This window comes from Shimia sp. R9_3 (genome assembly GCF_017743755.1).
Classification (GTDB): Bacteria; Pseudomonadota; Alphaproteobacteria; order Rhodobacterales; family Rhodobacteraceae; genus Shimia.
Genome location: NZ_JAGHRP010000008.1, coordinates 57,672 through 172,018 on the forward strand (window position 1 = coordinate 57,672; position 114,347 = coordinate 172,018).

110 protein-coding genes and 1 tRNA gene (2 of these 111 cut by a window edge) are annotated in these 114,347 nt (G+C 59.5%); 63 read left to right on the forward strand and 48 right to left on the reverse strand.

What is annotated here, in order from left to right; translation table 11 throughout:
- Positions 1-1,136: the 3' portion of a hypothetical protein gene (locus J7412_RS21900; RefSeq protein WP_247743999.1), read on the forward strand. 28 nt of this gene lie to the left of the window's left edge; 1,136 of the gene's 1,164 nt are visible here — the last part of the coding sequence; its start codon lies beyond the left edge, outside the window; it ends in the stop codon at positions 1,134-1,136.
- Between the two features lie 158 nt (positions 1,137-1,294).
- Here J7412_RS21900 and J7412_RS17920 read toward each other — a convergent pair whose 3' ends face one another.
- The 3 genes from J7412_RS17920 to J7412_RS17930 form a co-directional block, all read right to left on the reverse strand.
- On the reverse strand, positions 1,295-1,528 hold the full coding sequence (locus tag J7412_RS17920; RefSeq protein WP_209079998.1) for a hypothetical protein: 234 nt from the start codon (positions 1,526-1,528) through the stop codon (positions 1,295-1,297).
- 57 nt (positions 1,529-1,585) lie between these two features.
- Positions 1,586-1,786, reverse strand: coding sequence for a hypothetical protein (locus J7412_RS17925; protein ID WP_209080000.1), 201 nt, complete (start codon positions 1,784-1,786; stop codon positions 1,586-1,588).
- A 301-nt stretch (positions 1,787-2,087) separates the two neighbouring features.
- Positions 2,088-2,285 (reverse strand): hypothetical protein, encoded by a 198-nt coding sequence (locus J7412_RS17930; protein ID WP_209080002.1) that lies wholly within the window; start codon positions 2,283-2,285, stop codon positions 2,088-2,090.
- A 274-nt stretch (positions 2,286-2,559) separates the two neighbouring features.
- Here J7412_RS17930 and J7412_RS17935 point away from each other — a divergent pair.
- Positions 2,560-2,637 (forward strand) — tRNA-Arg (locus J7412_RS17935).
- Positions 2,638-2,758: 121 nt separating this feature from the next.
- On the opposite strand, the gene J7412_RS17940 is transcribed toward J7412_RS17935, so the two are convergent.
- Positions 2,759-3,670 carry a LysR family transcriptional regulator gene (locus J7412_RS17940; protein ID WP_209080004.1) on the reverse strand — a complete coding sequence of 304 codons (912 nt, stop codon included), beginning with the start codon at positions 3,668-3,670 and terminating at the stop codon, positions 2,759-2,761.
- A gap of 204 nt (positions 3,671-3,874) precedes the next feature.
- Between J7412_RS17940 and J7412_RS17945 the strand changes: the two genes are divergently transcribed.
- From J7412_RS17945 to J7412_RS17955, 3 genes are all read left to right on the forward strand, one after another.
- On the forward strand, positions 3,875-5,536 hold the full coding sequence (locus J7412_RS17945) for a GMC family oxidoreductase N-terminal domain-containing protein (RefSeq protein WP_209080006.1): 1,662 nt from the start codon (positions 3,875-3,877) through the stop codon (positions 5,534-5,536).
- A gap of 36 nt (positions 5,537-5,572) precedes the next feature.
- Positions 5,573-8,083, forward strand: coding sequence for a CoA transferase (locus J7412_RS17950; RefSeq protein WP_209080008.1), 2,511 nt, complete (start codon positions 5,573-5,575; stop codon positions 8,081-8,083).
- A gap of 120 nt (positions 8,084-8,203) precedes the next feature.
- The gene (locus tag J7412_RS17955) at positions 8,204-9,844 is read left to right on the forward strand and encodes a BCCT family transporter (protein ID WP_209080010.1); all 1,641 of its coding nucleotides are present in this window, start codon (positions 8,204-8,206) and stop codon (positions 9,842-9,844) included.
- Between the two features lie 132 nt (positions 9,845-9,976).
- On the opposite strand, the gene J7412_RS17960 is transcribed toward J7412_RS17955, so the two are convergent.
- Together J7412_RS17960 and glpD are read right to left on the reverse strand one after the other, a co-directional pair.
- On the reverse strand, positions 9,977-12,193 hold the full coding sequence (locus J7412_RS17960; protein WP_209080012.1) for an NADP-dependent isocitrate dehydrogenase: 2,217 nt from the start codon (positions 12,191-12,193) through the stop codon (positions 9,977-9,979).
- A 187-nt stretch (positions 12,194-12,380) separates the two neighbouring features.
- Positions 12,381-13,964: a glycerol-3-phosphate dehydrogenase gene (gene glpD, locus J7412_RS17965; RefSeq protein WP_209080014.1), complete on the reverse strand. Its 1,584-nt coding sequence runs from the start codon at positions 13,962-13,964 to the stop codon at positions 12,381-12,383.
- Positions 13,965-14,122: 158 nt separating this feature from the next.
- On the opposite strand from glpD, the gene J7412_RS17970 reads away from it, so the two are divergent.
- Positions 14,123-14,881, forward strand: coding sequence for a DeoR/GlpR family DNA-binding transcription regulator (locus J7412_RS17970; protein WP_209080016.1), 759 nt, complete (start codon positions 14,123-14,125; stop codon positions 14,879-14,881).
- Positions 14,882-14,995: 114 nt separating this feature from the next.
- On the forward strand, positions 14,996-15,271 hold the full coding sequence (locus J7412_RS17975; protein WP_209080019.1) for a helix-turn-helix transcriptional regulator: 276 nt from the start codon (positions 14,996-14,998) through the stop codon (positions 15,269-15,271).
- 30 nt (positions 15,272-15,301) lie between these two features.
- Here the strand turns inward: J7412_RS17975 and J7412_RS17980 are convergent, their stop codons facing one another.
- Positions 15,302-15,760 carry an Lrp/AsnC family transcriptional regulator gene (locus tag J7412_RS17980; protein WP_247742979.1) on the reverse strand — a complete coding sequence of 153 codons (459 nt, stop codon included), beginning with the start codon at positions 15,758-15,760 and terminating at the stop codon, positions 15,302-15,304.
- 192 nt (positions 15,761-15,952) lie between these two features.
- Between J7412_RS17980 and J7412_RS17985 the strand changes: the two genes are divergently transcribed.
- Genes J7412_RS17985 through J7412_RS18005 form a run of 5 tightly spaced genes read left to right on the forward strand, consistent with a single transcriptional unit; the run spans position 15,953 to position 20,369 of the window.
- Positions 15,953-16,369 carry an acyl-CoA thioesterase gene (locus J7412_RS17985; RefSeq protein ID WP_209080020.1) on the forward strand — a complete coding sequence of 139 codons (417 nt, stop codon included), beginning with the start codon at positions 15,953-15,955 and terminating at the stop codon, positions 16,367-16,369.
- Positions 16,366-17,418, forward strand: a complete 1,053-nt coding sequence (locus tag J7412_RS17990) for a pyridoxal-phosphate dependent enzyme (RefSeq protein ID WP_209080022.1) — start codon at positions 16,366-16,368, stop codon at positions 17,416-17,418. Before J7412_RS17985 ends, J7412_RS17990 begins: the two co-directional genes overlap by 4 nt.
- Positions 17,411-18,580 (forward strand): Xaa-Pro peptidase family protein, encoded by a 1,170-nt coding sequence (locus J7412_RS17995; RefSeq protein WP_209080024.1) that lies wholly within the window; start codon positions 17,411-17,413, stop codon positions 18,578-18,580. The genes J7412_RS17990 and J7412_RS17995 overlap by 8 nt, the downstream gene beginning before the upstream one ends.
- Positions 18,581-18,584: 4 nt before the next feature.
- On the forward strand, positions 18,585-19,361 hold the full coding sequence (locus J7412_RS18000) for an aspartate/glutamate racemase family protein (RefSeq protein ID WP_209080027.1): 777 nt from the start codon (positions 18,585-18,587) through the stop codon (positions 19,359-19,361).
- A 57-nt stretch (positions 19,362-19,418) separates the two neighbouring features.
- The gene (locus J7412_RS18005) at positions 19,419-20,369 is read left to right on the forward strand and encodes an NAD(P)-dependent oxidoreductase (protein ID WP_209080029.1); all 951 of its coding nucleotides are present in this window, start codon (positions 19,419-19,421) and stop codon (positions 20,367-20,369) included.
- A 17-nt stretch (positions 20,370-20,386) separates the two neighbouring features.
- Here the strand turns inward: J7412_RS18005 and J7412_RS18010 are convergent, their stop codons facing one another.
- From J7412_RS18010 to J7412_RS18025, 4 genes are all read right to left on the reverse strand, one after another.
- Complete coding sequence (locus J7412_RS18010) at positions 20,387-20,770, reverse strand: cupin domain-containing protein (RefSeq protein ID WP_209080031.1); 384 nt, start codon at positions 20,768-20,770, stop codon at positions 20,387-20,389.
- Positions 20,771-21,076: 306 nt separating this feature from the next.
- Positions 21,077-21,991, reverse strand: a complete 915-nt coding sequence (locus tag J7412_RS18015; RefSeq protein WP_348540510.1) for a tyrosine recombinase XerC — start codon at positions 21,989-21,991, stop codon at positions 21,077-21,079.
- Positions 21,988-22,698, reverse strand: a complete 711-nt coding sequence (locus tag J7412_RS18020; RefSeq protein WP_209065367.1) for a DUF484 family protein — start codon at positions 22,696-22,698, stop codon at positions 21,988-21,990. The genes J7412_RS18015 and J7412_RS18020 overlap by 4 nt, the downstream gene beginning before the upstream one ends.
- Before the next feature lie 138 nt (positions 22,699-22,836).
- Positions 22,837-24,465 (reverse strand): AMP-binding protein, encoded by a 1,629-nt coding sequence (locus tag J7412_RS18025; protein WP_209080033.1) that lies wholly within the window; start codon positions 24,463-24,465, stop codon positions 22,837-22,839.
- Positions 24,466-24,786: 321 nt separating this feature from the next.
- Here J7412_RS18025 and J7412_RS18030 point away from each other — a divergent pair, with 321 nt between their 5' ends.
- Positions 24,787-25,494 (forward strand): Hint domain-containing protein, encoded by a 708-nt coding sequence (locus J7412_RS18030; RefSeq protein WP_209080035.1) that lies wholly within the window; start codon positions 24,787-24,789, stop codon positions 25,492-25,494.
- Between the two features lie 91 nt (positions 25,495-25,585).
- Here the strand turns inward: J7412_RS18030 and J7412_RS18035 are convergent, their stop codons facing one another.
- The 7 genes from J7412_RS18035 to J7412_RS18065 form a co-directional block, all read right to left on the reverse strand.
- The gene (locus J7412_RS18035) at positions 25,586-27,784 is read right to left on the reverse strand and encodes a 3-hydroxyacyl-CoA dehydrogenase NAD-binding domain-containing protein (RefSeq protein ID WP_209080037.1); all 2,199 of its coding nucleotides are present in this window, start codon (positions 27,782-27,784) and stop codon (positions 25,586-25,588) included.
- Between the two features lie 24 nt (positions 27,785-27,808).
- On the reverse strand, positions 27,809-29,020 hold the full coding sequence (locus J7412_RS18040) for an acetyl-CoA C-acetyltransferase (protein WP_209080039.1): 1,212 nt from the start codon (positions 29,018-29,020) through the stop codon (positions 27,809-27,811).
- 24 nt (positions 29,021-29,044) lie between these two features.
- Complete coding sequence (locus tag J7412_RS18045) at positions 29,045-29,683, reverse strand: glutathione S-transferase family protein (protein WP_209080041.1); 639 nt, start codon at positions 29,681-29,683, stop codon at positions 29,045-29,047.
- Between the two features lie 205 nt (positions 29,684-29,888).
- Entirely contained in the window at positions 29,889-30,101 is a 213-nt protein-coding gene (locus tag J7412_RS18050; RefSeq protein WP_209080043.1) for a hypothetical protein, read from the reverse strand.
- Positions 30,102-30,166: 65 nt separating this feature from the next.
- On the reverse strand, positions 30,167-31,942 hold the full coding sequence (locus J7412_RS18055; protein ID WP_209080045.1) for an acyl-CoA dehydrogenase C-terminal domain-containing protein: 1,776 nt from the start codon (positions 31,940-31,942) through the stop codon (positions 30,167-30,169).
- Positions 31,943-31,990: 48 nt separating this feature from the next.
- The gene (locus J7412_RS18060; protein WP_209065359.1) at positions 31,991-32,392 is read right to left on the reverse strand and encodes a MerR family DNA-binding transcriptional regulator; all 402 of its coding nucleotides are present in this window, start codon (positions 32,390-32,392) and stop codon (positions 31,991-31,993) included.
- Between the two features lie 324 nt (positions 32,393-32,716).
- The gene (locus tag J7412_RS18065; protein WP_209080047.1) at positions 32,717-33,097 is read right to left on the reverse strand and encodes a MerR family DNA-binding transcriptional regulator; all 381 of its coding nucleotides are present in this window, start codon (positions 33,095-33,097) and stop codon (positions 32,717-32,719) included.
- A 118-nt stretch (positions 33,098-33,215) separates the two neighbouring features.
- Between J7412_RS18065 and J7412_RS18070 the strand changes: the two genes are divergently transcribed.
- The 4 genes from J7412_RS18070 (at position 33,216) to J7412_RS18085 (ending at position 36,792) form a co-directional block, all read left to right on the forward strand.
- The gene (locus J7412_RS18070; protein ID WP_209065357.1) at positions 33,216-33,638 is read left to right on the forward strand and encodes a PaaI family thioesterase; all 423 of its coding nucleotides are present in this window, start codon (positions 33,216-33,218) and stop codon (positions 33,636-33,638) included.
- Positions 33,638-34,147, forward strand: coding sequence for a PaaI family thioesterase (locus tag J7412_RS18075; RefSeq protein WP_209080215.1), 510 nt, complete (start codon positions 33,638-33,640; stop codon positions 34,145-34,147). Before J7412_RS18070 ends, J7412_RS18075 begins: the two co-directional genes overlap by 1 nt.
- Positions 34,140-35,474: an MATE family efflux transporter gene (locus tag J7412_RS18080; RefSeq protein ID WP_209080048.1), complete on the forward strand. Its 1,335-nt coding sequence runs from the start codon at positions 34,140-34,142 to the stop codon at positions 35,472-35,474. The genes J7412_RS18075 and J7412_RS18080 overlap by 8 nt, the downstream gene beginning before the upstream one ends.
- A 154-nt stretch (positions 35,475-35,628) precedes the next feature.
- Positions 35,629-36,792 carry an isovaleryl-CoA dehydrogenase gene (locus J7412_RS18085; RefSeq protein ID WP_209080050.1) on the forward strand — a complete coding sequence of 388 codons (1,164 nt, stop codon included), beginning with the start codon at positions 35,629-35,631 and terminating at the stop codon, positions 36,790-36,792.
- Between the two features lie 107 nt (positions 36,793-36,899).
- Here the strand turns inward: J7412_RS18085 and J7412_RS18090 are convergent, their stop codons facing one another.
- Positions 36,900-37,511 carry an OmpW family outer membrane protein gene (locus J7412_RS18090; RefSeq protein WP_209065353.1) on the reverse strand — a complete coding sequence of 204 codons (612 nt, stop codon included), beginning with the start codon at positions 37,509-37,511 and terminating at the stop codon, positions 36,900-36,902.
- 139 nt (positions 37,512-37,650) lie between these two features.
- On the opposite strand from J7412_RS18090, the gene J7412_RS18095 reads away from it, so the two are divergent.
- The 29 genes from J7412_RS18095 (at position 37,651) to J7412_RS18235 (ending at position 65,150) form a co-directional block, all read left to right on the forward strand.
- Entirely contained in the window at positions 37,651-39,255 is a 1,605-nt protein-coding gene (locus tag J7412_RS18095; RefSeq protein ID WP_209080052.1) for a carboxyl transferase domain-containing protein, read from the forward strand.
- Positions 39,255-39,596: a hypothetical protein gene (locus tag J7412_RS18100; protein WP_209080054.1), complete on the forward strand. Its 342-nt coding sequence runs from the start codon at positions 39,255-39,257 to the stop codon at positions 39,594-39,596. Before J7412_RS18095 ends, J7412_RS18100 begins: the two co-directional genes overlap by 1 nt.
- A 113-nt stretch (positions 39,597-39,709) precedes the next feature.
- Positions 39,710-41,665: an acetyl/propionyl/methylcrotonyl-CoA carboxylase subunit alpha gene (locus J7412_RS18105; protein ID WP_209080056.1), complete on the forward strand. Its 1,956-nt coding sequence runs from the start codon at positions 39,710-39,712 to the stop codon at positions 41,663-41,665.
- A complete protein-coding gene (locus tag J7412_RS18110) occupies positions 41,662-42,327 on the forward strand; it encodes a glutathione S-transferase family protein (protein ID WP_209080058.1) in 666 nt (221 codons plus the stop codon). Before J7412_RS18105 ends, J7412_RS18110 begins: the two co-directional genes overlap by 4 nt.
- 3 nt (positions 42,328-42,330) lie before the next feature.
- Positions 42,331-43,191 (forward strand): hydroxymethylglutaryl-CoA lyase, encoded by an 861-nt coding sequence (locus J7412_RS18115; protein ID WP_209080060.1) that lies wholly within the window; start codon positions 42,331-42,333, stop codon positions 43,189-43,191.
- A 12-nt stretch (positions 43,192-43,203) separates the two neighbouring features.
- The gene (locus tag J7412_RS18120) at positions 43,204-43,989 is read left to right on the forward strand and encodes a crotonase/enoyl-CoA hydratase family protein (RefSeq protein ID WP_209080062.1); all 786 of its coding nucleotides are present in this window, start codon (positions 43,204-43,206) and stop codon (positions 43,987-43,989) included.
- Positions 43,990-44,046: 57 nt separating this feature from the next.
- Positions 44,047-44,559: a hypothetical protein gene (locus J7412_RS18125; protein ID WP_209080064.1), complete on the forward strand. Its 513-nt coding sequence runs from the start codon at positions 44,047-44,049 to the stop codon at positions 44,557-44,559.
- A 346-nt stretch (positions 44,560-44,905) separates the two neighbouring features.
- Positions 44,906-45,271 carry an NADH-quinone oxidoreductase subunit A gene (locus tag J7412_RS18130; RefSeq protein WP_209065345.1) on the forward strand — a complete coding sequence of 122 codons (366 nt, stop codon included), beginning with the start codon at positions 44,906-44,908 and terminating at the stop codon, positions 45,269-45,271.
- Positions 45,262-45,795 carry an NADH-quinone oxidoreductase subunit B gene (locus J7412_RS18135; RefSeq protein WP_209065344.1) on the forward strand — a complete coding sequence of 178 codons (534 nt, stop codon included), beginning with the start codon at positions 45,262-45,264 and terminating at the stop codon, positions 45,793-45,795. Before J7412_RS18130 ends, J7412_RS18135 begins: the two co-directional genes overlap by 10 nt.
- Complete coding sequence (locus J7412_RS18140) at positions 45,792-46,397, forward strand: NADH-quinone oxidoreductase subunit C (RefSeq protein WP_209065343.1); 606 nt, start codon at positions 45,792-45,794, stop codon at positions 46,395-46,397. Before J7412_RS18135 ends, J7412_RS18140 begins: the two co-directional genes overlap by 4 nt.
- Positions 46,398-46,529: 132 nt before the next feature.
- A complete protein-coding gene (locus tag J7412_RS18145; protein ID WP_209065342.1) occupies positions 46,530-47,753 on the forward strand; it encodes an NADH-quinone oxidoreductase subunit D in 1,224 nt (407 codons plus the stop codon).
- The gene (gene nuoE / locus J7412_RS18150; protein WP_209080066.1) at positions 47,753-48,877 is read left to right on the forward strand and encodes an NADH-quinone oxidoreductase subunit NuoE; all 1,125 of its coding nucleotides are present in this window, start codon (positions 47,753-47,755) and stop codon (positions 48,875-48,877) included. Before J7412_RS18145 ends, nuoE begins: the two co-directional genes overlap by 1 nt.
- Positions 48,878-48,880: 3 nt before the next feature.
- Positions 48,881-49,105 carry a DUF5337 domain-containing protein gene (locus J7412_RS18155; RefSeq protein ID WP_209065339.1) on the forward strand — a complete coding sequence of 75 codons (225 nt, stop codon included), beginning with the start codon at positions 48,881-48,883 and terminating at the stop codon, positions 49,103-49,105.
- Positions 49,106-49,109: 4 nt separating this feature from the next.
- Positions 49,110-50,408: an NADH-quinone oxidoreductase subunit NuoF gene (gene nuoF, locus J7412_RS18160; RefSeq protein ID WP_209080068.1), complete on the forward strand. Its 1,299-nt coding sequence runs from the start codon at positions 49,110-49,112 to the stop codon at positions 50,406-50,408.
- A 19-nt stretch (positions 50,409-50,427) separates the two neighbouring features.
- The gene (locus J7412_RS18165) at positions 50,428-50,799 is read left to right on the forward strand and encodes a hypothetical protein (protein ID WP_209080070.1); all 372 of its coding nucleotides are present in this window, start codon (positions 50,428-50,430) and stop codon (positions 50,797-50,799) included.
- Between the two features lie 103 nt (positions 50,800-50,902).
- A complete protein-coding gene (locus tag J7412_RS18170; RefSeq protein WP_209080072.1) occupies positions 50,903-51,307 on the forward strand; it encodes a DUF5333 domain-containing protein in 405 nt (134 codons plus the stop codon).
- Positions 51,308-51,310: 3 nt separating this feature from the next.
- A complete protein-coding gene (nuoG, locus tag J7412_RS18175; RefSeq protein WP_209080074.1) occupies positions 51,311-53,329 on the forward strand; it encodes an NADH-quinone oxidoreductase subunit NuoG in 2,019 nt (672 codons plus the stop codon).
- A gap of 7 nt (positions 53,330-53,336) precedes the next feature.
- Positions 53,337-53,753 (forward strand): hypothetical protein, encoded by a 417-nt coding sequence (locus J7412_RS18180; protein WP_209080076.1) that lies wholly within the window; start codon positions 53,337-53,339, stop codon positions 53,751-53,753.
- A 6-nt stretch (positions 53,754-53,759) separates the two neighbouring features.
- Positions 53,760-54,800 (forward strand): NADH-quinone oxidoreductase subunit NuoH, encoded by a 1,041-nt coding sequence (nuoH, locus tag J7412_RS18185; protein WP_209065333.1) that lies wholly within the window; start codon positions 53,760-53,762, stop codon positions 54,798-54,800.
- Position 54,801: 1 nt separating this feature from the next.
- The gene (gene nuoI / locus J7412_RS18190) at positions 54,802-55,296 is read left to right on the forward strand and encodes an NADH-quinone oxidoreductase subunit NuoI (protein ID WP_209065332.1); all 495 of its coding nucleotides are present in this window, start codon (positions 54,802-54,804) and stop codon (positions 55,294-55,296) included.
- 17 nt (positions 55,297-55,313) lie between these two features.
- Entirely contained in the window at positions 55,314-55,721 is a 408-nt protein-coding gene (locus J7412_RS18195; RefSeq protein ID WP_209065331.1) for a carboxymuconolactone decarboxylase family protein, read from the forward strand.
- A gap of 2 nt (positions 55,722-55,723) precedes the next feature.
- Entirely contained in the window at positions 55,724-56,326 is a 603-nt protein-coding gene (locus J7412_RS18200; protein ID WP_209080216.1) for an NADH-quinone oxidoreductase subunit J, read from the forward strand.
- A 37-nt stretch (positions 56,327-56,363) separates the two neighbouring features.
- Positions 56,364-56,669, forward strand: coding sequence for an NADH-quinone oxidoreductase subunit NuoK (nuoK, locus tag J7412_RS18205; protein WP_209065330.1), 306 nt, complete (start codon positions 56,364-56,366; stop codon positions 56,667-56,669).
- 6 nt (positions 56,670-56,675) lie between these two features.
- Positions 56,676-58,820 carry an NADH-quinone oxidoreductase subunit L gene (gene nuoL / locus J7412_RS18210; protein ID WP_209080078.1) on the forward strand — a complete coding sequence of 715 codons (2,145 nt, stop codon included), beginning with the start codon at positions 56,676-56,678 and terminating at the stop codon, positions 58,818-58,820.
- Positions 58,820-60,364, forward strand: a complete 1,545-nt coding sequence (locus tag J7412_RS18215; RefSeq protein ID WP_247738887.1) for an NADH-quinone oxidoreductase subunit M — start codon at positions 58,820-58,822, stop codon at positions 60,362-60,364. The genes nuoL and J7412_RS18215 overlap by 1 nt, the downstream gene beginning before the upstream one ends.
- Positions 60,365-60,378: 14 nt before the next feature.
- Positions 60,379-61,818: an NADH-quinone oxidoreductase subunit NuoN gene (nuoN, locus tag J7412_RS18220; RefSeq protein ID WP_209080080.1), complete on the forward strand. Its 1,440-nt coding sequence runs from the start codon at positions 60,379-60,381 to the stop codon at positions 61,816-61,818.
- A gap of 116 nt (positions 61,819-61,934) precedes the next feature.
- Positions 61,935-62,687, forward strand: a complete 753-nt coding sequence (locus tag J7412_RS18225) for a biotin--[acetyl-CoA-carboxylase] ligase (protein ID WP_209080082.1) — start codon at positions 61,935-61,937, stop codon at positions 62,685-62,687.
- A gap of 25 nt (positions 62,688-62,712) precedes the next feature.
- Positions 62,713-63,489: a type III pantothenate kinase gene (locus J7412_RS18230; RefSeq protein WP_209080084.1), complete on the forward strand. Its 777-nt coding sequence runs from the start codon at positions 62,713-62,715 to the stop codon at positions 63,487-63,489.
- Complete coding sequence (locus J7412_RS18235; RefSeq protein ID WP_209080085.1) at positions 63,486-65,150, forward strand: ribonuclease J; 1,665 nt, start codon at positions 63,486-63,488, stop codon at positions 65,148-65,150. Before J7412_RS18230 ends, J7412_RS18235 begins: the two co-directional genes overlap by 4 nt.
- Before the next feature lie 90 nt (positions 65,151-65,240).
- Here the strand turns inward: J7412_RS18235 and J7412_RS18240 are convergent, their stop codons facing one another.
- The 5 genes from J7412_RS18240 to J7412_RS18260 form a co-directional block, all read right to left on the reverse strand.
- Positions 65,241-66,638 (reverse strand): DEAD/DEAH box helicase, encoded by a 1,398-nt coding sequence (locus tag J7412_RS18240; RefSeq protein WP_209080087.1) that lies wholly within the window; start codon positions 66,636-66,638, stop codon positions 65,241-65,243.
- Between the two features lie 175 nt (positions 66,639-66,813).
- Positions 66,814-67,764, reverse strand: coding sequence for a glycosyltransferase family 2 protein (locus tag J7412_RS18245; RefSeq protein ID WP_209080089.1), 951 nt, complete (start codon positions 67,762-67,764; stop codon positions 66,814-66,816).
- Positions 67,761-68,516: a hypothetical protein gene (locus J7412_RS18250; protein ID WP_209080091.1), complete on the reverse strand. Its 756-nt coding sequence runs from the start codon at positions 68,514-68,516 to the stop codon at positions 67,761-67,763. The genes J7412_RS18245 and J7412_RS18250 overlap by 4 nt, the downstream gene beginning before the upstream one ends.
- Positions 68,517-68,563: 47 nt before the next feature.
- The gene (locus tag J7412_RS18255; protein ID WP_209080093.1) at positions 68,564-70,171 is read right to left on the reverse strand and encodes a peptide chain release factor 3; all 1,608 of its coding nucleotides are present in this window, start codon (positions 70,169-70,171) and stop codon (positions 68,564-68,566) included.
- Positions 70,172-70,247: 76 nt separating this feature from the next.
- On the reverse strand, positions 70,248-71,276 hold the full coding sequence (locus tag J7412_RS18260) for a Hint domain-containing protein (RefSeq protein ID WP_247744000.1): 1,029 nt from the start codon (positions 71,274-71,276) through the stop codon (positions 70,248-70,250).
- A 150-nt stretch (positions 71,277-71,426) separates the two neighbouring features.
- On the opposite strand from J7412_RS18260, the gene J7412_RS18265 reads away from it, so the two are divergent.
- From J7412_RS18265 to J7412_RS18280, 4 genes are all read left to right on the forward strand, one after another.
- The gene (locus J7412_RS18265) at positions 71,427-72,206 is read left to right on the forward strand and encodes an SDR family oxidoreductase (protein ID WP_209080095.1); all 780 of its coding nucleotides are present in this window, start codon (positions 71,427-71,429) and stop codon (positions 72,204-72,206) included.
- Between the two features lie 15 nt (positions 72,207-72,221).
- Positions 72,222-73,376, forward strand: coding sequence for a DNA alkylation repair protein (locus tag J7412_RS18270; protein WP_348540511.1), 1,155 nt, complete (start codon positions 72,222-72,224; stop codon positions 73,374-73,376).
- Between the two features lie 91 nt (positions 73,377-73,467).
- The gene (locus J7412_RS18275; RefSeq protein WP_209080097.1) at positions 73,468-74,853 is read left to right on the forward strand and encodes a sodium:proline symporter; all 1,386 of its coding nucleotides are present in this window, start codon (positions 73,468-73,470) and stop codon (positions 74,851-74,853) included.
- A 19-nt stretch (positions 74,854-74,872) separates the two neighbouring features.
- On the forward strand, positions 74,873-76,003 hold the full coding sequence (locus tag J7412_RS18280) for an ABC transporter ATP-binding protein (protein WP_209080106.1): 1,131 nt from the start codon (positions 74,873-74,875) through the stop codon (positions 76,001-76,003).
- A 91-nt stretch (positions 76,004-76,094) separates the two neighbouring features.
- Here J7412_RS18280 and J7412_RS18285 read toward each other — a convergent pair whose 3' ends face one another.
- Positions 76,095-76,763, reverse strand: a complete 669-nt coding sequence (locus J7412_RS18285) for an HTH domain-containing protein (RefSeq protein ID WP_209080113.1) — start codon at positions 76,761-76,763, stop codon at positions 76,095-76,097.
- A gap of 187 nt (positions 76,764-76,950) precedes the next feature.
- On the opposite strand from J7412_RS18285, the gene J7412_RS18290 reads away from it, so the two are divergent.
- From J7412_RS18290 to J7412_RS18305, 4 genes are all read left to right on the forward strand, one after another.
- Entirely contained in the window at positions 76,951-77,169 is a 219-nt protein-coding gene (locus tag J7412_RS18290; RefSeq protein ID WP_209065315.1) for a twin-arginine translocase TatA/TatE family subunit, read from the forward strand.
- A gap of 17 nt (positions 77,170-77,186) precedes the next feature.
- Positions 77,187-77,681 (forward strand): Sec-independent protein translocase protein TatB, encoded by a 495-nt coding sequence (gene tatB, locus J7412_RS18295; protein WP_209080115.1) that lies wholly within the window; start codon positions 77,187-77,189, stop codon positions 77,679-77,681.
- The gene (locus J7412_RS18300) at positions 77,678-78,613 is read left to right on the forward strand and encodes a twin-arginine translocase subunit TatC (RefSeq protein WP_209080117.1); all 936 of its coding nucleotides are present in this window, start codon (positions 77,678-77,680) and stop codon (positions 78,611-78,613) included. The genes tatB and J7412_RS18300 overlap by 4 nt, the downstream gene beginning before the upstream one ends.
- Before the next feature lie 117 nt (positions 78,614-78,730).
- Positions 78,731-79,570: an ATP-binding protein gene (locus J7412_RS18305; RefSeq protein WP_209080119.1), complete on the forward strand. Its 840-nt coding sequence runs from the start codon at positions 78,731-78,733 to the stop codon at positions 79,568-79,570.
- Between the two features lie 161 nt (positions 79,571-79,731).
- Here J7412_RS18305 and J7412_RS18310 read toward each other — a convergent pair whose 3' ends face one another.
- The 21 genes from J7412_RS18310 to J7412_RS18410 all read right to left on the reverse strand — a co-directional run bounded on the left by J7412_RS18310 (position 79,732) and on the right by J7412_RS18410 (position 103,651).
- Positions 79,732-80,949 (reverse strand): LysM peptidoglycan-binding domain-containing protein, encoded by a 1,218-nt coding sequence (locus J7412_RS18310; protein WP_209080121.1) that lies wholly within the window; start codon positions 80,947-80,949, stop codon positions 79,732-79,734.
- 126 nt (positions 80,950-81,075) lie between these two features.
- Positions 81,076-81,729 (reverse strand): protein-L-isoaspartate(D-aspartate) O-methyltransferase, encoded by a 654-nt coding sequence (locus J7412_RS18315; RefSeq protein WP_209065310.1) that lies wholly within the window; start codon positions 81,727-81,729, stop codon positions 81,076-81,078.
- Positions 81,729-82,511: a 5'/3'-nucleotidase SurE gene (gene surE / locus J7412_RS18320; RefSeq protein ID WP_209065309.1), complete on the reverse strand. Its 783-nt coding sequence runs from the start codon at positions 82,509-82,511 to the stop codon at positions 81,729-81,731. The genes J7412_RS18315 and surE overlap by 1 nt, the downstream gene beginning before the upstream one ends.
- A gap of 187 nt (positions 82,512-82,698) precedes the next feature.
- Positions 82,699-83,373 (reverse strand): SDR family NAD(P)-dependent oxidoreductase, encoded by a 675-nt coding sequence (locus tag J7412_RS18325; protein WP_209080222.1) that lies wholly within the window; start codon positions 83,371-83,373, stop codon positions 82,699-82,701.
- 84 nt (positions 83,374-83,457) lie between these two features.
- Complete coding sequence (locus tag J7412_RS18330; RefSeq protein WP_209080123.1) at positions 83,458-83,715, reverse strand: hypothetical protein; 258 nt, start codon at positions 83,713-83,715, stop codon at positions 83,458-83,460.
- A 242-nt stretch (positions 83,716-83,957) separates the two neighbouring features.
- The gene (locus J7412_RS18335; RefSeq protein WP_209080125.1) at positions 83,958-84,518 is read right to left on the reverse strand and encodes a DUF2199 domain-containing protein; all 561 of its coding nucleotides are present in this window, start codon (positions 84,516-84,518) and stop codon (positions 83,958-83,960) included.
- 7 nt (positions 84,519-84,525) lie between these two features.
- Positions 84,526-86,055: an amidophosphoribosyltransferase gene (gene purF, locus J7412_RS18340; protein WP_209065306.1), complete on the reverse strand. Its 1,530-nt coding sequence runs from the start codon at positions 86,053-86,055 to the stop codon at positions 84,526-84,528.
- A 368-nt stretch (positions 86,056-86,423) separates the two neighbouring features.
- Positions 86,424-87,686, reverse strand: a complete 1,263-nt coding sequence (locus J7412_RS18345; RefSeq protein WP_209080127.1) for a TAXI family TRAP transporter solute-binding subunit — start codon at positions 87,684-87,686, stop codon at positions 86,424-86,426.
- 239 nt (positions 87,687-87,925) lie between these two features.
- Complete coding sequence (locus J7412_RS18350) at positions 87,926-88,480, reverse strand: CvpA family protein (protein WP_209065304.1); 555 nt, start codon at positions 88,478-88,480, stop codon at positions 87,926-87,928.
- An 81-nt stretch (positions 88,481-88,561) separates the two neighbouring features.
- Complete coding sequence (gene radA, locus J7412_RS18355) at positions 88,562-89,929, reverse strand: DNA repair protein RadA (RefSeq protein WP_209065303.1); 1,368 nt, start codon at positions 89,927-89,929, stop codon at positions 88,562-88,564.
- 14 nt (positions 89,930-89,943) lie between these two features.
- Entirely contained in the window at positions 89,944-90,381 is a 438-nt protein-coding gene (locus tag J7412_RS18360; protein WP_209080224.1) for a paraquat-inducible protein A, read from the reverse strand.
- 87 nt (positions 90,382-90,468) lie between these two features.
- The gene (locus tag J7412_RS18365; RefSeq protein WP_209080129.1) at positions 90,469-91,794 is read right to left on the reverse strand and encodes an HlyD family efflux transporter periplasmic adaptor subunit; all 1,326 of its coding nucleotides are present in this window, start codon (positions 91,792-91,794) and stop codon (positions 90,469-90,471) included.
- On the reverse strand, positions 91,791-93,866 hold the full coding sequence (locus J7412_RS18370) for an ATP-binding cassette domain-containing protein (RefSeq protein WP_209080131.1): 2,076 nt from the start codon (positions 93,864-93,866) through the stop codon (positions 91,791-91,793). Before J7412_RS18370 ends, J7412_RS18365 begins: the two co-directional genes overlap by 4 nt.
- A 7-nt stretch (positions 93,867-93,873) precedes the next feature.
- Entirely contained in the window at positions 93,874-96,288 is a 2,415-nt protein-coding gene (locus J7412_RS18375; protein WP_209080133.1) for a calcium-binding protein, read from the reverse strand.
- Between the two features lie 111 nt (positions 96,289-96,399).
- Positions 96,400-97,146 carry an ATP-binding cassette domain-containing protein gene (locus J7412_RS18380; RefSeq protein WP_209065299.1) on the reverse strand — a complete coding sequence of 249 codons (747 nt, stop codon included), beginning with the start codon at positions 97,144-97,146 and terminating at the stop codon, positions 96,400-96,402.
- Positions 97,143-97,928, reverse strand: coding sequence for an ABC transporter permease (locus tag J7412_RS18385; RefSeq protein WP_209065298.1), 786 nt, complete (start codon positions 97,926-97,928; stop codon positions 97,143-97,145). Before J7412_RS18385 ends, J7412_RS18380 begins: the two co-directional genes overlap by 4 nt.
- Positions 97,925-98,962, reverse strand: coding sequence for an alanine racemase (alr, locus tag J7412_RS18390; RefSeq protein ID WP_209080135.1), 1,038 nt, complete (start codon positions 98,960-98,962; stop codon positions 97,925-97,927). The genes J7412_RS18385 and alr overlap by 4 nt, the downstream gene beginning before the upstream one ends.
- A 237-nt stretch (positions 98,963-99,199) precedes the next feature.
- Positions 99,200-100,687: a replicative DNA helicase gene (locus J7412_RS18395; RefSeq protein ID WP_209065296.1), complete on the reverse strand. Its 1,488-nt coding sequence runs from the start codon at positions 100,685-100,687 to the stop codon at positions 99,200-99,202.
- 209 nt (positions 100,688-100,896) lie between these two features.
- Positions 100,897-101,577 (reverse strand): orotate phosphoribosyltransferase, encoded by a 681-nt coding sequence (locus J7412_RS18400; protein ID WP_209080137.1) that lies wholly within the window; start codon positions 101,575-101,577, stop codon positions 100,897-100,899.
- 21 nt (positions 101,578-101,598) lie between these two features.
- A complete protein-coding gene (gene pyrC, locus J7412_RS18405; protein WP_209080139.1) occupies positions 101,599-102,645 on the reverse strand; it encodes a dihydroorotase in 1,047 nt (348 codons plus the stop codon).
- Between the two features lie 61 nt (positions 102,646-102,706).
- The gene (locus tag J7412_RS18410) at positions 102,707-103,651 is read right to left on the reverse strand and encodes a phosphoadenosine phosphosulfate reductase (protein ID WP_209080141.1); all 945 of its coding nucleotides are present in this window, start codon (positions 103,649-103,651) and stop codon (positions 102,707-102,709) included.
- Positions 103,652-103,858: 207 nt separating this feature from the next.
- Between J7412_RS18410 and J7412_RS18415 the strand changes: the two genes are divergently transcribed.
- From J7412_RS18415 to J7412_RS18450, 8 genes are all read left to right on the forward strand, one after another.
- Positions 103,859-104,767 (forward strand): MoxR family ATPase, encoded by a 909-nt coding sequence (locus J7412_RS18415; RefSeq protein WP_209080143.1) that lies wholly within the window; start codon positions 103,859-103,861, stop codon positions 104,765-104,767.
- A 60-nt stretch (positions 104,768-104,827) separates the two neighbouring features.
- A complete protein-coding gene (locus J7412_RS18420) occupies positions 104,828-106,084 on the forward strand; it encodes a VWA domain-containing protein (protein ID WP_209080144.1) in 1,257 nt (418 codons plus the stop codon).
- Positions 106,085-106,177: 93 nt separating this feature from the next.
- Positions 106,178-107,146 carry an XdhC family protein gene (locus tag J7412_RS18425; RefSeq protein ID WP_209080146.1) on the forward strand — a complete coding sequence of 323 codons (969 nt, stop codon included), beginning with the start codon at positions 106,178-106,180 and terminating at the stop codon, positions 107,144-107,146.
- On the forward strand, positions 107,143-108,162 hold the full coding sequence (locus J7412_RS18430) for a molybdopterin-binding protein (protein ID WP_209080148.1): 1,020 nt from the start codon (positions 107,143-107,145) through the stop codon (positions 108,160-108,162). Before J7412_RS18425 ends, J7412_RS18430 begins: the two co-directional genes overlap by 4 nt.
- A 145-nt stretch (positions 108,163-108,307) precedes the next feature.
- A complete protein-coding gene (locus J7412_RS18435) occupies positions 108,308-108,793 on the forward strand; it encodes a (2Fe-2S)-binding protein (RefSeq protein WP_209080150.1) in 486 nt (161 codons plus the stop codon).
- Positions 108,794-108,902: 109 nt separating this feature from the next.
- Complete coding sequence (locus J7412_RS18440) at positions 108,903-111,266, forward strand: xanthine dehydrogenase family protein molybdopterin-binding subunit (RefSeq protein WP_209080152.1); 2,364 nt, start codon at positions 108,903-108,905, stop codon at positions 111,264-111,266.
- A 12-nt stretch (positions 111,267-111,278) separates the two neighbouring features.
- On the forward strand, positions 111,279-112,067 hold the full coding sequence (locus J7412_RS18445) for a xanthine dehydrogenase family protein subunit M (protein WP_209080154.1): 789 nt from the start codon (positions 111,279-111,281) through the stop codon (positions 112,065-112,067).
- Between the two features lie 72 nt (positions 112,068-112,139).
- On the forward strand, positions 112,140-112,535 hold the full coding sequence (locus J7412_RS18450) for a hypothetical protein (RefSeq protein ID WP_209080156.1): 396 nt from the start codon (positions 112,140-112,142) through the stop codon (positions 112,533-112,535).
- A 59-nt stretch (positions 112,536-112,594) separates the two neighbouring features.
- Here J7412_RS18450 and infC read toward each other — a convergent pair whose 3' ends face one another.
- Positions 112,595-113,140 (reverse strand): translation initiation factor IF-3, encoded by a 546-nt coding sequence (gene infC / locus J7412_RS18455; RefSeq protein ID WP_209065422.1) that lies wholly within the window; start codon positions 113,138-113,140, stop codon positions 112,595-112,597.
- A gap of 195 nt (positions 113,141-113,335) precedes the next feature.
- Here infC and J7412_RS18460 point away from each other — a divergent pair, with 195 nt between their 5' ends.
- A complete protein-coding gene (locus J7412_RS18460; protein ID WP_209065284.1) occupies positions 113,336-113,704 on the forward strand; it encodes a hypothetical protein in 369 nt (122 codons plus the stop codon).
- 52 nt (positions 113,705-113,756) lie between these two features.
- On the opposite strand, the gene J7412_RS18465 is transcribed toward J7412_RS18460, so the two are convergent.
- Positions 113,757-114,347 carry the 3' portion of a ferredoxin--NADP reductase gene (locus J7412_RS18465; RefSeq protein WP_209080226.1) on the reverse strand. Its footprint extends 258 nt past the window's final position, so 591 of the gene's 849 nt are visible here — the last part of the coding sequence; its start codon lies beyond the right edge, outside the window; its stop codon occupies positions 113,757-113,759.

A 114,347-nucleotide genomic window follows, 5' to 3' on the forward strand; every position in this document is an offset into this window, starting at 1 on the left:
CATACGCCGCTCTGGAGCGTGTGTTTGCGCCGTTGCTCTCCGTGCCTGTACTGCCGCTCAAACGCTTTGAACGCGCGGTGATGCTGGCAGAAAATATCCCCAACATTGACCTCTCCACCGAGATAGATTTCCCAACGTCAAATGGGGCTCGTCTGCGTGTGTTGGTTGAGGAACAGGCCAAATCCGCAGGCACGGCCACGCTCGACAACCCGCCGCGGGAGCTTGGCGAAGCCCTAAGCCTCTATCTGGCGCAGGAATTTTACTCCACTTTTGCCGTTGGCGATCTTCTCCGGCTTGAAGCCTCAGGCACCATCAACTGGGATCAGGACAACGAGGAGTCCCTTTGGGGCGCACTCACCTATCGTTTGCCTCTGCACAGCAACGGTCTTTATGGCGAGCTCTATTATGGCTCTGTGAATGCGCGCCGTGATATCTGCGGCAGCTTTGCGAGAACAGAGATCGACGGGGAAAATCTGACGCTCGCTCTAGGCTACCCGGTGGTCAGGGACGTTGAAAGCTATGGCTACCTGCTGCTGGATTATCGCCTGTCCCAATCAGATTCAGAAAGCGGCGGCGTCCCTCTGTCCAGCGAAGCGGATGTCATCGGGCTGACCTATCTTTACGGCAAAAGCTTCGCCAGCGGCGGGGCCTTGGAAGCGGGGGCCACGCTGTCTTATGGAGAGACGAAGACAGCAATTCCGCACCGGGATTTGACGATGGGGATGCCTCCTTCTGGCATCTGCGCGGCGGTTTTGGATACGAAAGCCCGCTCAGCGCGCTTGCCGCCAATACCGCGTGGCGCACGGAAATTTGGGGCCAGTGCACCAATGATCGACTGCCCTCTGTCGAAGAGTTCTTCCTCGGCGATCGCTACGGTTTGCGCGGCTACCGCTTTGACGAAGTGGATGGGGATTCCGGGGTCAGCGCTCTGTTCGAGCTGTCCCAAAGCTACTTCCCAGCCACACCCGGCATCAACCGCGTCTCGCCGTTTGCGTTTTTGGATCTCGGCTATGTGTCCAACAACGCACCTGCAGATTTTGAAGTCGATGACGCCACACTCGCCTCCGTCGGGATTGGCGTCGACATCGACTTCCGCCGAAACCTTTTCCTGTCAAGCTACGTGGGATTTCCGCTGAAAGACGGCCCATTGACCGAGGCTGGGGATGCGGCCGCCTATATCGCTTTGACAACCAGTTGGTGAGGGGACCATGCACAGACAAACACTGATGTTGTTGCTTGCCACCTGCCTGAGCGCAGAGCTGTTCTCTGGTCCGGTCCTAGCGCGTGGAAACCACTACGGATGGTGTCGTGGTTTCGGCAATCCGCACCAGTCCGCGCAGGGCTGCGGACAATCCGGATCACAGCACCACAATACCCAAACCTCTGGGCCTTCACGCCCGACAGCCACCCAACTGCCCCCCAAAGGCACGCCCAGCACGCCGCAAACGGTCGCTGTGCCTGTTTTGGCCCCCACAGCGGTGCCTGTCTTGGCACCCCAGAGAACGCCGATCGCAACGCCGGTGGCCATCCCGCCTCAGGTGCCGCCCTTGGTTGTCGCGCCACCCCTTGCACCGCAGGCCACGCCTCAGGCAACCCCGACGCCCACACCCGTGGCTGTCCCCAACGCCGTGCCCACGCCGGTGATCGCACCGCCACTGGTCCCGCAAGCGGTGCCGCAGGCGGTGCCACCACTGGCGTCGCGCCCCATAGCGACGCCCCAACCGATACCACAGGCGATCCCGCAGCCCACCGCGATCCCGACACCCACGCCCACGGCCGTACCCACCGCGATCCCTTACGCGGTGCCTGCCCGCATTCCACAGCGCATTCCCGCGGTGATTGCGACCCCAACCGCAACGCCGCAGGCGACCCCTCAAGCCACGCCGACACCCCTGCAAACCCCAGTAAAAACGCCGGTGCCGACACCCGTTGCGGTGCCCAACCAAGTCCCTCAGGCTATTCCCCAGCCCGTTGCCAACACAGCGAAACCTTCGGCGACCCATCTGGCAGTTCCCGGTCACAAGTCGCCCAGCGGATATGCCGTCATCGTGCGTCCGAAGCCCCGCCCGGCAAAGCTCACCGCCCCCTCAGGGCAGACCGCAGCTTCCGCCACGCATCAGCCAAAGATCCAATCCGCGCCCAAGAAGTTTCAGCACATCGCCGCCGTACCAGGACGGCACGCGCCGCATGATCCCCCGCGCTTCAAGGAAGGCGCTGCAGGTGAGGAATGGGAATGTGTCGCCAGCGGCTTCGGGCCACGCCGCACGGCAAATGCGAGAGGTCAATTGCTGGCATCAGGTGCTCTGCGCCACATCGGCAATGTGGACGCAATGGCAAGAGGCGTTCCCGCGCGCCACTTGAAACACTCCGGCTGCATCATCTCGATAAACGGCGCAAATAGACAGCCTGACAGCGGTTTGCAGTTCATCGCAGCGAGATTTTACCAGCCCATCAAACAGTCACACAGCCCAGCACGCTCGCCGGGCGGCAAATTCACCGGCAAGAGCGCCGCTCCTCTGTTGACATGCCTTCAAGGCCTATCTAATTACCTCCGTTACCGGGCCCTTAGCTCAGCTGGATTAGAGCAGGGAACTTCTAATTCTCAGGTCGGGGGTTCGAGTCCTCCAGGGCTCGCCATTTTTCTCTTTTTCCCTAAGTGCTTACATGCTTGTGCCTTTGGCGTCGCACGCGTGTTTGAACACACCCCACAAAGCCAGCAACCGCCCTTTGTCACTCACGCAGACCTGTGCAAGCAGGCTCACCAAGCCTGCTCTAGCAAGCGCACCGTTTCTGCAATGATCGGGCGGTTTATGTGACGTTCCAGCGTGACAAAACTGAGGCTCGCGGGCACCGAAACGGTCTCACAAATCACCAGACCGAATGTCTGCTTCTGGTGCAGAGCAATTGAGTCACGGCACAAACTCAACCCGATACCGGATCTCACCATCTCCAGCATTGACGCCTCCTGATCCACCTGCGCCACAACATTTTGGGTGCAGCCGTGCTCCTTTAACACACGTTGCAAAAGGCGATGATGCACCGACAGCTCCGGTGTGCCGATCCAAGGCAAGTTGGCAAGCTGTTTCCAGTCCGCATGTTCCGCCTGCGCCCCCCAGCCAGCTGGCGCAATGACCCGATAGTTGAAGTCCGCGAGATGTACCGCGTGGATCGGGTTTTCGGTATCTGGAGTGGTGCTTGGAACATCACCGGGGCCGCTCAGATAAAACCCGGCGTCAATCTGTCCGCGGCTGAGCCACGAGAGAATATTTCCGCTCACTCCGTGCAGCAGATGCGTCTCGATGGCTGCATGCTCGCGCCGCAAGATCGCCAGCAAGCGTCCAAGGCGGATAAACTCGGGATCAACGATCGTGCCCAGTCGCAAGGTGCCACTGATCTGACCGGACCGGCGCCGGGCGCTCCGGCGGAATTCGCTCATGGCCTCCAGCACATTCTCGGCCTTTGCCAGAATCGCTGCTCCATCGGGTGTGAGTTGCAGACCGGTTGTGGTGCGGGTGAAGAGGGTCAAACCGGTTTCCTCTGCAAGTCGCCTGATCTGATGGCTGATCGCTGGCTGGGTGAGATTGAGCACATCCGCCGCACGGGACACACTGCCTTCACGCGCCACGGTAACAAAGGCCAAGAGATTGTTAAGGTTCGAGAATCTGTCCATATAAAAATTCTTAATATAGCTCTGAGGTATTTGTCATTAGCTTCCCGCCGCTGAATGTCGAATACCTATGCATCAATTGCGTTTCGGGGAGGAAATGCCGATCAGTCTTTTGAACACAGCCTAATGGCGCGCTGTGTCAGGCGTTTCGCACTTCTCTCCCTCTGTAATCACGAACTGAGCGACCCGGTGGCAGAAGGATCAGACATGGCGGATCAAGCAAACGAATTTGACTACATCGTCGTCGGCGCGGGCTCTGCTGGCTGTTTGCTGGCCAATCGCCTGAGCGCGGATCCTGCAAATCGCGTGCTTTTGCTGGAAGCGGGCAAGGCTGACACTTACCCGTGGATCCATATTCCTGTGGGCTATCTTTACTGCATCGGCAATCCCCGCGCTGACTGGCTCTATAAAACGCAGCCTGACAAAGGGCTGAACGGCCGCAGCCTGCTCTATCCGCGTGGCAAAACCCTGGGCGGCTGCTCCTCAATCAACGGCATGATCTACATGCGCGGGCAAGCGCGCGACTATGACAACTGGGCTGCGTTGACCGGCGAAGCAGAATGGAACTGGGAAAATTCTCTGGAGTCCTTCAAATCTCATGAGGACCACTACAAACTGGATGATGGCGCTGACCCCAAAACCGGAGACAACAGCCGCTTCTCGGATATGCATGGCCACGGTGGTGAGTGGCGGATTGAGAAGCAGCGCCTGAACTGGGAGGTGCTGGACAGCTTTGCGGATGCCGCAGAGGAGACCGGCGTCCAGAAAACCGATGATTTCAACAGCGGCGACAATGCTGGCGTTGGCTATTTTGACGTCAACCAGCGCTCAGGCTGGCGCTGGAACACTTCCAAAGCCTTCCTGCGTCCCGCCAAAGCGCGCCCCAATCTGACAGTCTGGACCGAAGCGCAGGCGGAAAAGCTGCTGTTTGATAAAGAAGGCGACCTGCGTTGTTCTGGGGTGCGTGTGAACCGCGCCGGTCAATCCGTTGAGGCCTTCGCGCGCAAAGAGGTGGTGCTGTCTGCTGGCGCGATCAACTCTCCGCAAATCCTTCAACTGTCGGGCATTGGTCCTGCGGACCTTCTGAAAAAGCACGGCATCGATGTGGTGATGGACCAGCCCTATGTTGGGGAAAACCTGCAGGATCACCTCCAGATCCGTGCGGTCTTCAAGGTGAAGGGCACCCAGACCCTGAATACACTGGCCAACTCGCTGCTGGGCAAGGCCAAGATCGGGCTTGAGTATGTGTTCAAACGGTCCGGCCCCATGAGCATGTCACCGAGCCAACTGGGGGCTTTCACCCGCTCTGATCCGGGCCGCACGCATGCCAATCTGGAATACCACGTACAGCCGCTGAGCCTTGAGGCCTTTGGCGAGGATCTGCATGATTTCCCGGCCATGACCGTGAGTGTTTGCAACCTCAACCCCACCAGTCGTGGCCATGTGCGCATTGCTTCCGGCAACTTCCGTGACGCGCCAGAGATCACACCAAATTATCTGGATACCGAAGACGATCGCAAAGTGGCGGCCGACAGCCTGCGTCAGGTGCGCGAGATCATGGCGCAGCCTGCGATGCGCAAATATGCGCCAGAAGAGTTTAAGCCGGGCACACAGTACCAAAGTGATGAAGAGCTGGCGCGCCTTGCCGGAGACATCGCAAGCACCATCTTCCACCCCGTTGGCACCGTAAAGATGGGCAGCGATGATGATGCCACCGCCGTCTTGGATCCGCATCTGCGCATGCGCGGGGTGAGCGGCTTGCGGGTGGTGGATGCCTCGATAATGCCGGAAATCACCAGCGGCAACACCAACTCTCCGACCATCATGATTGCCGAGAAAGCCGCTGGCTGGATCCTGAACGGTCAATAACCGCGCAACTCAAATTCCTGAACGATCGGAGGACACATGCGTCATTCGTTTTCCAACCTGCCGTTGACCGGCGTGAAAGTCGTGGACTTCGGCCAGTATATCGCCGGCCCTGCCGTTGCGATGCTGCTCGGGGATTTGGGGGCAACGGTTGTGCACATCGACCCGCCCGAAGGCGCTATGTGGGACAGCCCGGCCAACGCCATGCTGAACCGCAATAAGGTCATCGTAAATCTCGATCTGAAAACCCCAGAAGGTCTTGAGCAGGCGCTTGCGCTATGTGCGGAGGCCGACATTCTCATCGAGAATTTCCGCCCGGGAAAACTGTCCAAGCTGGGCATCGATTTCGCCGCTATGCGCAATGACCGTCCAGAGTTGATCACCCTCAGCATTCCGGGTTTCGCCTCTGATGACGAAGAGCGCCGCGAGCTGCGCGCTTTTGAGAGCATCGTGGCCGCAAGTTCCGGTGTCTTCACCGACATGGGTCTGAACCGCGTGCTCATGGGCCTCAACCCGTCCTTCTCCCCATTGCCGCTATCTTCTGCCTATGCTTCCCAGATTGCCGCCTCGGCCACCGTGCTGGCGCTGCAAGCGCGTCAATTGACCGGGCAGGGGGACGCCATCGAGGTGCCTCTGGCTGCCGCAGTGATGGAGGGGCTTTGTTATAACTCCATCCACGTTTCTGACATGCCCCAGCGCTATCTAACCCAGCGCGAGGTAGAGATCGAGCGTCGTCGGATCGAAGGCCTGCCGATGAACGTCAGCTACGAGGATCTCCAGGAGCTTTTGGACCCGTTCTTCCGCAGCTACATGTGTAAAGACGGCCGGATGTTCTATGTGGTCTGCCCCAGCCACAAAAACCACGCGCGCCGCTGCCTGGAAGTGCTGGGGATCTACGACGAACTGGTTGAAGAGGGCCTGACCTCCGAAGAAGACACCTACAAGCCGTGGTCGGAGTGGGAACACAACACCTCGCTAGGCGTCTACCCCATGCCGAAGGACTGGGCCGACAAGATCGCTGCGCGCATGAAGGAGGTGTTTATGACCCGCACCTCCCATGAGTGGAAGAAGATGTTTGGCCGCGGCATGATCCCGGGCGCGCCGCAAAGGTGGCTCCAGGAGTGGATTCACGACGAATATGCCGAGACCTCCGGGCTGATGATTGACGTTTGGGATCCGGTCTACGGTGACATGACACAACCTGGGCCAGTGGTGTGGCTTGAGGAAAGCGGCGAAGAGGCGCTGAAGCCGGAACCACGTCGCTGGGCCGAATTTGACGAAGCTCTGAAAATTCTCAAAAAGCACCGCACTGAATTGCCGGAGCCCGCTGAAGCGGAAAACCGCGAAGGCTGGCTGTCTGGCGTACGGGTCCTCGATCTATGCAATGTGATCGCAGGGCCTCACTCTGCCAGCTATCTGGCACGCTTTGGCGCTGAGGTGATCAAACTGGATCCGGCAGAGCCGATGTATGACAGCTGGAACACCGTGATCTACGGCATGTCGCAGATGCGCGGCAAAAGCTCCATTCTGGCAGATATCACCTCGCGCCATGGCCGACAGGTCTTTGAAGATCTGGTGAAAACTGTTGACGTGATCGTCTGGAATGCGCCGGACAATCAGATCCGTAAAATGGGGCTTGATGCCGACAATCTGCGCAAGCTCAATCCGGATGCGATCTTTTGTAAACTGGATTGTTTCAGCGGCGTGCGGCGGGGAACGCGGACTGACTATATCGGTTATGACGATCTGGTGCAGGCTGCGACCGGCATCATGCTGCGCTTTGGCGGGGCCATGGATCGCCCTGAAGAGCACGCCCATGTTGGCACCATCGATGTCATGTGCGGGTTTGGTGGAGCGTTGAGTGTCGCTGCGGCGCTCTATCAAAAGCATCGCTTCGGTCGCATTGGCCGGGGCCGCACCTCTCTGACGGCCAACAGTGGCTTGCTTCAGGCGCCCTTTGCCTTTGACTTTAAGGGGCGCGGTTTGTTCGACGAGCCTTCCGGCCCTGAGGCCAACGGGTACGATGCTCTGACCCGCTTCTACTATACCGCGTCAGGTCGCTACATTCTGCTGAGTGCCTATGAGAGCGATCTGCCGCGTTTTGCGCAGGTTGAAGGGTTGGAAGAGTTGCCAAACCTGCCCGAGGAAGAGCGCGCGGCCTATCTGTCTCAGGCGTTCCAACTGCAGCCCGCCTCTGAGTGGGTGGCCCGTTTGCGCGCCGCGGATCTCGCGGCCACGATCTGTGAAAACCTCGAAGCCCTGCGCGCGCTGAACACACGTGAAAGCGACGGTCTGCCGGGGATCGACAAAGGCAGCTATTCTTTCTCGGTCTACCCCGATCATCCAAGCGGCCACGAGGTGACACAACTTGATCCCTACGCCGTGCGTCCAGCGCAAAGCAAGGTCTATGCGCTGGACCCAGCGGAGAAGTTTGGCACTTCCACGCGCGCGATTCTGCGCGACCTTGGCTATGCGGAGAAAGCCATTGAACAGATGATCGCCAGCGGCGATATCAGCACATCATGGGCTGACGAGTATCTTCCAAGTTAATCCAACACACCGCCCCTGCTCGCAGGGGCGGTTTTTTGTGAGTGCGCCGCCATTTGGCTGGGCACTCCGAAACCGGAACATCCCTCAAGGATGTGAATTCTTGCGCCAAAAGGAGGAGTTATGGCCAAAGAACCCCCAATGATGGATCTGTCGATCCCAACGGCTGAAACGGGCTTTTATGCCGGCTTCAGCAAAACCGTAGCGATATCTTCCAAAATCCTGGTCAGTGCGCTGATCGTTTGGGCGATTTCTGTACCAGAAAACGCCGCCGCTGTTCTGGGCGCGATGAACGGCTTTCTTCTGAAGAATTTCGCCAGCTGGTACATCTATGCTGCGGCTTTCTTCACCATTGTTTGTGCGGCGCTGGCAGTGGTTCCCGCCACAGGCAGGCTGCAGCTTGGCCAGGCCGGAGATACACCTGAGTTTTCCAACTTCTCCTGGTTCTCGATGATGTTTGGTGCCGGGATCGGTATCGGGATGCTGACCTTTGCCACCGCAGAGCCGATGTATCACTTCGCGACCAATCCCAGCGTGATTATGGGGGAAACCACGGCATCCGGCGCGGACAACGTGACCTCTGCCTATGTTTGGTCGTTCATGCACTGGGGCTTTGTCGCATGGGCGTGTTATGCGTTGGTGGGGCTGTCGCTTGCTTACTTCTCCTATCGCCGCAACCTGCCGCTGACCATTCGTTCCGGCCTGGCGCCGCTGTTTGGGGAACGTCTGTCAGGCGGCATCGGCCACGTTGTTGACGTTGTTGCCGTTGTGGCAACCATTCTTGGTGTGGCACAAACGCTTGGCTTTGGTGTGGAACAATTCGTTTCAGGCCTGACCCGTATCGGTCTGGGCGATTGGCTGGTCAATGAGGCGGGCAAGCCGTCGACCGCTGGGATTGTCGTCTCGCTGGCCGTCATCATGGGCGCGTCAACCCTGTCCGCGCTGTCAGGCGTTGGCAAAGGCATCAAATGGCTGTCGAACCTGAACATGGGTCTTAGCTTCTTCCTACTGGCCTTCTTCCTGCTCTTCGGTTCGACCTTCTTTGGTCTCAGCGCGTTGGTGAATGGCTTCTTTGCTTATGTCACCCAACTGCCGGCCCTTCTGTTCACTGTTTGGAGCCCGGATGGTACCGAGACGGGTGACGCGCTGGCAGGCTGGCAAGGTGGCTGGTCCGTGTTCTACTGGGCTTGGTGGATCGCATTTGCCCCCTTTGTTGGTGTGTTCCTGGCGCGTATCTCGCGTGGCCGCAGCCTGCGTGAGTACATCGTTGGTGCCATTCTGGTGCCTTCGTTGATGTGCTTCATCTGGTTCACCGTTGTTGGCGGTACCGCTATCGACCTGACGCTGAACGGTGGCGTGGGCGACGCAATCTCGGGCGCAGGTCAGTCAAACCAGCTGTTCGTGATGCTGGATCTGCTGCTGTCCCCGGCACTGGGTTGGATCATGGCTGTTATCGTTGTTGTTCTGCTGCTGACCTATCTGGTCACCACGGCAGACTCTGCGGTTCTGATCGTGAACACCATCAACGCAGCCGGCGACGAGAGCCCTCGTGGCCGTCCGCACATCATCTTCTGGGGTCTGGCACTGAGCTTTGTTGTCGGCGGCCTGCTGATGGTTGGTGGCCTTGGCGCTATTCAAACCGCCATGGTGATCGGCGCGCTGCCTTTCAGCTTCGTGATGGTTCTGATGGGCTTGGCTCTGATCAAAGCGGTTATCCGTGACGGCGTGCGTGAAAAGAACGGCGTTCAATCCGTACACCAGTAACTGCAGCTATCGGTCGAGGGCGGTCATCTGCCCTCGGCAACATCTTTGCAATGCGACGGGCAGTTCCGTCTGACGCATTAAAAAAGCCGCCCAGAAATGGGCGGCTTTCTTGTTTTTCACGGCGTGGCGACCTTAGTCGATGATCGCGTTCAGTGTCGCGCTTGGGCGCATCACTTTCGCTTTCAGCTCCACAGACGGACGGTAGTAGCCGCCGATGTCTGCTGCTGGGCCTTGCGCCGCTGCGAACTCCGCCAGAATGGCCTCTTCGCCTTCTGCCAGGGCTTTGGCCACACCTGCGAACTCTGCCGCCAGATCGGCATCGTCAGACTGTGCTGCCAGCGCTTCGGCCCAGTAGCGGGCGAACCAGTAGTGGCTGTCGCGGTTGTCAGGCTGACCGACTTTGCGGGAAGGCGAGCGGTTGTCGTCCAGAATGCCCTGAGTTGCGGCTTCTGCGGCCACACCCAGAACACCGGCTTTGGCGTTGCCTTTGACGTCCGCGAGGAAGTTCAGGCTTTCACCCAGCGCACAGAACTCACCCATGGAGTCCCAGCGCAGGTGGTTTTCCTCAACCAGCTGCTGCACGTGCTTTGGTGCAGAGCCGCCCGCGCCGGTTTCAAACAGACCGCCGCCCTGCATCAGCTTCACGATGGAGAGCATTTTGGCGGAGGTGCCAAGCTCAAGGATCGGGAAGAGGTCGGTCAGGTAGTCGCGCAGCACGTTGCCGGTGATGGCGATGCTGTCGTTGCCCGCGGTGATGGTTTTCAGGGACTGAGCCGTTGCTTCGCGTGGCGCAAGGATCTGGAACAGGTCCGCTTTGCCCGCCGCTTCCAGCGCAGGTTTCACGTATTTGATCAGCTCTGCGTCGTGCGCGCGGTTTGCGTCCAGCCAGAAGATCGCCTCGGAACCGGTCAGGCGCTGACGGTCCAGTGCCAGCTCGATCCAGTTCTCGATCGGCGCTTTTTTCACGGTGCAGGAGCGCCAGATGTCGCCTGCTTCAACGTCGTGGCTGTGCAGGGTTTCACCGTTTGCCAGAACAACACGGATGGTGCCGTCTGCCGGGGCTTCAAAGGTGGTTGGGTGGGAGCCGTATTCTTCCGCCTTCTGCGCCATGAGGCCCACGTTGGCCACAGAACCTGCGGTGGTCACGTCCAGCGCGCCATTGGCTTTGAAGAAGTTCACGGTCTCATCGTAAACGGATGCGTAGCAGCGATCTGGGATCACACAGTTGGTGTCACCCTTGTTGCCAGCCTCATCCCAGCCTTTGCCGCCTGCGCGGATCACGGCAGGCATGGAGGCGTCGATGATCACATCGGACGGCACGTGCAGGTTGGTGATGCCTTTGTCGCTGTCCACCATATACATGGACGGACGCTCCAGCGCGGCGATCTCGGCTTTTATCGCCTCGGCATTGTCCAGCGTGTCGATGGCTGCCAGAACCGCACCCAGACCGGAGTTCGGGGAGCCGCCCGCCGCTGCGATTGCCTCGCCATGCGCATCCCAAACCGGGCCAAGCCATGCTTTGACCGCGTGGCCGAAGATGATCGGGTCAGAGACCTTCATCATGGTGGCTTTCATGTGCAGGGAGAACATGGTGCCGTCGGCTTTGGTGTCCTCAATCGCGTCAGCAAGGAACGCACCCAGTGCTTTGGCGGACATAAAGGTCGCGTCAGCCACGGTGCCTTCTTCCAGCGGCCAGCCGTCTTTCAGAACGGTCACGGCGCCGTCTTTGGCGACAAATTCGATTTTCGCGTCACCCGCCTGATCGGCGGAGATGGTCGCGGAAACTTCGTTTGCGTAGAAGTCGTTGCCCGGCATGGAGGAGACTTTGGTTTTGCTGTCAGACGCCCAGGCACCCATAGAGTGCGGGTTGTTCTGTGCAAAGTTCTTCACTGCGCGTGCGGAGCGGCGGTCGGAGTTGCCTTCACGCAGCACAGGGTTCACAGCGGAGCCTTTGATGCCGTCATACCGCGCGCGGATGGCTTTTTCTTCGTCAGACTGCGGATCTTCCGGGTAGGCCGGGATGTTATAACCCTGCGCCTGCAGCTCTTCGATGGCCGCAACCAGCTGAGGCACGGAGGCGGAGATGTTTGGCAGCTTGATGACGTTGGCATCAGGTGTCTTCACCAGCTCGCCAAGTGCGGCCAGATCGTCAGACTGGCGCTGATCGTCGGTCAGGTTTTCCGGAAAGGTTGCGATGATGCGGCCCGCCAGCGAAATGTCGGGTGTGCCCACGGTGATGCCAGCGGCAGACACGAACTTGCGGATGATCGGCAGGAAGGAGGCAGATGCCAGCTCCGGCGCTTCGTCTACAATTGTATACAGAATGTCTGGTGTCTTGTTATCAGCCATATTTATCACAACCTTTTTTAAGTCAGGGGTGTCTCTAGATTTGCGGGTTCTGGGCAGAATGCCCGAAGTAATCCGTGTGGTCCTTCCGCCATCGAGTGCTTTTGGCGGCAGCTAAAAGCCCGCACGACGGCATCGTGCGGGCTCCGTATAGGCCGCATGCGGCCAAAGATCAATTCCGCGATCTCTCTCAGGCGGAGGCTTTTTGCCGCGCAGCCTGCATATGGGCGTTGAGCGCCTCAATTTGTGCCTCCGAGAGCCGCAGGCCGAGCTTTGAGCGCCGCCAGACCACATCCTCAGCTGCCCGCGCATATTCCTTCTCCATCAGCCAGCGCACTTCGGTCTCTGTCAGGGTTGCGCCAAAATCGATCCCCAGATCCGCCGCCTCTTTGGCGTCGCCCAGCATGGTCTCGGCCTCGGTGCCATAAGCGCGGATCAGGCGTTTGGCCCAAGCCGGTGTCAGGAACGGATAGCGCCTTTGCAGCGCGGCAATCTTGCCGTCCACCTCATGCACCTGAAAATCGCCTCCGGGCATCGCCACGCCTGCTGTCCACGGGGCTTTGGCCTCTGGGAAGAACGGCACAATCTTGGCCATCGCCGCCTCAGCCAGCTTGCGATAGGTGGTGATCTTACCGCCAAACACATTGAGCACCGGCGCGCCGTTGTCATCAAGCTTCAGCACATAGTCGCGGGTCGCCGCGGTCGCGGAGGAGGCGCCATCATCATAGAGCGGGCGCACACCGGAATAGCGCCAGACAATGTCCTCCATCGTCACCGGCTTCTCAAAGTAATTTGAGGCGAAATCACACAGATACTGCGCTTCTTCATCGGTGCAGGTCGGGGCTTCATCGGCGTTGGTGTGCTCCTGATCGGTGGTCCCGATCAGCGTGAAATCTTCCTGATAAGGAATGGCAAAGATGATCCGGCCGTCCTCACCCTGGAAGAAATAGCAGCGGTCATGATCAAACAGGCGCTTGGTCACGATGTGGGAGCCGCGCACCAGACGCACGCCCGCAGAGGAGTTCTGTTTCAGCACACCTTGAATGACATCAGCCACCCACGGGCCACCCGCATTCACCAGCGCTTTGGCGCGGGCCGTGCGGCGGGCGCCGGTCTCCACATCTTCCATCTCGATCTGCCACACACCATCGGTGCGCGCGGCAGAGAGCACCTTGGTGCGGGTGTGGATCGTCGCGCCGCGTGCTTCGGCATCACGCGCGTTCAGAACCACCAGACGGCTGTCCTCGACCCAGCAATCGGAATATTCAAACGCTTTGGCAAATTTGCCCTTTAGCGGCCTGCCCGCCTCGTCCGACTTCAGGTCCACCGTGCGGGTGCCGGGCAGAATTTTGCGCCCCCCCAGGTTGTCATACATAAAGAGGCCCAAACGGATCAGCCAGCTGGGGCGGCGGCCCTTCATCCATGGCATGACCAGCGACAGGATGCGCGATGTCGGTGTGTCGTTGTCAAACCGCATGTCCTTATGCATCGGCAGCACAAAACGCATCGGCCAGCTGATATGCGGCATCGCGCGCAGCAGGGTCTCCCGCTCAATCAGCGCCTCACGCACCAGACGCACCTCAAAATACTCGAGATAACGCAGCCCGCCGTGAAACAGTTTGGTGGAGGCCGAAGAGGTCGCCCAGGCCAGATCGTTCATTTCTGCCAGTTCCACAGAGAGGCCGCGGCCCACCGCATCCCGCGCGATGCCGCACCCGTTGATGCCGCCCCCGATCACAAAGAGATCTACGGTGCTGTCTGCCTGCGCTGTCATGGGATTCCCTTTCGCGGAACGCTTACGAACATTTTCGCGCATCTTCGAACATTTTCGCATCTGAGAGTCAAGAAAAACCACCTCTGCCACGTAGGTTTTCATTGTAAATTCACAAAAACCCTGCCACGGCTGAAATCGCAAAACGAAGATAACCGAACATGCACAGCAGTTTCCGAGACCGTGAAATCCTCGAAATCGCCCGCACAGAGGGCAAAGTGACCGTCGAAGGGCTGGCCGCGCATTTTGACGTGACGGTGCAGACCATCCGCCGCGATCTCACTCAGCTCGCCAATGCTGGTCGGCTTGAACGCGTGCATGGCGGCGCGGTTCTGCCCTCAGGCGTGCGCAACATCGCCTATGAAGAGCGCAGCCGTGTGAATGCGGACGCCAAAGTCGCCATGGCACAGGCCTGCGCGGCGGAAATCCACAATGGCTCTGCGCTCTTCATCAACATCGGCACCAGCACCGAGGCGCTGGCCCGCGCGCTTCTGGGTCATGACGGCTTGCTGGTGGTCACCAACAACCTCAATGTGGCGCAGATTCTGTCCGGTAACGAACGTTGTGACGTCCTGCTGACCGGCGGCAAACCTCGCCCCGAAGATGGCGGGCTTGTTGGCCCCATCGCGGAGCGTATGGTGCGTGATTTTGCCTTCGATTACGCCATTCTTGGCTGCTCTGCGATTTCCGCAGACGGCGCGGCCTATGATTTTGCCATGGATGAAATCGCGGTGTCACAGGCCGCGCATCTCGGCGCACGCGAGACCTGGCTTTTGGCCGATCACAGCAAATTCCAGCGCAACGCCCCCGCGCGGATCTTGGATTTTGCCGAAGTAGACCGCCTGTTCACCGACGCGCTGCCCGAGGCGCTACAGGCCATCTGCGCAGAGAAAACCATCCGCGTGCAGGAAAGCGGCTAGGCTGGCAGACAGCAGTGTCTGGCGAAGGTGCGCGAGAGGCCATCAGACCCGCTTGGCATTCGGTCTGCGCGGGCCTATGTAACACTATCACACTTTTTGCAGACAGGTGCCCCCGTGACCGAGCTCACCATTGATCCTCAGCGTTTGAAATCCGTGCGCAAGGCGCGCAAGCTCGGGCGACCCAAGCTTGCCAAACTTACCAGCCTCACAGAGCGTCAATTGACCAAGCTTGAAACCGCCTCCAAAGGTGCGGCTCTGCCAGAGACGACGGTCATCCGCATCGCTGGCGCGCTTGGCATTCCTGCGCTCGCGCTCACCGGTGAGTTGCCGTTGATCGAGGATGATCTTCAACCGGCGGCCAAAACCTCCTCCTGCAGCTGCTGCAGCTAGGTTTGTCTCGGGCCGTGTCTGCCAGCGGCCCTAAACCGGCACCTGCAGCCCGGCTTTGACCCGGTCAATCACCACATTGCTGTGAAACCGGCGAATGTTCGGGTTATCGTTGAACACCCGGCGACTGAACTCCTCATAGGCTGTCATATCCGGCGCGGTGACGACAAGAATGAAATCCGCCTGCCCGGTGACGTAGTAACACTGCTGCACATCATCCAGCTGCAGCATCGAGCGGCGGAATTCATCCAAAAGATCCGTGCGTTCCCGCTCCATTTCGACCTCCACAATGAAGGTCATGGGCCGCCCCACGGCCTTGGCGGACACCACCGAAATATCCGCTTCAATCACGCCAATCTCCCGCAACCGCGTGACCCGCCGCTGCACGGCGGAGCGTGAGACCCCCGCGATCTCTCCCAGCTCATCTGCGGTCAGCCGGTTGTTCTTTTGCAGCGCGGTCAGCAGCCGCCGGTCCGTGTCATCCAAAGTCATAGCCAATTTGATCGCTCATGTTTAAAAATGAGAGCACATTGCCTCTCATTTGCCAACCTGAGGGCAAGATGCCCAGATCTTGGCGCTACCCTCTGCTCTGCACCTCTCTTCTGTCAACCCAAAGCAATCATTGCCATTCCCGCCCGCGGCACCCAATCTGGCCGATGAACTGGCCACAATCGGAACCACCCCATGCGCTTCACTCATGAGCACCACCACCACGTTGTCTTTGGCGATTGCGATCCGGCGGGCATCGTCTACTACCCCAATATCTACCGGTGGATGGACGGCACCTTTCAGCGGTTTCTGCAAGCCTACGGCGGCCACGCAGCGGTCTGTGCACACCTTGGCGCAAAGGGTCTTGGCCTCATGGAAACCCAAGCCAAATTCCGCCGCCCGCTCAGGGATGGCGATCTGCTGACCATCCGCATGGAAATCACCGATTGGGCCGCCAAATCTTACCGTCTGTCCCATCTCGGATATGTCGGGGAGGATCTCGCCTTTGAGGGCACCGAAGTGCGCGCGCTGTTTGAAATGCGCGATGGCCGGATGCGGGCAGGGGAGGTGGCACGTTTGAAATCCCTTTTGGAAAGTCCCCCAACCCCATGACCGATACCCTAGCCAACCCGTTTCGCAGCCAAGGCCTCCCGACCCGTCAATCTGACACGCTCCCAAGCCGGGATGCCGCAGCGGTGGCCAAGCTGCTTGCGCTTTGTCCGGCCCACGCCGAAACCCCGCTGCGCGATATGACCGATCTCGCTGCCATGCTTGGGGTGACGCGCTTCCACATCAAAGACGAGCGCAGCCGTATGGGCCTTGGCTCCTTCAAAGCGCTCGGCGCGGCCTACGCCATCGCCCACGATGCGGCCCGCACAGACCCTTCCGACTGGTCCAAAGCCCTGACGGGCCGCACCTATGTCACTGCGTCAGCAGGCAATCACGGCATGTCCGTCGCAGCTGGCGCGCGCATCTTCGGGGCCAAGGCGGTGATCTACCTCGCCCACACGGTCCCGGCCGCCTTTGGTGCCCGCCTTGAGGCACAGGGGGCAGAGGTCGCTTGGGCGGGTGACGACTATGAAGCCAGCATGGCCGCCGCCGAAGCCGCCGCAGAGGCCAATGGCTGGACACTGCTCTCTGACAGCACATGGATGGGCAATGAGGCGTCGGGCTACCGCGTCATGGAGGGTTACCTGCAAATGGCGTCCGAGGCTGCCGCGCAAATTCCCGCGCCGCCCACACATATCTTCCTTCAGGCAGGTGTCGGCGGCCTCGCCGCCGCCGTCGCCGCCTTTGCCCGCGCCACTTGGGGCGATGCGCCGCAGATCACCGTGGTGGAGCCCGAGGCCGCCCCCGCGCTGATCGAATCCATCCGCGCAGGCCAGCTTGTGGACACCACCGGTCCGGTTTCCGATATGGGCCGTCTGGATTGCAAAACCGCCTCCATGGTGGCGCTTAATGGGCTGGCGGTGGATGCCGACAGCTTCGCGACCATTTCTGAAAAAGAGGCCCGCGCGGCTGTCGCAACCCTCAAAGCCCACGGCATCGCCAGCACCCCCTCCGGTGTGGCCGGTGTCGCCGCCGCGCTGCTCAAACGTCCAGACCTTGGCCCAGACGCCCGCATTCTCACCATTGTCAGCGAAGGGCCCGAAGATGTCTGAGCCGATGCCCGCCCGCGGCTTCCCCCCTGACGAGTTCGCGGCCCGTATCTCCCGCCTGCAAACCGCCATGGCTCGCGCAGGCCAATCCGCCCTGCTGCTGACCTCTGCGGCCGACATCTTTTACACCACCGGCTTCCTCACCCGTTTCTGGGAAAGCCCCGCCCGCCCGTGGTTTGTCCTCATCCCAGCCATCGGCACCCCCATCGCCGTGATCCCCGCCATCGGCGCAGACCTCATGAGCAAGACCTGGATCACCGACATCCGCACATGGGACGCCCCCTTTCCCGGCGATGATGGCCTCAGCCTGCTCAGCGACACGCTTGCCGAAATCGTCCCTGCAACGGGCACCATCGGTGTTCCCATGGGCCTTGAAACACAGCTGCGCATGCCGCTGGCTGACTACACCCAACTCACCCAAACCCTCGCGCCCCGCCGCTTTGTGGATGCCACTGAGACGCTCCAACGCACCCGTGAAATCAAATCAGAGGCCGAGATCGCCAAAATCCGTGCCACCTGCGCGGTGGCCGACCGCAGCTTTGCCCGCATCGCGGAGTACGCCGCTGAAGGCCGCACCCACGCGCAGGTTTTTCGTGATTTCCAGCGTGTGCTTCTGGAGGAAGGCTCTGATTGGGTCAGCTACACCGCTGGCGGCGCAGGGCAGGGCGGCTACGGCGATGTGATCTCTCCCGCTGGCGATCAGCACCTCACCGCAGGTGACATCCTCATGCTCGATACCGGCGCAGTGCTGGACGGCTACTTCTGCGATTTTGACCGCAACTTCGCCATCACCCGCGCCGATGACGCCGCCAAACGCGCCTACGATCACCTCTATCAAGCCACCGACCACGTGCTTGCCGCCTTGCGCCCCGGCCACCGCGCCTGCGATGTGCACGCCATGTTTGTCGACAGCCTTACCGCTCAAGGCGCCACCCCCGGCGGCGGGCGGCTGGGCCACGGCCTTGGCATCACGCTCACCGAATGGCCCAGTTTCACCCCACATGACACCACAGAACTGCGTGCTGGTATGGTGCTCACGCTGGAGCCGGGCGTAGAGATCGCCCCGGGCCTCTTTCAGGTGCATGAAGAAAACATCGTCCTGCGCGAGCATGGCTGCGCGCTCCTTTCCAGCCGCGCCCCCGCCGCGCTTCCGATCCTGAGGTAACCCTATGGACACCGTCCCCTTCACGCTCGGCACACCCGCCTCTGGTCACCACACACTGGGCCTCATCGTGCTCAAGTTTGACGAAACGCTGGAGCAGGATTTCCGCCGCCTCTTCCCCTCCCGCGACCTCGCACTTTACACCAGCCGTGTGCCGTCGGGAGCCGAAGTCACCACCGACACCCTGCAGGAAATGTCCCAAACCCTGCCCGCCAGCGCTGCGCTCTTCCCGCCTGCCGCCCGCTTTGATGTGGTTGGCTACGGCTGCACCTCAGGCACCACCATGATCGGAGCCGCCAAAGTGGCCGCGCTTGTTGAGCAGGGTGTGGAAACCCCCGCCGTGACCGATCCGCTCACCGCCGCCATCGCCGCCTGCCGCGCGCTGAACATCACACGCCTTGGCATGGTCACACCTTATGTGGCCGAGGTCTCCCTCCCCGTGCAGCACGCCTTTGAGGCCGCAGGCATTTCGGTCCCAGCGCTTGTGTCTTTTGGCGAGGCAGGGGAGGAAAACGTCGCCCGCATCACCGCAGAGTCTGTCAAATCCGCCGCCCTCAAGGTGGGCCAACAGGCGGTTGATGCCGTCTTTCTCAGCTGCACCAACCTGCAGACACTGGATGTGATCGCCGATCTGGAGGCCACGCTCAACAAACCAGTTCTCAGCTCCAATTCCGTGCTCGCCTGGCATATGGCGCAGCTCTCCGGCGCGCCGCTTTCGCCGGAGGCACCGGGGCAGCTCTTTGCCCATTCATCAGCCAAAAACGCCACAAATGTCGCTCCTTGACCTGATCTGCTGACACCCCCCGCACAGGCTGAGGGCAATCAAAATGCGGGAGAGATCATGAAAATCGGCTTTATCGGATTGGGCAATGTGGGCGGCAAACTCAGCGGCAGCCTGCTCAGAAATGGCAAAGAGCTTTATGTCCATGATCTGAATGTCGATCTGGTGGCGGACAAACTGGCGGACGGGGCCAAGGCGGTCTCCGGCCCGGCGGAGCTGATGCGCCTCTGTGACGTGGTCATCACCTGCCTGCCGTCCCCCGCCGCCTCAGATGCGGTGATGCAGGAGATGCTGCCAGAGGTGCGTCCCGGCAAAATCTGGATGGAAATGTCCACCACCGATGAAGCCGAGGCCAAGCGCCTTGGCGCGCTGGTCATCGCCGCAGGCGGCGCGGCGGTGGATTGCCCGGTGTCGGGCGGCTGCCACCGCGCGGATACCGGCAATATCTCCATCTTTGCAGGCTGTGACCGCGCCACCTTTGAGCGCATCCTGCCGCTGCTGACCACCATGGGGCGGCGTGTGTTGCACACCGGTGATCTCGGCTCGGCCTCCGTGCTCAAAGTGGTCACCAACTATCTCGCCACCGCGCATCTCGTGGCCAGTGCCGAGGCGCTCACCACCTGCGCCGCTGCCGGTATGGATCTCAACACCGCCTATGAGGCGATCAAGATCAGCTCCGGCAATTCCTTCAGCCATGAAACCGAAAGTCAGGTCATCCTCAACGGTTCCCGCGACATCTCGTTCACCATGGATCTGGTCAAAAAGGACATTGGCCTGTTTCAGGATGTGGCCGACCGTGCTGGCGTGCCGCTGGAGCTCAACCCGCTGATGATCTCGATGTTTGACGACGCCATCGCCCGCTACGGGGAAAGAGAGCTCAGCCCCAACATCATCAAGCGGCTGGAAGAGGCCACTGGGCTTTCCGTGTTGGCCCCCGGCTTCCCGCCCGAGATGGTGGATGATGAACCCGAAGAGCCGGGTTATGAGGTCGTGCCACAGGGGCGCAGCTGAAAGGCGCGCGCGATTGGTTAGACGGTTGGCACCCACGCCCCGTCAACATGGGAAGCTTCCTGATCGCCCGGCCATGGCGGCATGGTGATACATATGAATGTCAGCGGCACCTCTCCGGTGCACCGGTACTGAAACGCTGTTCCCACGGGAATATCAATCGACACACCGGGCGCGAGGGAGGTCACTCTTTCTTCGCGCTCGTCGCGCCGCCAGATCTCGCCCTGTCCTTCCAGAACATACCAGAACTCGCTGACGCTCCGGTGAACGGTTGCCCTGTTGATCTGGCCCGGGGGAACGGTGCTGTGGATCATATTCCCAGTGGTGCCATGCATAATGAAACGAATGTCGGCACCAGCCGGAGATTTGGCATCCGGCACCTCCGGCAGGACGGTTTCTTTCATATGTCACCTCCTTGAGCATTTGGCACCAATAGCAAAACACGGGCGCAGCATCGCCCAGTCTTCTCATTCCCCCAATATCCCGGGGGTGAGCCGCGTCTCATAAACTGTCCGGTGGACAGTTTTAGCGGCGAACGGGCGGAGCCCCACGCAGCTTGCTGCGGCGGAGGGGCTGGCCCCTCAACCTCCTGCGATGTCGCCCGGTTAACCATTTTAGGCCCCGATTTTCGCACCTCCGCGATACAGCCGCGATACAGACGCAATGCCGACGTTCAAAACAGGCGATTTTCGCCGTTAACCTTTTGACGCTCACGCCTTTGGATGGGTGGCGTTATAGACCTCCATAAGACGCGCCGCATCGACCTGCGTATAGGTCTGCGTGGTCGCGAGAGAGGCATGCCCCAACAGCTCCTGAATGGCGCGCAAATCACCACCGGCGCTCAGCAGATGGGTGGCAAAACTGTGCCGCATCGCATGGGGGGTGGCGGTCGCGGGCAAGCCCAGCTGTTGCCGTGTCTTCTGCATGGCCATCTGCACGATCCGCGCACTCAAAGGGCCGCCACGCACGCCACGAAACAACGGCGCATCTCGGTTAAGATCATGTGGGCAAAGGGAAATATAATGGTCGACCGATACCCGCGCTGCGTCTAATACGGGCACGATCCGTTCCTTGCCGCCTTTGCCGAGAATGCGCAATGTGCTGGGCAAAGGGGCATCTGCGCCGGTCAGGCTCAGCGCCTCGGAAATCCGCAGACCACAGCCATAGAGCAGGGTGATCACCGCGGTGTCTCGCGCCCCGACCCAATCGTCTTTGGACTGTAGCTCAACAGTTTCAAGCACTTGCTTGGCCGCATCCTCAGACAGCGGACGTGGCAGCTTGGCATTGAATTTGGGCGCTCGGGTGGCCAGAACCGCGGTTGGATCACAGCCTTCCCGCTCTGCAAGCCAGCGGAAAAAACTCTTTACTGCCGAGAGCTTACGCGCCAGAGAGCGTGGCGCAATTCCGGTTTTTCGCGCGTTCGCCATCCAGCTGCGCATGTCCTGCACAGACACCTGCATCAAAGGCGCAAGCCCCTGCGGTTCGCCCTTATGCAGGGTCAGAAAGCTCATGAATTCAATAAGATCGCGCTCATAGGCGGCGATGGTGTTGTTTGAGGCCGCCTCCAATGCGGCCTTATGGGCCAGAAAGCGCGTGATCGCGTCAGACGCTGCGGCGCTGATCACGCCAGCCAGCGGCGCATGGCGCGTTCAAATACACCGGCAAAAAACGCCAGCAAATCAGTGCCTTGTTGTGGTGTGAACTGATGCGGATCTTCCGCGCCCATCACCAGCAGCCCGGGCAGGCGGCCCTTGCCAAAATCCAGTTTCAGACAGGCTTCCGAGCGGATCCAGTCGCTGTCCTCGCCATAGACCTCCGTGCGCACGCCCTGCACCTGGCGCAACGTGACCTGTCGTTGTGGTATGTTGCGCCCGCCGGTCAGGTAATCCTCGACAAACCCGGGAGCCGCTGTTGACAGCACATCACCAAGCCGCGCCAGAGCGTTGTCGCCTTCGGTTTCCTGCTCGGTTTCCAGCACCAGCCGGATCGCGTCCACACGCAGAATATCGGCCACTTCGCCGCCAAGATCATGGAGGAACCGTTCAAATTCCACCGGATCCAGCATCCGCAGGATCGCACGATGCACCTGATTGGTGCCCGCCAGATTGTCATAAGCCGCCGCAATCACGCTGCGGTGGGTGTCCTCCAGCCGGTCCAGACGCGCTTCAAGACGTTCCATGGCAATGCCACGCAGGTCGACAATATTGCCGCCCATGGTCTTTTCATTTGCCGCGATCAACGCGCGCATCAGATCGCGATCTTCAAGGATCACATCCGGCTGCGAGATGATTTTCTCACGCAACCCGTCTTCAATCTTAGGAGTGCTGCTCATATCGGTGCCATTTACGGTCGTTGCCCAGAGTCTACCAGAGCGTTCTGCCAAATGCCTCAACTTTTTGCGCCAATCCGCCGAAGGGATGTCATTGGCGCAAAAAATGTTTCGAGTGACACCTTAGCAGGGCAGGAGCCTCTAAAGTGTCTTGGCCTGCTCTCGCAGCGCAAACTTCTGGATTTTGCCAGTCGAGGTCTTTGGCAATTCGCCAAACACAACTTTCTTTGGTGTCTTAAAGCCCGCCAGATGCTCACGGGCAAAGGCGATCACCTCCGCTTCTGCCGCATCTGCGCCTTCCAACAGCTCGACAAAGGCACAAGGCACCTCTCCCCATTTCTCATCCGGCTTGGCCACCACGGCCGCCAGGCTGACGGAAGGATGGTGCATCAAGGTTGCCTCCACTTCGACAGAGCTGATGTTTTCACCACCGGAGATGATGATGTCCTTGGCGCGATCCGTGATCTGGATATAGCTGTCAGGGTGCTGCACGGCGATATCGCCAGAGTGGAAATAGCCACCGGCAAAGGCCTCGTGGGTTGCCTCCGGGTTCTTCAGATAGCCTTTCATAACCGCGTTGCCGCGGATCATGATTTCGCCATCCGAAACGCTATCCATCGCAATCTGTTCCAGTTTTTCGTTGGTGACAGTCACCTCTTCGATGAAGGGCATCGTCACACCCTGTCGCGCTTTGATCGCAGCACGCTCTGCTGTGTCCAACCCGTCCCAACGGGTGTCGTCCCACAGGCACTCGGTGACAGGGCCGTAGACTTCGGTCAGCCCATAGATCTGGGTCACGTTGAACCCCATAGGCTCGAACTTGGCCAAGATGGCCGGGGCAGGTGGCGCGCCCGCGGTGAAGACTTCGACCACATGATCAAAGCTGCGGCGCTCTTCCTCCGGTGCGTTCACCATCATATTGAGGACAATCGGCGCGCCTCCCATATGGGTCACGCCCTCATCAGCAATGGCATCAAAGATCGGCTTTGCGGCAACGTCGCGGCAGCAGATCAGCGTGCCCCCCATCATGGGCATCAGCCATGTGTGGCACCAGCCGTTGCAATGAAACAGCGGCACCACCATCAGATACACAGGATAGAGCGTCATCTGCCAGCTCAGAACCTGCCCCATCGCATTCAGATAAGCGCCGCGATGGTGGTACACCACGCCCTTGGGCTGGCCCGTGGTGCCGGAGGTGTAGTTCAGCGCGATGCTCTCCCACTCATCCTTCGGCATGATCCAGTCAAACGCCGGATCTCCGGACGCCAGCAGCGCCTCATAGGTCTTGTATTTGCCGCTCGCCGGGAAGCCTGCGGCGTCATCTGGCACCTCGACAATTGTGGGGCCATCGCCGTCCATCTCTGCAATGGCGGCTTCTGCAAGCGCCACAAAAGCGCTGTCCACAAGCACAACCTTGGCTTCGCCGTGACCGAAGATATAGGCCACCGTATGCACATCGAGCCGGATGTTGATCGCATTGAGCACTGCGCCGCAGGCAGGCACACCAAAATGCGCCTCAGCGGCTGCGCGAACGTTGGGCAGCAGGGTGGCGACAACATCGCCTGAGGCCACACCCAGGTTGGCAAGGCCAGAGGCCAGTCGCGTGCAGCTTTCGTGGTAGTCTTTGTAGGTCAGACGGGTGTCACCACTCACCATCGCGATGCGGTTGGGAAACACCGTCGCCGCGCGTCTCAGTCCCGAAAGCGGTGTGAGCGGCACAAAATTTGCAGCGCATTTTTCCAAGCCAGTTTCATCGGCCATCCAACCCATCGACGCATCCTCCCTGTCGTCCACCGTTTCAGCGGTGTGTTTTTTGGTCCCCGAATAGAAACCCGTTAACCGCATCTGGATCAAGAAACTTTGGCGTTCTGGCGGAACTGAGTGTGATTCAGCGGAGAATGAAAATCTGCTTTTGACACGGCAGATTTGCGGCACGGTACCATTTCGCCGCCATCGTTCGGACGTGATTTATAATAAGTTTGGAATGAATGATATTTAAGCAACTGAGATTGTTCACACTTTTTCAACACTGACACAAAACAATCGCATTTGGGGCGCATTGCTTCCTCAGTGGGGGCGTGCAGTGGATTTATGGAAAGCGTTGGGGACTTTACGGTGCCGATGGAACATCCGGTGGGATCAATTCGTGATAAGGCGATCAAGGCCTTGGCTGCGCGCAAACAGGCTGCGGGGATACGGCCTGTGCTGATCACGGCAGGCTGTGGATTTGTGCAGGGCACGCGGGTGGCGACACCCGGCGGCTGGGCGACGGTCGAGAGCCTGAGCGTGGGTGACGAAGTGCTCACCTTTGACGCCGGATTTCAGCGCATTATGGCGATGTCATCGGATCTGATCCTGTCGCCTGAACAGCTGACGCCAAACAAGTTGCGGCCATTGCTGGTGCCCAAGGGCACTTTGGACAACCGGCAGGACATGATCGTACAGCCACATCAGGGCGTCTTGATCGAAAGCCCGACTGTGCGCGACAAATGGGGCGATCCCTTTGCGGTTATCCCCGGCGCTGCGCTTGAGGTTTTTGCGGGCGTTTCCCGGCTTGAGCCCGCAGATGAGTTGAGAGCTTATCTGCCCGCTTTTGCCGAAGATCAGATGGTGTTTGTCAACGGCGGTGCCCTGTTGTTTTCCCAATCTATCTGGGGTGTGCGGGCCGGTGTACAGCCCCGCTTTGGCCGCGCGGCCAATTACAACCTGATGCCGGTCTTTGAGGCCAAGGCGCTTTTGCAAAGCGGGCCAGTACAGGCTGTCTATGGCAACCCGGAAGAGCTGCGCCGCGCTGCGTAATTGCGCCGCGCCGCACTTTCTAAATACCGGCTTTCACAACAAAAAAGCGCCCGCCAAACGGCGAGCGCTTCTTGTCATCTGTCTGCGATGATTACGCGGCCGCTTTTGCTTCCGGGCCAAAACGGCCGTAGAAGGTTTCACCCTTCTCTGCCATTTCGCGCAGCAGCGGCGGGCAGGAGAAGCGCTCGCCATACTTCGCGGTCAGCTGGTCACAGCGCTCTGCCGCCCAAGCAGCACCCACGATGTCGAGCCAGCTGAACGGGCCACCGGACCAAGGCATGAAGCCCCAGCCAAGGATCGCGCCCACGTCACCTTCACGGATGTCTTCCAGAACACCCGCTTCCAGAGAGCGCACAGCTTCCAGAACCTGAGGGAACAGCAGGCGGTGCTGTACGTCGATCAGCTCTGGCTGTTCTTCCAGAAGTGGGAACTTCTCGTTGAAGCCTTCCCAGTAATCCAGACGCTTGCCTTTTTCGTCATAGTCAAAGAAGCCAGCCTTCGCCTTACGGCCCAGACGGCCTTCTTCCACCATCCAGAAGGTCACATCGTCAGCAACGGACTTCGGATAGGCATCGCCCATCGCAGCCATGGTGGCTTTGGCGATTTTTGCACCCAGATCCAAAGAGGTTTCATCCACCAGCTGGATCGGACCAACCGGGAAGCCAAGCAGCTGTGCCGCGTGGTCCAGAAGCGGACGGGACACACCTTCGCCAGCCATCATCGTGCCTTCGTTGATGTAAGGAATGATGCAGCGGTTGGCGTAGAAGAAGCGTTCGTCGTTCACAACGATCGGGGTCTTCTTGATCTGACGTACATAGTCGAGCGCTTTGGCAACGGCACGTGGGCCGGTTTCTTTGCCTTTGATGATCTCAACCAGCGCCATCCGCTCCACAGGGGAGAAGAAGTGGATGCCGATGAACTGATCTTTGCGCACGGATGCCTCGGCCAGACCGGTGATCGGCAAGGTGGAGGTGTTGGAGGCAAAGATCGCGTCTTCAGGAATGATCGCCTCGACCTTTTTGGTCATCTCGGCTTTCACGCCCACGTCTTCAAAGACGGCTTCGATGATCAGATCGACGTCAGAGAGGGTGTTGAGATCGGTGGTCGCAGTGATCTGCCCCAGCACGGCCTCTTTCTTTTCAGCGGTGATCTTGCCGCGCTTGATGCCTTTGTCGAGGAAAGTCTCGGAGTAGGATTTGCCGCGGTCAGCCGCCTCTTGCGAGGTGTCGATCAGCACCACTTCGATGCCTGCCTGCGCCGACACCAGTGCGATGCCCGCACCCATCATGCCTGCGCCCAGAACGCCGACTTTCTTGACGGTCTGATCTGCAACGTCCGGGCGATTGGCGCCTTTTTCCAGCGCTTCCTTGTTGATGAACAGGGATTGGATCATCGCAGAGGAAGACGGGTTCATCAGCACGTTCACAAACCAGCGCGCTTCGATCTTCAGGGCGGTGTCAAATGGCACCTGTGCGCCTTCATAGATCGCAGACAGCATGGCTTTGGCGGCCGGGTACACGCCCCAGGTGTTGCCGTTGACCATGGCGGATGCGCCTGCAAAGGTCATGAAGCCTGCTGGGTGATAAGGCTCGCCACCCGGCATTTTGTAGCCTTTGGCGTCCCAAGGCTTCAGGATGTCCGCGTCGGTTGCGTTCAGCACCCATTCGGTTGCCGCCGCCACAGGATCGTCCACCACTTCGTGGATGATGCCCGCTGCTTTGGCTTTCTTGGGGTCTACCAGCTTGCCTTGCAGCAAGAACGGGGAGGCCGCCATTGCGCCCATCATACGGATAAAGCGGGTGGTGCCGCCCATGCCCGGGAAAATGCCAACCATGATTTCCGGCAGACCAATTTTGGCCTTCGGGTTGTCGGACGCAAAGATGCGGTGTGTCGCCAGCGGGATTTCCAGACCAATGCCAAGCGCGGTCCCGGGCAGGGCGGTTGCAATTGGCTTGCCGCCTTTGTTGGTCTTCGGGTCCATACCCGCGCGCTCGATTTTGCGCAGGAATTTGTGGCCGGTCATGGTGAAGTCAAACAGCGCCTGCGCTGGCTCGTCACCTGCGTCCGCACGGATGGTGCCCAGCACGTTCAGGTCCATACCGCCCGCAAAGGTGCTCTTACCAGAGGTGATCACAGCGCCTTTGATGTCGTCGTTGGACAGCACTTCATCGATCAGCGCGTCCAGCTCGCCAAAGGAGTCACGGCGCAGGACGTTCATGGATTTGTCAGCCACGTCCCAGGTGATGATGGCGACACCGTTGTCGCCGACGTTCATTGTGAAATCAGTCATGTCTCTTATCCTGTTGTCGGCGGATTACACGCGTTCGATGATGGTGGCTGCACCCATGCCGGAGGCGATGCAGAGCGTGGCGAGGCCAACTTCTTTGTCCTGACGCTCCAGTTCGTCGAGCAGCGTGCCGATGATGATCGCGCCGGTCGCGCCCAGCGGGTGACCCATTGCGATGGAGCCGCCGTTTACGTTCACCAGCTCTGGATCCACGTCGAAGGCCTGCTGGAAGCGCAGCACAACGGATGCAAAGGCTTCGTTGACTTCAAACAGGTCGAAGTCGCTGATTTGCATGCCGGAATCCTTCAGGATTTTCTGGGTGGCAGGCACTGGGCCGGTCAGCATGATGGTTGGGTCCAGACCGATTTTTGCGGTCTGCTTGATCACGGCGCGCGGCTTGATGCCGTATTTCTCACCGAATTCTTTGTTGCCGATCAGAACCCCAGCAGCCCCGTCCACGATGCCGGAGCTGTTGCCCGCGTGGTGGATGTGGTTGATTTTGTTCAGGTGCGGGTACTTCATGATCGCGAGCTTATCAAAGCCCGGCATCACTTCGCCTTGCTCTTTGAACGCTGGCTTCAGGCCGCCGAGGGACTGCATGTCAGTGCCCGGGCGCATGTATTCGTCGCGGTCCAGAATGGTCAGCCCGTTGATGTCTTTGACAGCCACGATGGATTTGTCAAAACGGCCTTCGTCCCAGGCCTGAGCGGCGCGGCGCTGAGATTCCATCGCCAGCTGGTCCGCCTGCTCACGGGTGAAGCCGTATTCGGTTGCAATGATATCTGCAGAGATGCCCTGAGGCACAAAATAGGTGTTCATCGCCACGGAGGGATCCACGGCAATCGCAGCGCCGTCAGAGCCCATTGGCACGCGGCCCATCATTTCCACACCACCAGCGATATAGGCTTCGCCTGCGCCGCCTTTGATCTGGTTGGCGGCGAGGTTCACAGCTTCCATGCCGGATGCGCAGAAACGGTTGATCGCCAAGCCAGGGATGATTTCATCCAGCTCGGATGCCAGAACCGCGGTGCGGGCCAGACAGCCGCCCTGTTCCTTCACCTGGGTCACGTTGCCCCAGATCACATCCTCGACCGCGTGGCCTTCGAGGTTGTTGCGGGATTTCAGGTTGTTGAGCACGGTGGTTGAGAGGGCAACGGAAGTCACCTCATGCAGGCTGCCGTCTTTGCGGCCCTTGCCGCGCGGAGTGCGCACGGCGTCATAGATATAGGCTTCGGTCATTTTGGTCTCCTATGTCAGGCGAAATCAGGCTCGGTCGCTTGGGCGGCCGGGCATCAGGTCGTAGGGATGTTTCCACCCCGGTGTTTCAGAAATATTGGTCAGCCAACGGTCCATATTTGGCCAGTCGGCGCGATCAAACCCGAAGTTCTCCGGGTAAAACAGATAGCCGCAGCAGGTCATGTCGGCATTGGTCAGGCTGTCGCCGACAATCCAGTCACGTCCCTCAAGATGTGTGTTGAGCACATCATAGGCGCCGGTCAGGCGGCTTTGATTGAAGGCGATCACCTCTTTGGGCTGCTTGTCCGCCGGGATCAGGTGCATCAGGAAGCGGGTCACTCCGGCCACAGCGCTGAACTTGTGGTTGTCCCAGAACTGCCAGCGCAGGATCTCGCGGCGTTCCGCAGCATTTTGGCCGCCATGTTTACCTGATTTTTCAGAGACATAGTCCTGAATAACCGCAGATTGCGTGAGCGTTGTGTCGCCATCCACGAGTACAGGCGCTTCGCCCATCTCGTTCACATTGGCGCGGAAGTCCTCGCCACGTGTCTCTCCCGCGAAGAAGTCGACTTTCACCGGCTCCCAGGCAAGGCCCGACAGCTCCAGCGCCAGCGCGGCCTTGTAGGAATGCCCGGATTCCCCGAAGCAATAGAGTTTGATCGTCATGCCGTCCTCCCCTTGGCATATCGTGAATTGGAGGTTTCACACCCCCAAACCCCCGTGGAGTATTTTGAGCAGAATGAAGATGCGCGCTTTGGCTGCCCGCGGGTTGGCCCCATTTCTTCATTCTGCCAAAAATACTCTCGCCGAAGGCCTCCCTCGGCTTGGCTTGATGACCAGGCCTGCAGATGATGCACGACAGTTGCTCCCATCACCGTTTTCTCGCATCCAGAGTTGCATTGAACTGGCGCAAGCGATGCGCCAGCTGATCGGTGTCTGTGACCGCGTCAAAATTCTCAAACAGAAAGGACAGCGCCTCGCCTTCATCCAATCCCGCTTCTGCCGCAAAGCTCTTGAGCTTGCGGTAGCCATCCTCGGTCATGGCGACCGGGAAGCGGCGGGTCAGGCGAAAACGTTTGGGCATCTGTTCTCCTTGGAGACGCCAGTTACTGAAGCAGCGGGCGGGGAAGACCCCGCCCAACCAGTGCATCAGAAGTTTTCGGCCGCCAGCGCCATGACGGTGTCACCGCCGGACTGGATGCGCGCCAGATGCATGCCGGTCGCAGGCAGACGACGTGCCATGTAGTAGCGGCCGGTGGCAAGCTTGGTTTCATAAAACGCTGCGTCGCCTTCGCCCGCAGCCAGCGCCGCATTGGCCGCTTTTGCCATCTGCGCCCACATCAGGCCGAGGCAAACATGGCCAAAGAGATGCATGAAGTCATTGGAACCTGAGAGCGCATCGTTGGGGTTCTTCATACCAGCTTGCATGAAGTACATGCCTGCGGCCTGAAGGTCCTTGGAAGCGGCTTTCAGCGGCTCGATGAAATCTTTCAGCGCTTCGTCTTCGCCATTTTCCTTGCAGAAGTTTTTGACGATTTCAAAGAAGGCCATCACGTGCTTGCCGCCATCTGCGGCCAGTTTGCGACCCACAAGATCCAGCGCTTGAACACCGTTTGCGCCTTCATAGATCATGGCGATACGGGCATCACGGGTGAACTGGCTCATGCCCCATTCTTCGATGTAGCCGTGACCACCGTAGACCTGCTGCGCTTTGACGGTCATGTCATAGCCTTCGTCGGTCAGGAAGCCTTTGATGACAGGGGTCAGCAGGGAAATCAGGCCATCTGCGTCCTTGTCATTGCTGCGGTGCGCCTTATCGATCATGGTGGCGCCCCAGAGGATGAACGCACGCGCGCCTTCCACAAAGGACTTCTGATCCATCAGGGAGCGGCGGATGTCTGGGTGCACGATCAGCGGATCGGCTGGACCGTCCGGGTTTTTCACGCCGGTCACATCACGGCCCTGCAGACGGTCTTTAGCATAGATCAGAGCGTTCTGATAAGCAGCTTCCGCCTGCGCCAGACCCTGCATGCCCACGCCAAGACGCGCTTCGTTCATCATGGTGAACATGGCACGCATGCCTTTGTTCAGATCCCCAATCAGATAACCTTCAGCTTCGTCATAGTTCAGTACACAGGTGGAGTTGCCGTGGATGCCCATCTTCTCTTCGATGCTACCCACGGACACGCCGTTGCGCGCGCCGATGTTGCCTTCGTCGTCCACAAGGAACTTTGGTACGATGAAGAGCGACACACCTTTGATGCCTTCAGGGCCACCAGGCACTTTGGCCAGCACAAGGTGTACGATGTTGTCGGCCATGTCGTGGTCACCAGCAGAGATAAAGATCTTCTGGCCGGAGATTTTATAGGTACCGTTGTCCTGTGGTTCCGCCTTGGTGCGCATCAGGCCCAGATCGGTGCCGCAATGCGGCTCGGTCAGGTTCATGGTGCCGGTCCACTCACAGGAGACCATCTTGGGCAGCCATTTGTTCTTCTGCTCATCGGTGCCGTGCGCAAGGATCGCCGCCGCGGCGCCGTGGGTCAGGCCCTGATACATGGTGAAGGCTTGGTTGGAGGCCGAGAACATCTCGCCAACCGCGGTGCCCAGAACATATGGCATGTTCTGCCCACCGTATTCTTCTGGCATATCAAGGCCGGTCCAACCGCCTTCTTTGACCTGCTCAAACGCATCCTTGAAGCCGGTCGGCGTGTAGACAACGCCGTTTTCCAGACGGCAGCCTTCATGGTCGCCCACAACGTTCAGTGGCGCCAGCACTTCGCCGGTCAGTTTGCCTGCTTCTTCCAGTACTGCGCTGGTGAAGTCAGCTTCCAGCTCGTTGTAGCCGGGGATGTCGGAACTGGAGACATTTAAAACGTTGTGAAGGACAAACTGAAGGTCTTTCACGGGTGCGGTGTATGTTGGCATTGGGCTCTTCCCTTTGGGTGATCCGATACGGAGGTCTTGGCGGCGCGCTTACTGCGCAGCGTCTTTATGTGTGTCGAGGTCAGCGAGAAATCTCTCGCCCCATTTCAATTGCTCACGCAAATCGTCGATGGCTTCGGTGAGCTCATCACGCTGTTCTTCCATGTCCTGCAGGCGCTGCTGAGCCACTTCATAGGTGCGCTGCAGTTGGGTCGCTTGCTGGTCTCCCATGTCGTAGAGATCCAGAAGTTGGCGGATCTCCTCGAGGGAAAAACCAAAGCGTTTGCCCCGCAGGATCAGCTTCAGGCGTGCGCGGTCACGTTTGGTGAACAGACGTTTCTGGCCTTCTCGAATGGGGAACAACAGTTCCTTGGCTTCGTAAAAGCGCAGAGTGCGAGGTGTCACGTCAAAGGCGTCACACATCTCGCGGATGGTCATCGTTTCTTCGCTCATAATTGCGTCCTTTCTTGAAGGAAGTTGAGGAACAAAATGGGCTTCGGGAATGGCGATACTATACCACTTGACGTTAACGTAAGTAAGACGTCACGTCATAAATTAAAGTGACGTTAGATCATTTCCGATTTCACGATTTGGTGCGCGCGCGTGGCATCCGATCCGCTCGATTTCGCTCAGGGCGCCGGGTTTTGCGTTGATATTGTGAGCAATTCACATGATCGGCCACACAGGCGATTGAACGCACGCGCCCAAAAATAAAAGGGCCGCGCGAGTTGCGCAGCCCAAATCATCATGCAGCATGGAGGGGTTAGGCGCCGCGCCTTAACCCTTATCTTTCACAAGAAAAGCGGCGGTCTCATCGCGCAGCTCTTTGAGTTCACGCATCGCCTCTTCCAACGCAAGGCGCTGCTCTTCCAGCTCTGCATACTGGCGGTCCGCCATGTCCACAAAAGCCTGCATTTGCGCCGATGTGCCCTCATGTTCGTAGATCAGAAGCCACTGGCGGATGTCTTCCAATTTGATTCCAAATCGACGGCCGCGCATGATCAAAGTCATCCGGGCGACCTCTTTGGGGCCGAAGAAGCGGCTGCGACCGGAGCGCTCAGGATGCAGTAGTTCAATATACTCGTAATATCGAAGCGTGCGCGGGGTCACATCGAACTTGGTGCACATTTCTTTGAAAGATAGGCGAGTATCAGTCATTGGCGTGGTCTCCTTGCGACCGCAAACTTAGTTTGCATCTGCAGCGAGAGCAACCGCCCCCTTGCGGCTGATTGAATTTGCCGCTCATAAATAGTCCGATGATTGCGGGAGGCGGAGCATGAACTCACAAAAGGCAAAGATGGCGGAGCATTTCATAAATGCGATTCCCCATTGTAAAGCGCTCAATATGAAGCTCACGGACATCGGAGATGGCAAAGCGTCCATGGAGTTGCCCTATGATTCCAAAATCGTAGGCGATCCCGAAACCGGCGTTTTGCATGGCGGTGCCGTTTCTGCGCTGATGGACACCTGCTGCGGTGCAGCGGCGATGTGCCACCCGTCTTCGCCCTCCGGCACAGCCACAATTGATCTGCGCATCGACTACATGCGCGCGGCAACACCGGGGCAAACAATCCGCACCACGGCGGAGTGTTACCGCATCACGCGCTCGGTCGCCTTTGTGCGTGCCACCGCGACGGATGATGACACAGATCGCCCGGTGGCCACGGCCACTGGTGCCTTTACAGTGGAGCGTAAATGATGGCCCGCGCGCGTCCGGAACCGGTTCAGGTGGTAAAGCAACGCCGTGATGCAGCGCTGAGTGCGCTGGTGCATGGCGTGCCTTATATCAATTTTCTCGGCATTGAATTCGAGCGCCGCGGCGATGAGCTCACCGCGATTTTGCCGTTTGACGACAAGTTGATCGGCAATCCGCTACTACCGGCGATTCATGGCGGCGTCACTGCGGGGTTTCTTGAAACCACGGCCGTGATTGGTCTGGCGTGGTCCGGCCTTTGGGATGACATCGAAAGCGGGCGGATCACTATGGAAGGCCTCACGGAGGGCCATCTGCCGCGCATGCCAAAAACCATTGATTTCACGGTGGACTATCTTCGTTCTGGTCTGCCACGTGATGCCTATGCGAGGGCGCGGGTGAACAGGTCAGGTCGGCGCTATGCCTCCGTGCATGTCGAAGCCTGGCAGGATCAGCGCAACGTGCTTTTTGCGCAGGCCACCGGGCACTTTCTGATGCCTCAGCGGGATGACTGACAGCGCGCCCTCTGCGGGTGGGGTGGGTGAAATCACCCATCGCCGCATTCTGCACACGGCGCTGCCAATTGTTCTGTCCAATGCCACCGTGCCGATCCTTGGAGCGGTCGACACTGGAGTCGTGGGGCAGATGGGGGAGGCCGCGCCCATCGGAGCGGTTGGGATCGGCGCGATCATTCTGGCGGGTCTCTACTGGATCTTTGGGTTTCTGCGGATGGGCACAACGGGCCTGACCGCCAAGGCCATCGGGGCTGGGCGGCAGGGCGAGGTGGCTGCGATGCTCACCCGCGCTGTGATGATCGGTCTTGCGGGTGGCCTGTTGGTGATCGCTGCGCAGGTCTGGCTGTTCCGCGCTGCGTTCTGGCTCTCTCCGGCCTCGCCGGAGGTTGAGGGGCTTGCCCAGCAATATCTGCAAATCCGCGTCTGGTCGGCTCCGGCCGCGATCGCAATCTATGGGCTGACCGGCTGGCTGATCGCGCATGAGCGGACCAAGGCTGTTCTGGCGATCCAGCTCTGGATGAACGGGCTCAATATACTGCTCGATCTGTGGTTCGTGCTGGGGCTTGGCTGGGGTGTTGGCGGCGTGGCCACCGCCACGGTGATCGCCGAGGTCACGGGCGCGATGCTGGCGGTATGGTTGTGTCGGGATGTGTTCCTCAACCCCGCCTGGAAAGAGCGCGCACGCATCTTTGACGCCGCTGCTTTGCGTGAAATGGCCACGGTCAACCGCGACATCCTGCTGCGTTCTTTGCTGCTGCAGGGCATTTTCATGTCCTTTCTCTTTCTCGGGGCGGACTTTGGCGATGTGACCCTGGCGGCCAATCAGGTGCTTTTGCAGTTTCTGGAGATCACGGCCTACGCGCTGGACGGATTTGCCTTTTCCGTAGAGGCGTTGGTCGGGCAGGCCTTCGGGGCAAAAGACCGGCAAACCCTGCGCAGAGCCTCTGTGATGTCAAGCCTGTGGGGCGTGGTCTGCGTGATCCTTCTGTCTCTCACGTTTGCGCTCACCGGCGGATGGATCATCGATGTGATGACAACCTCGCCCGAGGTGCGCGCAGAGGCGCGTATCTATCTGCCGTGGATGGTGTTGGCGCCCACACTTGGCGTGGCGGCTTGGATGCTGGATGGGATCTTCATCGGTGCCACGCAAACCCGTGAAATGCGCAATATGATGTTCATCTCGGCATTGGTGTACCTCTGCGCAGTGCTGGTGCTTCTGCCTGGCTTGGCAAACCATGGGCTGTGGCTTGCGCTGTTGATCAGCTTTGTCGCGCGGGGCGTCACCTTGGGTCTGCGCTATCCGGCGCTTGAGGCCAAAGCGGTCTGAAACCTCTGATTTCATTGTAACAAAACCGCGGCGCGCGTTCGGTTGTTCGGACGCGTCTTGCCACGTTTTGCATGTGTTTTCGAAACCCCCTTGATCCGCTCGGCGAGTCGACGTAATTATATGAACAAGTGTTCAATAATGGGAGGAGGGGCTCATGTTCACGCACACAATGAATTTTGATCTGGGCGAGGACATCAACGCATTGCGCGAGATGGTGCACCGCTTCGCGCAAGAGCGCATCAAGCCCATGGCTGCCGAGATTGATCAGAAGAACGAGTTTCCAAATGAGCTTTGGAAAGAGTTTGGCGAGCTTGGTCTGCTGGGCGTCACCGTGCCGGAGGCCTATGGCGGTGCAGAGATGTCCTATCTGGCCCATGTGATCGTGGTGGAGGAGCTAGCCCGCGCAAGCGCATCGGTGTCGCTGTCCTACGGCGCGCATTCCAACCTCTGCGTCAACCAAATCAAGCTCAACGGCACGGAAGAGCAAAAGCAGAAATACCTGCCGCGCCTGATTTCAGGCGAACATGTCGGGGCGCTGGCGATGTCTGAGCCGTCTGCCGGTTCTGATGTGGTGTCCATGAAGCTGCGTGCTGAGAAGCGCAACGACCGCTACATCCTGAACGGAAACAAATATTGGATCACCAACGGCCCGGATGCCGACACACTTGTGGTCTATGCGAAAACCGATCCGGACGCCGGTCCGCGCGGCATCACCGCCTTCCTCATCGAGAAAGAGATGAAGGGTTTCTCCACCAGCCCGCATTTTGACAAGCTGGGCATGCGTGGCTCCAACACCGCAGAGCTGATCTTTGAAGACTGCGAAGTGCCTTTTGAGAACGTGCTGGGCGAAGAGGGCAAAGGCGTCGCAGTGCTGATGTCAGGGCTGGATTATGAACGTGTGGTGCTTGCGGGCATCGGCACGGGCATCATGGCGGCCTGTCTGGATGAAGTCATGCCCTATATGGTGGAGCGCAAGCAATTTGGCACCTCCATCGGGAACTTCCAGCTGATGCAGGGCAAGATTGCGGATATGTATACCGCTATGAATTCTGCCCGCGCCTATGTATATGAGTGTGCGAAAGCCTGCGATCAGGGGCGCATCACCCGTCAGGATGCAGCGGCCTGCTGTCTGTATGCCTCAGAGGTTGCCATGACACAGGCGCATCAGGCTGTGCAGGCCTTTGGCGGCGCAGGGTATCTGTCGGACAATCCGGTGGGGCGCATTTTCCGCGATGCCAAGCTGATGGAAATCGGCGCAGGTACCAGCGAAATCCGCCGTATGCTGATTGGTCGCGAACTCATGACTGCAATGGGCTGATGGTCAGGCGCGCTGCACATCGGGGTCCGCGCAACGCAAAAGGGCGAACAACCGTTCGCCCTTCGCCAAGCTCTATGCGTCGCTCTGCATGGCGGAGCGCGCAGGGTTTAGAAGCGGTGCACGTAGCTCGCGGAGACCACAATCGGGTCGATTTCCGCTTTGCCGATAGCGCTGCCGTTAAGCGTGACATCGGAATCGATGTCGATCCAGCGCACATTGAAACGCACGGCGCCGCGATCAGAAACCGCATAGTCGACACCTGCGTTCAGCGCGAGGCCCCAGCTGTCATCCAGCTCGAGAGTGCCAAGCGCGGACTCTTCTTCAAAGAAGGTCGTGTAGTTGATACCCACGCCGAAGAACGGGGTGAACTTGCTGTTGGTCGGAATGTGGTAGTTCACGGACAGGGTGGGTGGCAGCTGCTTAACTTTACCCGCGGTTGCGCCACTCGCAAGCGTAACGGTGTGAGAGAAAGGCGTCGCCGCCAGCAACTCAATACCGATATTGTCGCGGATGAAATACTCAGCGGTGAAGACCGGGCGTGTGTTGCTGTCGATGCTGGAGTCAGAAGTCTCGCCAGCCAGCAGACCGTTGCCGGATTTCGGGTTCACATTGCCAACACCAACGCCAACGGTCCAATCACCTTGGGATTGCGCAAAAGCAGGCGCAGAAAATGCGGCCAGAGCGGCTGTCAGAGCCAGCGCGGAAGTCATACGTTTCATGGAGGATCTCATTTCATAGTCGTTATGAGGGGTTATGCGCGCAATGTGACCGACTCGCTGCACCGCCGCACTGATCTAAATCAAATCCGCGTGAACAGTTGGCGCGGTCTACCTAAGCGACGCCAAAACTGGGGGTCATATGAAGCTGCAATCTAAAGTTATCACGGGATCTGAGGATTTTGCCGCCAACCGCGCGGCCCATCTGGACATGCTCCAGACCGTGCAGTCAGCCGCAGAAAAGGCGCGAATGGGCGGCGGGGAGAAATCCCGTGCTCGTCACGAAAGCCGTGGCAAGATGCTCCCGCGCCGCCGCGTGGCGGGGCTGCTTGATCCGGGATCGCCCTTTTTGGAAATCGGCGTGACGGCGGCACATGGCATGTATGACGATGCCGCACCCAGTGCCGGTGTTGTGGCCGGGATCGGGCGGGTGCATGGCCAGGAGGTCATGGTGGTCTGCAACGACGCCACGGTGAAGGGCGGCACATACTTCCCGATGTCGGTGAAAAAACACCTGCGCGCTCAGGAAATTGCCGAGCAGAACCATTTGCCCTGCGTCTACCTTGTGGACAGCGGTGGCGCCAACCTGCCCCAGCAGGATGAAGTCTTCCCGGATCGGGATCACTTTGGCCGCATCTTCTTCAATCAGGCCAATATGAGCGCGAAGGGTATTCCCCAGATCGCCGTGGTCATGGGCTCCTGTACGGCAGGCGGAGCCTATGTGCCCGCGATGTCCGATGTGACCATCATCGTCAAAGAGCAGGGGACAATCTTTCTCGCAGGGCCGCCTCTGGTGAAGGCCGCAACCGGTGAAGTGGTCAGCGCCGAAGACCTTGGCGGCGGTGACGTTCACACCCGCCTTTCCGGTGTTGCCGACTATCTTGCCGAGGATGATGCCCACGCGCTTGCGCTGGCGCGTGAGTCTCTGAAACATCTCAACCGCACCAAACCTCAGACCGTGGACTGGGCCAGCTCCGAAGAGCCAGCCTATGACCCGGAGGAGATACTCGGTGTGGTCCCCGGTGGATTGCGCACGCCTTACGACATTCGCGAGGTCATTGCCCGCGTGGTGGACGGCAGCCGCTTTGATGAGTTCAAGAAACGCTTCGGGGAAACGCTGGTCTGTGGCTTTGCCCATGTCAAAGGCTGCCCTGTGGGCATCATCGCCAACAATGGCGTGCTCTATTCCGAAAGCGCCGCCAAAGGTGCGCATTTTGTCGAGCTCTGCTCCCAACGCCATATTCCTCTGGTCTTCTTGCAAAACATCACGGGCTTTATGGTGGGGCAGAAATATGAGGCTGAAGGCATTGCCCGTCATGGGGCCAAGATGGTGACAGCCGTTGCCACCACCAAAGTGCCCAAAATCACCATGCTGGTGGGCGGCTCCTTTGGGGCTGGCAACTACGGCATGGCGGGCCGGGCCTATTCACCGCGCTTCCTCTGGACGTGGCCCAACTCCCGGATTTCGGTGATGGGCGGAGAGCAGGCCGCAGGCGTGCTGGCGACGGTCAAGCGCGACGCGATCGAGCGTCAGGGCGGGGCATGGTCTGCGGAGGAAGAAGCCGCTTTCAAGCAGCCAACCCTTGATATGTTCGAAGAGCAAAGCCACCCGCTCTATGCCTCTGCACGCCTGTGGGACGACGGCATCGTTGACCCGCGCAAGACCCGCGATGTGTTGCATCTGAGCCTGTCCGCCGCGCTGAACGCCCCGATTGAGGAGACACGTTTCGGCGTGTTTAGGATGTGATGCCTCTCAAAAAGCGCAGAAGCCCTCAAGAAAAGAAAAGCCTGTCTTATGAAAGGGACAGGAGAGACAACTACGGTGAAAACCATAAGGGCTCGCGAAAAAGCGTGCCAAAACGCAAAGCGCTAGCCAATCGGTCATTGCGTAGGGCTGGCGCGACCATGTGGGAACAAAACCCGGAGCAGGGAGAAGACGTTTTCCTGCAAAAATCTTTGAAGCGCTTCAAGAAGGCACCGCATCAGCCCCTGGGTGATTTCATTCGCACTAAGGAACAAGCGCGCAAAACGCGATTTGGTGCAAAAGTGCGGCGCCAGATTGAGAAGGCGAAGTTCGGTGACCTTTGAGTTTGGAGTGGTGCAGTCTGAGGTCTACCGCAACAAAATATAAACAGCCTTTCGTGCTTGCGGTGCCGCAAAACGTGAGCAGGAAAGCAACTTAAACAGGTCGGGAGGCCGAGATGTTTGAAAAAATCCTGATTGCCAACCGTGGTGAAATTGCCTGCCGCGTGATGGAAACAGCCCGCGCCATGGGGGTGAAAACCGTCGCGGTCTACTCGGATGTGGATGCGGGTGCCAAACATGTCGCGCTGGCCGATCAAGCGGTGCACATCGGTGGGGCCGCACCGGCAGAAAGCTATCTGAAAGGGGATGTGATCATCGCCGCCGCACTGGAAACCGGCGCTCAGGGCATTCATCCGGGCTACGGGTTCCTCTCTGAAAATCCCGAGTTCGTGGAGGCTGTCGAGGCGGCGGGCCTGACCTTCATCGGCCCCTCTGCTGACGCCATCCGCGCCATGGGACTCAAAGATGCTGCCAAGGCGCTGATGGAGAAGGCCGATGTGCCTGTGGTGCCGGGCTATCACGGCGCAAATCAGGATCCTGCGTTTTTGGCCGAACAGGCAGATACCATTGGCTATCCGGTTCTGATTAAGGCGGTCGCAGGAGGCGGCGGCAAAGGCATGCGGCTTGTGGAGGAACCTGCCGCATTTGCCGATGCGCTGGCCAGCGCACAGGGCGAAGCCACCACTGCCTTTGGCAACCCCGATGTGCTGATTGAGAAATTTGTCACCAGCCCGCGCCATATCGAAGTGCAGGTGTTTGGCGATGGGACATCCGCGGTGCATTTGTTTGAACGGGACTGTTCTTTGCAGCGTCGGCACCAGAAGGTGATCGAGGAAGCGCCCGCACCGGGCATGACCGAAGAGATGCGCGCAGCGATGGGCCAGGCGGCGGTGCGCGCGGCCGAGGCGATTGGCTACAAAGGCGCAGGCACCATCGAGTTTATCGTCGATGGCAGCGATGGTCTGCGGCCCGATGGGTTCTGGTTCATGGAAATGAACACCCGCCTTCAGGTCGAACACCCCGTGACCGAAGCGATCACCGGTGTGGATCTTGTGGAATGGCAGCTGCGCGTGGCCTCTGGGGAGCCGCTTCCCAAGTCTCAGGACGCATTGACCATCACCGGACATTCGTTTGAGGCGCGCATCTATGCAGAAGATGTGCCCAAAGGCTTTTTGCCCGCCACAGGCACGCTCAGCCATCTGGAATTCCCCGCGCAGGCGCGTATCGATAGCGGTGTGCGCGCCGGGGACACGATCAGCCCCTGGTATGATCCGATGATCGCCAAGCTTGTCGTGCACGGCCCAACCCGTGATGTGGCGCTGAAACAGCTTGAGCGCGCCCTGCGCTGGACCGATGTTGGCGGCACTGTGACCAATGTGAGCTTTCTGGCTCTGCTGGCGGCGCAGCCCGACTTCGTGGCGGGAGATGTGGACACAGGCCTGATTGATCGCAACATCGACACGCTGGCCCAGCAACCTGTCGCCTGTACCAAGTCCCGCGCCATCGCGGGGCTGACAGCCATGGGCCTGCGCCCGTTGGACGGGTCGGCCCCCGCAAACACCCTGGTGTTGTGGTCCCCGCTCACACATGTGGTCACGCTCACGCATAATGAGGAGCGTTTTGATGTGGCGGTGCAGGTGAATGACACCGGCGCCTATACTGTGCAGATCGGTGAGGCCAGCCACGAGGTCACCTATAAAACCGGCGCTTGGTGGGTCGATGACACCAAAACCCTTGCCCGCACAGCCCGCACCGGCAATGAGCTGACGGTGTTCTGGGGCAATGGCTATCGTTTCACGGTTGTTGATCCGCTGGAGCGCGAAGATGAAGCCGCAGCAGGCGGCAATCTCATCGCGGCACCGATGCCGGGCCTTGTGAAGGCGATTTTTGCCGAGGCAGGACAAACCGTGGCGCAGGGTGACCGGCTGGCGATTTTGGAAGCCATGAAAATGGAGCACTCCCTGCTCGCACCACGCGATGGCATTGTCGCCGATGTGCTTGTGACAGAAGGCGCGCAGGTGGAAGACGGCTCCGCCTTGATCCTGTTGGAGGAAGAGGAGACCGCAGAATGAGCATCAGGCTGCACCATGTTCCGTTCTCCCGGTCCTTCCGTGTCCTCTGGATGTTGGAAGAGCTGGGCCTTGAGGCCGAGATCATCGCGCACAGCATCCGCAAAGGCACCATGCGCGTGCCTGAGGTAAGGGCGATCAGCCCCGCCGCCCGCGCCCCCGCCATAGAGATCGACGGGCTGACCATGATCGAAAGCGGTGCCATTCTTGAGTATCTCGCCGAAACCCACCCTGAGGCGGGTCTTGGCGTGGCCGCCGGCGCTCCAGATAGGGCCAAATACCTCCAGCTCATGCATTTTGCCGAAACCCAGGCGGGTTTGATTGAGCACCTCAATATGCAGCATGTGTTCCTGCGTGATCCGGCGCTGATCTCCCCGACGGTCATCAAGCTCAATACCAAGCGTCTGCAGGTGACCATGGCGGCGCTGGAGGGCATGTTGGGCAATCATGAGTTCCTTCTGCCCACCGGCTTTGGGGCGGCAGATATCATGATGGGCTTCAATCTCTATTCTGCGCCTTACTATGTGACCCTCTCGGAGTATCCCAAACTTGAGGCCTACCGCGCGCGGCTTGAGGCACGACCCGCCTATCAGGCGGCCCGGGCCAAAGATGGCGCGCAGGAGTTTTACACACAGGATTTCTACCCGATTCCGGAAGGGGCCTGATCCATGGCGGAATATGTCGAGGTCTTTGAGGTCGGCCCGCGCGACGGTCTGCAAAACGAAAAGCGACAGATCCCCACGGCGGAGAAGATCGCGCTGGTGGATTGCCTGAGCGAGGCGGGGTTCAAACGCATCGAGGTGGCGAGTTTTGTCAGCCCAAAATGGGTGCCGCAGATGGCGGATTCCGCTGCGGTGCTCGGGGGCATCATCCGCAAAGCTGGTGTGAGCTATGCGGCCCTGACCCCCAACATGCGCGGCTATGAGGGCGCAGTTGCAGCACGCGCAGATGAGATTGCGATCTTTGGCTCGGCTTCGGAAGGGTTTTCCAAGGCCAACATCAACGCAACCATCGCTGAAAGCCTTGAGCGCTTTGCCCCGGTTGTCGCGGCAGCCAAGGAAGCACGCATCCCCGTGCGCGGCTACATCAGCTGCGTCACCGATTGCCCCTATGATGGCCCGACACCCCCGGCAAAGGTGGCGGAAGTGGCCAAACATCTCAACGATGTGGGATGCTATGAAATCAGCCTGGGCGACACCATAGGACAGGCCACGCCGGAAAGCACTACAGCCATGTTGCAGGCGGTGCTTGAGGAGGTGCCTGCCGCAAAACTGGCGGGTCACTATCATGACACCGCAGGGCGCGCGCTTCTGAATATCGAGGCGTCGCTGGCGCTTGGTCTGCGTGTGTTTGATGCGGCCGTGGGTGGTTTGGGCGGATGCCCCTATGCGCCCGGAGCAGCCGGCAATGTGGCAACCGAGGCGGTCGCGGCGCGGCTTGAAACCCTTGGCTATGAAACCGGCCTTGATCTGGCTGTGGTGTCACACGCGGCAGAGATGGCGCGCGCCATGCGCATGCCCACGGAATAAGGACTGATCTCAATGCGCTTTGAAACGCTCTTGATAGATGTGGATGCACGCGGCGTCGCAACGCTCACGCTCAACCGCCCGGAAAAACACAATGCCATGTCCGGCACCATGATCACCGAACTCAAACAGGCCGCTGAAGCGCTTGGCGCTGATCCTGCGGTGCGCGTGGTTGTACTGACCGGCGCGGGCAAATCATTTTGTGCAGGCGGTGATCTCGGGTGGATGCAGGCGCAGATGGCGGCTGACGCAAAGACCCGCTTTGTCGAGGCCCGCAAACTGGCGGAGGCCCTTCATGCACTCAACACCCTGCCAAAGCCCTTGATTGGTCGCCTGCAGGGCAACGCCTTTGGCGGGGGTGTTGGCATGGCCAGCGTCTGTGATGTGGCGATTGGCGATGACAGCCTGACCATGGGGCTGACCGAAACCAAGCTGGGTCTGATCCCGGCAACCATCGGGCCTTATGTGCTGTCCCGCATGGGGGAGGCGATGGCCCGCCGTGTGTTTATGTCGGCCCGCCTTTTCAAAGCCCCAGAAGCGGTGGCGCTTGGGCTTCTGGCCAAAGCGGTTCCTACCGATGATCTGGACGCGGCCGTGAAGGCAGAAGTTGTCCCGTATCTGTCCTGCGCACCCGAAGCCGTGGCGCGCGCAAAGGCGCTGGCGCGCAAACTTGGACCAACGATTGATGACGCGGTGATCGACCACACAATTTCTGAGCTCGTGGCCTGCTGGGAAGGGGCTGAGGCGCAGGAAGGCATCAAAGCGTTTTTCGCCAAAGAAAAACCGGCTTGGGTGCGCTAGGCTGGCACGGGGTGCAGGTCTCGCTGCACGCTGTCTGGTTCTGGGAGACGCAAGCCGATGCGCTGGATCTTTCTTTTCGTGCGCACCAATTTGCGCCTGCTCTTTGTGGTGAGCCTTTTGGCCAACCTTGCGCTTGGCGTACTCAACTTTGTGGTTCAGCCCATTTGGCGCGCCGCAGCTGTCACCAGCGCGCTGGCGCTTGCCGAAGTGAAATCTGAGGCCGAAGAAAGGCGCGCTGTCGCCAGGGCCCGCTCCAAAGAGAAAGCCAAGGCGCGCCTTCGGCGGGTGGCCGTCGCGGTTCCGGTTGTCGGCTTGGCTGCGGCAACCGCTTTTGAGTATGCGGCATATCAGCGCTGGCAAGCCGAAAACCCGAGCCAAACCTTTGATGATTATGCCGCCTCAGTTCTTGCCAGCAGTCAGGAAGTGGCGGGCGAGGTGGCTGGCGAACTCACCGAAGTCTTTCCCGAATGGGCCACCCCAGATGTAAACGCGCTGATGCAGGCGATGGAGGCCGGGCTGCAAAATCTGCGCCATTTTGCCGAAGCCGCCCCCACAGAAGCGCCGGAATAAACTTGCAAGATCAGAGGGTAAAGCGTGCCAGAACGTCTTGCGCCTCTGTCTGAGGCAATGAACTTGCCGAAGCTGACGAAAACCCTTCGGTATTAACCATTTTTGGAATCAACCCTTTCGGCCACGGTCAATCGCGCAGATTCGCGAGGCCACGCCGCAGGCTCTATTCTTTCACAGATGCAGTTTTTTGCCTTAAGCAATTCTTTTTTAATAGGAAACGTGAAATCAACTGACCGTGGGCAGGCCATGCAAATTGTTGACCCAGACATGACGCGGCGGTAAACCCACGGAGAGTATTTAAAGCCATCTGACTGCACCAACTCGGCGTGCATGAAAGGAGCTACCATTGGAAGAGATGCTCAGGGAATATTTCCCCATTCTCGTCTTTATGGCCGTAGCGATCGGCCTCGGTCTTGTTTTCATTCTTGCCGCCGTTGTTTTGGCCGTTCGCAGCCCCGACCCCGAAAAAGTCAGCGCCTACGAATGTGGCTTTAACGCCTTTGATGACGCCCGCATGAAATTCGATGTGCGCTTCTATCTGGTTTCGATCCTTTTCATCATCTTCGATCTGGAAATCGCCTTCCTCTTCCCTTGGGCCGTCGCCTTCAAGGATGTGTCGATGATCGGTTTCTGGTCCATGATGGTGTTCCTCGCCGTATTGACCATTGGGTTCGCCTATGAATGGAAAAAAGGAGCGCTGGAATGGGAGTGATGACCGGTTCAAATACCGCTGGAGTTGACCGCGAGGTGGTCACTCAAGCCATCAACACAGAGCTTCAGGACAAGGGCTTTCTGCTCACCAACGCCGAAGATCTGATCAACTGGGGCCGCACAGGGTCCTTGCACTGGATGACCTTTGGTCTGGCCTGCTGCGCGGTTGAGATGATGCACACCTCCATGCCGCGTTATGATGCCGAGCGCTTTGGCATCGCGCCGCGTGCCTCCCCGCGCCAGTCCGATGTGATGATTGTGGCTGGGACGCTGACCAACAAAATGGCCCCCGCGCTGCGCAAGGTTTATGACCAGATGCCAGAGCCGCGCTATGTGATTTCCATGGGATCCTGCGCAAACGGCGGCGGCTATTACCACTACAGCTACTCTGTTGTGCGCGGTTGTGACCGCATTGTCCCCGTCGACATCTACGTTCCCGGCTGTCCGCCCACCGCAGAAGCGCTGCTCTATGGTCTGCTCCAGCTGCAACGCAAAATCCGCCGCACGGGGACTATTGAACGATGAGCGAAGCCCTGAATGAACTTGGCGCCCACATCGAGCTGAAGCGCCCCGATTGTGTCCTGAACTGGCACGTCGCCTTTGATGAGCTCACCATCGACGTGACACCCACTAACATTGTGGAGTTTGTCGATTTCCTGCGCTCTGACGCCACATGCCGTTTCTCCACGCTCGTGGACATCACCGCTGTGGACTATCCGGAGCGCTCCCGCCGTTTTGACGTGGTTTACCACTTCCTGAGCATGTTCCAGAACCAGCGCGTGCGCTTGCGCGTGGCCGCACGTGAGGACGAGACCGTTCCGTCTATCACCTCGGTGCATCCGTCGGCCAACTGGTTTGAGCGCGAAGTCTTTGACATGTTCGGGATTATCTTCTCAGAGCATCCTGACCTGCGCCGCCTGCTGACCGACTATGGCTTCCGCGGCCATCCGCTGCGCAAGGATTTCCCGACCACCGGCTACACCGAAGTGCGCTATGACGAAGTGCAGAAACGCGTGGTCTATGAGCCGGTACAGCTCACACAGGATTACCGGCAGTTTGATTTCATGTCGCCATGGGAAGGGGCCAACTACATCCTGCCCGGCGATGAGAAAGGGGACGCGAAATGATCTCCGTAGCAATCGAACTTGTCGAATTGTTAACTGCAGCTTTTTTGCTGTCTGCTGCTGTTCCCATTTTTAAAAAATCTTCGATGACTAACACGCGCTTGATATCGTTAAGAAAACGGGGGACTCTTTAGTATGGACGGCTCCAAATTTGATGACGGCAGCGTGGATGCGCTGAGCGGCGAACAGAAGATCCGCAACTTCAACATCAACTTCGGCCCGCAACACCCGGCGGCCCATGGCGTGCTGCGTCTGGTGCTGGAGCTCGACGGTGAAATCGTAGAGCGCTGTGACCCCCACGTGGGTCTTTTGCACCGCGGCACCGAAAAGCTGATGGAAAGCCGCACCTACCTGCAGAACCTGCCCTATCTCGACCGCCTCGACTATGTGGCGCCGATGAACCAAGAGCACGCATGGTGTCTGGCGATTGAAAAACTGACCGGCACCGAAGTGCCACGCCGCGCTCAACTCATTCGCGTGCTGTTCTGCGAAATCGGGCGTGTGCTGAACCACCTGATGAACATCACCACTCAGGCGATGGATGTCGGCGCACTGACCCCGCCGCTCTGGGGTTTTGAAGAGCGCGAAAAGCTCATGGTGTTCTATGAGCGCGCCTGCGGTGCGCGTCTGCACGCCAACTACTTCCGCCCTGGAGGTGTGCATCAGGATCTGCCCGACAAGCTGGTCGATGACATCGAAGAATGGGCCATCGAGTTCCCGCAGGTGATCGCGGATATTGACGAGCTGCTGACCGAAAACCGGATTTTCAAACAGCGCAACGTCGACATCGGCGTCGTGACCGAGCAGGACGTGCTGGATTACGGCATGTCCGGTGTGATGGCGCGCTCTGTGGGCATGGCATGGGACCTGCGCCGCGCGCAGCCTTATGAGTGCTACAACGAGTTTGAATTCCAGATCCCGGTTGGCAAAAACGGCGACTGCTATGACCGCTATCTGATGCGCATGGAAGAGATGCGCCAATCGGTCAGCATCATGCGTCAGGCGATTGTGAAGCTGCGCGAAGCCACCGGCGATGTGCTGTCGCGCGGCAAGTTGACCCCGCCCAAACGCGGTGACATGAAAACCTCGATGGAAAGCCTGATCCACCACTTCAAGCTGTACACCGAAGGCTTCCACGTGCCTGCCGGTGAGGTTTACGCCGCTGTCGAAGCGCCCAAAGGCGAATTTGGCGTCTATATGGTGGCGGATGGCACCAACAAACCCTACCGCGCCAAGCTGCGCGCGCCGGGCTATCTGCATCTGCAAGCGATGGATCACATCGCCACCGGCCACCAACTCGCCGATGTCGCCGCCATCATCGGCACCATGGACATCGTGTTCGGGGAGATTGATCGCTAATGCTCCGTCGTTTGTATCACGAACAACCCGAAAGCTTCGCTTTCACCGCTGCCAACCAGACCTGGGCTGAGGCGCAGATCACCAAATATCCGGACGGCCGTCAGGCCTCTGCGGTGATCCCTCTGCTGTGGCGCGCACAGGAACAGGAAGGCTGGCTGACAAAACCCGCGATTGAGGCTGTCGCCGATATGTTGGGCATGGCTTACATGCGCGTGCTTGAGGTCGCGTCCTTCTATTTCATGTTCCAGCTGCAACCGGTGGGCTCTGTCGCCCATATCCAGATTTGCGGCACCACCTCCTGCATGATCTGCGGCGCCGAAGATCTGATCGCGGTCTGCAAAGAGAAGATCGCGGCCAAGCCGCATGAGCTGTCAGCAGACGGCAAGTTCTCATGGGAAGAGGTCGAATGCCTCGGGGCATGCACCAACGCGCCTATGGCGCAGATTGGCAAAGACTACTTTGAGGATCTGACCGCCGAAGGCTTTGCCCAGATGCTCGATGACATGGCCGCTGGAAATGTTCCGACACCGGGTCCGCAAAATGGGCGCTACGCCGCAGAGCCTCTCTCCGGCCTGACCAGTTTGAAAGACTATGACAGCGGCCAGACGCAGTATAACGCCTCTGTGCAGCTTGCCACGGATATTGGCGATTCCATCAAGCGCATCGACGGCACCGAAGTGCCCATTCTGACCCCATGGGTGGGCAAAGACGGTGTGGTTGCCGGACGCGCCGCAGAAGGCCAACCGCCCAAACCGGCGCCAACGCCCAAGCCTGCCGCGAAACAGGCCGAGGAGGCCAAGAAAGCGGATCAGAAGGCTGAGAAAAAAGCGTCCAAGCCCAAGGCCAAAGCCAAGAAACCGGCCAAGACAGATGCCGCCGATGATCTCAAACAGCTCAAGGGCGTTGGCCCCGCGCTGGAGAAAAAGCTGCATGATGCCGGCGTGACAACCTTTGCCCAGATCGCGGGCTGGACTGCGGACGACATCGCCGAGATGGATGACAAACTGTCGTTCAAAGGCCGCATCGAACGCGACGGCTGGGTCGAGCAAGCCAAGCTGCTTGCCGAAGGTGGCGAAACCGAATTCTCCAAAAAAGTCGCCAAAGGCGACGTATACGAGGATTAAGTCATGGCGGCCCAAACCCAGACCCCTTCGGCAAAAGCCGGGCGCAAGGCCGCGCTCGTGATTGCTGGTACAGGTGTGTACTGGATTTTGGCCATTCTGATCGGCAATTGGCTTGAGCTGTCCCAACGGACACGCGGCCTGCTCGATCTGATTGCTCTGGCGGGGTTTGTCTTCGCCATTGTGATGATCTTCAATATCTGGCGCGCGCGTCAGACAGACGAAAGGTAACGGGATGCTCAAAGATCAGGACCGTATCTTTACGAACCTCTATGGCATGCACGATCGCACGCTCAAAGGCGCGCAAGCGCGTGGCCATTGGGATGGCACAGCCAAGCTAATCCAGCAGGGGCGTGATGCGATCATTGACACCATGAAAGCCTCCGGTCTGCGCGGACGCGGTGGCGCGGGCTTCCCGACCGGCCTGAAATGGTCCTTTATGCCCAAGGAAAGCGATGGGCGTCCGGCCTATCTGGTGATCAACGCCGATGAATCCGAGCCCGGCACCTGCAAAGACCGCGAAATCATGCGCCACGATCCGCACACGCTGATCGAAGGCGCGCTGATCGCCTCTTTCGCGATGAACGCCCACACCTGCTACATCTATCTGCGCGGCGAATATATTCGCGAGCGCGAGGCCCTGCAGGCCGCGATTGATGAAGCCTATGATGCGGGCCTGCTTGGCAAAAACGCTGCTGGTTCCGGCTGGGATTTTGACGTCTTCCTGCATCATGGCGCTGGCGCCTATATCTGCGGCGAAGAGACCGCACTGATCGAAAGCCTTGAGGGCAAAAAAGGCATGCCGCGCATGAAGCCGCCATTCCCGGCGGGCGCGGGGCTTTATGGTTGCCCAACAACGGTGAACAACGTGGAATCCATCGCGGTGGTGCCCACCATCCTGCGCCGTGGCGCTGAGTGGTTCGCCGGTTTTGGCCGCCCCAACAACGCGGGCACCAAGCTCTTTGCGATCTCCGGTCACGTGAACAACCCCTGTGTCGTCGAAGAGGCCATGTCGATCTCCTTTGAGGAGCTGATCGAAAAGCACTGCGGCGGCATTCGCGGTGGGTGGGACAATCTCTTGGCAGTGATCCCGGGCGGCTCCTCCGTGCCTTGTGCGCGCGGCGAAGACATGCGCGACGCGATCATGGATTTTGACTATCTGCGCAACGATCTGGGCTCCGGTCTTGGCACCGCAGCCGTGATCGTGATGGACAAACAGACCGACATCATCAAAGCCATCTGGCGTCTGTCCAAATTTTACAAACACGAAAGCTGCGGCCAATGCACACCGTGCCGCGAAGGCACCGGCTGGATGATGCGCGTCATGGACCGTCTGGTGCAGGGCAAAGCGGATGTCGAAGAGATCGACATGCTGTGGGATGTGACCAAACAGGTTGAAGGTCACACCATCTGCGCCCTTGGCGACGCAGCCGCATGGCCGATCCAGGGCCTCATCCGCAACTTCCGTGGCGAAATCGAAGACCGCATCAAAGCCAATAAAACCGGCCGCATGGGCGCATTGGCGGCGGAGTAAACGAACAATGGACTTAACTATGAAGACCTCTCTGAAATCACCACGTGCCAAGGTTCTGATGATCCTTGTGGCGGCCACCGCTCTGTCTGGCTGTGGCGAGGCGTTTCGGGACAGTTTCCGCAGCAAGCGCGACCGCGTGACCTTTGACGGGCACAGCTACAAAGCCAAAGCCAACAAAGTGTCGCGGGATACGCGCGATCATTTCTCTGTCACCGTTTCACGCGCCAATCAAAGTCTGCTCGGCGCGCGTCAGGCCGGGGAATATGAGGCGTTCAAATATTGCATCGCAGAATACGGAACGACAAACGTGGATTGGCTGGTTGGCCCGGAGGATGACACCATCATTCCGGTGGACGACAAAATCACGCTGGAAGGGTTCTGTCGCCCTTGATCGGATATCAGACATACGCGGGCTGTTATTGCCTAACAGACCTCTCCGCCGCTCTGTGCAGCTTGGCAAAGGATCGCTTTGCCTGTGCAAAAGGAGTGTGCGCATGAAACGTCTGATGTCTGCTGTTGTCTTGGGAAGTCTTGTTCTCGCGGGAGGGGCCTCGGCCAAACCGTCGCTGCGGGATGTGAAAGAGATCTACGAGCCGCTTTACTGGGCGCTGGTTGCTTTTGAGATCGCTGATGTCTGTGACAGCCTCGATGGGCGCAAGCTCAAAGGCGCGACCGACGGCTGGGCGCTTGTCCGCAAAGCGCGCCAGCTGGGCTACACCAACGAGGAAATCCAGTCTTTTCTGGACTCTGACGACGAGAAGGCGCGCATGCGTGCCCGTGGCGAGGCCTATTTCAAACACAAGGGCGCCAGCTACGACAATCCGGAAACTTTCTGTGCGTTGGGGCGCGCCGAAATCGAACGAAACAGCCAGATCGGCGTGTATTTGAGGGCGAAGTAAGCCATGTCTGACCTCCGCAAGATCATCATCGACGACACCGAAGTCGAGGTAGAAAGCGCGATGACCCTGATCCAGGCCTGCGAAGTGGCCGGGATCGAAATACCGCGTTTCTGCTACCACGAGCGCCTGTCGATTGCGGGCAACTGTCGGATGTGCCTTGTGGAGGTTGTTGGCGGCCCCCCCAAACCTGCGGCCTCCTGCGCCATGCAGGTGCGCGACCTGCGCCCGGGGCCGGAAGGCCAGCCACCTGTGGTCAAAACCAACTCGCCCATGGTCAAAAAGGCGCGTGAGGGCGTGATGGAGTTCATGCTCATCAACCACCCGCTGGATTGCCCGATCTGCGATCAGGGGGGCGAATGTGACCTTCAGGATCAGGCCATGGCCTACGGCATCAGTGAAAACCGCTTCCGCGAACCCAAACGCGCGGTGGACGATCTGAACCTCGGCCCGCTTGTGGCCACCACCATGACACGCTGTATTTCCTGCACGCGCTGTGTGCGTTTCACCACCGAGGTCGCGGGCATCACTCAGATGGGTCAGACCGGGCGTGGTGAGGATGCGGAAATCACCAGCTATCTGAACGAAACTCTGGACAGCAACCTGCAGGGCAACATCATCGATCTCTGCCCGGTTGGCGCGCTGACCTCCAAGCCTTACAGCTTTACCGCGCGTCCGTGGGAGCTGACCAAGACAGAAACCATCGACGTGATGGACGCGCTTGGCTCCAACATCCGCGTTGACACAAAGGGGCGCGAAGTGATGCGCATCCTGCCGCGCAACCATGATGGCGTGAACGAAGAGTGGATTTCCGACAAAACCCGCTTTGTCTGGGACGGCCTGCGCCGCCAGCGCCTCGATCAGCCTTATGTGCGCGTGGATGGCAAGCTGAAGCCCGCCACATGGGGGGAGGCTCTTTCAGCCGCAGCCGCCGCGATGAAGGGCAAAAAGGTGGCCGGTCTCATCGGGGATCTGGTGCCGGTTGAGGCGGCTTTCGCGCTGAAGCAACTGGTTCAGAGCCTGGAAGGCAACGTGGAATGCCGCACCGACAACGCGCGCCTGCCGATTGGCAATCGCGGCGCTTATGTGGGCACTGCCACCATCGAAGACATCGAGGATGCCAAGTTCATCCAGCTGATTGGCACCAACCCGCGCGAAGAAGCGCCGGTGCTGAATGCCCGCATCCGCAAAGCCTGGCTCAAGGGCGCGCAGGTGGGCCTGATCGGTCCGGCTGTGGATCTGACGTATGAGTATGCCCATATGGGCTCTGATCGCGCCGCACTGGCCGATTTTGCACAGCATGATTTTGACAAGGTGAAAGACGCGCCGTCGATTGTGATCGTGGGCCAAGGCGCGTTGCGCGAAGCCGATGGTCTGGCTGTGCTGGCCGCCGCGCTTGAAGCCGCAGAGAAATCCAACAGCAAACTGCTGGTGCTGCACAACGCCGCTGCGCGCGTCGGTGCCATGGATGTGGGCGCTGTCACCGAAGGCGGCATGGATGCGGCCATCGACGGTGCAGAGGTGATTTACAATCTGGGTGCGGATGAGGTCGAAATCGACGCCGGTGCCTTTGTGATCTATCAGGGCAGCCACGGGGATCGCGGCGCGCACCGCGCCGATGTGATCCTGCCTGCCGCCGCATACACCGAAGAAAACGGCCTCTTTGTAAACACCGAAGGACGCCCGCAGCTCGCCATGCGCGCCGGTTTTGCGCCCGGTCAGGCCAAAGAAAACTGGGCCATCCTGCGTGCGCTGAGCGCTGAGGTGGAGGCGACACTGCCCTATGACTCGCTTGCGCAATTGCGTCAGGCGCTGATCAAAGAGGTTCCGCATCTGGGCAAAATTGATCAGGTTGCGGAAAATGACGTGGCCGCGATTGACGCGGGCCCCCTCGGCAAGGCGACTTTCCTGCCAGCGGTGAAAGACTTCTACCTGACAAACCCAATTGCCCGTGCCAGCGCGCTGATGGCGGAGCTTTCCGCCACGGCCAAGGCCCGCGGCTCAGAACAGATCGCGGCGGAATAAGCACAGGATGACACGCCTTTCCCTCCATATCACGCTTGCAGCGGCCTGTGTCACTGGGCTTGCGGCCTGTGACCCGCAATCGGGCACGGATGTGAGCCGTGGGGAGACCGCTTTTGTCCCCGACTATCAGGGGGTGGACACGCGGCTGCTGGAAGGGGATCTGGTGAATTTCCACGTTGCCATGACCGGCGCGCGGGATGCGGATGACGTGCATGATTATGCCGAATGCGCCGCCGCGCAATATACGCTGATCCGTGGCTTTGGCTTTGCCCGCCATGTGCGCACAACAACAGGCAATCAGGGCGGCCTTTGGAAGGGGGATGCGGTTTACACCATCTCTCCGGCGCTGCCCCGTGGTCTCAAAACGATTGACGCCGAAGTCATCGTCGCGAACTGCGAAGAAAACGGAATACCTACGGTGTGAGGACCCATGACTGATTTCTTTACCACCACATACCTCGGCATCTTCCTCCTGACACTTGGGCAGGTGCTTCTGGTTGTTGTGCCGCTTTTGGTCGCCTTGGCGTTCCTGCTCTATGCGGACCGGAAGATCTGGGCCGCTGTCCAGCTGCGCCGGGGGCCCAACGTGGTGGGCACCTTCGGTCTGCTGCAAAGTTTCGCGGATTTCATCAAATACGCGGTGAAAGAGATCGTCTATCCGGCGGGCGCAGACAAGGCGGTCTTCCTGCTTGCGCCTATGGTCAGCCTTGTGATGGCGCTGATTGCCTGGGCGGTGATCCCTTTTAATGACGGCTGGGTGGTCTCTGACCTCAACGTCGCCATTCTTTACGTCATGGCGATCAGTTCGCTAGAGGTCTACGGCGTCATCATGGGCGGTTGGGCCTCCAACTCCAAATACCCGTTCCTCGGCTCCCTGCGCTCTGCGGCGCAGATGATTTCTTATGAGGTGTCGCTGGGTCTGATCATCATTGGCGTGATCATCACCACCGGCTCCATGAACTTCGGCGACATCGTGAACGCGCAAGACGGCAAATACGGCGCGCTCAGCTGGTATTGGCTGCCGCATTTCCCGATGCTCTTCCTCTTCCTGATCTCGGCCATGGCGGAAACCAACCGCCCGCCGTTTGACCTGCCCGAAGCGGAATCCGAGCTGGTTGCAGGCTATCAGGTAGAATACAGCTCCACGCCGTTCCTGCTGTTCATGATCGGCGAATATGTGGCCATCGTTCTGATGTGTGCCCTCGTGTCGCTGCTGTTCCTCGGCGGCTGGCTCTCCCCGGTGAACTTCCTGCCCGATGGCATCTTCTGGATGTTTGCCAAGATCTGCTTTGTCTTCTTCATTTTCTCGATGGTGAAGGCAATCACCCCGCGCTACCGCTACGACCAGCTGATGCGCATTGGTTGGAAGGTCTTCCTGCCGATGTCTCTGGCTTGGGTTGTTCTGGTCGCGTTCCTTGCAAAATTCGAACTCTTCGGCGGCGCTTACGCTCGCTGGGCGATTGGAGGCTGATATGACGGCAATCGACTACAAACGCGCCGCCGGCTACTTCCTGCTGAAGGATTTCATTGGTGGCTTCAAACTTGGCATGAAGTATTTCTTCAAACCCAAAGCCACCGTGAACTATCCGCACGAGAAAGGCCCGTTGTCTCCTCGTTTCCGTGGCGAGCACGCCCTGCGGCGCTATCCAAACGGCGAAGAGCGCTGCATTGCCTGCAAACTCTGCGAAGCGATCTGCCCGGCACAGGCCATCACCATTGATGCGGAACCACGTGACGACGGTTCCCGCCGCACGACCCGCTATGACATCGACATGACCAAATGCATCTACTGCGGCTTCTGTCAGGAAGCCTGCCCGGTGGATGCCATTGTCGAAGGGCCAAACTTCGAATTTGCCACCGAGACCCGCGAAGAGCTGTTTTATGACAAGGAGAAACTCCTTGAGAACGGTGCCCGCTGGGAAGCGGAAATTGCCCGCAACCTCGAAATTGATGCCCCCTATCGCTGAGTGAGGATCACAGGACCATGAGCGACAGCAAAAACCCGTATCAGGCGATGTTCGCCCAGTATCAGGAGATGGCGAAAGCCTTCAATCCGGCGCTGGAGAGCTTCACGCCCAAAGGGTTTGAGGCGCTCTGGCCCACCATGCCCAAGGACGTGATGGAAATGTTCTTTGGCAACACCATCAATCAGGGCGGGCTGGATGCCAAAACCCGCCTTCTGCTGACGCTCGGGGCGCTCACCATGCTGGGCGCGCAGGCGGATGCGCAAATGCGCCTGACGGTCCGCCATCTGGTGGAAGCAGAGGCCACAAAACAAGAAATCGTGGAGACCATCGGCCAGATGTCGATGTTCGCCGGTATTCCCGCCACCACCCGCGCGATGGAAATCGTGCAGGAGGTTCTGGCGGAAAAAGAGGGAAATGACACATGACCATGGCGGCATTAGCTTTCTGGCTGTTTGCGATTTGCGTGATCGCTGGCGGGTTTTTCACCGTCATCAGCCGCAACCCCGTGCATTCGGTGCTTTGGTTGATCCTCGCGTTTCTGAGCTCGGCGGGGCTGTTTGTCCTGCTGGGGGCGGAATTTGTCGCGATGCTCTTGATCATCGTCTACGTCGGCGCGGTCGCGGTGCTCTTCCTTTTTGTGGTGATGATGCTGGATGTGGATTTTGCAGAGCTAAAGGCGGGCATGGCCCAATATATGCCGCTGGCGCTGCTCATCGGTGTGATCCTTTTGATGCAGCTTGGCATGGCTTTCGGGGTTTGGCAGTTCGCCGATGAAGCGCAGGCGCTGCGCGGCGCGGTCACACCGACGGATGCGCATAACACCGAGGCACTGGGTCTGATCCTTTATGATCAGTACTTCCTGCTGTTCCAACTGGCAGGTCTGATCCTGCTTGTGGCGATGATCGGGGCGATTGTCCTGACCCTGCGCCACCGCAAAGACATCAAGCGCCAGAACGTGCTGGAGCAGATGTGGCGGGATCCAGCAGATGCGATGGAATTGAAAGACGTAAAACCGGGGCAGGGGCTTTAAGCCGCGCCAGAAGAGAAAAAGAACCGAGGGACCAAATATGATTGGTTTGGAACATTACCTAGGCGTCGCCGCGACGCTCTTTGTTATCGGCATTTTCGGCCTCTTCCTGAACCGGAAGAACATCATCATCCTTTTGATGTCGATCGAGCTCATCTTGCTGTCAGTCAACATCAACCTGGTCGCTTTCTCGGCCTTTCTGGGGGATCTTGTCGGGCAGGTCTTTGCGCTCTTTGTGATGACAGTCGCCGCAGCTGAGGCCGCCATCGGCTTGGCCATCCTCGTCTCCTTCTTCCGCAACCGTGGCACCATCGCGGTCGAAGACGTCAACGTGATGAAAGGCTAAGCGTTCATGGAAAAGATCATACTCTTTGCGCCACTGATCGGCAGCCTGATCGCAGGCTTCGGCTGGCGCATGATTGGCGAGAAGGCCGCGCAATATCTCACAACAGGCCTGCTCTTTCTGGCCTGCCTGCTCAGCTGGATTGTCTTCCTCGGGCTGGATGCGGAACAGGTCAAACAGATCCACATACTGGATTTCATTCAATCGGGTCATCTGGACACTGCATGGGCGATCCGCGTTGACCGCCTGACAGCGATCATGCTGATCGTGGTCACCACGGTCTCTGCCCTCGTGCACCTCTATTCCATGGGCTACATGGCGCATGATGAAAACTGGGGGCAGGGCGAGCACTACAAGGCGCGTTTCTTCGCCTATCTGTCTTTCTTCACCTTCACCATGCTCATGCTGGTCACCGCCGACAACCTCCTGCAGATGTTCTTTGGCTGGGAAGGTGTGGGTGTCGCCTCCTATCTGCTCATCGGCTTTTACTACAAAAAGCCGTCCGCAAACGCGGCGGCGATCAAAGCCTTCGTGGTCAACCGCGTGGGCGATTTTGGCTTCCTTCTGGGCATCTTCGCGATCTTCTTCCTGACCGAGAGCATCAAGTTTGACGACATCTTCGCCGCGGCACCGGTCTTGGCGGAAACACAGCTTGAGTTCCTGTGGCGCGAGTGGAACGCGGCCAACTTGGTGGCCTTCCTGCTCTTCATCGGCGCGATGGGCAAATCGGCGCAATTGTTCCTGCACACCTGGCTGCCGGACGCGATGGAAGGCCCGACCCCGGTGTCCGCTCTGATCCACGCCGCCACCATGGTGACCGCCGGTGTGTTCCTGGTGTCGCGCATGTCGCCGCTGATCGAATATGCAGATGAAACCAAAGCCTTCATCGTGTTCCTCGGCGCAGCCACGGCCTTTGTCGCCGCCACCATTGGCCTTGTGCAAAACGACATCAAACGTGTGATTGCCTATTCCACCATGTCCCAGCTGGGCTACATGTTTGTTGCAGCGGGCGTTGGCGTTTACTCCGCAGCCATGTTCCACCTTTTCACCCACGCTTTCTTTAAGGCGATGCTCTTCTTGGGCGCGGGGTCTGTGATCCACGCGATGCACCACGAGCAGGACATGCGCAACTACGGCGGCCTGCGCAAAAAGATCCCTTATACTTACTGGGCCATGATGATCGGCACGCTGGCGATCACCGGCGTCGGCATCCCGCTGACCCACATCGGTTTTGCAGGCTTCCTGTCCAAAGATGCGATCATCGAGAGCGCTTGGGCAGGCACCGCTGGCGGCTTTGCCTTCTGGGCGTTGGTTGTCGCCGCGATGTTCACCAGCTTCTACAGCTGGCGTTTGATCTTCCTCACCTTCTATGGCGAGCCGCGCGGCAACAAGCACACCCATGATCACGCACATGAAAGCCCGATGGTCATGCTGATCCCGCTTGGCGTTCTGTCGCTCGGCGCGATCTTTGCCGGGATGATTTGGTTCGGCTCCTTCTTTGGCGATCATAACACGGTCAACAAATTCTATGGCGTGCCCGCGCATCATGCAGAGCACAGCGAAGGCCATGGGGACGAAGCCGCACACGGCGATGATCACGCAGAAGCCAAAGCAGATGACCACGCACATGATGACGGTCACGCTGAGAAACATGGCGATGAAGATCAAGCAGCAGTGGCTGCGGCGCATCATGGCGAAGCCCCTCAAGGCGCGATTTTCACCCATCCAAGCAACCATGTGATGGACGAAGCGCACCATGCGCCCAAATGGGTCAAGGTCAGCCCGTTCATCGCGATGGTGATCGGCTTTGTGATGGCCATGTGGTTCTACATATGGGATCCATCCATGCCCGCCAAAACCGCAGCAAGCCAGCGTCCGCTCTATCTGTTCCTGCTCAACAAATGGTACTTTGACGAGCTCTATGACGCGATCTTTGTGCGTCCGGCCCGGGCTGTCGGGGCGTTCCTTTGGAAACGCGGCGATGGCGATGTGATTGACGGCGGCATCAACGGCGTGGCCATGGGCATCGTGCCTTGGGTGACCAAAATGGCGGGCCGCGCCCAGTCCGGCTACATCTTCACCTACGCTCTGGCCATGGTGATTGGCATCGTGGCTCTGATCACATGGATGACGCTCAGCGGAGGAGCACACTAATGAACGATAGCTTGCTCTCCCTGGTCACGTTCCTGCCGACCTTTGCCGCGCTGATCCTCGTGGTCTTCCTGCGGGGCGAAGACGAAATGGCACAGCGCAACGCCAAACGTGTGGCGCTGTTTGCCACAACGGTCACCTTTTTCATCTCGCTCTTCATTCTGGCTGGGTTTGATCCAAGCAACCCGGGGTTCCAGTTCGTGGAACAGCGTGAGTGGATCATGGGCATGACCTACAAGATGGGTGTGGACGGCATCTCCGTGCTGTTTGTCATGCTCACAACCTTCATCATGCCGCTGGTGATCTGGGCGTCCTGGGATGTCCAAACCCGCGTCAAAGAATATATGGTTGCCTTCCTGCTTCTGGAAACGCTAATGCTTGGCGTGTTCATGGCGCTGGATCTGGTGCTGTTCTACCTGTTCTTTGAGGCAGGCCTCATCCCGATGTTCCTGATCATCGGGATCTGGGGTGGCAAGAACCGCATCTATGCCTCCTTCAAGTTCTTCCTCTACACCTTCCTCGGCTCAGTGCTGATGCTGGTGGCGATGGTCGGCATGTTTGTTCAGGCAGGCACCACCGACATCCCGACGCTCATGACCCATGAGTTTGCGTCTGAAACCATGAATGTTCTGGGCTTCACCGTGATTGGCGGTGTGCAGACGCTGATGTTCCTGGCCTTCTTTGCTTCTTTCGCGGTGAAGATGCCGATGTGGCCAGTACACACCTGGTTGCCCGATGCCCACGTGCAGGCGCCCACGGCTGGCTCAGTGGTGTTGGCTTCGATCCTGTTGAAGATGGGTGGCTACGGCTTCCTGCGGTTCAGCCTGCCGATGTTCCCCATCGGCTCTGAGGTCATGACCCCGCTGATCCTCTGGATGTCGGCAATCGCGATTGTCTACACCTCGCTGGTTGCACTGGTGCAGGAAGACATGAAAAAGCTGATCGCCTATTCCTCGGTGGCGCACATGGGCTACGTGACCATGGGCATCTTTGCCGCCAACCAACAGGGCATCGACGGTGCGATCTTCCAGATGCTGAGCCACGGCTTTATCTCCGGTGCGCTCTTCCTCTGTGTCGGGGTGATTTATGACCGCATGCACACCCGCGAGATCGACGCTTACGGCGGTCTGGTGAACCGCATGCCAGCCTATGCGCTGATCTTCATGTTCTTCACCATGGCCAATGTCGGCCTGCCGGGCACCTCCGGCTTTGTCGGTGAATTCCTGACCCTGATGGGTGTGTTCCAGGTCAACACCTGGGTGGCGCTGGTGGCGACAGCCGGTGTGATCTTCTCAGCGGCTTATGCGCTGTGGCTCTACCGTCGCGTGGTCTTTGGCGATCTGATCAAAGAGAGCCTCAAGTCGATCACCGACATGACCCGCCGCGAAAAGATGATCTTTGCGCCGCTGGTGGCAATGACCCTCATTCTCGGCGTCTATCCGTCGCTGATCACGGACATCATCGGCCCCTCCGTCGAAAATCTGATTTCCAACTATGACACCGCTCTGGCCCATGGCGCTGCCGCCAGCCAGATGGCATCGCACTAAGGAGCGCTTGAGACATGATTCAGGCTGATCTGAATATCATCCTGCCGGAAATCCTCCTGGCGATTTATGCCATGCTCGCGTTGGTGGCGGTGGTCTACACCGGCAAAGACAAGATGGCGGGCATGCTCACTTGGATCACAGCCGGTGTGTTTGTGCTTCTGGCCATGTGGATTGGGGCCTCTGGCACAGGTGACAATGTCGCCTTCAACGGCATGTTCCACGATGACGCCTTCTCCCGCTTTGCTAAAATCGCCATGCTGCTTTCGGGCGCTGCGGTTCTGGTGATGGGGCAGGATTATATGGCGCGGCGCGGCATGCTGCGCTTTGAATATCCGGTCCTCGTGTCGCTTGCGATGGTGGGGATGATGACCATGGTTTCCGCCGGAGATCTGATCGCGCTCTATATGGGGCTGGAGCTGCAGTCTCTGGCGCTCTATGTGGTGGCGTCTTTCCGTCGTGACAGCGTGAAATCCACCGAGGCGGGTATGAAGTACTTCCTGCTGGGTGCTTTGTCCTCTGGCCTGCTGCTCTATGGCTCTTCGCTTGTTTACGGCTTTGCAGGCACAACGCAGTTCAGCGGCATCATCGACGTGGCTGGCCATGGCGACACCCCGCTTGGTCTTCTCTTTGGCCTGACCTTTGTGGTCGCGGGGCTCGCGTTCAAAGTGTCCGCCGTGCCGTTTCACATGTGGACGCCGGATGTCTATGAGGGCGCTCCAACGCCGATCACCGCCTTCTTCGCCACCGCGCCAAAGCTTGCGGCGATGGGTCTCTTTGCCCGCGTGCTGTTTGATGCTTTTGGCGGCGTGGTTGCGGATTGGCAGCAGATCATCGCGCTTCTGTCGGTGCTGTCGATGTTCCTTGGCGCAGTGGCCGCAATTGGCCAGCGCAACATCAAACGCCTGATGGCCTATTCCTCGATTGCCCATATGGGCTATGCGCTGATGGGTCTTGCCTCCGGTACCGCTTTGGGGATCGAGGCGATGCTGGTCTATATGGCGATCTACGTCACCATGAACATCGGCACCTTTGCCTTTATCCTGTCGATGGAGAAAGACGGCCAGCCGGTGGTCGATATCTCAGCGCTCAACATGTATTCCAAGCGCGCGCCGGGCCGGGCGCTGGCGATGCTGTTCCTGCTGTTCTCGCTGGCGGGTGTGCCGCCTTTCCTCGGCTTCTTTGGCAAACTCTATGTGCTGCGCGCGGCCTTTGATGCGGGCCTTGCATGGCTGGCGGTCGCTGGTGTGATCGCCTCGGTGATCGGGGCGTTCTACTATCTGCGCATTGTCTACTTCATGTACTTTGGCGAAGAGCGTGACGCGCTCGACGCACCGCGGTCTCCGGTACAGCACCTCATGCTGGTGCTGAGCGCGGCCGTGATGCTGCTGGGCGTGGTGAACTTCTTTGGCGTGGATACGGCCGCACAGGCCGCCGCCGTGGCCCTGCTGCAATAACCCGCTTGCATTTTCGCATCCGGACGTTGATTGTGACGCGCCCCACGGGGCGCGTCGCCTTTTTTGAAAGCGCGCTGCGTGAGGGCGCTTTTCGACCTGTAAGAAGATAAAAACACATGAGCAATTGGCCCGAGGGGTATGGCCGCCGCGTTCTGGCGGAAGTCGACAGCACCAATGCAGAAGCCGCGCGCATTGCACCGCAACTGGCCGCGCCTGAGTGGATCCTGGGCCTGCGCCAGACCAAGGGTCGTGGCCGCCGTGGTCGTGCTTGGGTCGATCCGGTTGGCAACTTTGCCGCCACCTTGGTGATGCGCCCGGCAGAAAGCCCCGATCAGGTCGCTCTGCGGTCTTTCGTGGCGGCTTTGGCGCTCTACGATGCCTTTGTTGCCGTCACTGGTCGCAGTGATGGGTTGGCGCTCAAATGGCCAAACGACGTGTTGCTGAACGGCGGCAAAGTGGCGGGCATCCTGCTGGAGAGCGCGGGTTTTGCCGGTGGCGCGGTCAGCCATATCGCCATTGGCATCGGCGTAAACCTCGCCCACGCGCCCGACACCGGCGCTGTCGAAGCACAGGCCACGCGCCCGGTCTCTCTGCTCTCTGAAACCGGCGCCTCCGTTGATCCGGAAAGCTTCCTTGAAGCGCTGGCCACCGCCTATGCCCGCTGGGAGGCACAGTTTTCCACCTATGGGTTTGAACCGATCCGCACCGCCTGGCTCACGCGCGCAGCGCGCATTGGCGAAGTCATGACGGCACGTACCACCCGTGAGGAGACCACCGGCACCTTTGAAACGGTGGACAGCGCTGGAAATCTGGTGTTGAAGACCGCGAAGGGCCGCATTGCCATAGCTGCGGCAGATATCTTTTTCTGATCCACGCAACAGGGGGATCTGCGCCATGCTTCTTGCCATCGACTGCGGCAACACCAACACTGTGTTCTCGATCTGGGACGGGGAGAAATTCCTGTGCACCCTGCGCACGTCGACCCACCATGCACGCACGGCAGACGCTTACTTCACCTGGTACTCGACCCTGATCAATCACTACGGCATCGACGCAGACATCACCGATGTGATCATCTCCTCTACCGTGCCGCGTGTGGTCTGGAACCTGCGCGTATTCGCCGACCGGTTCTTCAACTGCCGCCCTCTGGTGGTGGGCAAGCCTGAGTGCAAACTGCCGCATCAGCCGCGTGTGGATCAGGGCACCCAGCCGGGGCCAGATCGTCTGGCCAATGCGGTGGGCGCCTATGATCGCCACGGCGGCAATGTGGTGGTGGTGGATTTTGGCACCGCCACGAACTTTGATGTGGTCGCCGAAGATGGCGCCTATGTGGGCGGTGTGATTGCCCCCGGCGTGAACCTCAGCCTTGAGGCGCTGCACTCCGGTGCCGCCGCATTGCCACATGTGGACGTCAGTCAGCCGGAAAAGGTGATCGGCACCAACACGGTTGGCTGTATTCAATCAGGTGTGTTCTGGGGATACACCGGCCTGATCGAAGGCATTATCTCCCGGATCAAAGCGGAATATGGCGCACCGATGAAAGTGGTGGGCACGGGTGGTCTTGCGCCGCTCTTTGAGCAGGGCGATCACCTGTTTGACACCATCGAAGATGATTTGACGATGCACGGATTGACCGTCATCCACGACTTTAACAAGGAGCAGGGCGCATGAGCGACCGCTTGATCTATCTGCCGCTTGGCGGTTCTGGCGAAATTGGCATGAATGCCTATGTCTATGGCTACGGGCCAGCAGACAATGAGCGTCTTATTCTGGTGGACATTGGTGTTGCGTTTTCCGACATGGAAACCAGCCCCGGTGTGGACCTTATCTTTGCTGATATTCGCTGGCTTGAAGAAAACAAACACCGGCTGGAGGCGATCTTCATCACCCACGGCCATGAAGATCACATCGGCGCGGTCGGGCATTACTGGGAGCGCCTCGGTGTGCCGGTCTACGCCCGCACATTCACCGCCAATCTGGCCCGTCACAAGATGGCGGACCGCGGCCAGCCCGAAGAGGTGGTGCGCACGGTCTCTGCCTGGCCCGAAGTGACCGAAGCCGGCCCGTTCAAGGTTGGGTTCCTGCCGGTCAGCCACTCCATCCCGGAAAGCGCCGCTTTGGTGATCGACAGCCCCGCAGGCCGCGTGATCCACTCCGGTGACTTCAAGCTCGATGAAACCCCGCTTGTGGGCGAGCCTTTTGACCCGGCTTTGTGGGCAGAGGTTGCCAAAGACGGCGTCAATGCGCTGATCTGTGACAGCACCAATGTGTTCTCACCCCACGCAGGCCGTTCGGAGGCCTCTGTTGGGCCAGAGATCGAGGCACTGGTTGCCAAAGCGCCCAATATGGTGGTCGCCACCACCTTTGCCTCCAATGTGGCCCGCGTAAAAACGCTGGCCGAGGCGGGCGAGCGGGCAGGGCGTTCCATCTGCCTCATGGGCCGCGCCATGCGCCGCATGATCGAAGCCGCGATCCAGACCGGCGTGCTCGACAGCTTCCCCAAAGTGGTCAGCCCTGAAGATGCCGCGAGCATCCCGCGTGAAAATCTGATGCTCTTGGTCACCGGCTCTCAAGGGGAGCGCCGCGCCGCCAGCGCACAGCTCGCCCGTGGCAAATACAATGGCATCAAACTGAAAGAAGGCGATCTCTTCCTCTTTAGCTCCAAGACTATTCCGGGCAACGAAAAAGGTGTGATCCGCATCATCAACCAATTCTCCGAAATGGGTGTGGATGTGGTGGATGACAGCTCTGGTAAATACCACGTCTCCGGCCACGCCAACCGTCCGGACCTCAAACGCCTGCATGACATCGTGAACCCAACCATGGTGATCCCCAACCACGGCGAACACCGTCACCTGCGCGAGCACGCCAAGCTCGCCAACGAAGGGGGCCGCGCCTCTATCGTAGCGGTGAATGGCACCATGCTGGAACTTTCCGGGGACCAGCCCTCGATTGCGGGCTACGTCGAAACCGGGCGTACCTATCTGGATGGCACCGCGCAGATCGGCGCGCTGGACGGCATCGTGCGCGATCGTATCCGCATGGCGCTCAATGGCCATGTGCTTGTGACCGTGCTGCTGGACGAAGATGACGAGCCGCTTGGGGATGCCTGGTGCGAGGTCATGGGCCTGTCAGAAATGGGCCGCTCGCAAGCGCCGCTGGTTGACGTGCTGGAAGAGGACATCACCCAGTTCCTGGGCCGCGCCAAAGAGAAAACACTGGCGGATGATGACAAGCTTGAAGGTGAAATTCGCCGGATCGTGCGCAATTCTGCCCGTGATGAGATCGGCAAAAAGCCCGAAGTCACCGTGGTGCTCAGCCGCCTGAGCTGATCTAACTGTGCTGACCTTTGCTCAGATCTCAAAACCACAGCAATCAAAAAGGGCCCCTCGGGGCCCTTTGTCGTTTCACGCAGGCTGTGTTTAGCCCGCCGCGTTTTCCGCATCGCGCCGCTCTTCAAAGCTCAGCGCAATAAAGCTTGGCAGATGGTCACCCATGCCCACCACGCGGTTGTCATCGCGCCGGTCATGACGGCCACGGCCGCGTCCACGGTTTGAACGGCCACGTGGCTCTTCCTGCGCAGGCAGTTCCAGCGCCTCCACCACGTTTGGTTTCTCTTCGGCCTTCTTGGAAGTCTCTTCCTTCGGCTTGCGGGCTTTGCGCGGCTCCGGCTTCACCGGATTTTCCACGCGCGGGATCTCTTTCTGGATCAGCGCTTCCACCGCTTCGAAGGCTTTTTCGTCCCGCGGATTGCAGATCGTAAACGCCTTGCCTTCGCGACCGGCACGACCTGTCCGGCCAATGCGGTGCACATAGTCTTCGGCATGGCCCGGCACATCAAAGTTGAACACATGGCTCACACTTGGCACATCCAGTCCGCGTGCCGCCACATCAGAGGCCACGAGAATACGCAGCTCTCCATTCCGGAAGGATTCCAGCGTCTTGGTGCGCTGCGACTGGTCCAGATCCCCGTGGATCGGCGCGGCATCATAGCCGTATTTCTTCAGTGATTTTGCGCAGATATCCACATCCGTTTTGCGGTTGCAGAAGATGATCGCGTTGCTGCAGGCTTCACCTTCACCGTCGATCAGCGCGCGCAGAACCTTGCGTTTCTCGCTGCCTTCACGATCACGGCGGGAGGCTTTGAACATGACAACGCCTTGCTCAATGGTCTCGCTTGCGGTCGCCTGACGTGCCACTTCCACCCGCTCCGGGTTGGAGAGGAAGGTGTTGGTGATCCGCTCAATTTCCGGCGCCATGGTGGCGGAGAAAAACAGCGTCTGGCGGGTGAAAGGTGTGAGGCCAAAGATCCGCTCGATGTCAGGGATAAAGCCCATGTCCAGCATCCGGTCAGCTTCATCCACCACCATGACTTTCACGTCAGACAGGATCAGCTTGCCGCGCTCGAAATGGTCCAGCAGACGGCCCGGTGTGGCGATCAGCACATCGACGCCTTTGTCGATGATCGCTTCCTGCTCTTTAAAGCTCACTCCGCCAATCAGCAGCGCTTTGGTCAGCTTCAGATATTTGGAATAGGTGTCAAAGTTCTCCGCCACCTGTGCGGCCAGTTCTCGTGTCGGGCAGAGCACAAGGCTGCGCGGCATGCGCGCCCGCGCACGTCCCCGCGCCAGCAGCGACAACATCGGCAGGGTGAAGCTTGCGGTCTTACCGGTGCCGGTTTGCGCAATGCCAAGAACGTCCCGGCCTTCGAGCGCGGATGGAATCGCCCCGGCTTGAATTGGGGTCGGCGTTTCGTAGCCCGCTTCGCTGATTGCTTTCAGCACCTTAGGGTTCAGGTTCAGGTCAGAAAATTTTGTCATTTGTATCCGTGGTTTACGGACACGACTTGGCCCGTAGCGGCTTTGGGATCAGGCCCGGCTGGCCCCGCAACACATGGCGATATCGATCCTCGGCGCCTTCTATCGCACAGAAGGCTTTAGGTCAATGAAACCAGCGAGTTCCCACCGGTTTGACGTAAAGTGAGAAACATTTGCCTCAAAAATCGGGGAAGTGTTTCCGGCGTTTTGCGTCCAAATCCAGCACATGTTCCTGCAAGACCCCACGCTCCCGCAGGCGCTGCGTCAGCTCAGGCGTGGCCAGACAGGCCTCCTCATAAAACCGCCGCAGCCCATCCGGCTCCTTGGCCAGATGGTTAAAAAGCTTATGCAGATTGAGGCCGCCCTCATCTTCCGGAACAGCCGCCCCCAGCTCGTCACGGTAAGACCCCTTTTTGTGGCGATAGGTGAAACTTTTCTGCCAATGATCCCACCCTGTGGTGTGCAGGTGCAGAAGCCTGGTATCGATCAGCTCCATCTGCCCCGGGTTGCGCACCCCATTCTGCATCACATTGTGGATCTTCACCTTCATATCGCTCTGCTTGGTGCGCATGAAGATTTTACCAGCCACATGGCTGACAAACCCGCCTTTCAGATAGGGCGCAAAGGTCGGATAAATTTCCGCCACCAGACGGCTGCGATCATCTTTGTTGGCGATGAAGCCTTTGAACAGGCGCGGCTCCGCGCCTTCCTCCATCGGCGCCAACGCCTCAGCAGGGCGCACGCGCGCGGTCAGGCAGCTCTCTGGCAGGGCGGCAAGATGATCTGCGATGGCACGCTCCGACCACAAAAACTCATCCACATCAATATGCAGCAGCCAATCTAGATCTCGCGCGCGACTATAGGCGTGGCGCGCGTTGTAGGACTGACGGTTCTGGTGCATCGGCGGACGTTTGCCCCGCGCCTTGATCCAGTAGTTCTCACCGGTGCTCACAGGCGTGATCTTCGGATGCGCCTTCAGCAGCGCTTTGGCCTCTGGATTTGGGGCGTCCAGATAGATCCAAAGATGGCTTGCCCCCAGCTCCAGATGGTGCGCGGCAAAGTTCAGGATGTCTTCGGCGGAGGCTTTGATGGTCGCAACCACACCCCAGGTTGGCTTTTGCGTCGTCATTTCCGTGCCTGTTGCCGCTCTCGTTTTGCCCGCATCTGCGACAGGCGCCGGAACACGCCGCCCGGTTCCGCAATCAGCTCGCCCAGCAAATGTTCAGCCAGCGGCGCAATCACCGGATCGGTCTTGGCCAACTCCCAGATCGGGGCGATCAGGTTGATATCCAACCCGCCATGGACCAGCGAAAACGGCTCCATATCCAGCGGGAGCCGGGTTTTGACCCGCTTGCCAAAGCCATGCTCCTTTTCAGGGGTCAGGCCGCTGAAACTGCGCTCAAATTCATAGAGCTTCATCATGCCAAAGAGCATCTTTAGGGCTTGGCCAACTTCCCGCTGCGCTGGCGTGTCTCCGTGGTCGGCAAAAGTCTGCACCGCGCTCACCTGCCAGCGCAAATTTAGCGCGCCAATCAGATGCGCATGTTCTTCTGCCCAGATCCGCCGAAACAGCGCAGCGGTTTGCGGCGGCTGCGCGCGTTTGCGCAGGTTGGAAATCAACTGCGCATTCAGAAAGGCCAGCGCGCTCTGGCCGACAAATTCTTCCGCAATCTGCCGACGTTTGCGCGCCCAGCTTGTCTTTGGGTCATCCGGCTGCTTTTGCGTTGCGCTCTCGGGTACGATTTCAGCCTTCAACGCGGCCAGATCCACATCCAGCGGCGGCAGGTCTTCGGGACCAAACTCAAAGGGGTCGCGCCGCCCCTCATAACGCGCGAGCATATAGGCAAAGCCGCCCGGATAGGTGAGGGTGTCGTCGGTCATGGCGCGATGTTTGCACGGGGGCATCCCCCGTGCAATCTCAGACTGTATCAGACCATCATTTCCTTGGTGGCCGTCAGCGTCACATCCGGATAGTCGCGCGCCACGCGGTCGATATCCCATTGCAAACGCGTCAGAAACACCACGTCGCCATCATGGTCATAGCTGATGTGCTGCTTGTTCATGTCGGCAAATTTCTCAACCGCCTGACGCTCGCCATTGACCCAACGGGCCGAGGTGAACTGGCTCTGTTCAAAGCGCACCGGCAGGCCGTATTCCATCTCGATCCGGCTGGCGAGCACTTCAAACTGAAGCTGACCAACCACACCGACGATGAAGCCGGACCCGATCATTGGCTTGAACACTTTGGCCGCGCCTTCTTCGGCGAATTGCATCAGCGCCTTTTCAAGGTGCTTTGCTTTCATCGGATCGCCTGCGCGAATGCCTTGCAGCAGTTCCGGCGCAAAGCTTGGAATGCCGGAAACGCGCAGCGCCTCGCCTTCGGTCAGCGTGTCGCCGATCCGCAGTTGCCCGTGGTTGGGAATGCCGATGATATCGCCTGCCCAGGCCTCGTCTGCGAGCTCGCGGTCAGAGGCGAGGAAGAGCACCGGATTGGAAATCGCCATCGGCTTTTTGGTGCGCACATGGGTCAGTTTCATGCCGCGCTTGAAGTGTCCGGAGGCCATACGCACAAACGCCACACGGTCGCGGTGTTTGGGGTCCATATTGGCCTGCACTTTGAACACAAAGCCCGCGACCTTCTTTTCCTCAGGCGCAATCTCGCGCGGCTGCGCGGTCTGCACCTGTGGCTCCGGACCATAAGAGCCAATGCCATCCATCAGTTCTTTCACCCCAAAAGAGTTGATCGCAGAGCCAAACCAGATCGGGGTCATATGCCCTTCCAGCACCGCCTGCGGATCAAGCTGCGGCAACAGCTCCTTGGCCATTTCAACCTCTTCCTGCAGCTTCTCCAGCAGATGCGCAGGCACGTGGTCGGCCAGTTTCGGATCGTTCAAACCGTCAATCTGAATGGTCTCGGCGATCACATTCCGGTCCGCACGGTCCATCAGCTCCAGACGGTCGTTGAGCATGTCATAACAGCCCAGGAACTCGCGCCCCATGCCAATCGGCCAGCTCGCCGGTGTCACGTCAATCGCGAGGTTTTCCTGAATCTCGTCAATGATATCAAAGGTATCGCGGCTCTCGCGGTCCATCTTGTTACAGAATGTCAGGATCGGCAGGTCGCGCAGTCGGCACACCTCAAACAGCTTCTGCGTCTGGCTTTCCACACCTTTGGCGCCGTCGATCACCATCACCGCCGCATCCACCGCAGTCAGCGTGCGATAGGTGTCTTCGGAGAAGTCGCTGTGGCCCGGTGTGTCCACCAGATTGAAGCGGAAGTTGCCAAAATCAAAGGACATTGCAGAGGCCGACACGGAGATCCCGCGATCTTTCTCCATCTGCATAAAGTCCGAACGTGTCCGCCGTGCCTCACCTTTGGCACGCACCTGACCCGCCATCTGGATCGCACCACCATAGAGCAGGAATTTTTCCGTCAGCGTGGTTTTCCCGGCGTCCGGGTGCGAAATGATCGCAAACGTACGGCGGCGCGCAATCTCGGGCGGCAATTCGGGGCGGTTTGTGCTCGTGTCCAACATGGTCGCGCGTATAGGCGCGCGCGCTCATTTTCGCAAGGAAAAGCAGAGGGCAGGGCTGCGTGCAGCCCCGGCCGCGTTACTTGGAAGACGCCCGTTTCAAAAGCTCCACCGCGTCCGGACGGTTCAGCAGGCTTTCATGCACTTCCAGATGCCCCACCGGCCCGCCACGTGTGCTGTTATTGGCCGCTTTGCGTTGCAGCCGCTCTGTGACCTCTTTGGGCACAGCCGGCCGCGTGCGCGTGTCCATCTGCATGGTTTCGGCTGAAATGCCTTCGGCAAAGATGATCTGATGGGTGTCAAACATCAGCTGGTAGTAATCCACAAAGCCACCTTCGGCGGCATAGACGGTCTCACCGTTCACCAGATGGCGCGCTTTGATCAGCAATTCGCTGCGCCCCACACCGATGTGGTCATGACGCTGATAGACAAACAGGCGATGGTCCGGGCTCACCCGCAGATCGCCCGCGTTGTTGAGCGTGCCTTTGGTGATCACAATCGGGGCAAATTCGCCGCTGGCGCGCTGCACCGAATGGCCGATCCAGCGCAATTCCTGTGGGCCGTCATCACGGGTCAGAACGCGGTCGCCCACTTTCAGGTCCTCGACCTTGCGCTGCTCTCCGGTGGCCATGGTGATATGTGTGCCGCTGGTAAAGCTGACACAGGCCAGCTGCGCGAGCCGCGTCGAGGCCGCGTTGCGGTCGATCCCGACCAGCGCGTAATCGGTTTTGGGTGTCAGAGGCGCAAGCGCTGCGCCGTAAATCTGGACCACGCCGCCTGCGTCATCCACTTCAACCAGCACCAGCACTTCGATGGTGTCTCCGCTAGGCGGCATGAATGTGGCGACGCAATCCAGAAACACCCGCGCGTCTTTGGTGCCAAGCCCGCGGTCGCTGGCGACAAAATGCTGTCCATCCGCATCGGTGCGCAATGACAGGCTTTTCACCTGCGCATCCATCGACAGCGCATAGATGTCATCCAGAACAAGCTCTTGGGCAAAAGACAAAGAATCCCCGAGGTTCGCGCCATCTGTGACGTGAAACGCTTCTGCGAGATACACAGGCAGCCGCTGGGACGGCATCGCGGTGTCCTGAACCTGTGAATACATGGTCTACCTTCTCGTTACTTCTCTTATGGGCAGCGCCGATCCCTAAAATTATCGTTCAATTGTGGCAGCAGAAAGCCGAGCCTTCGGCATATTGCTGGCATCCTTAGAGAATTAGGTATTTCTTAGCCACATTACAAAGGGGAGAATCGCATGGAATTGGGAATCAAAGGTAAACGCGCGCTCGTCTGTGCGTCCTCAAAGGGTCTGGGGCTGGGATGCGCCCGCGCTTTGGCCGCCGAAGGTGTGGATCTGATCATGAACGCACGCGGTGCCGAGGCACTGGAAGCCTCCGCCGCAGCGATTCGCGAAGAGTTTGGCGTCAAGGTCGAGGCCATCGCCTGTGACGTGACCACGCCGGAGGGGCAGGCCAAGCTCATTGAGGCGGCGCAGGGCGTCGATATTCTGGTCAACAACGCGGGCGGCCCGCCTCCCGGCATGTGGACCGATTGGGACCGCGACGATTTTATTTCGGCGCTGGATGCCAATATGCTCGCGCCCATCGCGCTGATCAAAGCGTTGGTGCCGGGCATGATGGAGCGCGGCTGGGGCCGTGTGGTCAACATCACTTCGGTGTCTGTGAAATCCCCGATTCCGGTTCTGGGTCTGTCCAACGCTGCGCGCGCCGGCCTCACCGGCTATGTGGCGGGCACCGCTCGTCAGGTCGCAGGCACAGGCGTGACCATCAACAACCTGCTGCCCGGCATCCACGCCACCGACCGCGCCGTGGCGTTGGACACGGCCGTGACCCAACAGCAGGGCATCTCCATGGAAGAGGCACAGGCCCAACGCGCCGCGACCATCCCCGCAGGCCGCTATGGCACCGCAGATGAGTTTGGCGCCACCTGTGCCTTCCTCTGCTCGCATCATGCGGGCTTTATCGTGGGCCAAAACGTGCTGTTGGACGGCGGTGCCTTTGCCTCCGCGATGTGATCTAGGGATATAAGTGTGGCGCGAGGTGTTGGTGTGGCTCAGGGGTTTTCACTGAAAGATCATCTGTTTAACGCAGAAAGCATGGCGGATCTGGCGGCAGAATATGCCGCCGGTATTCCCGGCTTTGATGCGGAAGGCTTTCAGGCAGAAACTGTTGCCGGCTTTCCGGAACGTGAGCTCATGGAGCGCATGGAATGGATTGCCGACTGCATCGAAAAACGTCTCGCGCCAGATTTCCCCACCATGGCGGATCAGCTGGAGGCCGCCATGCCCACCGCGCTTGATCCATCGCTGACCGATGGTGATTTCGGGCGCTTCATCCATGCGGTGCCGGGCATTTTGGCGGTGCGCCACGGGTTGGAAGAGCATCGCGACCGCAGCTTTGATCTGCTGCACGCCGCAACACAGCGCTTCTCCATGGAGTTCTACATCCGCCCTTTCCTCAACCGCTGGCCAGAGGAGACCTTCGCCCGTCTGGCCGACTGGGCGCAGGACGAAAACTATCACGTGCGCCGTCTGGTAAGCGAAGGCACCCGCCCCAAACTGCCATGGGCCAAAAAAATCGACATCGACCCGCTTGCCCCCCTGCCGCTGCTCGCCCAGCTGCACAGCGACCCAACCCGCTATGTGACGCGCTCCGTGGCCAACCACCTCAACGACATTTCCAAGATCGACACCGAGGTGGTGGTGCAGCACCTCGCCGCTTGGCAGGCCGACGGCACGCAGGCCGCCAAAGAGCTTGATTGGATGACCCGGCACGCCCTGCGCACCGCTGTGAAAGCGGGCCATCCCGATGCGCTTTCGCATCTGGGGTTTGCCGCTGACGCGCCCGTCACCGTGCAAAACCTCAGCGTCGGCGCTGACAGCATCGTGATCGGCGAGGCGCTCAATGTCGCCGTCACGCTCAGCACAGATGCCCACAGCCCCGTGCCGGTGATTGTCGATTATGTGCTGACCTTCCACCGCCCGGAAGGGAAAACCGGCCAGAAGGTCTTTAAGCTCAAGCAGGGCAAAGTGCCCGCAGGCGGCCGTTTGGATCTGGCCAAGAAACACCCGCTCAAAGCCAACGCCTCGACCTTCAAGCTGCACCCGGGCCCTCATAAGCTTGCGGTGCAGGTCAACGGCAGACAGCTTGCCGAAGTGGCATTTGATTTGGTGGACGCAGGGTAATTCCTTTACAGGCTTTCACGTTTTTGTGGGGCGGCTGGTGCGAACTGTTGCTGCCTGCTAGGCGGAAAGTCTGACGAACTGGGGAAATTCCATGCAGGCCACCGCCATTATCACGATCTTCGCAGCCATCATTGTGCTCAGCCTCTTTGTCGCGCCGCGCCGCGCTTCGGTCGAAGGCTTCTTTGGTGGCCAATCTGTTTCCGGCAACGCGCCACAGCTCTGGACGCTGGTGTTTTCGCAAGTCACCACTTGGATTTTTGCCCGCTCGCTGATGAACGCCGCGATCCTCGGGTTTTACTACGGCATCGCAGGCACGCTCGCCTATGCGGCCTACTACGGCTCTTTCCTCACCGGCGGCTACATCGTCAACCGCATGCGCGCACAAGGCGCGCGCTCGGTGCAGGACTGGCTGACCGATCGCTTCGGCGCGGCAGGCACCACCGCCTATAACGTCGTCATCGCCCTGCGTTTGCTGTCAGAGGTCTTTGCAAACCTGCTTGTTGTGGGCCTGATCTTCTCCGCCGCCTTCCCCGAGGTCGCGAGCGCCAGCACCACCGCCATTCTGGTGGTCGGCATTCTGGCTCTGGCTTATTCCGCTTGGGGTGGCCTTTCTGCCGCACTGCGCACTGACGTGGTGCAGATGAGCCTCTTCCTCGTGGTCTTTGGTGCGGCCTTTGTGGCGCTGATCCTGCGTCCCGGCTTTGACCTCGGTGCCGTTCTGACCGCGCCCGGCGTCTCCGGCCCGCACAATGGCTGGGTGCTCCTTGTGGTCGCCGCGCTGCAGGTTTTCTCTTATCCGGTGCATGATCCGGTGATGATGGACCGCGGCTTCCTTGCGGACCGCGACACCACCCGCAAAAGCTTCCTGCACGCCTTCTGGATCTCCACCCTCTGCATCATCGCCTTTGGCTTCTTTGGCATTCAGGCCGCGCTTGAGGGGGCCGCTTACGAAGGCCAGCTGCTCGGCACATGGTCCACAATGCTGCCAACCTGGGTGTTCACGCTGCTTCTGGTGTCTCTGCTGGTGTCAGCGCTCTCCACACTGGATTCCGCCCTCAGCTCCGCCTCCCGCCTTGTGGTCGAGGAGCTGCGGATTGCGCCGCGCACCCTCATGGGTGGCCGTATCGCCATGCTGTTCTTTGCGGTCGCAGGCGGCGCGCTGACCCTTTGGGGCAATCAGACCCTGTTTGATGCGGTGGCGGTCTCCGGCACGGCCTCGATGTTCCTCACACCGGTGCTGGTTGTTGGCTTGTTGAGCAACCGCACCGTGCCGCTGTGGTCCTATCTGGTGAGCTTTGCTGCCGCCATGATTGGCGCCATGGCCTATATGTTCCGCAGCTCAGAGCTGATTGCAGGCCTGCTTTATGACGGTCACAAATACGAACAGCTCCTGCAAATCTGTCTGATCGTTCTGGTGATCGGTTTTGCCGCTGTGATCCTTGGCAGCCGCAGGGTTGATGCGCGGGTAGGGGGCTGATACATCTGCGCGAAACCCGATGGAAACCCTCGGGGATCGCAAGAGGCCACAGGTGCAGTCGCAGATCGAAACTCCCACACCCCGTCTTGAAATCCGCAACCTACGCCGCCGTTTTGGCAGCCGTCAGGTGGTGGACGACGTCTCCCTGTCCCTGCATTCGGGGCAGGTGACCTGCCTGCTCGGCCCATCCGGCTGCGGCAAATCCACCACCCTGCGCATGATCGCCGGAGTGGACATGCAGGACAGCGGCGAGATCTATGTGGACGGCAATCTGATCTGTGACACGGTCTTCCGCGTCCCGCCGGAGCGCCGCCAGATCGGCCTGATGTTTCAGGACTTTGCCCTCTTTCCGCATCTTTCAGTGGCTGACAATGTCGCCTTTGGCCTGAAAGGCAGCCGCGACGCCAAACGCGCCCGTGTCGAGGAGCTTCTGGCCAAGGTGAACCTCGGCTGGGCCATCGACAAATTCCCGCACATGCTGTCAGGCGGTGAGCAACAGCGCATCGCCTTGGCCCGCGCGCTTGCGCCGCGTCCGCGCATCATGCTGATGGATGAGCCGTTCTCCGGCCTTGATAACCGCCTGCGCGACGGCATCCGCGACGAAACCCTCGCTGTCTTGAAAGAAGAAGACACCGCTGTCCTTCTGGTCACCCATGAGCCTGAAGAAGCCATGCGCATGGCCGATGAAATTGCCCTCATGCGCAACGGTCAAATTGTGCAGCAAGGCGCTCCCTACAACATCTACAACGCCCCCGTGGATAAGCAGGCCGTCGCCTTTTTCAGCGACATCAATGTGATCCGCTCCACCAGCAACGGCGCGCTGACAGACACGCCCTTTGGTCAGTTCCTGACCCCGGGTCTGGAGGATGGCGCACCGGTTGAGATCGTGATCCGCCCTCAGCACCTGAAACTGGATTTTGACCGCGCCGGCCGCGGCCCGCTGCCCACGCCGTCAGACGGCGTTGCGGCGCGCGGTGTTGTCACCCGCGCGCGCTTCATGGGCAACGAAAGCCTTGTTGAATTCAAAATGGATCACGATGCTTCGGATCTGAAAGTCACCGTGCCCAATGTCTTCCTGCCCAAAGAAGGCACAGCGCTCTGGCTAACCATCCGCCGCGACCGCTGCTTCGTGTTCCCGGCGGAAGCCTGAGCCGCGCGGCCCACTTCATTCTGCCAAAAATACTCCGGGCCAAATACGCTGGGGATGAATTGGTGCAGCCAAGAAGGGGCTGGCCCCTTGCCTAACTCTGCGCCTCAAAGTCCCGCAAACTCTTCCCGGGCTCCTCGACAAACAGGCCGGGCAGGGGCGTGATCTCCGTGATCTGATCCACGCGCAGCTCCGCAAAGCCATTGCCGGTTTCATCCCAAACCGCCAACACCCAGACCCGCCCCCAATGGCTCAGCTTCAAGGGCCGCACATCCCGCGCGCTTTCAGAGGTGCGCACATGCAGCTTCTGTTTGCCCCGGATCGCTGTGCGCAACGGCTCCAGATGGCGCAACGCCCGCGCACTCACATCAAAGGGATAGCTCGCAAAACCAAAGCCCTGCGTCACCCCGCCCACCTCTTCTGGCAACATGGCGTCGATCTTGGCGCTCAGGCTTTCCGCCGCCTCCCGCAGCTCCCCTTCCATGCCGGTGCCCACGACCGCAAGCCCGATATGCAGCGCTTCAAGCTCCGCTTCTGTCAGGTTCAGAGGCGGCAAGGTCAGCGCCGCCTGCGCCCGGTATCCTGTGCCGCGCGCGCCCTCGATCGCCACGCCACTCCCCATCAGCGTTTTCATATCGCGATAGACCGTGCGCAAAGAGACCCCAAGTGCCACCGCCAAATCCTCGGCCCGGTGCAGTTGCCCATCGCGTAGCATCTCCATCAGTGACATCAGCCGGTCAGCACGATTTTCCGAGGTTGCCATGGGATGATTCTCTCAATTTCTGCCCTCAAACAGGCAACTGACAGAATAGTGACAAATAGAGCGGAGAAAACCCGCGATTTGACCGGATTTGCACCCGCGCTCGCCTTTTCCGGCGGCGGCTCAGGGGGTAGGTAAAAGACAGATCACTACATTCGGGGCCAACGCCCCACCAAGAAGGAGAGACATCATGGGTATTGGAAACATCGGTCTGCCCGGCATTCTGCTGATCGCGGTTGTGGTTCTGGTGCTGTTTGGCCGCGGCAAGATCAGCGGTCTGATGGGCGAAGTCGGCAAAGGCATCACCTCGTTCAAGAAAGGCATCAACGAAGGCCAGCAGGAGCTGGAAGAAGACGCCGCAGATGCCGCCAAAGACGTGACCCCATCTGACGACAAAGACAAAGTCTGATCTGAGGCCAATCCAATATGTTTGATTTGGGTTTGCCGGAGCTCCTGGTCATTGGCGTTGTCGCGTTGATCGTGGTCGGGCCCAAGGATCTGCCGGTTCTGTTCCGCTCTGTGGGCCGCTTTGTCGGCAAGGCCAAGGGCATGGCGCGCGAGTTTTCCTCCGCCATGAACCAGGCCGCTGATCAGGCGGGCGTCAAAGACGTCACCGACACCATCAAAGGCGCGACTGACGGGCTCAACAAAGTGTCCAATCCGCTCAAAGCGGCCAGCGATGCCTTTGCGGACAGTGCCAATGAGGTGAAGCGCTCCATGAGCTACGAGCCCGGGGCCGAAACCACACGCCTGTCCAAAGAGCGTGCGGAGGCTGCGGAGAAGATCCGTCAGAAATCAGCGGAGATGGCGCAGGCCCGTCTGGACAAGGAAGCTGCCGAGAAAGCCGCCGCAGAGGCCACTGAGTCCTCTGACGCAGGCGCGTCAGACAGCGGGACCGCGCCCAAAAAGGATGATGCATGAGCAACACTGACGAGATTGACGACAGCTCCGCCCCGCTGATCGAGCATCTGGCGGAGCTGCGCACGCGGCTGATCCGCTCCGTGCTCGCCTTCATCGTGGCGATCAGCTTCTTCTTTGTGCCGATTGGCGGGCAGTTCATTGCCGAACATGTGCTGCATTTCCTTGTGGCACCCATTGTCGAGGTGCTGCGGGATCTGGGCGATCCGTCCCCCACGTTGCAGTTCACCTCGCCGCAGGAGTATCTGTTCACCCTGTTCCGCATCTCCATGGTTGGCGGCTTCGCCCTGGCCTTTCCGGTGATCGGCTACCAGCTCTGGCGCTTTGTGGCCCCTGGCCTGTACAAAAGCGAACGCGGCGCGTTTCTGCCCTTCATGATCGCCTCGCCATTCATGTTTCTTCTGGGCGCAACTTTTGCCCAATTGGTCGTGACCCCGCTGGCGATGCAGTTCTTTCTGGGTTTTGCCGATGTGGCATCCGTCTTTGCCAATCTGATGGCCCCTGCGGTTGAGGATGTGCCCGGCACCGTGGCCGCCGCAGCCCCACAGGCAGATGAAGGCGTGCAGATCACCTTCTTTGGCAAGGTCAATGAAAGCCTTGATATCACGCTGAAATTCATCATGGCCTTTGGCCTGTGTTTCCAGCTTCCGGTGCTGCTCACCCTGATGGGTAAAGCCGGTTTGGTCAGCGCCGATGGTCTCGCCTCCGTGCGCAAATACGCCATGGTTGGCATCCTTGTGCTCGCCGCACTGGTTACGCCGCCGGATGTGGTGACACAGTTGATCCTCTTCACAGTGGTTTATGGCCTCTATGAAATCTCGATCTTCCTTGTGCGCCGTGTCGACAAACAGCGCATTGCCAAACTCAAAGAAGAGGGCGTCTATTTTGAAGATGACGAAGAGGCCGAAGACCTCGCCGACATCGACACCAAATAGAGCTCACAATGACCTTTTAGAAACGCGCCCCAATCGGGCGCGTTTTTCCTTTGTGTCATCCCCTTGTTGTTGCGCAAAGAAAATGGTCTGTAACGATATCAACACCGGAGGCTCGCCATGGATGACACCACTTTGACCCGCATCGCCGAAGCGCTTGAGCGCCTGTCCCCCGCGCCGCTGGTCGCGCCGGATTTTGCCGCTGCGGATGGGTTTGTCTGGCATGTGGATCCCGACCGGCTGGAACCGGTTCCGGAGATCAACCGCGTGTCGCTCGATCTGCTTGTGGGTATTGACCGCTCCCGCGACACGCTTCTGGAAAACACCCGCCAGTTTGCCCGGGGATTGCCCGCCAACAACGCACTGCTCTGGGGCGCGCGCGGCATGGGCAAATCCTCCATTGTCAAAGCCGTGCATGCGCAGGTGCTCTCAGAAGGCCACGCGCTCAAAATCGTCGAGCTGCAGCGCGAAGACCTGCCCTCTGTTGCGCGGCTTCTGAGCCTGCTGCGCGCCAGCTCCGAGCGCTTTCTTCTGTTCTGTGACGACCTCAGCTTCAGCCATGATGACCAGCACTATAAATCGCTCAAAGCGGTGCTGGATGGCGGCATCGAAGGGCGTCCGGACAATGTGGTCTTCTACGCCACCTCCAACCGCCGCCATCTGATGCCGCGCGACATGATCGAAAACGAACGCTCCAGCGCCATCAACCCGTCTGAAGCCGTGGAGGAGAAAGTCTCCCTCTCAGACCGCTTTGGCCTCTGGCTCGGCTTCCATCCCTGTTCGCAGGATGACTACCTCGCGATGATTGACGGCTACTGCGCCGCACACGGCCTGTCCGTTGACCCAGAGCGCCTGCGCGCGGAGGCCATCGAATGGCAAGCCACTCGCGGCGCCCGCTCCGGTCGCGTCGCCTGGCAATTCTTCCTCGATCTCGCAGGCCGCGAAGGCGTCAAAGTGTAACGCACACGGCGGCCTGCGCTTCTCATTCGTCAAATATCCCGGGTGAAGTCACAACGCCGTTGTGACGAGGGCAGCGCCCTCTCTGCGTGCACCTGTGTTGTGCGCGCCTCGGCTGCGCAGGCTAAAAACAGCCCCGCCACCAAGCTCAGTCACGCGGCGACTTATTTCAGGTAAGGCGCCGGGTCCACGCTGTCAAAACCATCACGCACTTCAAAATGCACAAAGGCGTTTTCTTCGGGCAGCTGCGCCATGGGCTGTCCGCGTTTCACATTGGTGCCTTTGGACACTTTCACATCGGCAACGTTGTAATAGACCGTCATCAGGTTGTTGGGGTGACGCACCACCAGAATGGTCACATCATCCGCATCCGTGGTGATCGCCGCCACTTTCCCGTCTGCGGCCGCCAAAACCGGCGCACCGGCATCCCCCGCGATGTCGATCCCGTTGTTCTTGCCCTTGGCATAGGGGCGGATGATCTTGCCGGACACCGGATAGCCCATCGCGGCCTGCGACGCGCTCTGTTGCGCGCCCAGATCCGGGCTTTCAGGTTTTGGCGCAGCGGCCACTTTGGCGGCGGTCGCATCATCTGGTAGCGGTTTGGATGCGCTCGGTGGCGTGGGGGTGGGAGAGCCTTCCCCCGGCTTGGTGGTCGCCACGGTCGACACCGCAGCCGGTGCCGGTGCAGCAGCGCTTGGATCGGCTGGCGGGATCAGCAGGATCTGGTTCTCGCGAATGGTGAAATCGCTGCCCAACCCGTTCCATTCCGCCAGCGAGCGCACGGACACATTGTAAAGCCGCGCGATGGTGAAGGCGGTTTCCCCGCGTTTCACCTTATGGCGCACCGGCTCAAGGCCGGTCTGCGCGTTTTCCGATGGGGTTGTGACCGGGGCCGCTGCGGGGGCAAGCGAGCTGGTCTGCACCTCGGTGGTGTTGGCGCTTTCAATCGCCCCACCAGCCAGCGCGGCAATATCCACGCCGCCCGGAGGCACGATCACGCCGGTGCCCCCTGTGGCTGGCGATGGTTCAGCCACACGGTAGGGCAGCACAATCACCTCATCCTGACGCAGCTTCACGTCCGGCGCGATGCCGTTGGTGCGGCTGAGCTCCGCGACGGGAATGCCCACACGGGCGGACACATCCTGCAAGGTGTCGTCCCGCTGGGCCACAGCCACCTGATAGTTCGGATAGGAAATCACACCGCGGTTGTCGGGGTTGGGGCGCTTGGAGGTGGCGGTCAGCGCCGCATCAGAGGTGTCCAGCGCACTGCCCGCCGCATCGCCCCGCAGATCATAGTCAAACCCGCCTTCACAGGCGGCCAGCACGCTTAGGGCAAGTCCTGCGCTGATAAAGCGGGTGCGCTTTGCTTGCAAAAAAACCATCTCGATATCCTCACGTGCGGTACCTTGCGAAGTGGTCTGATGCCATGACCGCTTTGGTTCTGTTTACTACATTGCTGCCCAGATGGGCGACGCTGCCCCCTTTGCCAAGGGGAAAGCCCTGAAAAATCAATCGTTTTCCCGGGCGACACCTTCCAGCAAAGGCACAAAGCGCACCGCCCGCAACTCGTCATAGTCAAACCCGTCTTCGGTGCGCCGCACCCGGATCAAACTCTGAACCGCGTCCGACTGCCCGACAGGCACCACCATGATACCGCCGATCTTGAGCTGCGCCAAGAGGGGCCCCGGCGGGTCCTCTGCCGCGGCGGTGACAATGATGCGATCAAAGGGTGCCTGATCGGGCAGGCCAAAGCTGCCGTCCCCGATCAGTGAGGTGATGTTCACGATGCCCATGGCGTCAAACACGCCGCGCGCCTCATGCACCAGCCGCTTGTGCCGGTCCACGGTGTAAACCCGCCGCGCCAGCTGCGCCAGAATGGCCGCCTGATAGCCCGAGCCTGTGCCCACTTCGAGCACCTTGTCACGTGAGGTGACCTCCAGCGCCTGTGTCATCAGGCCGACAACAGAAGGCTGCGAAATGGTCTGCCCGCAGGCAATCGGCAGCGGGGTGTCCTCATAGGCGCGCTCCGCAAACAGCCCGCGCACAAAGGGGCCACGGTCCACGGCCTCCATCGCGCCGAGCACCGCCGGGTCCGTCACCCCGCGCGAGCGCAGCGCAAAGAGGAACTGCATTTTGCGTTCTGCAAGCGCGTCCGGGTCCATTATTCGATGTCTTTCAGTGCCTTCAGGGCGTCATGCGCGGTCAGATCGGCGCGCATCGGCGTGACAGAGATATAGCCGTCCAGATTGACAGCGGCGTCGGTGTTCTCTGCGGTTTTGACCTGCTGATTGCCGCCTTTGGCCCAGAGGAAACGACGCCCGGAGGGGGATGTGTGCGGCTCCACAGAGAAACAGGTGTCCTGCCGCAGACCCTGGGCGACTACGCGCACGCCTTTCACATCCGCTGCCAGCACGGGGGGGAAGTTGATGTTGTAAAACAGGCCATAGGCAGAGCCGTTTGGCACCTCGGTGGCAAGGATCTTGCGCAGCACATCGGCGCCATGCTGGCCCGCGGCTTCAAACGGATCTTCTGCCGTGTAGTTCTGCGGGCCCAGAAATTGGGAGAGCGCAAAGGAGGGGATGCCCTGCAGCGCGCCTTCTATGGCCGCGCCCAGTGTGCCGGAATAAAGAGCGTTTTCTGCAGAGTTGTTGCCCCGGTTGACGCCGGAGAGGATCAGATCGGGCTGCGCCTCTTTCATCACGTCATGCACACCGGCCAACACGCAGTCCGCCGGGCTGCCCTCGGCGGCAAAGCGGCGCTCGCCCATTTTGGCGATCATGGTGGGGTGGGTGTAGCTGATGCAATGGCCGACACCGGATTGCTCAAAGGCCGGTGCCACACACCAGACTTCGCCCTCTGCTCCGGCCAGCTCGTTGGCGATCTTTTCCAAAACGGCCAAGCCGGGCGCGTTTATGCCGTCGTCATTTGTGATGAGAATGCGCATGGTGCCTGCCCCCAAATCTCGCCGCGTCTCAAGGCCGGAACCTTGCTGATTTGCTTCTGTCTAGTGGAGCGGCCACGGCGGAGCAAGCGCCACAGTCAGCCATGTGGCGCTTGGGGAGGTGACTGGGGAATCACCGTCACACTTCACCTGTCACACACAGGTCGCTTGACTTAGGCAGGCGTCAGGTTCAGAGGTCGAGCTCCGCCATCAGCCGTGCCGCTTCATCGCGCGGATGAGCCAGCGTTGCGCGGTCTTCGCCGGGGAAGAAACGGGCGCGCGTGCCGGTGGGCATGCCTTTGGGCGCAAGGATCGAAACCTTCGGCCCGATGTTTGCGGTTTCCGCCTGCCAGCTCTTGGCCAGCGCGATCTGCGCACCTTTGGTGGCGCCATAAGAGCCGAAAAACTTCTCGCCCGCACGTGGATCGTCAAAGAACACCGCATGGCCCACGTGGCCCAGAAGCGGGCTCAGGAAGGGGATCAAGCGCCCCACGGCGTCCAGATTGATCGCCACGGATTTCTGCCAGTCTTTTGCGTCGATGTGATCTGCGGGTGTGAGCGGCGCACCATGGGCGGCGGTGTGTACCCACAGGTCCACTTTGCCCCAACGGTCATGGATCGAGCGGCACAGCTGTGCCATCGCATCGGCATTGGTGATGTCCATCGGCGCCAGCGTGGCCTGTCCACCCTTGGCCTGGATGCGGTCATCCAGCTCTTCCAGCGCGCCCGTGGTGCGGGCCACCGCAACCACGTGATAATCCGGCGCAAGCGCTTCGGCGAAAGCGGCCCCAAGGCCACGGGACGCGCCAGTGATCAGCGCGATCTTGTCGCCCGAAGGCGCGGAGGAAACTGGAGTATCGGTCATGGCCACTGGAATGCGGCCAATGGGCAGTGAGGTCAAGGGGCAAGCGCTGGCGTCAATGTCGCAGCGCTGCCCCTCAGTTGACCGCTATTTGGGCATCGACAGCCGTGTCGCGCCATGCCCGCTGTTGAGCACGATGCTCTGGGCGTCAATCGCCAGCACCTTGCCAGATGGCGTGCGATCCCCAGGTTGCACGCGCAAGGTCCGGCCGCTGCGCGTCATCAATAAAGCGCGCGGCCGTGTTTGTGATCCCATAACGCCAATCAGCGTCAGTCGAGATCGGTTCTTCAAGACACCGCTCTGTGTGGCCTGTTCGGCCACCTGCGAAGGCGTTCTGGAGGTCATGGGCTATCCCGGTGTGTGAGTGGTGGCGGCCTTATAGAGATAGCTCCGCTGACTGCCACCGCTGAATACCGGGATGTTGGTTAACGAAAGCTGAATGCCGCCGAGAATGCGCGAATGGCCCAATAAAATAAGCGGAATTCAGCCAGCCGGGGGAGGGAGGGTTGGTCTGGGTTGAGGCGTAAATCGCGCCATTCGACCCTGAGGTGAGGCGGCGCCCCAACGAGGCCGCCGAGAGGAAGCAGTTAGAGGTCTGGGCGAATGTCGTTGCCGGTTGCCGCATAGAGATCCAGCAGGGCGTCAAACGTGATTCCCGCCTTTTGCGCCTCTGCCAGCGGCCCGTCATTGAGGCTGAGCCTTGGCCGCTCTTGCGCCCCACCCGCGATCAGCGCGCCCTCAAGCGGGGTCTCGCTTTCAAAGCCGGGGATGTCATTCATCAGCCAGGCCGCACAGCCCTCAAACCCGGGTGTTTCGCCTGTGGCATCGTCGAGATAGCGGTAGAAATCCGCATCCGCCAAATGCGCCCAGATCGCAAATTGCACAGCCTCGTCACTGCCTCTGATCGGCAGCGCCAGCATCGCCCGTACAAACCGCAGCCCGTCACATCGGCAGAGATCGGCAGAGAGCTTGTCTTCGCCAATCTCAAGAACCTCCTGCCCGCTGCCCTGCAAATCGCCATGCGGCCACGGATCCGGATGGTCATAGCCGATGTCGATCAAGCCGCCAAAACTGCGCCCGCTCTTGGGGCTGACCCAGTCCGGGTCATGTAGGCGACGCCAACGGCTATCCAGTGCAAGCAGGCTCACAGGTCGCTCAGCCCTGAGAGGTGGCCAAAGTTGCCCCGTTCCAGCTTGCGCCCGGTGCCGGAGCCTCTTTGATCTTTTTGCTCACGCGGCTGCTGTTTTCCAGATCGGCGAGATATTCTGCGGTCACACCGCCGGTGATGTACTCCCCGTCAAAGCACGAACAGTCAAACCGCGCGATCTCCGGGTTGCCTTCCTGTGCGGCCCAGATCAGGTCTTCGAGCTTCTGATAGAACAGCGCATCCGCGCCCAGTTCTTCGCGGATTTCCTCAATGCTCATGTCATGGGCGATCAGCTCATGTTTGGTGGGCATGTCGATGCCATAGACATTGGGGTGCGACACGGGCGGGGAGGCCGAGGCGATATAGACTTTCTTCGCGCCCGCTTCGCGGCACATCTGCACAATCTTCTTAATGGTGTTGCCGCGCACGATGGAGTCGTCAATCAACAGGATATTGCGCCCATCCATCTCACGCGGAATGGCGTTGAGCTTGCGGCGCACGGATTTCTGCCGCTCTTCCTGACCGGGCATGATGAAGGTCCGGCCCACATAGCGGTTTTTCACCAGCGCTTCGCGGTAGCGGATGCCGGTGGCATTGCTGACTTCCAGCGCCACAGGGCGCGCGCTGTCCGGCACCGGAATGATCGCGTCGATCTCAAGCCCGCTTTCGGCAATCTGCTTGGCAAGGGTCTGCCCCATGCGCAGCTGCGCTTGATAGACGGACACCCCGTCGAGCACGCTGTCCGGGCGCGCCAGATAGACATATTCAAAGATGCAGGGCGTCAACTCGCCCTCAACCGCCTGAAACTCATGTAGGTTGCCATCCATATCCACCAGCAGCGCTTCGCCGGGCTTCACGTCGCGCATTTTCTCAAAGCCATTGATGCCAAAGGCCACGTCTTCGCTGGCAAAGGCATAGTCGTCACCTTCGCCATCTGCGGCGCGTTTGGCCACCGACAGAGGGCGAATGCCATGGGGATCGCGGAAGGCCAGCATGCCAACACCGGCAATCAGGCAGATCACAGAATAAGCACCCTGCACCCGCTCCATGGTCATCTTCACACCGGCAAAGATATTGCGGATCGCATCGCCGCTGCCGTTCACTTTGATCGCGTCAGCCACTTTGTCCGCCAGCACGTTCAGCAGGATTTCACTGTCGCTGGTGGTGCGCAGATGACGGCTATATTTGCCGGTCACCTTCTCGCGCTGCGCATCCGTGTTGGTGATATTGCCGTTGTGCACCAGATAGATGCCATAAGGCGCGTTCACAAAAAACGGCTGCGCTTCGGCCGCGCTCAGGCTGCCCGCGGTGGGGTAGCGCACATGGCCCATGCCCACACGGCCGGTCAGGGTTTCGGCGTCGCTGGCCTGAAACACGTCTTTGACCAGACCATTGGCCTTGCGTTCGCGGAAAAACCCGCCGGTGTAGGTCACAACACCCGAGGCGTCCTGTCCGCGGTGCTGCAACATCAGCAGCCCGTCATAAATCTCCGCAAAAACATCGTCATTGCGATTGGCGATCCCCAGAATTCCGCACACGTGCAGCGCTCCTATCTTCGGACTAGGCTTGGCTAGATTGGGTGGTTAGGCACCTTCGCGACGCATGTGTTTGGCGCTTTTGGAAGGTCGGTGTCTCTGCACGTTGCGCGCGGGGCGCTTGGGTTCGGGTGCAAGTCCACCCGCCGCAAGAGGCGGCTGTGAATGGGGTATGGTTTCGCCCAATGATCACAGAGGTGGCTCCGAATCCCTGTTTCGTGCTGCGCCTGTCTTAAGCGCTCCGGTAATCTATGTCACGAAAGGATCACATTGGTCGGGCCAGAAAGCGTGCCCTGTCGCCGCGTCGTTTTGTTTTTTGATCAAATGGTTAAATTAGTGGCGCGGAAAGGAGGGGAGGGCGGTGGTGAGACCTACTTCGCGTCCACACGCAGCTGCCCAATCCGTTTGCGCACCAAGTCGATATGCATCCGCGCGTGATAAGCGGTCTGCCGATAGGCGGGAGGCAGGCGCAGCTGCGAGATTTTGTGATCCACCGAATCCAGTGCCTTGGCGAGCCGCTTGAGATCCTTGGCGCTTGAGCTGTCGCTGACCTTGGCCTCGATCTCGCGGATGTGGCTGTAGTGTTTCCAGACCTGCCAGCCGCGAAAATAGGAATAGATCATCGGCGCGATCCGCAGCAGCGGTAACAGCAGGAACAGAATGGGCAGGATCAGCAGAAACAGCCGGTTGACCTGCGCCGCCATCCAATAGGGCAGCAGATTGTGCCAGGTCGACGGCCCCGTTTCGATCAATTGGCGCGCCACGTTATTTTCGGGCATGCCAATGCCTTCTGCCACCGGAAACGCCCCGCGCTCTGACAGGATGTCCCGCCCGGCATGCAGCTCTTTGGCGGCCATGGTCAGCCGGTTCACCAGCGCCGGATGCAATTTTGGATCAATCGCCATCTGCGCCTTTAGGGCCAACACATGCTGTGTTTCCGTGGGCTGCACCGGATCAAGCGCAATCGCCCCCACCGGAATATCGACGATATCGGCATACTCCATATGCCGCGCAATCGCCTGCGTGTAAGACAGCGGCAAAAGCGTGATCTCATCAGAATTAAACGCTTGCGACAGGTAAGGGGCCTCAATGCTGCTGACCAAAAACGCCATGTCGAGCCCGCCCGCCTGCAGGGCAAAAATCGACTGCGCCGCGCCCAGCTCAAGCTCTTTGTTGTCCGCCTCAGGCAGGCCAACGGCCTCTCTGAAATCTGCAAAAGCGGCTGCCGTGCCGGAGCCAAGCGCGCCGCGCGAAATCTGCAGATCCCGCCACAACGCGGGATTTGAGGGCAATTGATGATCGCTGCGCACAAGGAACAGCATCGGCTCATAAAACAGGCCGCCAATCGCCTCGGCCTTGCCCGGAGGCACAGTGATCCCGGCCTGCAAAAACGCGGCATCCACCGCGCCAAGCGTCAACAGCTCCGCATTGTCGACCGAACCGTTGGTGTAGAGGATCTGCACGTCAATGTCGTCACGCGCCAGAATATCGCGGTAGCGTTCCGCCATCAGCGCATAGGCACCGCCCCGCGCCCCAGCCGCCAGCGAGAGCGTTTTGGGCGGCAGCAAGACCGACACCACAAGGGCAATACAAAGCGCGACCGTCAGCGTCGTGAGGGCAATCCAAATGCGCATGAAAGGGCTCAAAATAGCTTGTTTCCCCGCACGGTAGCCGCCGTTTGCCCGCCAAACAAGAGGGCGGCGAACAGGCAGACTCAATTGTGGAAATCAGGCCGCGCCGCAAGGAGGGCCTGCGCACGCCGATCAAGCGCCGATGGCTTTTGAAACCGAGATCGGTTGCCCCTACCCATGAAAAAAGCCCGCCACCAACCGGTGCGGGCTTTCAGCAGGACTATGTAGAACGATGTGCTGTCTTACGCCTCGCAGACGCCAACCAGCTGTTCATATTGGGTGGTGATCCAACCCAGCGCTTCCTGTGGGTCGCGGTCGTCAATCTGGCGGGTGATGCGGCTGAACACTTCGGCCGAGCGGCTGTCATCCACCATCGCGATAGACTGGCTGGTGATCACGGTCTCATAGACAAAGAAGGCAATCGCAACCAGCAGGATGCCGCGCAGCACACCGAAGATAAAGCCAAGGCCCTGATCCAACCCGCCCAGTGCAGAGCGCTGCACGATGGAGGAGAACAGCGGCGTGAACAGCGAGACCACCACCAACGACAGCGCAAAAACAGCGGCAAAGGCAGCGATGATCGACAATTCACAGCTGTCGGCCAGATATTCGCCCAGAATGGGCACTTCTTTGACTAGCGGCTGGAGAGATCCGGCAAACATGAAGGCCAGCACAGCGGCGGCAACCCACCCGGCGATGGCCATGGTTTCCCGCACAACGCCGCGGCTGTAGGCCAGCAGCGCCGAAATTACGATGATGCCCGCAACGACGGCATCGATGATGGTGAAACCTTCCATGTAGTCCTGTCCCTTATGACCGGCCCTGTGACCGGCCCCGGTTTGCCTTGCGGCGTCTGTTTTTACGTGCGTCCGTCCCCGTCAGCCCGCTCCGAATACTTCGCCCACAAAACTTGCCAAATCTCCAATACGGTTCAGCTTTATGCCGTCAACTGTGTTGGTTTTGCCGCCCTTTGGCGCGATTGCCGATGAGAAACCAAGTTTTTGGGCTTCTTTCAACCTATTTTCCGTCTGACTCACCGCGCGCAGCGCGCCAGACAGGCTGATTTCGCCAAAAACCACCGTATCGGCGGGTAAGGCGCTGTCTTCGCGGGCGGAAACCAGCGCGCAGGCCACCGCAAGGTCTGCGGCCGGTTCGCCGATTTTCATGCCGCCTGCCACATTGAGGTACACATCAAGCCCCGCAAAGGGGATGCCGCAGCGCGCTTCCAGCACCGCGAGAATCATCGCAAGCCGCCCGCTGTCCCAGCCAACAACCGTGCGGCGCGACTGGCTGTGCGGTGACGGGGCCACCAAGGCCTGCAATTCTGTCAGCACGGGGCGGGTGCCTTCGATCCCGGCAAACACCACGCTTCCCGGCGTCGGCTGGCCGCGATCAGACAGAAACAGCGCGCTTGGATTGCCCACTTCCACCAGCCCGCGGCCGGTCATTTCAAATACCCCGATTTCATCCGCGGGGCCAAAGCGGTTTTTGACGGCGCGCAGAATGCGGAACTGATGGCCGCGCTCGCCCTCAAAATAGAGCACCGTATCCACCATATGTTCCACCACGCGAGGGCCTGCGATCTGCCCCTCTTTGGTGACATGTCCCACCAGAATAATCGCCATGCCTTTGCGTTTGGCAAAGGCCGTCAGCTCATGCGCCGCCGCGCGCACCTGACTGACAGAGCCCGGCGCGCTGCCGACGTTGTCGCTCCACATGGTCTGGATGGAATCGATGATGGCAAGCTGCGGGCGTTCGGCCTCCAGCGTGGTCAGGATATCGCGCAGATTGGTTTCTGCGGCCAACAGCACGGGGCTTTCCGTCAGCTGCAGCCGTTGCGCCCGCATCCGCACCTGCGCGCTGGCTTCCTCGCCGCTCACGTAGATGGTTTTGACACCTTGGCGCGCAAACCGCGCGGCGGCCTGCAGCAGCAGGGTGGATTTGCCGATCCCGGGATCGCCGCCCACCAGCAAGGCGCTTGCCGGCACCAGCCCGCCGCCCAACACGCGGTCAAGTTCCTTCACACCGCTGATGGTGCGCGGCGGCGGGGTTTCCTTGGTGGCCAGATCAGACAGCTCGATCCGCCGCCCCTTCGCATTGCCAAGCGCGCTGCCTGCCGGGCCCGCCCCGAAGGGTGCCTCTTCAACGATCGTATTCCATTCGCCGCAGGTCTCACAGCGTCCCGACCATTTGGAGGAGACGGCGCCGCAGGCCGAACATGTGAATTGGGTTTTGCTCTTTGCCATTGTGCCGTTTTGGATCACGACCGCTTGCGGGTCAAATGGCTAATTGTCAGCGACGCCAGAATACAGCCGGTGAACAGATAAAGCCCCCAGCCGGTATAAACCGTCACATGGCCCGCGCCTTTGGCGATCACGATATAAAGCGCGATCAGAAAAACATCGCCCATCGCCAGCTTTCCCAGAAACTCCAGCGTGGGCAAAGCTTTGCGGCGCAAGAGGCCAAACTGGATGAGCGCAATGCCAATGACCTTCAGATAAGGGGCAAAAATCGCCAGAAACGTCACCAAAAGCGCCAGCGCCACATCGGTGCCCCACAAAGATTGCAGCCCGGAGACAATCGAAATTTCACTGAGACCAAAAATCGGCAGCAGGCCCGCGCGCATCAGCGGCGCAAACCAAGCGATCGGAAACAGGATCAGCAACGAGAGGTTGGCCAGGCGCAAAACAGACTTCATAGGAACAGAGCTAGCCTGCACCGCCACACCGCGCAAGGTGGCCTCACGGGGGAATAGCGTCACTCTCTTCCCTCCTCATTTACGTGTTCAGTCCTGCATGGCCTTTTGCATAAATGACCAGAACGGCCCCATCAGATATGCGCCAAAGGTGGTGCTGCGGCCGGTAAAGACCACTGTCACCGGCATATCGGTGGCCAAGGTGGCCTCATCTCCGAGCGTGGCCAAAAGCGCGGCGTGGTCCTCCGCATCAATCTGCGCAATCCCGTCATAGCCCAGCACCGCGCCTTCGGCATTGCGGCGGGCTTCCGGTGACAGCGAGGTGATCGTTGCCTGCACCCGCGGGTGGCTGCGCTGCGGGAGCGCCGCCACTGTCAACTGGCCATTCATGCCCACCCGTAGTTGATCAATCACCTGAGGGTGCGCCAGAAAAGACACTTGATGCCGCGCGCTTGGGCGGGCCAGTGTCAAAACGGTTTCCCCGCGTGGGATGACCATGGCGGCCGTGTCAAAATAGAGCGCGGCGACAATACCTGCTTCTGGCGCGTGAATCTGCGCCTGATCTATCTGAGCGCTCAGGCGCAAAATCTGCCGCTTGAGCCGTGGGATCGCCTCTTCGAGTTGCGCAAGCCGATCCAGCAATTGCTGACGAAACTCGAGTTTTTCGCGCATGACCTGCATTGCGGCCTGAATGGCCTGATTGCGCAAGGAAGACACTTCGGCCCGATCCCGCTCCAGCGCGGCTTCAAGTTCCAGAATGTCCTCGCCAAGCGCATCCATATCAGCGGCGCGAAAGGCCCCCTCTGCCCGCAGGCTGGCGTATCGTTTGTGCCGGGCCAGCATGGACAGGCGCTGCTCCTCGCGCCGCGCCATACTTTGCGAAAGATGGATCATCCGCTCTTCAAGCGCGCCTTCCAAGGTGGCGCTCATGTCGGCGCGCAGTTGCATGGCGGTTTGCATATTGCGCATACGCCGCACAGCCATATGCGCCGCATCGCTGGTTTGCGCGCCATCGGCCGCTTGCGGCAGCCGGTCTGACAGCGCCGCCCTGATGGCCGCGCGCTCTTCGATCATCGGGGTCAGCGCGGCTTGCAATGTGTCCTTTTCTGCGCGTTCCTGATCCACATCGAGTGTCATCAACACTGCGCCACGGGCCACCTCTTCATGCTGGTCGACATGGATCTCCGCGATTTTTCCCCCAAACGGATGCTGCACATCATAGCTTGGGCGGGCGGCATTCAGGTGGCCGGACGCGGGAATGGACGTGGTCAGCGGCGCGAGCGACGCCCAGAGCGCAAACAACAACAGAGCGCCGAATACCACGATGCAACCGATGCGCAGGGGGCGGGTGACCCGGGCTGGCAGCTCTGTATTGGCCGGGTCATCGGAGGCGGAGAATGTGGCAGCGTCACTCAATGTTGGGGCACTCCCTGCAGGGTGACGGGACGTGTGGAAATGGCAGCGCAATAAACCGACTGACCGTTGATGTTCTGAATGTCAAACCGGTCGCTCATCTGGGAAATCACCGCCAAGGCCGCCTCATCTCCGGGCAGGTCGGCCATCTTTGTGTTGGGCTGGCGCAGCAGCTCGGCGATTTTGCGTATCTTGGCATCGGCCTTGGTGCGCCCTTCTTCTGTGACCGTGATTTCACAGCTCTGATCAGAGAGGAAACGGAATAAGAAAACCGCTTGCCTTGGAGTGTCCTGCGCGCCGCTGGCCTTGGTGAGGGTGAAGAGCTCTGTCGCAATAAGCTCGGCCCGGTTTGAGAGATCTGCATCTGAGGCTCGCGTGAACTGTGCACTGATCCAATCGGTGAGATCCTGAAGGCTCGTGTCGCGCAACGGCAGCTCAATGCGCCGTCGCCCGCTGCTCATACGGCCCAGGACCTCGCCCCGGGCACCGAAATCCGCCATGCGCCCGTTTTCTAAAAGCAAAACATGATCGGCGAGCCCCATCAGGCCGGATCGGTGCAGCACCATCACCACTGTTGTTCCCTGTTTTTTAAGGCGCGCGAGCACAGCACAAAGCTGCCGCTCGCCTGCGGCATCAAGCAGCGCATTTGGCTCATCCAGGAACAGATATTTTGGCCGGTGATAAATCGCGCGCGCCAGCGCAACGCGTTGTTTTTGCCCGGCGGACAGCAGATAGGGCGCCGCGCCGATATCTGTGTCATAAGACTGCGGCAGGGCAGAGATCAGGCCGTGTACTCCGGCATTTTTGGCCGCCTCCACCACATCTGCGTCTGAGATGTCGGGCGCAAAACCAGCGATGTTTTGCGCCAGGGTGCCGTGAAACAGCTGCGCCTGCTGCGGCAGGTAGCCGATGTGGGCGGTGTGGCTTTCGTTTGGCAGGGTTTTGATTTCTGTTTCATCCAGCCAGACGGTGCCAATGGGGCAGGGCGTTGCGCCGCTCAGCGCCTCAAGAAGGGTGGTTTTGCCGCTGCCAGACGGGCCAATGATCACAAGGCAATGGCCTTTGGGAATTTGGAAGCTGACCCGATCCAGACGGGGCGGGGCGCCACCGCCGCGTGGGGAAATAAGCCCGTCACATCGCAGAGCGCCGGACAGCGAGGGGATCTCTGTTCCGTCTATTTGCGTGGGTGCTGGCAGGTGTAGCAGTTGTTGGTAGGCGATGCGGAAGGTTTGCATGTCGGGCAGGGATGCAATGACCGTTTCAAAGCTGCTGACCGTTTTGGTCAAAATCAGGCTGGCGGCGATCATGCCGCCGGCACTCAGGGCATCATTGACCACCAGTGCGGCCCCCAGACTGAGGCCAAGCAGCTGCGACAGGCTGCGGACAAAAGCGCTGGCTGCGTTGCTGCCCGCTGACAGCGGGGTGAGCTGATCTTCGATTTGGTTGCGCGCGGCCCTGGTGCGCAGAAGTTTGGCGATCAAATTGCGGCTGAGCGCGGCGAGGCCGGGATGGGCCGCAAGATCCTGCACGTCTTTTTGCGCGGTGGTTTCGCCATCTGCATATTGCGCCAGAAGGGTGGTGCGATGTGCCATGAGGGCTTTGGAGCCGATGCGCAGCGTGGCAGCGGCGGCGATCAGAGCGCAGGTCAGGGCGACAAACCAGGGGTGAATGATCCATAAAACCGCCAGGAACATTGGCAGCAAGGGCAGGCTGAGGGCTGCGATCGCCGTGGGGCCGGAGAGCCCGGTTTTCAGCTGTGACAGAGCGGCAATCCGATCCTGTTGCTCACGGGGGGGGGAGCTGAGGATCGCGGGCAGGCTGATCCGTTCGCCCCAGCGCGCGGCGCATTGCAAGGTGATTTCGCGCAGACCGTCGACCACAGATTGCAGCAGCAGTGCTGCGGCCGCGACCAGCAACAGCAGCGACAGGGTGTGAAGGTTGCCGGTCGGGATCACGCGATCCAGCACCTGCATCATGAAGATCGGGCTGATCAGCACGGCAAGGTTTGAGATCGCGCTCAGACCGAGGAGCGGGGGCAGCAACCTTTTGAGTTGCGTGAGGGGTGAGGCGTGCATGCTGGCCTCAGAGCAGGAAGTTTGTTTCGTCCAGATCGTCCGGATCAACAGATTTCAGGATCAAACGGTCGTTGCTTTCGCCGCCGGTGAGGGCGGAGAGGTCGATCACCGTGGCCCAGCCCTGATCCTGGATATGGGCCTGCAGATCATCATAGCTGATGCCATAGCTTGAGAGGTCAATGACATCGTGGTCCACCTCAAAGTCATGGATCATGTCGCGCCCGTCGCCAGCAGATGCAACAAAAGTGTCCGCATCGCCGTCTTTCCACCAATTGCCGCCCCAGAGGTGGTCATTGCCGGTGCCTCCTGAGATGGTGTCCGCCCCGGCGCCGCCGACCAGTTTGTCATCTCCGCCATCGCCGGACAGGCTGTCGTCGCCGCTTTGGCCGTGGATATAATCGCGCCCGGCGCCGCCCTCGGCGGTGTCAGCACCTTCGCCCATGGTGAGGCTGTCATTGCCTGCGCCGCCGCTTGCAAAATCATCCCCTGTGCCGGCCATGATGCGGTCGCTGCCAGCATCGCCATGCAAGGCGTCGTCATCTGCGCCACCGTGCAGCGTGTCGTCACCGCCGCCGCCGTGCATGGTGTCATTGCCGTCGCCCCCGCGCAGATCGTCATTGCCGCCCTGATCGCTGAGCAGCTGCGGGTTGCGCAGCAAGATCGTGCTGTCGGTGTCCACAGGGGCGAAGGGATCGGGTGCGCGCGGGTCGACCGCGCCATCGTTGCTGCCGGTGCGTTGGGCTTCGGCCATGAATTCGGAATAGGCGGTGCCTGCAGTCCAGTCGACCTCCACCCGGTAGATGCCCCCTTCGGCGGCGGTGCTGCCATCCAGATCATGGTCACCACGGTTGAGGCCAAAATAGAGGTTGCCCTCGCCATCCATGAAGACTGCGCCATAGGCGCCTTTGGGCATGCCGGAGCTCATACCATCGTCATAAAGCGTCGCGGTGATGGGCACGGAGCTGATGGCGGGGCTGCCGCCGTTGGGCACATCAGGCACATCGATGCGGTGCACCGCACCCGGCTCGCCATTGCGGCCCGGGGATTCCACCGCGTAAAATGCACCGTCCTGCGCGTTATAGGCTACGTCATAGGAGCGCCCGCGAAACAGCCCGTCGGGCAGATCGTAGTTGATCGCCTGCGGATTGCCATTGGCATCAAGGGTGTCCACATCAATCTTCGTGACGCGGTTGAGGCTGGATTGGAAGGTCCAGAGATTCCCTTCGTCATCAAAATCGCCCACATAGTCCGCCACTGGAGTTTCCCCGACCCGGTAGGCGTAGCCTTCTGCATCGACCATCACCAGATCCCGTATGGAGACGGGATTGCCAAGCGCGTCGGTGCCGTTGGCTTTGGCGATGCCGTAGATCAGGTCGTCTTCGGTGTTGAACCCAATGGCATTGATGCGCAGACCGGTTGGGTGGCCAGCCAGCTCATATTGCTCGGTTTCCGGGTCAAACACATTGAGTTGCCCGTCGATCATCTGGAAGAGTTTGGACTGCCCGGGGGCGAAGGCCGCAACATGGGTTGTGTCTGTGCCGACGGTGACTTCTTTGAGGTAATAGGGCACGGGGCCATCAAAGATAATCTCGGAGTCCGTTTCTGGCGGGGCCACTTCACGCAGGGTCAGCCCGCCGGCCTCACCCGTGCCTGAGACCTCAAAGCTGTGGGTTTCAAACACACCGGAGGTGGTCTCCACCGTGCCGATCACCTCTCCGTTCCAGAGCACCTCAACCTTGCCGCAGGCCGCGCCACCGGCAAGGTTGGCAGCCAACTCAAAGCTAACAGTATATGTTTCGCCAGCCTCGGTTTGAACCGACTGGCTGAGGGCGGTTTCGCCATCTGCCTCGCTCAGAGACCAGCCGCTTTGCGCTGCCATCTGACTGAGCGTGGCGGCACCGCCGCCGGATCCGCTCAGCAGGTTGTTGTTCTGTAAATCGCCAAAAACCAGATCGTGACCCGCCCCGGCATTCACCGTGTCCGCGCCCATTCCGCCGACCGCCACATCGTGGCCGTCCTCCAGATTGAGCAGGTCGTCGCCTGCACCGCCGTCCACCGTGTCATCCCCGGTGCCTGCGTTCACCGTGTCGTCCCCTGCGCCGGAGGAGAGCAAGTCCTCCCCTCCGTTGCCCAGGACAACGTCGTCGCCGGCGCCGGTTGAAATCACGTCATTGTAGCTGCGGTTGGCGGCATCCCCGTTGGAGACAATGGCGTCAGGGTTATAAACCCAGCGCCCATCGACAAAGATCCACTCATTGCCCACCATATCCCCGGCGGCGAGGTCATTGCCCGCCCCCGATGTGATGGTGTCATCCCCGGCGTGACCGTTTATCTTATCCACGCTCGCGCCTGTGGTGAGGGTGTCGTCGCCCGTCGTGCCAATAACCTGATTGACCGGCGTCTGCGGCTCGTTTTCTGGCATACCAATATACCTTTTACCAATACACGCAGAACATTCTGCGAACAGAAAGTTGATAAAAGGTTAAATTATGCCGTGTGTCTTAGGTGGGCTGATCTCCTATGGCGCGTGCGCTCACCGCACCGCCTCAATCGGGCCCTCAGCACTGCCCGAAATGAACTGCGTCACATAGGGGTCGCCGCTGGCGTCCATATCCGCCACGGGGCCGGTCCACTGGATCACCCCGCCATGCAGCATGGCCACATTGTCGGCAATCGCGCGCACAGAGCTCATATCGTGGGTGATGGTCATGGCCGTGGCCCCCATCTCCACCACGATTTCACGGATCAAGTCATTGATGACGCCTGACATAATCGGGTCCAGCCCGGTGGTGGGCTCGTCAAAGAAGATGATGTCAGGTTGCGCCGCAATCGCGCGGGCCAAGCCCACACGTTTCTGCATCCCGCCGGAAAGTTCGGACGGGTAGAGATCCGCCACATCCGGGGTCAGCCCCACGCGCCGCAGCTTTTCGATGGCAATCTCGCGCGCCTCGGCTTTGGGGCGTTTCAGGCTGCCGCGCAGCAGGCGGAAGGCCACATTCTGCCAGACAGACATACTGTCAAACAGTGCGCCGCCCTGAAACAACATGCCAAACTGGGCCAGAAACGCATCGCGGTCGCCATGGGTGGTGTCTTTGCCATCCACCATGATCTGGCCGCTGTCCGGGCTCACCAGCCCCAGCACCGACTTCAGCATCACCGATTTCCCGGTGCCGGAGCCGCCGATGATCACCATGGAGCTGCCTTTGGCAATCTCAAGGTTCACCCCGCGCAGCACCTGTTTGGGGCCAAAGCTCTTATGGACGTTGTCAAAGCGGATCATGAGGAGAAAAACAGCCCTGTCAGCACAAAGTTCGCGGCAAGGATCAACACAGCTGCGGCCTGCACCGAGCTTTTGGTGGCCTGGCCCACACCCTGTGCGCCGCGGCCGGAGTTCATCCCAAAATAACAGCCCATGACCGCAGAGATCACGCCAAAGGCGCAGCCTTTCACAAGGCTTGAGACAATGTCATTCAGATGCAGGAAGTTTGTGGTGTTGCGCACATAATTGGCGGGATTGAAGCCAAGGTTTTCCGTGGCCACGAGAAAGCCGCCATAGATACCAATCACATCGCCGATGCCAACCAGCACCGGCACCACAATCGCAGCCGCCAGCACGCGTGGCGCGGTCAGATATTTCATCGGATGGGTCGACAGCGTCACCAGCGCGTCAATCTGCTCGGTCACCTTCATTGTGGCGATCTCGGCGGCAATCGAGCTTGTCACTCGCGCTGCCACCATCAGACCGACAAGCACAGGGCCAAGTTCGCGCACCATGCCAATGGCCACGATTTGGGGCACCACGCTTTCCACGGAAAACCGCGAAGAGCCGTCATAGATCTGCAACGCCAGCGCGCCGCCGGTGAAGATCGCGGTCATGCCCACCACAGGCAGGCTCAGCCAGCCGATGTTAAACAGCGCATTGAGAAACTCGCGGCCGTAAAACGGCGGACGGAAAATATGGCTCAACGCGCCCCAAAGGAACAGCGCCACATCCCCGATGGTGTTGAGGATCGACAGCGTGTTGCGGCCAATCGCATTCAAAGGTTTGAGCAGAACACTCATGACACTTTATAGCGGCGCTGATAGCGCTGCCCCATGGAGGTCAGGATTTCATAGCCGATGGTGCCTGCCGCATCAGCCAGCGTGTCCACCGACTGGTGCTGGCCCAACAGCTCCACCTCACGGGGTTCTTCTGACAGGTCGGTCACATCAATGCCGATCATATCCATCGAAATGCGGCCAATCAGCGGACAGCGCGCCTCACCGGCAAACACATCCACCTTTTCGCCCATGGCGCGGATGATGCCATCTGCGTAGCCTGCGGCAATGGTCGCCACGCGGCTGTCGCGCTCGGCAATCCAGGTGTTGGAGTAGCCGACGCTTTCGCCTGCCGGCACATCGCGCACCTGAATGACAGGGATGCTGAGCGTGGTCACCGGCGTGGCCTCGACAAATGGCATCCCGCCATAGAGCCCCACACCGGGACGGGTCAGATCAAAGTGATAATCAGAACCCAAGAGAATGCCGCCGGTCGCAGCCAGCGAGCGGGGCACGTTCAGCCCGTCGGTCATCTCTTTGAACGCGGCAAGCTGGCGCGGGTTCATCGGATGCTCCGGATCATCGGCGCAGGCCAGATGCGACATCAAAAGGGTCGGGCCGCGTTGCAGCACCAACTCGCGCACCGCGTCCCATTCGGGCGTTTCCAGCCCAAGGCGGTTCATGCCTGTGTCCAGCTGCACGCCAAACGGGTGCGCGGGTAGGGCTTCCACATGGCGCACGATCTGATCCACCGAGTTCAGCATCGGGGTCAGCCCCAGATCGCTGATCATATCGGTGTCGCCGCGCATATGACCGCTGAATATATTGATCTCCGGATCCGGTCCCACCGCCTGTCGCAGCGACGCGCCTTCTTCGGCGGCAGCGACGAAAAAGCGGGTCACACCAGCGCGCATCAAAGCCCGCGCCACGCGGTCCGCGCCCAAACCATATCCATCCGCCTTCACCACGGCGGCGGTCTCCGCGCTTGTGCGCGCATCCAGCGCCCGCCAGTTGTGCAGCAGCGCGTCCAGATCAATTGTCAAATTTGCAGTAGCCATGAAGGCGTTTGTTGACGCCTCACCGCACAAGGTCAAGGGCTAAGACGTGGCGAATTTTCGGATGCGGGGCTCTGTTTCGCTGTTGCGCAACGTCCGCTGCATAAACGATCTCGATTTGGCGGCTTTGTGAAAATGGCACCTACGCAATACCGTAGGGATACCGACGCGATACCGACGTCCCGTTTTGGCGCTGAGACGCCGTTTACCTTTTGATTCGTTCGCGCAAAAAAGCGGAGGTCAGTACTCCTCCGCCCCTCCCTGCTGCCAGGGCTGCACAAGATTGCCAAAGCGGGTGAACCGTCCCTCAAAGCTCAGCTCCACCGTGCCAATCGGGCCGTGACGCTGCTTGCCGAGGATCACCTCTGCTTTGGCGTGCAAACGCTCCATGCGCTCCTGCCAGGCGGCCATCTCATCCAGACGGTCATCAGAGGGCTTTTCACGCTCCACATAGTATTCCTCACGGAACACGAACATCACCACGTCGGCGTCCTGCTCGATCGAACCCGATTCCCGCAAGTCACTGAGCTGAGGGCGTTTATCGTCGCGGCTCTCCACCGTACGCGAGAGCTGGGACAGCGCGATCACCGGGATGTTGAGCTCCTTGGCGATGGCTTTCATGCCCATGGAAATCTCCGCGATTTCCTGCACCCGGTTGTCCGCTGTACCACGGCAAAGCTGCAAATAGTCGATGATCAGCAGATCAAGCCCGTGGGTCCGTTTGAGGCGCCGCGCCCGCGCCGCCAACTGCGCAATCGGCAGGGCAGGGGTGTCGTCAATGAACAGCGGACAGGCTTCAAGGTCTTTCGCGGCCTGCACAAACCGGCGGAATTCCTCCTCGGTCATGTCCCCCTTACGGATCTGTTCCGAAGGGATCTCAGCCGCCTCAGACAGGATACGCGCAGCCAGCTGTTCTGCTGACATTTCAAGGCTGTAGAAGCCAACCACCCCGCCTTCAACGGCCCCTTCAGAGCCATCCGGCTTGATGCCTTTTTTGTAGGCTTTGGCCACGTTAAACGCGACGTTGGTGGCCAGCGAGGTTTTCCCCATCGAGGGACGACCCGCAAGGATCAGAAGGTCTGACGGGTGCAGGCCCCCGAGCTTCTTATCCAGATCAATCAGACCGGTGGAAATCCCGGCAAGACCACCCTCCCGCTGATAGGCGGCGTTGGCGGTGTTCACAGCCTCTGTAACCGCCTTTAGAAAGCTCACAAACCCGCGTTCTGAGGAGCCTTGCTCCGAGAGTTTGTAGAGCGCCTGTTCGGCCTGAACGATCTGCTCTTTCGGCTCCAGTTTGATGTCGGCTTTCTTGGCTCTGGTGGCAATGTCATTGCCCAGCCCAATCAGCTCGCGCCGCATCGCCAGATCATAGATGATCTGCGCGTAATCCCCTGCCGCAAAAGCAGAAATTGCTGCCCCTGCCAGACGCAGCAGATACGCCGGGCCGCCCAGCTCTTTTAGGCCTTCGTCGTCTTCCAGAAAGGCTTTCAGCGTCACAGGGGAGGCCAGATTGTTCTTCGCAATCCGCGCCGCAGCCACCTCAAAAATCCGCGCATGCACCGGCTCGTAAAAATGCTCGGACGTGATGATCGACGCGACCCGGTCAAAGATGTCGTTGTTGGTCAGAATCGCACCCAGAAGCTGTTGCTCAGCCTCAATGGAATGCGGCATTGGGTCTTCTTCAGGTGCTGCCTCAGCGCCCGGATTGATACTCGAAATTTCGTTCATGATCTTGCCCAACTGCCCCCTAAGCGTCGGTTGTAACAACCGCACTTATGCCGGGCAAACTGTATGTTTCTGTGGAACACCTGTGGATAACTGCTGTCCACCCGATATTGTCAAACGAAGCGGCACCTCGTCAACATATAGGGTCAAAGCAGCGTTCTCACGCCTGCACGTCAGGCCGGCGTGAGACAGATTTTGCCGATGGTTTGGCCTTAGCCGTTCTTGCGGGCCTCTTGCCAGGCGCGCGGATCTTTGAGGAAGGTTTCTACCTCGGCCAGCGTCTCTTCAGAGAAGGCTCCCTGCGCCTTGGCTTCGGCCAGCACATCCCACCAGGTGCAGAGATAGTGCAGCGCCACCCCATGGCCGCCGAGGGTTTTCTCGGTTTCCGGGAAGATGTCATAGTAGAAGATCACTGCGGTGTTGCCACAGCTTGCACCGGTCTCGCGGATCGCATCCACAAAAGACAGCTTGGAGCCGCCATCGGTGGTCAGATCTTCCACCAGCAGCACGCGTTCGCCTTCGCTCATCGCACCTTCGATGCGGGCGTTCTTGCCGTAACCCTTTGGTTTCTTGCGCACATAGGTCATTGGCAGCGCCATGCGTTCTGCCACCAGCGCGGCAAAAGGGATGCCCGCGGTTTCGCCACCTGCGATGTTGTCAAACGCCTCAAACCCGGCTTCGCGCATCACGGTGACGGTCATGAAATCCATCAGCGTCGCACGAATGCGCGGGAAGGAGATCAGCTTGCGGCAATCGATATAGCTTGGGGACGGCAGGCCGGAGGCCAGCGTGTAAGGCTCTTCGGTGTTGAAGTTCACCGCGCCAATTTCCAGCAGCATACGGGCTGTCAGGCGGGCAATTTCTTCTTTCGGCGGGAAGGCGGTTGGGATCATCTCAATGTCCTTTGGCAGCAGTTATTGGTCGGCGACGTTCCAGAACACGTCAAAGCCCGGATCAAATACAGTGACCGGCCCGTCAGAGCATTCAATTTTCTCTGGGAAAACGGCGGCTTCGGCGCCTTTGGTCAGCGTGAGCTTGGCGTCATTCACAGGCAGCCCATAGAAGCTCGGGCCATTGCGGCTTGCGAATTTTTCCAGATTCTCAAGCGCGTTTTCTTCTTCAAACACATGCGCCAGAAGCGCCATTGTGTTGGTCGCGGTAAAGCAGCCCGCACAGCCACAGGCGTTTTCTTTCAAATCATCCACATGCGGCGCGCTGTCGGTGCCTAAGAAAAAGCGCGCATCACCCGACGTCGCCGCTGCGCGCAGCGCCAGGCGGTGCTCTTCGCGTTTGGCCACAGGCAGGCAGTAGTAGTGCGGTTTGATGCCGCCCACGAGGATGTGGTTACGGTTGATGATCAGGTGGTGCGTGGTGATTGTTGCGCCCAGATCGGTCGCATTGTCTTGCACATAGGCAACACCGTCCTTGGTTGTGATATGTTCCATCACAACGCGCAGACCCGGTGTGGCTTTGCGGATCGGATCCAGAACGCGGTCGATAAACACCGCTTCGCGATCAAAAATATCAATGTCGTGGTCGGTGACCTCGCCATGCACACAGAGCGGCAGGCCAATCTCGGCCATTTTTTCCAAAGCCGCGCGCACGTTTTTGAAGTTGGCCACGCCGCTTGCAGAGTTCGTGGTTGCGCCAGCCGGATAAAGTTTCACGGCTTTGATCAGCCCACTGGCATGTGCTGCTGCGATATCTTCTGGGTCACTGTCCTCGGTGAGGTAAAGCGTCATCAAAGGGGCGAAGTCCATGCCCCCCGGCAGCGCCGCCATAATGCGGTCTTTATAGGCTGCGGCCTGCGCGCCGGTCACCACAGGTGGCACCAGATTCGGCATGATGATCGCGCGGGCAAAATGGCGAGCGGTTTCAGGCAGAACGGCTTTCAGCATCGCGCCATCGCGCAGATGCAGGTGCCAGTCATCGGGGCGGGCAATCGTCAGGCTTTGGGTCATGCCTGCGCCTTACACAAAAGCAGGTGTGCTGGCTAGCCTTTGATGTGATGGTTTTGGGCGTTTAGCCTGCAAGCCGCCCTTGCTCGGCAGCCCGCGCCAATCCGTTTAGATGCCTGAGGAAGCGCGGCGCTTTCAGGCGGCGTGCCACATTGGCACACAGCAGGGCGCTAACAAAGGGCCGCTGTTTCCCGCTCACCGCATCCAGCAGGCGGTTCAGGTAGGGCAAATGCCCCCGCCGCGCCCGATAAAGCTTGTAGAAGGCCCCGCGGCTGAGTGTTCCCGCCCCAGCTTTCACAAGAACCCGATAGAGGATTTGCATCTCGAGCAAATCGTTTTCGATCGCGGCACCGAGAAAGGGCGTGGGGAGAAGAGTGCTGTTGTCGATGGAAAAGAGCGTCGCATGCATCGCATCCAGCACTTCATGCGGATCATAGATCACAAAGCACCGATCCGCAGAGGCCGCCATCTGAGGGGCAAACCCGTATGGTCCCTCAAACGCCAGTCGCCGCGCTTTTGGAAAGCGGTGGTCCCAGCCAGCCAGTCTTGGCGCGAGGGTTGCTTGCGGCTGTACCGCCACAACTTGCGCTTCAGGCGCCGCCGCAGAAAAGGCCGCCGCGGCATAACCGCAGGGGCCTGTTCCATAAAACACCACTTCGTCAAAGCGCTCAAAAAAGCCGTCAGCTTTCAGTTGGTCAAAATAGGCGTACACCGCAGGATCGCGAAACCAGGTGTGGCCATTGCTGAGAATACAAAGATGTGACCAGCCCAACTCACGCACAAGCTCCCAGCCCAGCGGCTGCCCGGTGTCTGCGCGTGATTGAATACCGTCAATGGTTTCAAAGGTCACCAAGAGGACGGGCTTGTCTTCGATCAGCGTGGCGCAATGTTGTCGGCCCAAAGGTTGGAAATGGCCATGTTTTTCAAACACATCCTTCAGTTTCCGCAGCCAAGCCGCTTTGGACAAGCCGAGCATTGGCGTGTCAAACCCATTGGGTGAATCCTGCATCTCTTTTCCCTTTGGCGCCCGGTTTGTCCGGTTGTGTGGCGTCCATTTTTGGCTCTTGCCGGACAGAATAGGAACCATTTGCGGCAGAAATGTGGAGCGCGGCGGTTTTTCTACAACTTTTGTCCCAGCCCCCTGCGCTTGACCTTCCTGCATGGGCTGTGCAGCCTGACGCGGTGATTTATGATGCGGGACGCAAGGCGGGGACTTATGCAAGCCATTGAAAGTATTGACGCGGTTCAATCCATGCTCGCGGCGGAAGGCTACGTCTGTGGCCGTCCATTGGCCACGGTGGTCTTTCTCGCTCTGCGCCTGGGGCGTCCGATTTTTCTTGAAGGGGAAGCGGGTGTCGGCAAAACCGAAATCGCCAAGGCGCTTTCGGCGGCCCTCAATCGCAATCTGATCCGTCTGCAATGTTACGAAGGATTGGACGCGGCCAGCGCGGTCTATGAATGGAACTTCGCGGCGCAGATGGTGGCTATTCGGACCGCAGAAGCCAGCGGCGGCGCAGATCGCACAGCCCTTCAGGAAGAGCTCTTCAGTCAGGACTACCTCGTGGAACGACCGCTGCTCAAGGCGATGCGACCTGACCCAGCCGGGGCGCCGGTGCTCCTTATTGATGAGCTGGACCGGACGGATGAGCCTTTTGAAGCCTTTTTGCTGGAAGCATTGAGCGATTTTCAGGTGACGATTCCGGAGCTTGGCACAATCAAAGCGCCAGAGCCCCCCATCGTGATTGTCACCTCCAACCGGACGCGTGAGGTCCACGATGCGCTGAAGCGGCGCTGCCTGTATCATTGGGTGGACTACCCAGACTTTGAGCGCGAGATGTCCATTTTGCAGGCTCGCGCTCCGGAAGCAGCTGCCAGTCTGAGCCGGGAGGTCGTGGCCTTTGTGCAGAAGCTGCGCACCGAGGATCTGTTCAAGAAACCCGGAGTCGCGGAAACCATTGATTGGGCCAAATGTCTGCTGGCACTCGATGTTTTGACGCTCAGCCCACAGGTGATTGCAGACACGCTCGGCGCGGTGCTGAAGTATCAGGACGATATCGCGAAGCTTCAGGGATCAGAGGCCAAGCGGCTTCTGGACGAAGTGCGCGCGTCCTTGGAGCCGGCCTGATGTTTCCTCTTGCCTTAAATATCCCGGGGGGTGCGGGGGGCTGGCCCCCCGTTGGGCGCGATGCCTGAATACCTCCCCCTCGACATTCCGGATGACCCCAAGCTGACGCAGAACATCACGTGGTTTGCACGCGCCCTTCGCAAAGCCGGTTTGCCGATTGGTCCGGGGCGGCTGCTGGATGCGATACAGGCTGTTGAGGCGGCAGGTTTCACCAGCAAACAGGATTTTTATTGGACGCTGCATGCGTGTTTTGTGTCACGCCCTGAGCACCGCACCACCTTCGCGCAAGTGTTCCGGCTCTATTGGCGAGATCCGCGATACCTTGAGCACATGATGTCCATGATGCTGCCCGCCGTGCGCGGCGTGCAAGAAGATCGCACAGCCCAAGCAGGGGAGAAACGCGCCGCGGAGGCGCTGCTTGACGGGGCAAATGCTGAGCTACCGGAGACGGAAACGCAGGAGGAAGACGGCACACAGATCGAGATTGACGCCTCCATGACGATGTCATCAGAGGAAAAGCTGCGCACGCTGGACTTTGAGCAGATGAGCACCGATGAAGTTGCCCAGGCCAAGCGCATGCTGGCGCGGCTAAAATTGCCTGTGCAGCCCATTCAATCTCGGCGCACCAAAGCGGATCCTCTTGGCTCGGGCGTGGATTGGCGCGCCACTATGCGCAACTCTATGCGACAAGGCGGAGATCTTTCCGAAATCGCGCGCAAGAGCCGCCGCACGCGTTGGCCCAATCTTGTGGTTATCTGCGATATTTCCGGCTCGATGAGTCAATACAGCCGCATGGTGCTTCATTTCCTACATGCAGTGGCCAATCAGAAGGGCGCGGGATGGGCGCGGGTGCATGGCTTCACGTTCGGCACACGGCTGACCAATATCACACGCCATCTCGCAACCCGTGATGTGGACGCTGCTTTGGCCGCCGCTGGTGCTGAGGCGCAGGACTGGGAAGGTGGTACGCGGATTGGCGAATGTCTGCACGCCTTTAACCGGGATTGGTCACGTAGGGTGATGGGGCAGGGCGCAGTTGTGCTGCTGATATCGGACGGTCTTGATCGCGGTGCACCGGAGGATCTCAGCAAGGAGATGCAACGCCTGCACCTGTCCGCGCGGCGGCTCATCTGGCTCAACCCTTTGCTGCGGTGGGAAGGATTTGCCGCCAAAGCGCAAGGCATTCGCGCCATGCTGCCCCATGTGGACAGCTTTCGCGCTGGCCATTCCATTGCGTCTATCGAGGCCTTGGCGGAGGCTTTGTCGCGGCTGGATGACATCGGTGAGAAGGCGCGGCTTTTGCAGGGAATTCAATAGGCTGGCGTGTCTGTGTGCGATGGGAGTGACGGCAAGTGGTCTTGTGTTACGCAAAGGGCTCCCCCATGTTCAGCCGAGACGAGGGAGATCATCATGAGCCAATCACCTAAAGACGCGCCCGAGCTGGCGCTGGAGTGGCACCGCGCAGGACGGGGCGCAGCGCTGGCAACGGTGGTGGAGACCTGGGGGTCCGCGCCGCAGCGTGTCGGCGCGCAGATGGTGGTCTCTGGCGACGGGCAGATCGAAGGTTCGGTTTCGGGCGGCTGTGTCGAAGGCGCGGTGATGGTCGAAGCGATGGACGCGCTCGAAAGCGGCAAAGGCACCCTGCTGGAATTTGGCGTGAGTGATGGAGATGCGTTTGCGGTTGGCCTTGCCTGCGGAGGCACGATCAAGGTTTTGGTGGAACCAGTGGGGGCGGTGCTGCGAGAAGATGTCCTTTCGGAGCTTGTAGACGCTCGCGCGGCCCGTAAAGCGGTGGCTTATGTGTGTGATGCTGAAACCGGAGGTGGCGCGCTTATCACGGAAGGTTTTGAAGACCGCTTCCGCATGGACCGATCTGGCGTTGAGGAAGACGGGCGTTTTGTTGCCATCCACAATCCCCCTTTGAGAGTGGCTGTGGTTGGCGCGGTCCACATCGCACAAGCGCTGGTGCCCATGGCGCGCATTGCGGGATTTGATCCAGTGATCGTTGACCCACGTTCTGCCTTTGGCTCAGAGGCGCGGTTTCCCGGCGAGAAGATCATCGAGGAGTGGCCCGACCAAGCGATGGAGCAGATCGGGCTTGATGCACGCACTGCGCTTGTATTGCTGACCCATGACCCGAAGTTGGACGACCCCGCGTTGCACATCGCTCTAAAATCCAAAGCTTTTTATATCGGGGCGCTTGGAAGTACGCGCACCCATGCAAAACGGGCGGAACGCCTGACAGAGGCCGGATTTGAGGAGGCGCAGATTGCGCGTATTCATGGGCCGATTGGCTTGGACATCGGAGCGGCCAGCCCTGCGGAGATTGCGGTCTCGATTATGGGCGAACTGCTCCGTGTGTTGAGGAAAGGCGCATGAAATTCGGTTCTGTTGCCCTCGCAGAAGCGGAAGGTGCGATCCTCGCACACTCCTTGGTGCTGCCTGCATCAGAGACAGGTGGAAAACCCAAGCGCATTCCGAAAGGAACCTGCCTGACGGCTGAGGACCTCTCAGCTTTGGCGCGCGCCGGGATGGAAACAGTCACCGTCGCGCGGCTGGAAGAAGGTGACGTGGATGAGGACGCTGCTGCTGCGCAGCTCGCATCGGTACTGCTGGAGGGCAAAGCGCGTGAGGGCTTTCGCGCCACCGGCGCAGGTGCCGGTCGGGTAAACCTCTATGCCAAGGGCTGTGGCTTGGTGCGCATCAATGCCGACATGGTCAACCATATCAATAGCGTTGATCCCATGATCACATTGGCCACGGTGCCGGACCGTCACCGTGTCGATACGGATGGCATGGTCGCAACGATAAAAATCATCTCCTATGCGGTCCCGCAGGCAGCGCTGGATGCGGTCTGCGCCGTGGTCCAAGACGCTCTCGTGTTGCATCCTCCGGTTTTTTCCTCTGCGACGCTAATCGAAACCACAATTGCGGAAGATGTGCCCTCTGACAAAGGCCGCCGTGCGATGGCAGGGCGTGTGGAGCGGATGGGCATGGTGCTGTCGCCGCGTGTGCTTGTTGCCCATGAGGTGAATGCGTTGGCGAGTGCGATCGAACAGGCGACAGGTCAGGTTGTTTTTGTGCTCACGGCCTCGGCAACGTCAGACACATTGGATGTGGCCCCGCAGGCCTTGCGTGAAGCCGGGGGCGTCGTTGAGCGTTTTGGCATGCCGGTTGATCCGGGAAACCTTTTGTTTCTTGGCCGCTTGGGTGAAAAGCCGGTGATCGGTTTGCCAGGTTGCGCCCGATCTCCGGCGCTGAATGGTGCGGATTGGGTCTTGGAGCGCGTCGTGTGTGGCGAAGAGGTCAGCCACAGTGACATTGCTGCGATGGGTGTCGGAGGCCTGCTGAAAGAGATTCCCACCCGGCCGATGCCGCGCGAAAAAGGTGTTTAACCGCAGCGGCAGGCTCGGTTTTTTAGGCACATACGACCAATGTCTAAACGCATTCTCCTGATCCTTTGAAAAAGCGGGTTCTCAATCGCGAAGGGGGCTGCTTTACTCCTCAGCAATGACAAAGCCACTAATGCGGGAGGAGCCAATGTCACAGGTCACCATGACTGTGAACGGCAAGCAAATGTCCGGAGATGCCGAAGGACGCACTTTGCTCAGTCAATTTTTGAGAGAAACCCTGGGCCTGACAGGCACACACGTTGGATGCGACACAAGCCAATGCGGCGCTTGCGTTGTGCATGTGGATGGCGTTGCAGTGAAATCCTGCACCATGCTGGCCATGGAGGCAAACGGGGCAGACGTATCGACCATCGAAGGTCAGGCTGCGGCCGATGGCACATTGAATGCTTTGCAGCAGGCCTTTCAGGATCATCACGGCCTTCAGTGCGGTTTTTGCACGCCGGGCATGATCATGTCCGCAGCAGACCTGCTCAAAACCAACCCCAAGCCAACCGAGGCAGAGGTGCGCCATCATCTGGAAGGCAATATCTGCCGCTGCACGGGCTACCACAATATCGTCAAGGCGATCATGGCGGCCAGCGGTCAGGACGTGAGCAGCATCGCTGCCGAATAAGACTGTTCGCCGCGCAGGAGGAGGCGCGGACGAACGTGTTTGAGATCACGGACCGGGCGTAGAGAGCCGCAAGACGCGCGCACCACCCCGGTTATTAGGGAGGAAAGACATGCCAAAAGATCATGGCATCGGCGCCAGCCCCAAGCGGCGCGAAGACGTGCGGTTCCTGAGTGGGACCGGCAACTACACAGATGATATCAATGTGAGCGGGCAGGCCTATGTGCACTTCCTGCGCTCCGATGTTGCGCATGGGCGGATCACGTCCATCAACACCGAAGCCGCCGCGGCCATGCCAGGCGTCTTGAAGATTTTCACCGGCGCGGATTTTGAAGGTGTGGGTGGCATTCCCTGTGGCTGGCAGGTGACGGACCGTCACGGCGAGCCGATGCAGGAACCCGCGCACCCGGTACTGGCGCAAGGCAAAGTGCGTTATGTTGGCGATCAGATCGCCGCTGTGGTTGCCGAAACACTTGAGCAGGCGCGCGATGCGGCTGAGGCCATCGAAGTTGATCTGGAAGAGCTGCCAGCCGTTGTGGATATGAAAGCTGCACTGGCGGACGGGGCCACCAAGGTTCACGACGATCTGACCTCCAATCTTTGCTATGACTGGGGATTTGTTGAAGAAAACAAACCTGCGGTTGATGCGGCCTTTGAAGCGGCGGCGCATGTGACCACATTGGAGCTGCGCAACAACCGGCTTGTTGCCAACCCGATGGAGCCCCGTGTGGCGATTGGTGATTTCAACCGTGGCACCGGTGACAGCACCCTTTACACCACAAGTCAGAACCCCCATGTGATCCGCCTTTTGATGGGCGCATTTGTATTGGGTATTCCTGAGCACAAACTGCGTGTGGTTGCTCCAGACGTCGGTGGCGGGTTTGGCACCAAGATCTTTCACTACGCCGAGGAAGCCTTCTGCACCTTTGCGGCCAAGGCGTTGAACCGCGCGGTGAAATGGACTTCAACCCGATCTGAAGCCTTCATTTCTGATGCGCATGGCCGTGACCATGTGACCAAGATCGAATTGGCGCTGGATGCGGACAACAACTTCACCGCCATTCGCACCGATACCCACGCGAACATGGGGGCCTACCTCAGCACCTTCGCGCCATCGGTTCCGACTTGGCTGCATGGCACGCTCATGGCGGGGAACTACAAGACGCCTTTGATTTACGTGAACGTCAAAGCGGTCTTCACCAACACCGTGCCTGTTGACGCTTATCGCGGCGCGGGTCGCCCGGAGGCGACCTACCAGCTGGAGCGGGTGATCGACAAAGCCGCGCGCGAGCTTGGAGTTGATCCGATTGCGCTGCGCCGTCAGAACTTCATCACGGAGTTCCCCTATGCCACGCCGGTGGCGGTGGAATATGACACCGGTGATTATCACGGCACCATGGATGCACTTGAGAAGATCGCTGATTTCTCTGGCTTCGAAGCACGCCGCAAAGACAGCGAGGCGCGTGGTAAACTGCGTGGCCTTGGCGTGAATTGCTACATCGAGGCTTGCGGCATCGCGCCGTCCAATCTGGTTGGTCAGCTTGGTGCGCGTGCAGGTCTTTATGAAAGCGCAACGGTCCGTGTGAATGCGACCGGTGGTTTGGTTGTCATGACTGGCAGCCATAGCCATGGGCAGGGGCATGAAACCTCCTTCCCGCAGGTGATTGCCGAAATGATTGGTATTGACGAAAGCATGGTCGAAATCGAGCATGGCGACACCGACAAAGCCCCAATGGGCATGGGCACCTATGGCTCGCGTTCGCTCGCAGTTGGTGGCTCTGCGATGGTTCGGGCAACCGAGAAGATCATTGCCAAAACCAAGAAAATCGCCGCACACCTGCTTGAAGCTGCTGAAGCAGACATCGAGTTGAAGGACGGTACATTCTCTGTCGCGGGTACGGACAAATCCGTGGCCTGGGGGGATGTGACACTGGCCGCTTATGTGCCTCATAACTACCCGTTGGAGGACATCGAGCCCGGCTTGGAAGAGACGGCTTTCTATGATCCGGCCAACTTCACTTATCCTTCCGGCGCTTATGCCTGTGAGGTCGAAGTGGACCCGGAGACCGGGAAAGTCACCATCGAGGCGTTCTCTGCCGCAGATGACTTTGGCAATGTTGTGAACCCGATGATCGTTGATGGTCAGGTCCACGGCGGTATCGGTCAGGGCATCGGTCAAGCGCTGTTGGAAAACGCGGCTTATGATGAAAACGGCCAGCTCTTGAGCGCGTCTTACATGGATTACGCGATGCCGCGTGCCAGCGATGTGCCTTTCTACAGTGTCGACCATTCCAGCCAGACGCCTTGTACGCACAACCCACTGGGCGTGAAAGGCTGTGGCGAGGCCGGTGCAATCGGTTCCCCACCCGCTGTTGTCAACGCTGTGGTTGACGCGCTGCAATCCGGTGGCCACAAAGTTGATCATGTAGATATGCCTGTGTCGCCCTCGCGCGTCTGGGCGGCGATGAACGCCTAAGGAGGAGACATCATGTATAATTTTGATTTTGAGAAGCCCTCCACCATCGCGGATGCGGTTGCTGCGTTGGGCGCGGAAGAAGCGCAGGCTCTTGGTGGCGGACAGACTTTGATCCCCACCCTGAAACAGCGCTTGGCGAGCCCGAGTAAACTGGTGAGCCTCAAAGGTATCAGTGAAATGCAGGGGGTCTGCATTGCGGATGACGGGGCTGTTTGCATCGGTGGCGCCACTTGTCACGCAGATGTCGCGGGCAGTTCGGATGTGTTTGCCGGTCTTGCGGGCCTTGCAGGTGGCATCGGTGATCCAGCGGTGCGCGCGCGCGGCACCATTGGTGGCTCTCTGGCCAACAATGATCCTGCGGCCTGCTATCCGGCGGGTGCCCTAGGCTGTGGTGCGACGATCATGACAAACAGTCGTGAAATCGCCGCGGACGACTACTTTGAGGGTATGTTCACGACCGCGCTTGAAGAAGGCGAGATTGTCACCGAAGTGCGCTTCCCTGTGCCTGAGGCATCCAACTATCAGAAATTCGAACAACCCGCTTCCCGCTTTGCGCTGGTCGGTGTGTTTGTTGCGAAATTCGCTGATGGGGTCCGTGTTGCCGTGACAGGTGCGTCAGAGGAAGGTGTGTTCCGTTGGACAGAAGCAGAGGCAGCACTTTCTGCCAACTTCTCAGCCGATGCCATCGCGGATCTGAAACTGGGTTCGGATGGCATGATTGCTGATTTGCATGGCACTTCTGAATATCGCGCGCACCTTGTGGGTGTTTTGACACGACGCGCGGTTGCAGCAGCGGCCTAGAGCGCCTTATAGTTCTGAGAAATGGGAGGGCGGCTGTTAGATCAGCCGCCCTTTGCTTTGGAAAGGCGACAAATGATTCTCGATATCTGGAACAGTTTTCAGCGGCTGCCGCTATGGGTGCGGATTTGGATGTGCGCGGTTCTGGCGCCAACCAACATGGTCCCGCTTTTCTTTATCGGCACACATCCCTCGGCCATATGGATCGCTTTGCTCTCTGTTATGGGGATGCTGGTGAACCTGCCGATTCTGATCAGAGAGCGCGGCTTCTCCGCGGCTTTGTCCTTTCCGCATTTGATATTCTGGGTGCCGCTTGTTGTGATTTTGCTCACACGCCCGCCGTTTCTGGAGGGAATAAGTGGTGCCTATGCCAGCGTCCTTTCGGTACTGCTGATCGTAGACATCATTTCTCTGGGCTTTGACGTCGGAGAGGCGATCAAATGGTTGCGCGGTGCGCGCGACATTGCATGAGGCAAAGAAAAAGCCCCGGCCAAAGGCTGGGGCTTGAACGTTTGCTATGACCGTTCGGCTTACTTGGAAATTGGGCCGATCATCATAATCATTTGGCGACCTTCCATCTTGGGCATGTTTTCCACTTTGCCCAATTCTTTGATGTCTTCAGCCACACGCTCCAGAAGCTCACGGCCGAGATTCTGGTGGGCCATCTCACGGCCACGGAAGCGCAGGGTGACTTTCACCTTGTCGCCTTTTTCGAGGAACTTGATCACGTTGCGCATCTTGACGTCATAGTCATGCGTGTCCGTGTTCGGGCGGAACTTCACCTCTTTGACCTCAATGGTCTTCTGCTTTTTGCGCGCCTCGGATTCGCGTTTCTGCTGTTCATATTTGAACTTGCCGAAATCCATGATCTTGCAAACCGGAGGGTTTGCATTTGGAGAGATCTCAACAAGGTCCAGACCAGCTTCTTCGGCCATTGTCATGGCTTTGGCCGGGTGCACGACTCCGACGTTTTCGCCGTCTGCGCCAATCAAGCGGATTTCGGGAGCGCGGATGCGCCCATTGATACGAGGTCCGGTGTCACGCTGTGGCGGTGCGTTATGAGGTCTGCGGGCTATCGTTTTGTTCCTTCGATGGTGAATACCTATGAGTGGCTAATTTATTCGCGCTTGCGCGGCGATACAACCGCCGAATCCGCGACTGTGATGCAAATCCCGCGCCTTTCCCCCTTGAGAAGGAGGGCGGCAATCACGAGATGCATGGCGCAGGGGGTGCACTCGGTTTGGTGGCGCCCCGTTTTTTGGAGTGTGGTAATGAGAAGCCTTGTCTGGAGCATCTTCGCTTTAAGCACAGCTTTCGGGACATATGTTGTCTGGCAGAATGCTGTCAGCCCGGCAGCGTCGTCATCGGTGTCGAATGCTGCAGAGATCTCTGGGCAGCCAGTTTCGGAGACTCTCGAAAGCACTCCACATACTGAAAGCCCGCAGACTCAAGAACGTGCGTTAGAGGCGTTGTTCACACCGGAAGGCTTTGATTTGAAAGAGGTTTGTGCGCTGATCGATGCAGCGGACATGGGGGATTTGCAAAAGGCGGCGCTTAAAGCAACGCTCGTGGATTCTCTTGAAAACCCTGAGTTTCTCCAACAGACGCTGGAGAATGCCAAAGGTGCCTTAGGCTACTGAGTGAAACACAAAACGCCCCCAATCGGGGGCGTTTCGTTATGAATTCTTGCCTTTAGTCGAGGAAAGCTTTTTCCACGACATATTGTGCAGGCTTGGAATTTGCACCTTCCTCAAGACCCGCTTCTTCGAAGAGCTCTTTGAGTTCGAGGTTGAAGGCCAAATTGCCGCAGATCATTGCGCGATCGGTTTCTGGGTTCAAAGGTTCGATTCCCAGGTCTTCAAAAACCTCGCCGGAGCGGATCAGATCGGTGATCCGGCCCATTTTTGGGCTCTCTTCGCGGGTGGTGGTAGGGTAATAGCGAATCTTCTTGTGGAAGTCCTCGCCCATCAGCTCTGCGAGCATCTCATCGTTGCGGATGCTTTCGATGAGGTCGCGACCGTAAGCCAGCTCGCCAACTTCGCGGCAGGTGTGGGTGATGATGACTTCATCATAGTCTTCATAAGTCTGCGGCTCGCGCAGCAGCGAAGCAAACGGGGCAAAGCCGGTGCCGGTTGCAAAGAACCAGATGCGCTTGCCTGGCAGCAGGGCGTCATGCACGAGCGTGCCAACAGGCTTGGGGCGCAGGATGATTTCATCACCCGGCTTGATGTGCTGCAGCTTGGAGGTCAGCGGGCCGTCTTGCACTTTGATGGAGTAGAACTC

Coding starts and splice junctions, on each gene's coding strand:
- J7412_RS17920 (WP_209079998.1), bottom strand. CDS start 1,528: ATGGCCACCGGCGTTGCGATCGGCGTTCTCTGGGGTGCCAAGACAGGC.
- J7412_RS17940 (WP_209080004.1), bottom strand. CDS start 3,670: ATGGACAGATTCTCGAACCTTAACAATCTCTTGGCCTTTGTTACCGTG.
- J7412_RS17945 (WP_209080006.1), top strand. CDS start 3,875: ATGGCGGATCAAGCAAACGAATTTGACTACATCGTCGTCGGCGCGGGC.
- J7412_RS17950 (WP_209080008.1), top strand. CDS start 5,573: ATGCGTCATTCGTTTTCCAACCTGCCGTTGACCGGCGTGAAAGTCGTG.
- J7412_RS17955 (WP_209080010.1), top strand. CDS start 8,204: ATGGCCAAAGAACCCCCAATGATGGATCTGTCGATCCCAACGGCTGAA.
- J7412_RS17960 (WP_209080012.1), bottom strand. CDS start 12,193: ATGGCTGATAACAAGACACCAGACATTCTGTATACAATTGTAGACGAA.
- glpD (WP_209080014.1), bottom strand. CDS start 13,964: ATGACAGCGCAGGCAGACAGCACCGTAGATCTCTTTGTGATCGGGGGC.
- J7412_RS17970 (WP_209080016.1), top strand. CDS start 14,123: ATGCACAGCAGTTTCCGAGACCGTGAAATCCTCGAAATCGCCCGCACA.
- J7412_RS17980 (WP_247742979.1), bottom strand. CDS start 15,760: ATGACTTTGGATGACACGGACCGGCGGCTGCTGACCGCGCTGCAAAAG.
- J7412_RS17985 (WP_209080020.1), top strand. CDS start 15,953: ATGCGCTTCACTCATGAGCACCACCACCACGTTGTCTTTGGCGATTGC.
- J7412_RS17990 (WP_209080022.1), top strand. CDS start 16,366: ATGACCGATACCCTAGCCAACCCGTTTCGCAGCCAAGGCCTCCCGACC.
- J7412_RS17995 (WP_209080024.1), top strand. CDS start 17,411: ATGTCTGAGCCGATGCCCGCCCGCGGCTTCCCCCCTGACGAGTTCGCG.
- J7412_RS18000 (WP_209080027.1), top strand. CDS start 18,585: ATGGACACCGTCCCCTTCACGCTCGGCACACCCGCCTCTGGTCACCAC.
- J7412_RS18005 (WP_209080029.1), top strand. CDS start 19,419: ATGAAAATCGGCTTTATCGGATTGGGCAATGTGGGCGGCAAACTCAGC.
- J7412_RS18010 (WP_209080031.1), bottom strand. CDS start 20,770: ATGAAAGAAACCGTCCTGCCGGAGGTGCCGGATGCCAAATCTCCGGCT.
- J7412_RS18020 (WP_209065367.1), bottom strand. CDS start 22,698: ATGAGCAGCACTCCTAAGATTGAAGACGGGTTGCGTGAGAAAATCATC.
- J7412_RS18025 (WP_209080033.1), bottom strand. CDS start 24,465: ATGGGTTGGATGGCCGATGAAACTGGCTTGGAAAAATGCGCTGCAAAT.
- J7412_RS18030 (WP_209080035.1), top strand. CDS start 24,787: ATGGAAAGCGTTGGGGACTTTACGGTGCCGATGGAACATCCGGTGGGA.
- J7412_RS18035 (WP_209080037.1), bottom strand. CDS start 27,784: ATGACTGATTTCACAATGAACGTCGGCGACAACGGTGTCGCCATCATC.
- J7412_RS18040 (WP_209080039.1), bottom strand. CDS start 29,020: ATGACCGAAGCCTATATCTATGACGCCGTGCGCACTCCGCGCGGCAAG.
- J7412_RS18045 (WP_209080041.1), bottom strand. CDS start 29,683: ATGACGATCAAACTCTATTGCTTCGGGGAATCCGGGCATTCCTACAAG.
- J7412_RS18050 (WP_209080043.1), bottom strand. CDS start 30,101: ATGCCCAAACGTTTTCGCCTGACCCGCCGCTTCCCGGTCGCCATGACC.
- J7412_RS18055 (WP_209080045.1), bottom strand. CDS start 31,942: ATGCCAACATACACCGCACCCGTGAAAGACCTTCAGTTTGTCCTTCAC.
- J7412_RS18060 (WP_209065359.1), bottom strand. CDS start 32,392: ATGAGCGAAGAAACGATGACCATCCGCGAGATGTGTGACGCCTTTGAC.
- J7412_RS18065 (WP_209080047.1), bottom strand. CDS start 33,097: ATGACTGATACTCGCCTATCTTTCAAAGAAATGTGCACCAAGTTCGAT.
- J7412_RS18070 (WP_209065357.1), top strand. CDS start 33,216: ATGAACTCACAAAAGGCAAAGATGGCGGAGCATTTCATAAATGCGATT.
- J7412_RS18075 (WP_209080215.1), top strand. CDS start 33,638: ATGGCCCGCGCGCGTCCGGAACCGGTTCAGGTGGTAAAGCAACGCCGT.
- J7412_RS18080 (WP_209080048.1), top strand. CDS start 34,140: ATGACTGACAGCGCGCCCTCTGCGGGTGGGGTGGGTGAAATCACCCAT.
- J7412_RS18085 (WP_209080050.1), top strand. CDS start 35,629: ATGTTCACGCACACAATGAATTTTGATCTGGGCGAGGACATCAACGCA.
- J7412_RS18090 (WP_209065353.1), bottom strand. CDS start 37,511: ATGAAACGTATGACTTCCGCGCTGGCTCTGACAGCCGCTCTGGCCGCA.
- J7412_RS18095 (WP_209080052.1), top strand. CDS start 37,651: ATGAAGCTGCAATCTAAAGTTATCACGGGATCTGAGGATTTTGCCGCC.
- J7412_RS18100 (WP_209080054.1), top strand. CDS start 39,255: ATGCCTCTCAAAAAGCGCAGAAGCCCTCAAGAAAAGAAAAGCCTGTCT.
- J7412_RS18105 (WP_209080056.1), top strand. CDS start 39,710: ATGTTTGAAAAAATCCTGATTGCCAACCGTGGTGAAATTGCCTGCCGC.
- J7412_RS18110 (WP_209080058.1), top strand. CDS start 41,662: ATGAGCATCAGGCTGCACCATGTTCCGTTCTCCCGGTCCTTCCGTGTC.
- J7412_RS18115 (WP_209080060.1), top strand. CDS start 42,331: ATGGCGGAATATGTCGAGGTCTTTGAGGTCGGCCCGCGCGACGGTCTG.
- J7412_RS18120 (WP_209080062.1), top strand. CDS start 43,204: ATGCGCTTTGAAACGCTCTTGATAGATGTGGATGCACGCGGCGTCGCA.
- J7412_RS18125 (WP_209080064.1), top strand. CDS start 44,047: ATGCGCTGGATCTTTCTTTTCGTGCGCACCAATTTGCGCCTGCTCTTT.
- J7412_RS18135 (WP_209065344.1), top strand. CDS start 45,262: ATGGGAGTGATGACCGGTTCAAATACCGCTGGAGTTGACCGCGAGGTG.
- J7412_RS18140 (WP_209065343.1), top strand. CDS start 45,792: ATGAGCGAAGCCCTGAATGAACTTGGCGCCCACATCGAGCTGAAGCGC.
- J7412_RS18145 (WP_209065342.1), top strand. CDS start 46,530: ATGGACGGCTCCAAATTTGATGACGGCAGCGTGGATGCGCTGAGCGGC.
- nuoE (WP_209080066.1), top strand. CDS start 47,753: ATGCTCCGTCGTTTGTATCACGAACAACCCGAAAGCTTCGCTTTCACC.
- J7412_RS18155 (WP_209065339.1), top strand. CDS start 48,881: ATGGCGGCCCAAACCCAGACCCCTTCGGCAAAAGCCGGGCGCAAGGCC.
- nuoF (WP_209080068.1), top strand. CDS start 49,110: ATGCTCAAAGATCAGGACCGTATCTTTACGAACCTCTATGGCATGCAC.
- J7412_RS18165 (WP_209080070.1), top strand. CDS start 50,428: ATGAAGACCTCTCTGAAATCACCACGTGCCAAGGTTCTGATGATCCTT.
- J7412_RS18170 (WP_209080072.1), top strand. CDS start 50,903: ATGAAACGTCTGATGTCTGCTGTTGTCTTGGGAAGTCTTGTTCTCGCG.
- nuoG (WP_209080074.1), top strand. CDS start 51,311: ATGTCTGACCTCCGCAAGATCATCATCGACGACACCGAAGTCGAGGTA.
- J7412_RS18180 (WP_209080076.1), top strand. CDS start 53,337: ATGACACGCCTTTCCCTCCATATCACGCTTGCAGCGGCCTGTGTCACT.
- nuoH (WP_209065333.1), top strand. CDS start 53,760: ATGACTGATTTCTTTACCACCACATACCTCGGCATCTTCCTCCTGACA.
- nuoI (WP_209065332.1), top strand. CDS start 54,802: ATGACGGCAATCGACTACAAACGCGCCGCCGGCTACTTCCTGCTGAAG.
- J7412_RS18195 (WP_209065331.1), top strand. CDS start 55,314: ATGAGCGACAGCAAAAACCCGTATCAGGCGATGTTCGCCCAGTATCAG.
- J7412_RS18200 (WP_209080216.1), top strand. CDS start 55,724: ATGGCGGCATTAGCTTTCTGGCTGTTTGCGATTTGCGTGATCGCTGGC.
- nuoK (WP_209065330.1), top strand. CDS start 56,364: ATGATTGGTTTGGAACATTACCTAGGCGTCGCCGCGACGCTCTTTGTT.
- nuoL (WP_209080078.1), top strand. CDS start 56,676: ATGGAAAAGATCATACTCTTTGCGCCACTGATCGGCAGCCTGATCGCA.
- J7412_RS18215 (WP_247738887.1), top strand. CDS start 58,820: ATGAACGATAGCTTGCTCTCCCTGGTCACGTTCCTGCCGACCTTTGCC.
- nuoN (WP_209080080.1), top strand. CDS start 60,379: ATGATTCAGGCTGATCTGAATATCATCCTGCCGGAAATCCTCCTGGCG.
- J7412_RS18225 (WP_209080082.1), top strand. CDS start 61,935: ATGAGCAATTGGCCCGAGGGGTATGGCCGCCGCGTTCTGGCGGAAGTC.
- J7412_RS18230 (WP_209080084.1), top strand. CDS start 62,713: ATGCTTCTTGCCATCGACTGCGGCAACACCAACACTGTGTTCTCGATC.
- J7412_RS18235 (WP_209080085.1), top strand. CDS start 63,486: ATGAGCGACCGCTTGATCTATCTGCCGCTTGGCGGTTCTGGCGAAATT.
- J7412_RS18240 (WP_209080087.1), bottom strand. CDS start 66,638: ATGACAAAATTTTCTGACCTGAACCTGAACCCTAAGGTGCTGAAAGCA.
- J7412_RS18245 (WP_209080089.1), bottom strand. CDS start 67,764: ATGACGACGCAAAAGCCAACCTGGGGTGTGGTTGCGACCATCAAAGCC.
- J7412_RS18250 (WP_209080091.1), bottom strand. CDS start 68,516: ATGACCGACGACACCCTCACCTATCCGGGCGGCTTTGCCTATATGCTC.
- J7412_RS18255 (WP_209080093.1), bottom strand. CDS start 70,171: ATGTTGGACACGAGCACAAACCGCCCCGAATTGCCGCCCGAGATTGCG.
- J7412_RS18260 (WP_247744000.1), bottom strand. CDS start 71,276: ATGTATTCACAGGTTCAGGACACCGCGATGCCGTCCCAGCGGCTGCCT.
- J7412_RS18265 (WP_209080095.1), top strand. CDS start 71,427: ATGGAATTGGGAATCAAAGGTAAACGCGCGCTCGTCTGTGCGTCCTCA.
- J7412_RS18275 (WP_209080097.1), top strand. CDS start 73,468: ATGCAGGCCACCGCCATTATCACGATCTTCGCAGCCATCATTGTGCTC.
- J7412_RS18280 (WP_209080106.1), top strand. CDS start 74,873: ATGGAAACCCTCGGGGATCGCAAGAGGCCACAGGTGCAGTCGCAGATC.
- J7412_RS18285 (WP_209080113.1), bottom strand. CDS start 76,763: ATGGCAACCTCGGAAAATCGTGCTGACCGGCTGATGTCACTGATGGAG.
- J7412_RS18290 (WP_209065315.1), top strand. CDS start 76,951: ATGGGTATTGGAAACATCGGTCTGCCCGGCATTCTGCTGATCGCGGTT.
- tatB (WP_209080115.1), top strand. CDS start 77,187: ATGTTTGATTTGGGTTTGCCGGAGCTCCTGGTCATTGGCGTTGTCGCG.
- J7412_RS18300 (WP_209080117.1), top strand. CDS start 77,678: ATGAGCAACACTGACGAGATTGACGACAGCTCCGCCCCGCTGATCGAG.
- J7412_RS18305 (WP_209080119.1), top strand. CDS start 78,731: ATGGATGACACCACTTTGACCCGCATCGCCGAAGCGCTTGAGCGCCTG.
- J7412_RS18310 (WP_209080121.1), bottom strand. CDS start 80,949: ATGGTTTTTTTGCAAGCAAAGCGCACCCGCTTTATCAGCGCAGGACTT.
- J7412_RS18315 (WP_209065310.1), bottom strand. CDS start 81,729: ATGGACCCGGACGCGCTTGCAGAACGCAAAATGCAGTTCCTCTTTGCG.
- surE (WP_209065309.1), bottom strand. CDS start 82,511: ATGCGCATTCTCATCACAAATGACGACGGCATAAACGCGCCCGGCTTG.
- J7412_RS18325 (WP_209080222.1), bottom strand. CDS start 83,373: ATGACCGATACTCCAGTTTCCTCCGCGCCTTCGGGCGACAAGATCGCG.
- J7412_RS18330 (WP_209080123.1), bottom strand. CDS start 83,715: ATGACCTCCAGAACGCCTTCGCAGGTGGCCGAACAGGCCACACAGAGC.
- J7412_RS18345 (WP_209080127.1), bottom strand. CDS start 87,686: ATGCGCATTTGGATTGCCCTCACGACGCTGACGGTCGCGCTTTGTATT.
- J7412_RS18350 (WP_209065304.1), bottom strand. CDS start 88,480: ATGGAAGGTTTCACCATCATCGATGCCGTCGTTGCGGGCATCATCGTA.
- radA (WP_209065303.1), bottom strand. CDS start 89,929: ATGGCAAAGAGCAAAACCCAATTCACATGTTCGGCCTGCGGCGCCGTC.
- J7412_RS18360 (WP_209080224.1), bottom strand. CDS start 90,381: ATGAAGTCTGTTTTGCGCCTGGCCAACCTCTCGTTGCTGATCCTGTTT.
- J7412_RS18370 (WP_209080131.1), bottom strand. CDS start 93,866: ATGCACGCCTCACCCCTCACGCAACTCAAAAGGTTGCTGCCCCCGCTC.
- J7412_RS18375 (WP_209080133.1), bottom strand. CDS start 96,288: ATGCCAGAAAACGAGCCGCAGACGCCGGTCAATCAGGTTATTGGCACG.
- J7412_RS18380 (WP_209065299.1), bottom strand. CDS start 97,146: ATGATCCGCTTTGACAACGTCCATAAGAGCTTTGGCCCCAAACAGGTG.
- J7412_RS18385 (WP_209065298.1), bottom strand. CDS start 97,928: ATGAGTGTTCTGCTCAAACCTTTGAATGCGATTGGCCGCAACACGCTG.
- alr (WP_209080135.1), bottom strand. CDS start 98,962: ATGGCTACTGCAAATTTGACAATTGATCTGGACGCGCTGCTGCACAAC.
- J7412_RS18395 (WP_209065296.1), bottom strand. CDS start 100,687: ATGAACGAAATTTCGAGTATCAATCCGGGCGCTGAGGCAGCACCTGAA.
- J7412_RS18400 (WP_209080137.1), bottom strand. CDS start 101,577: ATGATCCCAACCGCCTTCCCGCCGAAAGAAGAAATTGCCCGCCTGACA.
- pyrC (WP_209080139.1), bottom strand. CDS start 102,645: ATGACCCAAAGCCTGACGATTGCCCGCCCCGATGACTGGCACCTGCAT.
- J7412_RS18410 (WP_209080141.1), bottom strand. CDS start 103,651: ATGCAGGATTCACCCAATGGGTTTGACACGCCAATGCTCGGCTTGTCC.
- J7412_RS18415 (WP_209080143.1), top strand. CDS start 103,859: ATGCAAGCCATTGAAAGTATTGACGCGGTTCAATCCATGCTCGCGGCG.
- J7412_RS18420 (WP_209080144.1), top strand. CDS start 104,828: ATGCCTGAATACCTCCCCCTCGACATTCCGGATGACCCCAAGCTGACG.
- J7412_RS18425 (WP_209080146.1), top strand. CDS start 106,178: ATGAGCCAATCACCTAAAGACGCGCCCGAGCTGGCGCTGGAGTGGCAC.
- J7412_RS18430 (WP_209080148.1), top strand. CDS start 107,143: ATGAAATTCGGTTCTGTTGCCCTCGCAGAAGCGGAAGGTGCGATCCTC.
- J7412_RS18435 (WP_209080150.1), top strand. CDS start 108,308: ATGTCACAGGTCACCATGACTGTGAACGGCAAGCAAATGTCCGGAGAT.
- J7412_RS18440 (WP_209080152.1), top strand. CDS start 108,903: ATGCCAAAAGATCATGGCATCGGCGCCAGCCCCAAGCGGCGCGAAGAC.
- J7412_RS18445 (WP_209080154.1), top strand. CDS start 111,279: ATGTATAATTTTGATTTTGAGAAGCCCTCCACCATCGCGGATGCGGTT.
- J7412_RS18450 (WP_209080156.1), top strand. CDS start 112,140: ATGATTCTCGATATCTGGAACAGTTTTCAGCGGCTGCCGCTATGGGTG.
- J7412_RS18460 (WP_209065284.1), top strand. CDS start 113,336: ATGAGAAGCCTTGTCTGGAGCATCTTCGCTTTAAGCACAGCTTTCGGG.